Source organism: Novosphingobium sp. SG751A, from assembly GCF_013149295.1.
GTDB lineage: Bacteria > Pseudomonadota > Alphaproteobacteria > Sphingomonadales > Sphingomonadaceae > Novosphingobium.
Genome location: NZ_JABGCB010000010.1, coordinates 1 through 115343, shown reverse-complemented (window position 1 = coordinate 115343; position 115343 = coordinate 1). Strand labels below are relative to the sequence as shown.

Below are 115343 nucleotides of genomic sequence, written 5' to 3'. Positions count from 1 at the left end.
GATCGTAATGCGAAATGCCCGCAATTCTGCGACGCCTGCTTCACCGGCGAATATCCGACACAATTGACCGACTATGACGCCGATGCGGTGGCGGGCGAGACCGAGGCCTAACCCATGAACCTTTCCGGCAAGATCGCTCTCGTCACCGGCGCAAGCCGCGGGATCGGCGCGGCCACGGCGCAGGCTCTGGCTGCGGCGGGCGCGCATGTCATCATCACGGGCCGCGATGCGAAGGCGCTCGAAGGCGTCGAGCAGGCGATCCACGAGGCGGGCGGCACGGCCACCATCGCCCCGATGGACCTGCTCGAACATGACGCCATCGCTCGCCTTGCCGAGGCCGTGGCGGGGCGCTGGGGCAAGCTGGACGTGATGGTGGTCAATGCGGGCATCCTGCCTACACTGATGCCGGTGGTCGATATTGACCAGAAGGCGCTGGGCAAGGCGGTTTCAACTCACCTGCTGGCCACGCAGGCGCTGCTGGCCGCGTTTGACCGCCTGTTGCGCAAGAGCGAGGCCGGGCGCGTGATCGGTATCACCACCACGGTTGCGACTCAGCCGCGCGCTTTTTGGGGCGCCTATGCCGCCACCAAGGCCGCGCAGGAGGTCCTGCTCGACTGTTATGCGCAGGAGGTGGCGAATATTTCGGCCGTGCGCGTGGCGATTGTTAATCCCCGCGCGACCCGCACCGCGATGCGCGCCAAGGCCTATCCGGGCGAAGATCCCAAGAGTGTCAAAGACCCCTCGGTCGTGGCCGACGCGGTGGTCGAGCTGGTCGGACAGGATTTCGCCAGCCCGCACCGGATCACCATTAACTAAGATCAGCAACGTATAGTTCATTGCATTTTGCGAATATGCCTATGTCGCAGATTACTATCGGCGACCGGGCATAGCGTATTTAGTGCGAAGCGCTGCTGCCCGAGCCCTATAGCAGGCGCGACTGGCGGCCGTTCGTGGACATGCCCCTCGCCACGAACCCCCGCCGGTTGCGCCTGCTTTTTCCCTATCCCTTCATCATCCTATAGGCTGCCAGCGCCCTTTCGCGCCCCTCTACATGGCCGACAATCGGCATCGGATAAGCGCGGCGGCGGCGCGTGATCGGCGTGGGATCGTGGATCTCGCCCTCGTCCAGATCGGCCAGTTCGGGCACCCAGTGGCGGATATAATCGCCCGCCTCAAACTTTGGGCTTTGGGTCAAAGGGGCCATGATGCGGGTGAACTGGTTTGCGTCCACGCCCGATCCGGCGGACCACTGCCAATTCACCGCATTCTGTCCATAATCGGCATCGACCAGCGTATCCCAGAACCATTGCTCGCCATGGCGCCAGTCGATCAGCAGATGTTTGATGAGAAAGCTGGCGACGATCATCCGCACGCGATTGTGCATCCAGCCTGACACCCACAATTCGCGCATCCCCGCGTCCACGATGGGGTAGCCGGTCATGCCCGTCTGCCATGCCTTCAACTCATCGGGGGCATCGCGCCATGGCATGACGTCGAAATCGGGCTTGGCCGAATGGGCACCGTAATCGGGAAATTCGGCAATAATATTCTGCGCATAATCGCGCCAGCCCAATTCGGAGAGGAACACGTCCACCGATCCGCCCTGATCCATCGCCGCGTGCCACAAGGTTGCCGGGCTGATCTCGCCAAAGGCCAGATGGGGCGAGAGGCGGCTGGTGCCGGGGCGCGAAGGGAGGTTGCGGCGCTCCTCATAGAGGTTCGAGCGGGGAAGAAACGCTTCAAGGCGATCCTCCGCGCCGCCCTCGCCGGGCGTCCATTCAGCGCGGAAACCCACTGCCCAGTCGGGGCGGGTGGGCAGCAAGGACCAGTCGCTGAGATCATCGCCGGCTGGCCATGTTTCGGGTGCGGGGATTTTAGCGGGCGCGGGTGCCGGCTCTGCGGGTGGCATCCGCAATTGCACCTGACGCCAGAACGGCGTGTATATCCTATAGGGCGTCCCCGCCCCGGTCGTGACACTGCCGGGAGGGATCAGAAAATTGCCGTCATGCAGGTGCAGGTTCAAACCCTTGCGTCTGATGGCTTTTTCGGCGTTGCGCCACCAAGGCTCGTAATGATGCAACCCGTGGATTTCCCGCGCGCCCGTCTCCGCCGCCAGTTGCGCCAAGACCTCCGCCGCCGCGCCGCGCCGCAGGATCAACCGGCTGCCCATGGCCTCTAGATCGCGCGCAAGGCTTTCCAGCGAGCCATGCAGCCACCAGCGCGATGCCTCGCCCAATTTGCGATGTTTGGGTGTCTCATCATCCAGAACATAGACCGGGATCACCGGCAAGCCGGAATGCGCCGCCGCTCTCACCGCCGCCTGATCGGCAAGGCGAAGATCACGACGAAACCAGAGGAGGATGGGTTGAGTCATCCTTCGGGGGGTAGCGCGGAACTATAAGGTGGGAAGATGGTAGAAGGGGAAATTTTAGAGAGATGGCCTCGGCGGGCAAAGGGCGGGGGGCCTCTGCAATCCCAATTTGGGGTGGTAGGCGCGACAGGGCAATAGAATGATAAAAGCCTGCGGCGCTACCGTAAGGCGCCGCAGGCTTTCAATTTCAAACGCTGCAAAGGTCAGCCTCGGTCAAACCCTTGGCGCAACCAGAACGGGATTGCAAAGGGTCTTGGCCCTTTGCCCGCCGGAGGCAAACTGCCTTAAACGCCTGACAAAGGCCCCTGATCTTCCGGCTGCACCGTCCAAGTCTGGCCCTTGGCGAGCAGCTTGGCGAGATTGGCCACCTTGCCTTCGCGCGCCACGGCATCCTGACCGAGCAGGGCCGATTCATAGGTCGGGCGCGGATCGTCATAGATCACGCCCAGAGCGACCGGGAACAGCGCCATCGGCAGTTCGACCAGCATATGCGCGATCGAACGGTTCTTGACGTCATGCACCAGCACGCCCACCGCCTGCCAGTCGCCATCGACGACATCGACGATTTCCAGATGCAGATGATCGGTGTTCAGGCGCAGGCCCTGCGTGCCCTTGTTGAACAGCATCGGCTCGCCATCCTTCAGCCAGAGCTGGCGGGTGTCGGCCACCGCTTTCTCGGTGAAGTCGGCAAAGCGGTCCTTGTTATAGACGATGCAGTTCTGGAAGATTTCCACGAAAGCCGCGCCCTGATGCGCATGAGCAGCCTTCAGCACTTCGCCCAGATTCTTCGACGTATCGAAGCCGCGCGCGATGAAACGCGCGCCCGCGCCCAGCGCAAAAGCGCAAGGCTGCATCGGACGGTCGACGCTGCCCAGCGGAGTGGTCGGGCTGCTGGTGCCTTCGCGGCTGGTGGGGGAATACTGGCCCTTGGTCAGGCCGTAGATCTCGTTGTTGAACAACAGGATCTGCGAATTGATGTTGCGGCGCAGGAAATGCATCGTGTGGTTGCCGCCGATGGACATGCCATCGCCGTCGCCCGTCACCAGCCAGACGTCGAGTTCAGGATTGGCCAGCTTCAAGCCAGTGGCAAAAGCGGGCGCGCGGCCATGGATCGTATGGAAACCATAGCTCGACACATAATAGGGGAAGCGGCTGGAGCAGCCGATGCCCGACACGAACACGGTCTTTGCCGGATCCGCGCCCAGTTCGGGCAACGTGCGCTGCACAGCTTTCAGGATCGCATAGTCGCCGCAGCCCGGGCACCAGCGCACTTCCTGATCCGATTCCCAATCCTTGAGGGTCGTCTTGATGGCGGTCATTTCGTTCATCGTTCTTACCCCTTACGCCAGAGCAGCTTCAATCGCGGCTTCGATTTCCGCGATGGTGAAGGGCTGGCCGGAAACCTTGTTCAGCGGACGCGCATCGACCAGATACTGATCGCGCAGCACGGTCTTGAGCTGGCCCGTGTTCATTTCGGGCACGATGATCTTGTCATAGCCGCGCAGCAAATCGCCCAGATTGGCAGGCATCGGCCAGATATGGCGGATATGGATGTGCGAAACGTCCAACCCCTTGGCGCGGGCGCGGCGCACGGCCTGATGGATCGCGCCATAAGTGCTGCCCCAGCCGACCAGCGCCAGCTTGCCGCTCTGCGTACCCTGCGACACTTCCTGCGCGGGGATGTGGTTGGCGATGCCATCGACCTTGGCCTTGCGGGCGTCGGTCTGCAACTGGTGCGTGGCGGGCGAGTAATCGAGGTCGCCGGTGTCGGGCGCCTTCTCGATGCCGCCGATACGATGCATCAGGTCGGGCGTGCCCGGCTTGATCCACGGACGCACGCCGTTTTCGTCGCGCTTATAGGGCAGAACCTTGCCATCGGGATTGTTGTTTTCCTCGAGGAACTTGGCCGGGAACGGCGTGAAGCTCTCAGGGTCAGGCACCTTCCACGGTTCGGCCGCATTGCCGATATAGCCATCGGTCAGCAGCATCACCGGCGTCATGAACTGCACCGCCAGACGGCAGGCCTCAATCGCGCAGTCAAACGCATCGGCAGGCGAACGCGCGGCAATTACGGGCAGCGGCGTATCGCCATTGCGGCCATAAACCGCCTGATACAGGTCCGACTGCTCGGTCTTGGTGGGCAGGCCGGTCGAGGGGCCGCCACGCTGCGAGTTCACGATCACCAGCGGCAGTTCGGTCATCACCGCAAGGCCGATGGCCTCGGTCTTGAGCGCGATGCCCGGACCCGACGAAGACGTAACGCCCAGCGAACCGGCATAGGAAGCGCCAATCGCGCTGGCGACAGCGGCGATTTCATCTTCGGCCTGGAAGGTGGTGACGCCAAACTCTTTCAGCTTGGCCAGATTATGCAGGATCGCCGAAGCGGGCGTGATCGGATAGCCGCCAAAGAACAGCGGCAGTTCCGCCAATTGCGCGCCCGCGATCAGACCAAGGCTGATGGCATCCGCGCCCGTGATCGTGCGATAGAGGCCCGGCGTCTGGGGCGCCGCCTCGATATGCAGCTTCTTGACCTGACCGCCGATTTCGGCCGTCTCGCCATAGGCATGGCCAGCGTTCAGCGCGGCGATATTGGCGTCGGCCAGCACCTTGTTCTTGGCAAACTTGGTGTTGAGCCAGTCGATCAGAGGCTGGCGCGGACGGTCGAACATCCACAGCGCCAGACCCAGCGTCCACATGTTCTTGCAGCGCAGCGCTTCCTTGTTGCCAAGGCCGAAGGGCTTCACCGATTCCATGGTCAGCTTGGAAATGTCGAAAGCCAGCAGGTTCCACTTGGCCAGGCTGCCGTCTTCGAGCGGGTTGCTCTCATACTTGGCCTTTTCCAGGTTGCGCTTGTTGAACTCGCCCGAGTCGGCGATGATCAGGCCGCCGGCCTTCAACTGGCCCACGTTGGTCTTCAGCGCCGCCGGGTTCATCGCCACCAGCACGTCGGGCTGATCGCCTGCGGTCGAAATCTCGGTGCTGCCGAAATTGATCTGGAAGGCCGAAACGCCGAACAGCGTGCCCTGAGGCGCGCGAATTTCCGCCGGAAAGTCGGGGAACGTGGCAAGATCATTGCCCGCCAGCGCGGTCGAGAGCGTGAACTGCCCGCCCGTCAACTGCATGCCGTCGCCCGAATCGCCCGCAAAACGCACCACCACCGCTTCGGGTGTGTTGTCAGTCGAACGCCCTTCGTTCGCGCCCGCTTCCAGAACAGTAGCCATCATCGTCCTTCCATACCCGGCCCGAACCGCTGCTGCTTTCGCGCCGAAGGTAATCGCCCTTGGCGCGGCGGCGTCGCATGTGCAATCGAGAAAAACTGTCAGCACAAAAACGCATCGTTCCAGCCGACAACCCTTAACGCCGCCATGCGCACGGACCTGTCCCAATTGCCCAAAACCTGTTGCGGGCTCTAGTCAAGCGGCAATCGCGATTCTATTGCCCCGCGCCCCTACCTTTTCCCCTTTGAAGGCGCGGCCAAGACGACTATCCTGCCGCCCTGCAACAATGAAAGCCTGCCTAAACCCATGACCGATCTTGCTTCCCTGCCCTATCGTCCCTGCGTTGGCGTGATGCTGGTGAATGCCCATGGCCGGGTTTTCGTCGGTCGCCGAATCGATCAGCGCGAGAGCACAGTCGATGGCGAAGGCGATTTCTGGCAGATGCCTCAGGGCGGAATCGACCCCGGCGAGGAATTGCGCGCCGCCGCCTTTCGCGAATTGGCCGAAGAAACCGGCGTGGGCGAGGCTCATGCGACAATTCTGGCCCAAACGCGCGAGGAATTGCTCTACGATCTGCCCGATCACCTGATCGGCAAGCTGTGGAAGGGCAAATATCGCGGCCAGCGTCAGCACTGGTTCCTGATGCGCTTTAACGGCCATGACGATGACATCGACCTGAACGCGCATAATCCGGCCGAATTCAACGCATGGAAATGGGCCGAGGCCGATCACCTGCCCGAATTGATCGTACCGTTCAAAAAGCGCGTCTATCGCGCCGTGCTGGAAGAATTCCGCGCGCTTATTTAATTGGCCTGAAGGGTCGGCTTGGCGGCAACATCGGCCGTGCTGGCCACTTTGGCGCCGGGCAGCGCGCCCTTGGCGATTGCGGCGGCCAGACGGTTCGCCGCCTCGCTGCCCTTGCCGCCCATGCTTTCGATCTTGGCCAGATTTTCGCGCGCCTTTTCCACCGCGCCCTTTTCGGCCAGCGTCTCGCCCTCGCCGCCCATGGCGTCGATATTCTGCGGGTCGCGGCTCAGCACGGTACGGTAATAATGCAGCGCCTTGCCCTGCATCCCCTGCATCCGGGCGGCCTGTGCCAAAGAGATTGTGATCCGGCTTGATCCCGGCTGGATCGCCAGCGCAGCCTCATAGGCATCGGTGGCCTTGTCCACCTCGCCCGCGTTCAGGGCCACGCGCCCCGCTTCCTCCAGCACCGCCGCGCGCGGGTCCAGCACCTCGACCGGGGCCGAATGACTGCTGCTTGCCGCCACCGCCAGAGCCAGAGAGAGGGCAGCCGAGACGGGGGCAAAACGCATGACTATTTCCTTGGCCGAAACGGGGCGAAACCGCCGAATATCAGGGGAGGCTTCGAACATGACAATCTTGCTACCAAAGGCTTGCGCTTACAACAAGCGGGCGCGCGCAACAAAGAAGCCATCGGTGGCGTCTCGCGCCGGGGTAAGGCGAATACCTTGCCCGCGTTTCTCACCGGCCGCGATGTCGATAGGCTCCGGGCACATCGCGCGATAGCGGGCGAGGAAAGCGGCGAACTGATCCGCGCCCTCCTCGTCCAACAGCGAACAGGTGACGAAAATGATCCGCCCGCCCGGCTTGATCAGCCCCACCGCCAGATCGAGCAACCGCGACTGAATGCCCGCGATCCGCCCCAGTTCAACCTCGGTCAGCCGCCAGCGCGCCTCGGGATTGCGTCGCCATGTGCCGGTCCCGCTGCAAGGTGCGTCGATCAGCACCGCGTCGGCCTGCCCCATCAGCGGGGCCAGAGCCTCCACCTCACGGTTGGGGTTCATCAGGATCGTTTCGGCAATCAGCGCGCCAGCCCGTTCGGCACGCGGGGCCAAACGCGAAAGCCGCGCCCGGTCCACATCACACGCGATCAGCCGCCCGCGATTGCCCATCACTGCGGCCAGAGCCAAAGTCTTGCCCCCCGCACCGGCGCAAAGGTCGATCACCGTCTCGCCCGGCTGCGCCTCGACCGCGCCGCACACCAGTTGCGAGCCGCCGTCCTGCACCTCGATCAGCCCTTGCGTATAGGCGTCCCAGCCCTCAACCGGGGTATTGGCGGGAAAACGCAAGCCTTGCGCGGCCAGCAAAGCCTCACCACTTTCCGGCAAGGCCAGCGAGGCGCGATCCGCCTTGAGCGCATTGACGCGCACATCCAAAGGCGCGCGGTCAAGCAAGGCCAGAGCATCCGCCCCCGCAACACCGCCGGCCGCCAGACGCTGCGCCAGCCAGTCCGGGGCTACCCCGCCCAGCGCCACCTCCTCCAGCGGATCAATCGGCGCAGGCGCATGACGCCCGCCATCGAACAGCGCGCTCAGCGCCGCGTCCCCCTGCGCCAAACGCAGCATGGCCGCACGACCGCCGGCCGGAACCGGACCGCAGGCGCGGATCGCCCCATAGACCAGTTCGCGCACCGCCCGCCGATCCTTGCTGCCGGCAAAGCGGCGCGTGCGGAACCATTCGGTGATGATTCGATCCGCCGGAGCGCCTTGCCTGCGCGCCGCCGCAATCACCTCGTCAAGGATCTCAATCGCGGCCTGAACACGGGCTTGGGGGGTCATGTCGGGTGGGCTTCGCCTTTTGGGGTTTTGAAGAAAGTTTGAATGCGAGGGTCTAGACCCTCGCGCTCCCATTACTGTCTTTGTTGCGCCACGGGTTCGCCGTTGGGTGTCGGACGCTCCGTTCAAATTTTAAAGCCTGCGGCGCCACAAGCATAAGCTCTCCGCGCCGCAGGCTTTAACACATTGCCCAACTTCACCAGCGAAACACCCCATAATGGGATTGCAAAGGGTCAAGGCCCTTTACCCGCCGGAGGCAAACCTTATCAACGCGTCGGATAATTCGGCGCCTCACGCGTGATGGTCACGTCATGAACATGGCTTTCCTTCAGACCAGCGTTGGTGATCTGGACAAAACGAGCCTTGGTGCGCAGTTCCTCGATCGTGGCGCAGCCGGTATAGCCCATGGCCGCCTTCACGCCGCCAACCAGCTGATGGATGACATCCTTGGCTGGCCCCTTGTAGGGCACCTGACCTTCGATGCCTTCGGGCACCAGCTTCATCTGATCCTTGATATCCTGCTGGAAATAGCGGTCAGCCGATCCGCGCGCCATGGCGCCGACGCTGCCCATGCCGCGATAGGCCTTATAGGCGCGACCCTGATAGATGAAGGTTTCGCCCGGTGCTTCCTCGGTGCCCGCCAGCAGTGAGCCGACCATCACCGTCGAAGCGCCCGCTGCCAGAGCCTTGGCCGCATCGCCTGAGGTGCGCAGACCGCCATCGCCGATCACCGGCACGCCCGCGTCACGCGCGGCGCTGGCCGCTTCCATGATCGCGGTGAGCTGGGGCACGCCCACGCCCGCCACGATGCGCGTCGTGCAGATCGACCCAGGCCCGATGCCGACCTTGACCGCATCCGCGCCTGCGTCGATCAGCGCCTTGGTCGCCTCGGCGGTGGCAACGTTGCCCGCCACCACCTGAGCATGGGGATAAAGCTTCTTCACGCGCTCGACCGAGCGGGCGACATCGCGGTTATGGCCATGGGCGGTGTCGATGATCACCACATCGCATTCCGCCTCGATCAGCGCAGAGGTACGCTCAAAGCCCTTTTCACCCACAGTCGTAGCAGCCGCCACGCGCAGACGGCCCGCACCATCCTTGGTCGCGGCCGGATAGGTCACGGCCTTTTCGATGTCCTTGACAGTGATCAGGCCAACGCACTTATAGGCATCGTCCACCACCAGCAGCTTTTCGATGCGGCGTGCGTGCAGCAGCTTGCGTGCTTCTTCCTGATTGACGCCCGCCCGCACGGTGGCGAGGTTTTCATGCGTCATCAGTTCGCGCACCGGCTGGGCCGCATTGTCGGCAAAGCGCACGTCGCGGTTGGTCAGGATGCCCACCAACTTGCCGCTGACTTCGACCACGGGGATGCCGCTGATGCGGTTGGCCTGCATGATCGCGCGCGCTTCGCCCAGCGTGGCGTCGGGACCGACGGTGATCGGGTTAACCACCATGCCGCTTTCAAAACGCTTGACCGCGCGCACGGCGGCAACCTGTTCCTCAATGGTCAGATTGCGGTGCAGCACGCCGATGCCGCCCATCTGCGCCATGACGATGGCCATGTCGGCCTCGGTCACTGTGTCCATCGCGGATGAGATCACCGGAATGTTAAGAGCGATGCCCTTGGTCAGCCAAGTGCGCGTATCGGCCATGGAGGGCACGATGTCGCTTTCGGCAGGACGCAGCAGCACGTCGTCGAAAGTGAGGCCGAGAGAGATGTCCATGATCGCCACGCTGAATTCCCATGCTGAAGGGCGTTTGATGAATCCGCCCATCGATTCGTGGCGGCCCATGTAAACAAGCATGGCGCAAAGGGCTAGAGGGGAGTTCAGGCTCTTTTCATGACATCGCGATTTTATTGCGCGCTGCGCAGGGCGATTTTATCGCGCGCCGCGCGGGGCGATTTTATCGTGCGGGCGTCAGCGCCACCGCCGTGCAGACCTGATCGCGCCCATTGCGCTTTGCCTCGTAAAGCGCCTCGTCGGCATGGGTGAGTGAACCGGTCAGATCGCCCTCGACCCAGCGGCACACACCGCCTGAAAAAGTAATCGGTCGATCATCGATCCGGCCAATCGGATCCCCCTGCATCCGCCATGCGATCCGCTCAAGCGCCCAGCAGGCCTCGGTCTCAATCACGCCGTTGAAAAAGACCACGAATTCCTCGCCGCCCCAGCGCGCAACAATATCGGCCCGCCGCGTCTGTTCCGACAAACGCCCGGCCAGCGCGCGCAGCACCCGGTCGCCCTCGTCATGGCCCATTTCGTCATTGACCCGCTTGAAGTGGTCAATATCCAGAATGGCAAAGCAGCCGTGGCGCTGCGATGCAGGCAAGGCATTGACCTTCTTCATGAAACCGCGCCGATTAAGGATGCCGGTCAGCATGTCCTCATTCGCCGCCACATCCAGATCGCGGATCGTCTTGTCGGTCGAACGACGCGCGCGGTGAACGCCATTATAGAGCCGTTGAATGAGATCCTGCGCGCGGGACAGATCCACCGCCCCCTCGCCGCCCTCTTCCTCATCCTGCGTGTCTAGCGCATCGGCCAGCTTCTCAATCGGCGCCAGCAAGGCCCCGATGCCCAGCAGAGCCAGCACCGTGCCCACCGCCGTTGCCGTCAGCAAAAGCCAGAAAGCCGCCGCCGCGATCCGCCCCGTGGCCAGCCCCCAGACCGTATAAGTCAGCAGCGGCACATGGGTGGCGACAAAGCACAGGAAGAAAATCCGCATCCGCAGCGAGCGCGGAAAAATGAATGAGGTGGCGAGATAAAACTTCATGGCAACCTCTTTTCCCCCGAGCGACGGCGACACGTTTCGTTGGGCAATGATTCGTATAACTACTGATTAAAAAGGATGACCAACACTGGTTAACAATTCACCATATATTTTTGACCAAAGCCATTAAAAACCGGCAATTTCAAAGCAAAACAGCGCGCCGGGCGGATGACCCGACGCGCTGCCTCAATCCCGTCCCGGATGCGTCAACCGTTTAGGCCGCACATTTGATAAATTTGCCCTTGGCGTCCTTGCACGGCGCCTTCTTGGCCGGGGCCATGGCGGGCGCGGCAGGCTTCATCGCCGGGACGGCAGGCTTCATGGCAGGGGCGGCGGGCTTCATCGCTGGCGCAGCAGGTTTCATGGCGGGCGCGGCGGGCTTCATCGCAGGCCCGGCTTTGGGCTTGGACGGCATCGCGCCGGGCGTACCGCACTTGGCGAACTGACCCTTGGCGTTGCGGCACTGTTCAGCTTGTGCGCTGGCGGGCAACGCAACCAGAGCCATCAGAGCCATCGGCAAAAGCAGCTTTTTCATACAATCCCTCCATCGTCGCAGGTTACGACTTGCCATGGATATGCCCGGCCCGATGGGCCGTCAATGAACCACCCGTTCAAGGCTGCGAAAGGTTCAGCGAGTTCCTGTTACCACCGTAGCCGGAAAGCGTTTGGTATCGGCAAAATACTGCACCAATGCGACATGGAAAGCCACATCTTCGGCCGCCCCGCCCAATTCGAGGCCCGGCTTCACCACGTCTTGGGGACGGTGATAATCGCTGTCGAAATATTTTTCGAGCCGCCCCAGATCGCCATAGGCGCTGGTCGCCATCACGGCGGGCAGATCATGCGACATCAGCGCCCAGCCATCCTGACGGCGGATATAACGATTGGGCTCATCCGACATCGACAGCTTGCGCTTCTGTTCACGCGCCACCGTCGCGATGCCTGTGTCCAGCACGGTCATCCCGCGCCCCACGATTCCCACCGGCGTTCCGGCAGGCGCAATCGCCACCGAATCGATGTTGAACGCAGCCACGATATTTTTCAGCGGCAAAGGCGGATTTTCCGCAAAAGCCTCCGCGCCCAGCAGGCCGATTTCCTCGCCGGTGGTAAACAGCACAATGACATCGCGCTCCATCCCGCCCGGCACCTTCACCAACCGCCGTGATACTTCCAGCAAGGCGGCAACCCCACTGGCATTGTCCACCGCGCCGTTGCAGATCAGATGTTCGGCAGGCGGGCTGGCGCATTGGCCGAAATGGTCCCAATGGGCCAGCAGCAGCACCGCCCCTGCCCCCGGTTTACGCCCCGGAATGCGGCCGATCAGATTGTGCGTGCGAATGGTGGTTTCACGCGTGGTCGCCTCAAAACTGGCCGAAACGTCGAGCAGATGGGGCGCAAAGTCAGGCTTATCCACCTCACGCCTCAGGCTGGCCAGATTGTCCGGCACGCCCGCCAACGCCTGCTCCAGCCCCTCGGGCGAGAGGAAACCTTCCATATCGCCGCCCAGCGCCTCGCTGGCCAGCGCATAGCCCTGACGCCGCCGCCGCTCTGCCACGCCGTTCAGCGTGCGCTGACCATCCAGCACCGTGACCACGGCCGCCGCCCCGCCCGCCAGCAAGGCATTCTGGCGCTGCGAAGCATCAGGTCCATAGGGTGCCTCCCTTGCCCCCAGCCCACCTTGATCGTCGAGCAACAGCGCCACCCGTCCTGCCAGCTCCGCGCGCGGCGGCACCACATTGCCCCGGCCCACGAAATAGAGCGGCGCCCCCTGCACCAGCGAACGCCGCCCCGAGGTCAGCAACAGCGCCTGATCCTGATCAAAGGGCAGCACGCGCCCCCGCCGCGAAAAACGCGCCACGCTGCCCGCCGGTTCGCGCGCAACCAGTTTCACGGGCGAATACCAAGGGTTGGCCGGTTGATTCGTGCCCGAAACCAGCCCCATTTCGAACAATTGCCGACCGATATAGCGCAAGGTCTTGGCCTCGCCATCGGTGCCCGGTTCGCGCCCGCCGAAATCATCGCTGGCCAGCACGCGGATATGATCGAGCAATTGCGCCTCGATCTGCTTTTCGCTCTTGCTGTCGGTGCGGGCGGCGGCGGGCATGGCGCAAAAAGCGGCCAGGAACGCGACCGCGGGCGGCAAAATGCTGCGCCGCCTCCTGCTGTCTGTCGCTACTCGGCCTCGTGTCATCGCGGCTCAGCCTACACAGAACGTCCTGCCCCGCAAGACCGGCGATGACGCCAAAATGGGGAAAATTCCGAAAGTTGCCTCCACGCATCATCGCGCGCTTGCAAGGCTGGGGGAAAATCCCGATCTAGGGGCGCGAGGACAGGAACAGTTTCATGCGGCTTGACGATTTCGACCCCAATGATGTGGACATCGAAGATCAGCGCGGACGCGGCGGTGGTCTGGGGGGCGGCTTTGGCGGCTTCGGCTTTGGCGGGGGTGGCCAGGGGCTGCAACTGGGCGGCGGCGGCCTTGGGATCGGCACGATTGCGGTCCTGATGGTTGGCGCATGGATGCTCGGCTTCAACCCGCTCAGCGTGCTTGGCCTTGCCGGCGGCGGCCAGATCGGCGCCCCCGTTGTGCAGCGCCCCGTGGCCAGCGGCAGCGATGCGGCCAGCAGTTGCACCGTGGATGCGGCAAGCCGGGAGAGCTGCAACGCACTCTCCTCGCTCAACAAGACATGGCGCGGATTGTTCGAAGGGCGCGGGCACAATTTCGCCCGCCCTCGCCTCGTGTTCTATTCTTCGCGCGGGTCATCAGGCTGCGGCGCGGCGCAAAGCGCGATGGGACCGTTTTATTGCCCTGCCGATCATGGAATTTATCTCGACACCGATTTCTATCGCCAAATGGACACCGAACTGGGCGCAACCGGCCAGTTCGCGCGCGATTACGTGATCGCCCATGAATATGGCCATCATATCCAGAGCCTGCTGGGCACATCGGCCAAGGTTCAGGCGCAGCAGGAGCGCAATCCCGATGCCGCCAACCCGCTTTCGGTCCGGCTGGAGCTTCAGGCCGATTGTTATGCCGGGGTTTGGGCCGCGCGCAACCGTGACCGGCTGGAAAAGGGCGATATGGAAAGCGGGCTGAATGCAGCGCATCAGATCGGTGATGATACGCTGATGAAATCAGCAGGGCGCGCGCCGGTCGAGGCCGCCTTTACCCATGGCACTTCAGCCCAGCGGATGGAATGGCTGCGACGGGGAATGGAAAGCGGCGATCCGGCGAAATGCGATACTTTCGCGCCGATAAAGGGCTGACGCCACCATTTGCCGTCTCGCGCATTCTACCTCAAGAGAGGAACGGATGAACGGGACAAAGCCGATGACCCTTTGCCGATTGATCGCTATAGCCTTGGTCCCCATTATGGCCACGCCGCGCGTGCTGCACGCTCAAGACGCTCAGCCCCAGAGCGTCCAGCCCAAAAGCCCGCCCCCCGTGACCCGCGCCGCGCCCAGCGTCGAGGATGTCGCCACCACGCCGCTGAGCGATCTCAATATCCGCAAGAAGGCGGTGCCCGACATCCTGCTGCGCGCTCAGGCCGCGCCCTATGGTCTGGCAGGCATGAAGCGCTGCGCGGCTCTGCAAAAAGAGGTCGGTCAACTCAATGCCGTGCTGGGCGAGGATGTCGATGCCGCACAGCGCAGCGGGCGCAAGGTCATCCCCGGCAAAGTGGCGCAGGATCTGGTCGGCGGTATCCTGCCCTTTCGCGGCATCGTGCGCGAAATCAGCGGCGCCAATGCGGAAAACCGCGCCCTGCAGCAGGCGATCTATGCCGGGTTTGCGCGACGGGCCTTTTTGAAAGGCGTGGGATTGCAAAAGGGGTGTGGCTATCCGGCGCGGCCGGGGTGATTTTCAGGAAAGGTGCCTCCGGCGGGCAAAGGGACTTGTCCCTTTGCAATCCCCTTTTGGGGGTCGTGGGAGGTTGGCCAGATTGTGCGATGATTTTTGAAAGCCTGCGGCGCGGAGAGTTTGCTCCCAAAAGCGCCGCAGGCTTTAAAATTGGAACGCTACGTCCGACACCCATTGGCCGAACCTGTTGCACAACGCCAACAGTAATGGGAGCGCGAGGGGCTAGTCCCTCGCATATTCTCCTAAAACCTTAACAAAAAAGCCGAAGGCTCCTCACCCTCGGCTCTTTTGCATTTCAATCCGAAACCGGCGTCTTAATAAACGCGCTTCTTCGGCTTGATATATTCCACATCGTCGGTCAGCGTGTATTCGTGGACCGGACGATAGTCGAGCTTGACGTTGCCGCCCTTGCCGCCCCAGCCGTCGAACCAGCCCACGGTGTGCTTCATCCACTCGCCATCATTGCGATCAGGGAAGTCTTCGTGAGCGTGCGCGCCGCGCGATTCCTTGCGGGCGTGGGCGCCATGAAGCGTGACCGAAGCCTGCGAGATCAGGTTGTCGAGTTCGAGCGTCTCGATCAGATCCGAGTTCCAGATCAGCGAGCGGTCCTTGATCGCGATGTCCTGCATCTTGTCATAGGTCGCGGCCAGCTTGGTCTTGCCTTCGGCCATCAGTTCGTCAGTGCGGAACACGGCGGCGTGGCCCGACATGGTACGCTGCATCTCGGTGCGGATCTCCGCGGTCGAGCTGCCGCCCTTGGCGTGGCGGAAATGATCCAGACGGGTCAGCGCCAGATCGGCCGAGTCGGCGGGCAGTTCGCCATGCGCCTGACCGGGCTTCACGATTTCCTTCAGGCGATGGCCGGTTGCGCGGCCGAACACCACAAGGTCGATCAGCGAGTTCGAGCCAAGGCGGTTCGCACCATGGACCGACACGCAGGCCGCTTCGCCCACAGCGAACAGGCCCGGAACCACGGTATCGGGGTTGCCGTCCGGCCCGATGGTCACGACTTCGCCGTGATAGTTACAGGGAATGCCGCCCATGTTGTAGTGAACGGTCGGCACCACTGGCAGAGGCTGACGGGTCAGGTCGACACCGGCAAAGATCTTGCCGCTCTCGGTGATGCCCGGCAAACGCTCGCCCAGCACCTTGGGATCGATGTGATCGAGGTGCAGATAGATGTGATCGCCATGCGGGCCGACGCCGCGGCCTTCTCGAATTTCCAGCGCCATCGAGCGCGAAACCACGTCACGCGACGCCAGATCCTTGGCCGAAGGAGCATAGCGTTCCATGAAACGCTCGCCCTGCGCGTTGGTGAGGTAACCGCCCTCGCCGCGCGCGCCTTCGGTGATCAGCACGCCCGCGCCGTAAATGCCGGTCGGGTGGAACTGCACGAATTCCATGTCCTGCAAGGGCAGGCCCGCGCGCAGCACCATGCCGCCGCCGTCGCCGGTACAGGTATGGGCCGAGGTGGCGGTGAAATACGAACGGCCATAGCCGCCCGTGGCCAGCACCACCGCATGCGAGCGGAAGCGATGGATCGTACCGTCATCGAGGCAGATGGCGATAACGCCAACGCATTTGCCATTGTCCATGATGAGGTCGATGGCAAAATATTCGATGAAGAAGTCGGCGTCATACTTGAGCGACTGCTGATACAGCGCGTGGAGCATGGCGTGGCCGGTGCGGTCGGCCGCGGCGCAGGTGCGCTGCACCGGCGGGCCTTCGCCCATGTTCTGCATGTGGCCGCCGAACGGGCGCTGATAGATCGTGCCATCGGCGTTGCGGCTGAAGGGCACACCGGCATGCTCCAGTTCGTAAACCGCAGCAGGCGCTTCGCGTACCATATATTCGATAGCGTCCTGATCGCCCAGCCAGTCCGACCCCTTGACGGTGTCGTACATATGCCAGGTCCAGTGATCGGGCGTGTTGTTCTTCAACGAAGCCGCGATGCCGCCCTGCGCCGCCACGGTGTGCGAACGGGTGGGAAACACCTTGGTGATGCAGGCGGTCCGCAGACCGGCTTCTGCGCTGCCCATGGTGGCGCGCAGGCCGGAGCCACCGGCGCCGACAACCACGGTGTCATAGGTGTGATCGATGATCTTGTAAGCAGGCGCGGACATTCTTTATGCTCCCAGCGCGAGACGGAGGATGCTGAACAGGCCATAGGCCGCGCCGCCAAAGGCGGCCAGGTTCAACGCGGTCATGGCGGCGAACTTGGCGCCGGCCTCATGAACATAGTCTTCCACCACGACCTGAAGGCCAAGGCGCGCATGCCAGAAGGTGCTGATCACAAACAGCGCCAGACCGGTCGAGGTCACGGGGCTGACGATCCAGTCGCGCAGCGTGATGTAAGAGAAATTCGGCAGCGCCATCAGCGACACGGCCAGCCAGCTGGTCAGCACCAGATTGCCGATGGCGGTGAAGCGCTGGAGCAGCCAGTGATGCGAGCCCGAATGGGCCGAGCCAAGACCGCGGACGCGGCCTACGGAAGTTCCGTTACCCATCTTCCAATCCCCTTAACGGGCCAGCAGGCAGGCCCAGAAGGCCGCCGTCAGCAAGATGCCAATGACCGGGCAAAGCGCCGACCAGAAATTGTTGCTCTTCACTTCAAAGCCCGCGCCGATGTCGAGCAGGAAGTGACGGACACCCGAAACGGCGTGATTAAAGACCGACCAGCTGATACCGATCAGCACGATGCGGCCATACCAGGTACCAGCCTGCGCCAGAAAGAGCGCATAGGCGTCAGGACCGGCAGCCAGAGTGCCCAGCCAGCAAAGCAGCAGGCCAAGCCCGGCAAACGACGCGGCGCTGCCCGAGGCACGGTGCAAAATCGAGACAGCCATAGCTGGTCCCCAGCGCCAGATCTGCAAATGCGGTGAAAGCGGCCGCGCTTTGCGGGCTTGCGAGGCTTGAGCCATTGCGACGAATCCCCCTTGGGCTGGTTCATGTTGCGTTGCGGGACAGTCCCGCGCGAAAATCCCCTTAGCCAAATCCTTGTCGCGCGCAAGCTTCACAATGAGGCATTGCCGCTAAAGTCGCAATTGAATGGTAACATAGAGGTCATTTTCGCGGCCACTTGGCATTGGCAGACCTTGCGCCTATCTGCGCGGACATGACCGACGCCAATGACAGCCCTGAATCCACCGAAAACTGGAAAATCACCGTTTTTGGGCCCCGAAAACAGATCGAGGCGGCGCTGATCGCGCATGAGGACGCCTTTGACTGGGATTTTGAGATTGTGCTGTCGGGCTGCGAAGTGGCCAAGGACAAGCCCGAGGAATGGGTGCTGGAGGCCTACTTGCCCCGTGAGCCGGACGAGGCGGATAAAAATGCCGTCGTCGCCCTGTTTGCCGATACGACTCCGGAACTGATCCTCGAACGCCTGCCGGACATCGACTGGATCACGGCCAGCCAGGAAGGTCTCGAGCCGATCGTGGCGGGACGATTCTGCGTCCACACGCCCGATCACGCACCGGTCCCGGGGCTGATCCCGTTCGAAATCCCCGCCAGTCGCGCCTTTGGCACCGGCCATCATGAAACCACCGCCGGTTGCCTGACCATGCTGGGCCATATGAAGGATCAGGGCGTGATCGCGCGCAATGTGGCCGACATTGGCACCGGCACAGGCCTGCTGGCCTTTGCCGCGCTGGAATTGTGGCCGCGCGCCCATGCCACGGCCAGCGATATTGACGCGGCCTGCGTCGGCGTGGTCGAGCATAATTGCGCAGTCAACGGCTTTCCCATGGGCGCCCGCGCGGGCGAGGTCACGATGGTCGTGGCCGATGGCATGGACGATCCGGTGCTGCAGGCGCGCGGGCCTTATGACCTGCTGATCGCCAATATCCTTGCCGGGCCGCTGATCTCGCTGGCGCCCGATTTTGCCAAATCGCTGGTGCCGGGCGGGCATCTGCTGCTGGCAGGCCTGCTGGAAACACAGGAGGCGCAGGTGCGCGCGGCCTGTCGCCGGGCGGGCATGCGCCTTGCCGCGCGGATGGTCTCGGGCGACTGGTCGATCCTGTGGCTGCGCAAGCGGAGCTTTGCGCGAGTGCATGCCTCGCAGATGGGGGCGTTGCCGGATTGGTCGAAGAAGTGGTGATGCGAGGGACTCATCCCTCGCGCTCCCATGACTGTAGCGCTGAGCCGGGTTTACGACGCAGCCTCTCAAATTAAAGCCTGCGGCGCTCATCTGCGCTATATCCCAGCGCCGCAGGCTCTATAAAATAAACTGCCCTGCAATCACCCCCATTACCGGGATTGCCAAGGGCCGAGTCCCTTGGCCCGCCGGAGGCAAACCCTTCCCTACTTCGTAAACTTCAGCAAAAACTGATCCGTCTTGTCATGCAGATCGAACACCTTCTTGGTGTGATCGTCCTCTGCATTGGCCAGCGCCTTGCTTTCTCCGGCAAATTTAAAGCCGGCCTTGACCACCTCGGCCTTGACCAACTCGGGGTCGATGCGATGCAGCGCGTCCGTATCCGTGGTGCCCGAACCCGATTTCGCCGCATGGTCGCTCACCAGATAGGTCCCGCCTGGCTTCAGCGCCGCCAGCGCCGCCGCATTGGTCGGCTCGGGGCTTTTGCCGGTGTGGTGCAGATCGTGATAGTTCTGCGTGGTCCAGATCAGATCGACCTTTTCAGGCGGCGCAATCTGCTCGCCCAACACCAGCTTCACATTGGCGAAAGCCGGGTTTTTCAGGATCGGATCGAGTCGTGCCAGACGATCAGGCGGCGTACCGGCGGGCATCCAGATATAGACCACGCCCTTGGGGCCCACCGCCTTGGACAGAAGGCGCGTGAAATAGCCGCCACCGGGCAGCAGTTCGCCCACCTTCATCCCCGGCTTCACCCCGGCAAAGGCCAGCAATTCGCCCGGCTTGCGCCCGGCATCGCGCGACACATCGGCCTCGGGGCGATCCTTGTCGGCCAGAGCCGCCGCAATGGCCGCCTTGTTGCCCTGCGCGCCACTGTCCTTGGCGAGCGCCGCGCCCGGCACCATCAGCGCCAGAGCGCCCGCGATCATCCACGCCTTCGACATATCTGATACTCCCCACCTGTTATGAGACGAGTGGGACCCTATCCTAACGCCGGGGAATGCCAAGGCTTTCGTGTGTAAGATTTTGTAAGCGTGGTTTTACCCCGCCCGTGCGACAATTTCGGCCCATTCCGCCTCGGTGATAACGGCAATGCCCAGCTTCTCGGCCTGCGCCAGTTTGGATCCTGCCCCCGGTCCGGCCACAACCAAATCGGTTTTCGCGCTGACCGACCCGGCCGCGCGCGCGCCCAGACGTTCGGCCTGCGCTTTGGCCTCATCCCGGCTCATCGTTTCCAGCTTGCCGGTGAACACCACCGTCTTGCCGCCAACCTCGCTGGCCTTGGTTTCCACGACATAATCGGGCGGGCTCACCTCACTGAGAAGATCCTCCCACACGGCCACATTATGCGCCTCGTGGAAGAAATCACCCAGCGCCTCGATCACAGCGGGGCCAATGCCGTCGATCCCCACCAGTTCGGCCCGTGCATCGGCCACTTCAGGAAGATCAGTTGCGTCCGCCTCCTCATCGGTGCGCAATTGGTTGGCCTTTTGCGCCACCTCGCGCAGCGCAGGCAAGGTCACGAAACGCTTGCACAAATCGCGCGCCGTCACCGCCCCGACATGGCGAATGCCCAGCCCGAACAGCAGCCGCGCCGCATCGGGTTCCCGCTTGGCCTCAATGGCCGCCAACAGGTTATCCACAGACTTATCCTGCCACCCCTCACGCCCGACAATATCGGCGCGGCGGCGACGGAGGCGGAAAATGTCCGCCGGGCTTTCCAGCCAGCCAAGGTTGAAGAACTCAATGATGGTCTTTTCACCCAATCCTTCAATATCTAATGCGCCCCTGCTGACAAAATGCTTGAGGCGTTCGGTCCGCTGAGCCGGGCAGATCAGCCCCCCGGTGCAACGCACATCGACCTCGCCTTCCTCGGCCACAGCTTCGCTGCCGCATTCGGGGCAATGGTCGGGAAATTCAAACGCAGGCCGTTCAACCTCACGAGTCAGGTTTTCCACCACCTGCGGGATCACATCGCCCGCACGCTGCAACACCACCCGGTCGCCGATCCTCACGCCAAGCCGCGCGATCTCATCGCGGTTATGCAGCGTGACATTGGTGACGGTCACGCCGCCCACCAGCACTGGCGCCAGACGCCCCACCGGGGTCAGCTTGCCCGTGCGGCCCACCTGAATGTCGATGGCTTCCAGAGTGGTCTCGGCACGCTCGGCCGGGAATTTGCGCGCGATGGCCCAGCGCGGCGCCTTGGCGACAAAGCCGAGGCGATCCTGAAGGCCGAAGTTATCGACCTTGTAAACCACACCGTCAATTTCATAAGGTAAATCAGGACGCTGTAGCTGAATATTGCGATAATGCTCGAGCATCTTCTCCAGATCCTCGCAGCGCCGCAGCCATGGAGAAACCGGCACGCCCCATGCCGCAATCCGCTCCATCATCGCCCATTGGCCGCTCGCCGGAATACTGCTCGCCGCGCCCCAGCCATGGGCAAGGAAGCGCAGAGGGCGCGAGGCCGTGACCCGCGCATCCTTTTGCCGCAAAGACCCTGCCGCCGCGTTGCGCGGGTTGGCAAAAGTCTTGTCGCCCGCCTGCTCCTGCCGCTCGTTCAAAGCGACAAAGGCGGCGCGCTCCATATAGACTTCGCCGCGAATCTCGAAAACCTCGGGCGCCTCGCCCTGCAATTCCTGAGGAATATCGGGGATATGTGCGACATTGGCCGTCACATCCTCGCCCACCTGCCCATCGCCGCGCGTGGCCGCGCGCACCAGCCTGCCCTGCTCATAGCGCAGCGAGAGCGAAAGGCCATCGATCTTGTCCTCGGCCGTAAAGGCCACCGGCGCGTCTTCGGCAAGGTTCAAAAACCGCCGCACGCGCGCGACAAATTCGCCCACCTCTTCGTCGGAAAACGCGTTGTCGAGGCTCATCATCCGCACCTCATGCGCGACCTTGCGCAAGGGCGAGGCGGCGACCTCATGGCCCACCTTGTTGGTCGGGCTGTCGGGGCGGATCAAATGCGGAAAGGCCGCCTCAAGTTCGGCATTGCGGCGCACCAGCGCGTCATATTCCGGGTCGGAAATATCGGGCGCGTCATTGAGGTGATAGGCCTTGTTCGCCCGGTTGATTTTGCGGGCAAGGCGCATCAGTTCGTTGGCGGCTTCAGCTTCATTCGGCAAAGATGAGGGCGTAGTCATGCCCGCCTCTTAGCCCAGCGCCAGCACGCTCGCCACCATCGGACGCCGAATGGCGAAACCGAGTTGTTCATAAAGTGCGATCGCCCCGGCGTTGCCCGCCCAGGAATGCAGATAGGCCCCATCGCCCCGCGTCGCCAGATCGGCCATGACGCGCAGGATCAAGCGCCGCGCCAGCCCTCGCCCGCGATAATCAGGATCGGTGCAAACTCCGCTGACCTCGGCCCAACCATCGCCGGGGCGCGCGCGTTCGCCCGCCATGGCGATCAGCCTGTCGCCATCGAACATGCCGTAAAATTGCCCATAAAGGCGCGTTTTCGTCCCCCAAGGGCCGGGTTTAGTGGCGATGGCCAGCGCGGCCATCTGATCAGCATGGCTTTCGTCAAGCGGGACAATCCCGGCAAAGTCGGCCAGAGGCGGCGGACCTTGCGATACCATCTGCACCAAAGGCGCGGTCAGTTTGGCGGTCAGGCCGGGAACGATCACCTCTTCCGGTTCGACCAGCCAGATTTCATCCTCCGGCCCGATGAGCAGGGTGGCCAGCGCAGCATTATGCCCCGCCGCGGCATTGGCGAAGGGACCGTAATCGGGGTCGATTCGCACCGCCGTTTGCGCCGCATTCCAGCGAGCGAGATGCGATTGGCGGGTGTTGAGAGCGGTCCAGAAGGGGCGGTCGAGAGGATGCATGGAAAGGTAGATAGTGTTGAAAATGCGAGGGTCTAGACCCTCGCGCTCCTATTAATGTCTATATTGTGCAAAGGGCTTAGCATACCTTCGCCGCGCCGCAGGCTTTCCAACCCCGTTGCGCCACACCGCAAACAACCCACCCCAAAAACGGGATTGCAAAGGGTCCGAGACCCTTTGCCCGCGCCCCTGCTAAACCCGCTCCAGCAACCGGTCCGCCTGCGCTCTCGCCTCAGGCGTAATCTCCGCACCAGAAAGCATCCGCGCGATTTCCTCCTGCCGCCCGCCGCCGTCGAGCAGGACAACCCCGGTGCGCGTCACCAGTCCGTCGGAGGATTTGGCGATGAAATAATGCTGCCCCCCGCGCGCCGCGACCTGCGGGCTATGCGTCACGGCCAGCAACTGCCCCGTGGAAGCAAGCCGCGCCAGACGCTCACCAATGGCCTGCGCCACCGCGCCACCCACGCCCCGGTCGATTTCGTCGAAGATCATCGTGGCCGCCCCACCCTCTTCGGCAAGAGCGACCTTTAAGGCGAGGATAAAGCGCGACAATTCACCGCCCGAAGCGATCTTGGCCAGCGGCGCGAAATCCGCGCCGGGATTGGTGGCGATCATGAATTCAACGCGATCCATGCCCGACGCACCCCACTGTCCCTCGTCCAGCCGGGCCACATCGGTGCGAAACCGCGCCGCGTCCAGTTTTAACGGTGCGAGTTCAGCCTTGACCGCCGCGTCCAGCCTCAGCGCCGCTTCGCTGCGCGCCTTGCTTGCCGCCTCGGCCAGTTTGAGCCATGCTGCGCGCGCCTTGGCCGCAGCCTGTTCCAGCGCCGCCACCTCGGCCTCGCCGCCCTCGATGGCGCTCAAAGCGCTGCGCATTTCCTCAAGCTTGGCGGGCAATTCCTCGACCGCACAACTATGCTTGCGCCCCGCCGCGCGCAGCTCGAACAGCCGCGTTTCCACCCGGTCCAGCGCCAAAGGATCAAACGCCAGCGCATCAAGCGCCCGGTTCAGCTTGTCCTCGGCATCATCGGCCTCGATCATCGCCCGGTCGAGCGCGGCCAGCACTTCTTCGAGCAAGGCATGTTCGCCCGCGATCCGGTCTAGCCGCCGCGCCGCCACGCGCAATTCGGCCAGCGGCGAATGCGATCCGGCAAACACCTGCTGCACCGCAGCCAGATCGCCCGCCAGACGCTCGCCCTTCTGCATCGTTGCGCGCTCGCCGGCCAGCTCCTCTTCCTCCCCCGCCTGAGGAGAGAGAGCTTCGAGTTCGGCCACATGCGCCTGATAAAGCTCGCGATCTTCGGCCGCCTTGGCGATTCCTGCGCGCGTCTTGGCCAGCTTGGCCTCGGCCTGCCCCCAAGCCTTCCACGCCCCCTCCATCGCGGCGGTATCCACCCGCGCATAGCGGTCGAGCAAGGCGCGATGCCCGCGCGGATTGACCAGCCCGCGATCATCATGCTGCCCATGGATTTCAACCAGATAGGGCGCCACCTCGCGCAGCAGGGCCACGCTGGCGGGCTGATCGTTGATGAAAGCCTTGGAGCCGCCATCGGCCTTGATCTGACGCCGGATCAGGATCGGTTCGCCCGGCTCCACCTCCACGCCCGCATCGGCCAGCGTTTGCGCCACCGCGTCATGCAACGCGCCCGGCTCGAACGAGGCGGTCACGCTGGCCAGCTCAGCGCCTGCACGCACCAGTCCGCTATCGGCCCTCATGCCCAGAATCAGGCCCAAAGCATCGAGCAGGATCGACTTGCCCGCCCCTGTCTCGCCCGTAAGCACGCCAAGACCCGGCGCGAAAGCCAGATCAAGCGCCTCGATCAACACGATGTTGCGAATGGAAAGATGGCTAAGCATGTTCGCTAGGCGTTCTAGCCGAAGCGAAGCGGCGCGTCTATGCTTTCAAAGCAGGAACCGCCAGAGCGCGACCACAATCGTGGTCAGCCAGACGCCCATGATAAGCCAGTGTTCTATATGGATGGCGCGGTCGTCCCGATGGACGTCCAGCAATTCGGGCCCATCAGGATGCAGCACCATTCGGGGCGCCGCGCCCTGCGCCTCCAGCACATCGCGCGCCAGTTGGGCCGCGGCGGCTTCATCAAACCGCTCACCTTGATCCTGCGCGGTAATCTTGCGCAATTCGCTCATATCGGACCAGCCCTTCGCCGCCGGTATGGACCATCGCGGCTTGGGGTCCAATTAGGGTAAGTCCCTATTCCGCAGCCTCGGCCGGGGATTCTTCAGGCGGGTCGGCAAAGGGCGGTTCGACCAGAATCGGGTCGGCCAAAGTCAGCCGGTCGAGCATCGCGGCCATTTCGTCGCGCACGGCCAGCATCAGCCCACGCAACCGGCAATCAACCTCAGGCAGGCAATTGGCGCAATGTTCGTGAGCAAAACGGCTCGCACAAGGAACAAGCGCCAGACTTCCTCGCGTCAGACGGATGATGTCACCATAGCGGATATCGCATGGCGCCAGCGCCAGTTCATAGCCGCCCTCGCGGCCGCGATGGCTGATCACCAGCCCTTCGCGCACCATTTCCGACAGGATCACGGTGAGGAACTTACGCGGAATATTCTGCGCCTCGGCAATCGCGTCGAGCCGAATCGGACCCTGCTGCCACAGGTCAGCAAGGTGCTGAAGCGCGCGGATCGTATAGCGGGTTTTCTGCGATAGCATGGCGGCGGCATAACAGCGCTCATCCGAAGAAAATGTCAATCACCGGGTTAGACATTCCACGGTGTCGTGCACAGATATGCCCTTCCCCTGCGTTTCAACGCAAAAGGCCCGCGCCGTTGCGGGCGCGGGCCTTTGTAAAACCGCCGTTTGGAACGATCAGCTGACCTTGGTGCCGGGGGCATATTTGCCCATCATCGCATAGGCCTTCTCATACCACTCGCTGCCCGGATAGTTCGCCCCCAGCACGGCGGCGTATTTCTGCGCCTCTGCCGGAATGCCCAGCGCCAGATTGGTTTCCACCAGACGGAACAGCGCCTCGGCGGTGTGGCTGGTCGTCTGATACTTGTCGATCACGTTGCGGAAACGGATATCGGCGGCCAGCCAACGGCCCGAACGCTCGTAAAAGCGGCCAATGTCCATTTCCTTGCCGGCCAGATGGTCATTCACCAGATCGACCTTGAGCCGCGCATCGGTGGCATAGCGCGTGTTGGGATAGCGGCGCACCACGTCATTGAGCGCCGAGAGCGCCTGAAGCGTGATCTTCTGATCGCGGCTGACATCGCTGATCTGCTCGTAATAGCTCATCGCGATGAGGTAATAGGCGTAAGGCGCATCCTTGTTGCCCGGATGGATCGAAAGGAAGCGCTGCGCCGACTGCACCGACTTGGCGTAATCGCGCGCCGAATAATAGGAAAACGCGCTCATCAACTGTGCGCGGCGGGCCCAGGGGCTGTAGGGGTGCTGACGCTCCACCTCGTCAAACAGGGCCGCGGCGGTCTTGTCCTCACCCTGATCCAGACGCTTCTTCGCCTCCAGATAGAGCGAATCGACGTCGCGCGCGACATAGGCGGTATCCTTGGGCTTCTTGCCCCGTCCGGCGCAACCGCCGGTGATCGCCATCGCGCCAACGGCACAGGCAAGGAGGAGAACACGCGGCGACAGGCTGATGCTGGGCTTAGACATGCTTTGGCCTATAACCAGCGTCTGGCTGAACGCCAAGTGAAAGCGCAAGGCAGTCTGTCGCAATTCATGGCGCACCCATCCCTTATCTTGCAGCACGCTGGGTCGACTGCAACATCCTGCGCAGCAATTGCGCATAATGGCGCGACACCAGCTCGATTTCCTGATCGGGGCGGACCGCCATGCGAAATACACGCGGTGCTATCACCACACTGGCCAGCAACATCGTGGCCCAAATCTCGGCATCCTGAGGCAGAGCGGCGGAAGGCCCGCCCTTGCCATCCTCATGGCGCACCACTTGGGGCGAGCGCGAAGCCAGTTCGACCAGATCGTCCCAGCGGGGAAAATTGCGATGGATCGGCGTGTCCTTGACCAGATCCATAATCCATTCATGCATCAATTCGGGGTTGGTCAGCGAAAAATGGACGGCCTTTTCCAGCCACGCCTGCGAATCGCCGGGCGCGACCATCATTTCGCTCAATCTTGCCCCAAACCATCCCTTGGCGGCCGCCAACAATGATTCGCGACTGTCAAAATGGTAGTATACAGTCGAACGGTTCATCCGGGCATCACGCGCAAGCGTTGCCACGGTTAAAGATTCGACACCATCGCGCCCTATCAGTCCCACCGCCCGTTCCACTAGCTGGCGGTGTGTCTCCTCATAATTGCGATTGCGACGCTGTTCTAAAGTCTGGCGCGTTTCCGACATCCCCCTTGGCAATTCCACATTCGTTGGAAAATCAAGCTGTTTAATCTGTTTTCCCTCTATAAGGGGTGATTTATTCAGGAACCGTTCGGATTTTTCGCACAATAGTCAGAAATTCGTCGTAAAATCAAATTCACCCCACCGCTACCATGTGATCCTCTACGGCTCGATCAAAAGCCCAGATTCGCTAATGGTTAGCGATGGGTTAGTTGCCCCTTTGGGTATCGCGAAGAGCAAGATCGACCATCAATCCCAATAGGCAACCGCCCGCAATTCGATGCTGGCGCGAATTTGGACACCGGGCAGACTGGTGTCGTGAAAGGCCGTGTGCGGACAGCGCCAGGTGCGGGTGTGATCGCTGTCGTGAAACTTGAACAAGAGCACATCATCGCGGCTCATGTTCGAAAAATACCACCAGCGATGCGCCTGATTTTGGCGGAAAATATAGGCAGCGATCATCTGGTCCTCGCCTTCTACAGGCGCAGTGAGAGCATCGCCCACCGGAAATTCATCGACCACAAACAGCGTATTTGAGACGCCCTCGGAATCAGCAACCGAACGCCCATCGCACACCGCCAGCGGCCAATCCTGCGGCCCAGGCGAAAAGGTACGCCACAGCGAGACACAGCAGAAGCGGCGATAGCCATCGCGCGATCCAAAATGCTGTTCATGCATCCGGGCCGCCGCCTTTTGGCCGGTCAGCGTATTGTAATCGACATGGGCTTCGCCTGCGGGCGGCTGAATGCCACCGGCATGTTGATAATTTTCGGTCTTTTCCTGAGCACGAGTCGAAAGATCAGCGCTGGTGCGGATCATCCAACCCTGCGTGGCCACCCGGTCGGCGCCGGTCAGGTCGCGAATAATCTGCGCAGCCTCGGCGTGATATTTTTCGTTCACCTCGTCGCGGTTCCAGAAATCCTCGACCGTGCTGGGCCCCTTACCGATCATGAAGCCATGCGTGTCAAAGGCGAAGTGATCGCGGATCGGCATGCCGTCGCGCACCACCGCCTCGTAATCGCGATATTCGCCAGTGTTGATCTCAGCCCCCGCACGAACATAGCGCCGGGTGACGAAATCTCCCGGCGCCAGATAGCGGATCAGGGCGGGCGCCTGCCGCTGCTGATCCTCCACGGCGTCATGGGTGGGGTCAAAGGTGGTGGCCATCAACTGCTCCTCTCTCGGATTCGCGCTCTTGGGCGGCGCGAGGAGGAAGGTAACGGATGTTAGCAAATTACACAAGTGTGTAAGAAAATCTAAATGCGAGGGCCCAGACTCTCGCACTCCCGTTACTGTCTTTGTTACGCCCAGGGCTCGTCCAAAGGAGTCGGACGCGACGATGGAACAATAAAGCCTTCGACGCCAACAAACCCAACTTCGCTGCGCCGCAGCCCATAAAAAAGACGGCCCCGCCGCACACGCAACGAAGCCGTCCAAACCCATTAACGGGATTGCAAAGGGTCGAGACCCTTTGCCCGCCGGAGGCAAAACCTCCTTACATCACTTCACCAACCCGGCATGCACCAAAGCCGCATCCACCGCCTTGCGCGCGCCCTCATTGCAAGGCACCAGCGGCAGGCGCAGCTCCGCGCCAAAGCCTTCGAACACCTTGGACAAGGCATACTTCACCGGCCCCGGCGAGGCATCCTCGAACATGGCATAGTGCAACGGATAGAGCAGATCGTTCAACCGGCGCGCCTCGGCCAGATTGCCCGCCGCGCAGGCTGCCTGAAAATCGGCGCACAAACGCGGCGCGACATTGGCCGTCACCGAGATGCACCCGACCCCGCCCGCCGCGCTGAAAGGCAGCGCCAGTTCATCGTCGCCCGAAAGCTGGCAGAAGTCCTTGCTGATGCCCATGCGGTGATCGGTCACGCGCGAGAGGTCGCCGCTGGCGTCCTTGATGCCGACAATCCGCTGCGGGAATCGGCGCGCCAGTTCGATCACTGTTTCCGGCTTGATATCGGTGACGGTGCGCGCCGGCACATTGTACAGCACGATCGGCAGGTCGATATGTTCGGCCAGATAGGAGAAATGGGCAAGCAACCCTTCCTGCGAAGGACGATTATAATAGGGCGCGACGAGCAGCGCGGCGGCGGCCCCGCATTTCTTGGAAAAAGTCATGTGCAACAAGGCGTTTTGCGTATCATTGCTGCCGCAACCGGCGATCACCGGCACGCGCCCTGCAGCCTGCTCGATGCAGACCTCGATCACACGGTGGTGTTCGGCATTCGACAGGGTGGAATTTTCCCCCGTCGTCCCGCAAGGCACCAAAGCGCTCGAACCGTTCTCGATCTGCCAGTCCACCAAACGGCGGAAAGTCGGCTCGTCAAACGCTCCATCGCGAAAAGGTGTCACCAGAGCGGGTATGGAACCGGAAAACATCGACTTTATCCTCTTTCATCGCCCACCTATAGGCGGCATGGCATTACGCCTGCCGCGCCATGGGCCGGCGCCTACTATCGCAACGCCTGATAAGGAGCCATAGGCCATCGTGTCCAGCACCATGATGCCCCGTTCGAAATCCACCTCTGCGCGCCGTCGGCGCCGAATAGCCTCGCTGGCCCTACTGGCGATGGCGGTTCTGTCCGTGCCTGCGCAATGTCAGGAGGGCGCCGAATGGGACCGCGCCCGCGCCGAGCTAAAGGCCGGCGCACCCGGCGCCGTGGCCCCGGCCATTGCCCGGTGGAAATCACTGGTCGGCACGGAAAATCAGGGCTTTGATGCCTATGCGGGCTTTGTGCTGGCATGGCCGGGCTTTCCTCTGGAGGAGAGCCTGCGCCGCGCGGCGGAAAAATCGCTGGCGATCCAGAACGTGTCCTCAGCCCGGATCGTGGCGCTGTTTGATCGTTTTCCCCCGCTGACCAATCCGGCGCGCGCGCAATATGCGCTGGCGCTGGCGGCAGAGGGCCGGGCGCGTGATGCGGCCGATGTGGCCCGCGCAGCATGGCGCGGCGGCGCGATGAGCGATGCGGCGGAGGCGGCGATTCTCTCGCGCTGGGGCGACAGATTCGCCCAGACCGATCATGATTCGCGGCTGGAGGCGCTGCTCTGGGACGGATCGACCGCGCAGGCCGCGCGCGCCCTCACCCGCGCCTCGCAGACCCGCTGGGCCGTGGCTCAGGCGCGTCTGGCCATTCAGCAGGGCGCGGGCGTGGAAACGCCGATGGTCGGGCCCGATGCGATAGAACAGGTCGCCGCCACCGCGCGCACCGCCGATGAACAGGCCGAAATGGCCCGCATCACCGCCGAGGCCAATCCCGGCCTCGTTGCCCCGGCCGCTCCTGCCGCGCCTACTCCGGCGCTGATGGCCGCCACGCCTGAAATGCTCTCCGATCCGGGCTATCTGGTGGACCGGGCGCGCTATCTGATCCGGCGCGGGCGCGGGGCCGAGGCGGCCAGCCTGCTGGCCACCCGTCCGCCGCTGGCCCGCCCGGCGCTGGATCCGCGCCGCTGGACGGGGGTGTTGCTGGCCGCCGCGCGCGCGGGCGGACCTTCCGATTCGCTGCGCATCGCGCAAGGCGCCACCGAAGGCTTCCCCGAGGGCAGCGAGATTGCGCAAATGGCCTTTGGCGTGCGCGACGATTACACCTCGCTGATGTGGCTGGGCGGGACCACCGCGCTCTGGCAATTGCGCAACCCGGAAGGCGCGGCGCAATTGTTCTATAATTACGCCCATGCCGCGCGCACCCCGATGACGCGGGCCAAGGGCTATTACTGGGCAGGCCGCGCGCTGGACAGCGTTGGGCAGACCAATGGCGCGTTTGAATATTACCGCTGGGCCGCGCAATTCCCCGATCAGTTCCACGGATTGCTGGCGCTGGAACGTCTGGGCCTGCCGATTCCGCCGCTGCATGATGGACGCCGCGCCACGCCCACCCATGCGCAGGCCCGCGACTTTGCCGCCCGCCCGATCACCCAGGCCGTGCGCGAAGTGGCCCGCGATGCCGAATGGCAGACCACGATTCGTTTCTTCCGCGAAATCGCCAATCAGGCCAAGGTCGAGGCCGATTTCACGCTGGTGGCCGATCTTGCGCGCGCGCTGGGGCGGCGCGATCTGGCCGTGATCGTGGGCCAGGCGGCGGAGAACGCAGGCTTCAACAACTTCCGCGATTCCGCCTTCCCCATCACGCCAACGCCTCCGGGCAGCGACTGGACATGGATCCACGCCATTTCGCGCCAGGAAAGCCAGTTCAGCCAGAACGCCATGTCGCGCACCGGCGCGCGGGGGCTGATGCAGTTGATGCCGGGAACGGCGGCGGAGCAGGCACGCCGCCTCGGCCTGCCTTCCTCGACACAGGCGCTGATCGACGATCCGCTTTATAACACCACACTGGGCAATGCCTATTTCCAGCGGCTGGTGTCCTCCTATCGCGGGTCCTATCCGCTGGCCGTGGCGGCCTATAATGCGGGGCCGGGCAATGTGAACAAATGGATCGCCTCGCGCGGGGATCCGCGCATGCCGGGCGGGCCGGAATGGGTCGAATGGATCGAGAAGATCCCCTTCAGCGAAACCCGCTCCTATGTTGCCCATGTGCTGGAAAACGCTGTCACTTACGAGGCAATGTATCCCGACCATGCGGCCTATAAGGGCGCCAATCCGCTCAGCCATTATCTGAAGGACCCGCGCCCTGCCCCGCCTCCGCCGCCTGCGGTCATGCCTGCGCCGATGGGGGTGCCTGCTCCGTCAGGGACGCCGGTGGGGACGCCCGCGCCCAGCTATGGGCCGCAGCCGAGCTTCACCTCATCGCCGGTGGTCCAGCCGGTCAGGCCGGGGCAGTAAGGAAAACCGGCATATCACTGTTCGCCATGCTGATTCCCGCCCCGTTCAGCATGGCGACGATATGACCCCGGTGATAGGTGGCGTGGTTGACGATATGGGTCAGGATGGCCTCACGCGTCATCGCACCATCCCCGCCGCCGATGAAAGTGAAGCGGACCTCCTGCGCGCGCGCATCGGCATTCAGCCCTGCGCCGTAATCGAGGAACCATGCATCCAGTTCCGCCAGCGCCGCGCCGATCTGCGCCATGCGGGGCGGATGGCCGGGGTCGCGGCTGGTGTAGCCATGCGCGCGGCCCAGCAGATGCCCCTGCCAGACCTGCGCGATCACCAGCAGATGGTGATACGTCCGCCGGATCGAACCGAACACCACCGGCTGCGGCGCATCCAGCACCGCGTCCGGCAGGTCGGTCAGGCGATCAATAAGTATCCGGTTGGCCCATTGGCCATAGGCAAGATAGGTTTGCAGCATGGCGTCCGGTTTGCCCGCCCCGGACGCCTTGGGCAAGTCGTCAGAAATTCGCCTTGATTTCCAACGTGGCGACATTGTCATTGGTATCCTTGCCGCCCGGCACAAAGCCGTGCTGGTTCAGATAACCCAGTTCGAGATTGACCCGGCGGTTGAGAGGCATGTTGAACCCCAGCGAATTGCGCATCCGCTCCTCTCCGCCCAAGCGCTGAAATCCGTTGCGGTTGGCGTCGATGAAGCTCTCATGCGCGGCCACCAGCATGACCTTGCCCACCACCGGCATCGCGGCCTTGATATAGGGACGCAGCCGCCATGCCGTGCCGTTCACGCCCTCGCGCCAGCGCTGCTCGACCCGCATCCGGCCCGAAATCCGCACCGGGCCCAGCGTCAGCAGGCGGTCGAAGCTCAATTGCTGGCGAAAGCGATGCTCCATGATGGCGAAATTGCCATGGGCATATTGCGGGTCATGGGTATAGCCAACGTAGAACACCATGCCCAGTGGCCCGCCCTTGTCGCCGATCTCATGGCCCAGCATCACGTTCTGTTCCAGTTCGTAAAAGCCGCGCGACTGGCTGAAGCGGGTGATATTCTCCGCCGAGGCCCGCCAGCCGTCGCCCAGATTGGCGGTGGCCGTGACGATTTCCCAATGCTGGGCATCGCTGGCCATAGCGGCGGCGGGCGTGATGGCGGCCAGAGCCAGAAGCGCCTTGGCCGCCCCCACGGCCTTGGCATAAAATGTGTTGCGCTTCACTTTTTGCGATTCCCGTATGTGACAATTCGGCGTCAACTATGACGCTATGATGACACTTTTATGTCAAACGGCTGTCACAAATGGGCGGCGCAGGACTGATTGACGGCCAAGTATCGGAAGGATTATGACAAAATAGCTGTCACAATCCCATTTTTTTGACGCAGGCAAGCCGGAATGCCATGCCTTTGCCATGAACGAATCGAACGCCCTTACCGACGAAAACATCGAGGCCATCGCACGCGGCATGGTCGAACGTCGCCTGCCCAAGGAGCAATGGACTCATGACGCGCATTGGGCCGCCGCGCTTTGGCTTTTACGCTATCATCCTGAAATTGCGGAACCTCAGGCGATGGGGGCGGCGATCCGCGCCTATAATGAATCGGTGGGCGGCGTGAATGATGACACCTCGGGCTATCACGAAACGATCACCATCGCCTCGCTGCGCGCCGCGCGGGCCGAGATCGCGCGTTATGAAAGTGACACGCCTTTGTCACAAATCCTCACCGCCCTGCTGGCGGGCGATCTGGGCAAGAGCGACTGGCCGATGGCCTATTGGCGGCGCGAGACGCTGTTCAGCGTGGCCGCGCGGCGCGAATGGGTGGCGCCCGATCTGGGAGAATTGCCGTTCTGAACCCTTGCCTTGGGCGCAGGCCTGACCCTATGCCCCGCCCATGAGAAACATGCGCCCCGCCCCCAAGCCTGCCGCCCCGAAAGCCCCCGGCGAAGGCCCGCCGATCACGCCTGCGGGCATGGCGGCGCTGCGCGCGCGTTACGATCATCTGCTGGGCACCGAACGCCCCGCGATTGTCGAGATCGTCAGTTGGGCGGCGGGCAATGGCGACCGCTCGGAAAATGGCGACTATCTCTATGGCCGTAAACGGATGCGCGAGATCGACCGCGAACTGGCCCATCTGGCGCGGCGGATGAAGGCGTGCCGCGTGGTGGACCCTGCACGGCAGGAGGATCGGGGCCGCGTCTGGTTCGGCGCCACCGTCGAGATTGCCGATGAGGATGACCGTCGCAAGCATCTGACCTTTGTGGGCGATGATGAGCAGGATGCCACCAAGGGATTGATCGGATGGTCGGCGCCGATTTCGCGGGCGCTGCGCGGGGCGGGATTGGGCGATTTGCGCCGGGTGACATTGCCCGGCGGCGAAAAAGAGTGGGAAGTGATGGCGATAACCTATCCCGCGCACCCCTAAGAGGCCCCTAAAACGCCCACTGAGCAATAAAATGCATCAATTTTCGCTCTTGCGTGCAGGAAAGCTTCGCATCTAAGGCGCTTCGCGGAGGAAAGCGCCGGGATCGGATGGCGCTGTTCGAGGAGACACACCATGCGCCATCGGCCAACCGGCCTTTGGGCAGCGCATCGTCGCAGCCTTATGGCTGCCGCGCTGCTTTGCCCCACCCCTGTTCTGGCTCAATCGACAACCAGCGCCAGTCCCGCCGATACAGTATGGATCCTGATCTCCAGCGCGCTGGTGCTGTTGATGTGTCTGCCAGGGCTTTCGCTGTTTTACGGCGGTCTGGTACGGGCCAAGAATTTCCTGTCGGTAATGGTGCAGGTGGGCGTCATCACGGCAGTGGCCTCGCTGGTCTGGGTGCTGGTGGGCTATGCGCTGGCGTTTGGGCCGGTGACGAATGGCTGGATCGGGGGCCTGTCGGGTCTGGGTCTGGCCCATCTGGCCCCGGTGCGCGCCGGCACCACGCTGCCCGAAAACACGTTTGCGCTGTTCCAGCTCTGCTTTGCCGCGATCACGCCTGCGCTGATGGCGGGGGCATGGGTGGACCGGGCGCGTTTCGGCTGGGTCGTGGCCTTTTGCGGGCTGTGGGGCCTGCTGGTCTATGCGCCGGTCGCGCATTGGATCTGGGGCGGCGGCTGGATGGCCTCGCACTATGGCACGCTCGATTTTGCAGGCGGCATTGTGGTGCATACCACGGCGGGCGTTTCGGCGCTGGTGGCCGCATGGGTGCTGGGCGCACGGACTGGTTTCCCAAAGACGCTGATGCTGCCTCATTCGCCTGCCTTGACCATGCTGGGCGCGGGTTTGCTCTGGGTCGGCTGGTTCGGCTTTAACGGTGGCAGCGCGCTGACGGGCAGCGCGGCGGCGGCCTCGGCCATTCTCAACACTCATACGGCGGCCTGTGCGGCGGCGCTGGTATGGATCGGCATCGAAGCGGCACATGTGGGCAAACCGACCAGCGTTGGCTTTGCCACCGGCGCGGTAGCGGGCCTTGCCACCGTTACCCCGGCGGCGGGCATGATCGCCACAGGCAGCGCGGCGGCCTTCGGTCTGGCGGGCGCCTGCGTGTGCTATGGCATGATCCAGTTGGTCAAGCAGCGCTGGAAGATCGACGATTCGCTCGACGTGTTCGCCGTGCATGGCGTGGGCGGGATGATCGGTTCGCTCGGCCTTGCTGTGGCAATGAGCCTGGCGCTGGGCGGCACGGGCTATGCAGCGGGCGGCAGCATGGGCCATCAGGTCGTGGCGCAGGCCGTGGGCGTGGGCGTGACGGCGACATGGTCGGCGGTGATTTCCTATGTTCTGGCCGTGGGTCTGGGCAAGGTTATGCCGATGCGCGCCAGCGAGGATGACGAGCGCGAAGGCCTCGACATCACCTCGCATGGCGAAAGGGCGTGGGAACTGGATTGATCCGGTTTTGCCGTGTGATAAAGGAGGCCGGGTGATGAAACGCCCGGCCTTTTTTCTTTGCCTGTTTGCCCTGACCGCCGCGCCTGCGCAGGCCCGCGATGCGCTGGGCATGTTTGGCTCATGGGGCGCCTTTCGTGATGCAGGCATCCCGCGCTGCTATGCCATCGCCATGCCGGAAAAGACCGCAAAAGCAGACGTCGACGCCTATGCCGATGTTGGCCTGTGGCCGAAAAAGGGCGTGCGCGGACAGGTCCATTTCCGCCTCTCGCGCCGGATGCAGCCGGGCGCGGGGGTGCAATTGTCGCTGGGGGGGCAACATTACCGGCTGATGGGCGGCGGGATCGATGCATGGGCGGCCGATGCGCGGATGGAGGCGGCCATCGTGGCCGCGATGCGCTCGGGCGAGATCATGACCGTTTCATCGCGCGATGGCGCAGGGCGCATGTTTGCCGACCAATACACGTTGCCCGGAGCGGCAACGGCAATGGATGCGGCTGCGCTGGCCTGTGCGGGGCGATAAGGCGTCAGGGTAGCATTTTGACCGATTCGCGGCTATGGGCGCGGCTATGAGCACCCCCCTTCCCAATTCTCCCCTGCCCACGTCGATGCCGATTGCGGGCCATATCGACCCTGTTGTGACCGCGCGCGACATCACCGCGCGCGCCGATGGCCGCGTCGATCTGCTGGGCCTGCCCCGCCCGCGCATCGTCGAAATCTTTGCCGAAGCGGGGCTTGAGCCCAAGCAGGCCAAGCTGCGCGCCAAGCAGGTCTATCACTGGATCTATCATCGCGGCGTCACCGATTTTGACGCGATGACCGATATTGCCAAGACCATGCGCCCGTGGATGACCGAGCGCTTCGTCATTGGCCGCCCGGAAATCGTCGTCTCGCAGCATAGCGAGGATGGCACGCGCAAATGGCTGCTACGCACCGATGACGGGCATGAGTTCGAAATGGTGTTCATCCCCGATGCAGATCGCGGAACTTTGTGCGTCTCCTCGCAGGTGGGCTGCACGCTCAATTGCCGCTTCTGCCACACCGGCACGATGCGTCTGGTGCGCAATCTGACGCCGGGCGAGATTGTGGGGCAGGTCATGCTGGCGCGCGATGCGCTGGGCGAGTGGCCCAAGGCGGGTCAGGCCGATCTGGCCGCGCTGACCGATGATCTGGTCGATGATGAGGGCGGCTATTCGCCCGATGGCCGTTTGCTCACCAACATCGTGATGATGGGCATGGGCGAGCCGCTGTATAATTTCGACAATGTGAAGGGCGCGCTCAAGCTGGTGATGGATGGCGACGGGCTGGCCCTGTCCAAGCGCCGCATCACGCTTTCCACCAGCGGCGTGGTGCCGATGATGGCCCAGTGCGGCGAGGAAATCGGCGTCAATCTGGCCGTTTCGCTCCATGCCGTGACCAAGGAAGTGCGCGACGAGATCGTGCCGATCAACCGCAAATATGGCATTGAAGAGCTGCTTCAGGCCTGTGCGGATTATCCCGGCGCGTCCAATTCACGGCGCATCACGTTTGAATATGTGATGCTGAAAGACAAGAACGACACCGACGAGCACGCCCGCGAGTTGGTGCGCCTGCTGCGCCAGTATAATTTGCCCGCCAAGGTGAACCTGATCCCGTTCAACCCATGGCCCGGCGCGATTTACGAATGCAGCACGCCTGAGCGCATCCGCCAGTTTTCGAACATCATTTTCGAGGCGGGCATTTCGGCCCCGGTTCGCACTCCGCGCGGGCGCGATATCGATGCGGCCTGCGGGCAATTGAAGACCTCGGCGCAGAAAATGTCGCGCGCCGAACTCGACCGTCTGGCTGAGGAAAAGCAGGCTGCTCTGGGATAAAACCGTGGGCGTGATCCCGGTTGGCGGATGGATGACCCCGCCCGATATGCTGGCTCTGGCCAGCAGGGTGGGGCATCAACTGGCCAGCGAATGCGAGATCCGCAGCCAGCGCGGCAAGACTTTCCGCGAGGCCTTCATGGCCGCCAGTTTCGCCCAGCATCGCCATGCCGAGGCGGTGCGGCTGCTGCCCGAAACCGGCAAGCCCACGCCCGATTTCGAGATCCGGCTGCATGAGCGTGAACTGGTCTTTGAAAATACCGAGGCGGACAATCCGCTGGTTCATCGCAACACGGCCTATGAGACGACCTGCCGCCAGTTCGAACTGGGCGCGCCCTATGTCTCGCCCACACCAGTAATGATCGCGCCCGATGCCTATGCCGCCGAAATCGCGCGGCTGATCGCCAAGAAATGCGCGAAACGCTATGAGCGCTGCGATGGCCTGCTGATCCGGTCGAACACGACATGGATCGAGGGGCTGGCCGATCCTTCGCTGGCCTGGTGGCAGGATGCCTGCGCGCAAGCGAGCAATCATTTCAACGAGGTCTGGGTGTTCCACCATCGCCGCTTTTTCGCGGTATTTGGCGGATAAGGCCCGCCCCGGCGCGATGCCAGAGCGGGCAGGCCGGAGCGGACCGATGGTCATTACACCGTGGTATAGACCGAGGAAAGGCGCAACAGCGTCTGCGCCGCCGCGCCATTGACGCATCGCACGCGAAACTGGTTCGCGCTGCCAAACGCGCCGGTGATCGCAACGTTCAGGTCAAGCGCCGCCCCGGCCGTCATCGCCCCGCTGGCCACCACCTGCCATGTCGAACCGCTGTCAAGCGACTGATCGATGTAAAGCGTGCCCGCCGCATCCGCGTAGGCGCGCGCCTTGAACCGCGTGGCATAGACAAGCCCGGTGGTGGCCCGGCCCGTGCCGGTATAGGTGGCGCTGGCGGCAAGAGCGGTGGTGCTGTCGGTGTAGCCGGTGTTGTTGAGCGTATAGCCGACCTGTGCGCTCGAGGTCGTCAGGACGGCAGCGGCAATCTGGTCAGCGGCGGCGCGGCTGCGCTTTTGGGTCGCGGCGATGGCAACCGTGCCGCTGCCATAGGTCGATACGCGCGCGCGGACATACGCAGCGGTGGCGATGAAATTGAAAAGACCGGTGGCCGTGGCGGTGGTGACGGGGGCCGCCGTGGTGGCGCTGGCCGGATTGACCGGCAGGACGATCCATGTGGCATTGTCGTTCGATTGTTCAAAAGAAACGGTATTGCTCGTACCGATGCCGGTGATCTGGAAACTGCCTCCGCCAAAACCGGCGGTATTCAGCGTGACGACGGTGGCCGCGCTGGTGGCGCTGCCGTTGGTGGTCGCGCCATCACTGACCGCATCGACCAGCGCGGGGATCGCACCCTGATCGCTGGCCAGCACAACGGGCAGGCTGGCGGCGGCGGGTTTCTGGCCGATGCTGGCGGGCAGTTTCCCCAGCAGGCGCTTAAACAGCGCGATCAGCCCGACGCTGGCCGTATCGGAAGAAGCCGCCGCATCGCCCAGCGCCCCCAGCCCAGCCAGCGCCCCGTCGCCCAGCGCCACCGGCAGCGGATTGCCGGCGGAAACGGTGGCGGCGGTGTTGTCGGCGCTGGCAAAGGCCATGGCATGGGCGGGAGTGAAGGTAGCGGGATAGCTGATCTTGGGATTGGCCACGGGAAACTCCATCATTCCGGGTGAGGATGATGGAGATTTATCCATATAGGTTATTGTAGGAAAGACTTACCTCCAGAAAGCCTAAATCGTCAGATCTGCCCCCGCGCCCACCGCGCGCACCTGTCCGCCAATCCACACACCATCGGCATCGCGTGAAACATAAACCCGGCCATCCGCCCCGGTCATGCGCCCCTGCGACGCGACATAATCGCCCGTGGCCAGACCGCTTTCATACAGATGAAGCGCGGCCCCGGCGTTAAAGCTGCCGGTCACGGGGTCTTCGGCCAGAATGCCGCCGGGTGCGGTGAAAAAGGCGCGGACTTCCCAATCAACGCCCGGCTCGTCAGAAGGCCCGATCAGGCCCAGATCGACCACCCCTTCCGCCGCGATCACCGGCGAAACCGCCAGAACGGCCTGCGCGCTGCGCAGGCGGATCAATTGCCATGGAGGGCCGTTTTCGACATGCACGGCCTCGATCACATCCTCAGGCGCGAGGCGCAATTGCGCCAGAGCGGCGGTGCGTTCAGCCTCGGACAAAGGTCCGCTATGCCGCAGCGGTGGGGCGCGAAAGGCCAGCCCGTCGTCCGTCAAACGCACCGGCACCAGCCCGACCCCGCATTCCTGCATGATCCGCGCGCCCTTGGCCACACCGCCCGCCGCGCGCCAGGCATAGGCGCTGCCCAGCGTAGGGTGGCCGGCAAAGGGCAGTTCGAGCGTGGGGGTAAATATCCGCACCCGATAATCGGCCTCGGGATTCGTGGGGATCAGCAGGAAGGTGGTCTCGGAAAAGCCGATCCAGCGGGCCAGCGACTGCATCGCCGTATCCGACATCCCATCGGCCCCATGCACCACCGCCAGAGGATTGCCCGAAAGCGCACCATTCACAAAGACATCGACCAGATCCAACCGCATCGCCATTTCCTTTCAGAGGCATAGCATAGCGGTTCTTGCGTTCCCCTCAAGCCGGGTTCCCACATCGCGCGCTTTGTGCTTGATGGGGGCATGACCCGGCCTACCCTGCTTATCACCGGCGGCGCCAAGCGTATTGGCGCGCGCATTGCTCATCGTTTTGGCGCGGCGGGATGGCATGTCGTGATCCACTATGGCCAAAGCCGAGCCGATGCCGAGGCATTGGCAGCGCAATTGCCCAGCGCGGAATGTGTGGGATGCGACCTGGCCGATCCGGATGCGGGCGTGGCTATGGTGGAGGCTTTGGCGCAGCGGTTGGGCGACTGGCGCATATTGGTCAATTCGGCCGCGGTGTTCCGCTATGACGACGCACGCGCGATGGACCCGGACGTGTTTGCCGAGGCCATGACCGTCAATGCGCAAACCCCCACCCGCATGGCACAGGCCTTTTTGCGCCATGCCCGCGCGCGCGCCGGTCGCCGGGTGATCGCCATTACCGACATGAAACTGGCCAATCCTAACCCCGATTTTTTCAGTTACACGATGGCCAAACATGCCTTGTCCGCCACGGTGCGGATGCTGGCGATGGGCGCGGCAAAGGCGGATGATCGCATCTACGCCATCGCGCCGGGCGCCATGCTGCCCAGTTTCGACCAGAAGCCGCAGGAGCACGAGACATCGGGCCGGATGAACCTGCTGGGCCGGTTGACAGATCCGGCCGAGATTGCCGATGCCGCGCTTTTTCTTGCCGATGGCTGGCTGGCCAGCGGGGAAACGCTGTTTGTCGATTCCGGTCAGCATCTGCTCGCCCAGCCGCGCGATGTTCTCTATCTGGCGCGGGGCGGATAGACCCCAAACCCTTGCCCCCCGGCCAAGGCCCTGCTAGGCGCGGCGCCAATCTCTTTCTTCCTATGCGGAGCGCCCCATGTCAGACATCAAGCGCGTCGTTCTCGCCTATTCGGGCGGGCTTGACACCTCGGTCATCCTCAAGTGGCTGCAAGTCACCTATAATTGCGAAGTGGTGACCTTCACCGCCGATCTGGGTCAGGGCGAGGAATTGGCCCCCGCCCGCGCCAAGGCCGAGCTGATGGGCGTGAAGCCCGAGCACATCTATATCGACGACCTGCGCGAGGAATTCGTGCGCGATTTCGTCTTCCCGATGATGCGCGCCAATGCCCGCTATGAAGGCGACTATTTGCTGGGCACCTCGATTGCGCGCCCGCTGATTTCCAAGCGTCTGATTGAAATCGCCCGCGAAACCGGCGCCGATGCCGTCTCGCATGGCGCCACCGGCAAGGGCAACGATCAGGTTCGCTTTGAACTGTCGGCCTATGCGCTGGAACCGGGCATCAAGGTCATCGCCCCCTGGCGCGAATGGGACCTGACCAGCCGCACAGCTCTCATCAAGTGGGCCGAAGAGCACCAGATCCCCGTGCCCAAGGACAAGCGCGGCGAAAGCCCGTTCTCGACGGACGCCAACTTGCTGCACACGTCGTCGGAAGGCAAGGTTCTGGAAGATCCTTGGCAGGAAACCCCGGATTACGTCTACTCGCGCACGGTTAACCCCGAGGACGCGCCCGACGCCCCCGAATATATCGAGATCGAATTCGAAAAGGGCGATGGTGTGGCGCTGAACGGCGAAGCGATGTCGCCTGCCACGCTGCTGGCCGCTTTGAACGAACTGGGCCGCAAGCATGGCATCGGCCGCCTCGACCTCGTTGAAAACCGTTTCGTGGGCATGAAGTCGCGCGGCATGTATGAAACGCCGGGCGGCGAAATCTATGCCCGCGCGCATCGCGGCATCGAATCGATCACGCTGGATCGCGGCGCGGCTCATCTCAAGGATGAGATCATGCCCAAGTATGCCGAGCTGATCTACAACGGCTTCTGGTTCAGCCCCGAGCGCGAAATGCTGCAGGCCGCCATCGACCATTCGCAGGCCAAGGTCTCGGGCACGGTGCGGTTGAAGCTCTATAAGGGCGGCGCCTATGTCGTGGGTCGCAAGTCGCCCCATTCGCTATACAGCGAGCGCCACGTGACGTTCGAAGATGACGCGGGCGCCTATGACCAGAAGGACGCCGCCGGCTTCATCAAGCTGAACGCGCTGCGTCTGAAGCTGCTGGCGAACCAGAAGTAAGGTTTGCTGGGACAACCGAAATGAGAATGCCGGGGGCCGCGAGGTCTCCGGCATTTTTGTTATAAAAGGCCTCCGGCGGGCAAACCCCTTTAACGTACCCCCGCCAACTCCCCCCGCGCCGCCGCAACCTGTTCGGCAAGACGCGGATCATTCAGCAAACGCTCGACCACCACCATCGCCACGCCCCGGCTGGCCGAGGTATCGCTGGGATAATGCACCCCGCAAAACCACCGCCCCATCGCATAATCATCGGCCCGCGCGAGCACCGCCTCGGCCCGCTGCGGCGCCAGACGCGCCAGCGCCCAGCCCATCGAATAACCCACGCTGGCATGGCCGCTGGGATAAGAACGCTTGCTCTTACCCGGCTTCACAGCGTTGCAGGTCTGCATAGTGGGGTCGGTCTGATAGGGCCGGGGCCGGGCAAATTCATCCTTGCCCGGACCGATCACCGCATTGGCCTCTTCCTCGATGGTCACCAGCAGGTTCCATGTTGCGGGCAATTGGCGCAGATCGCGGCCCAGCGCAGCGCTGTAGATCGCAGGCGTCTCATCCTCGCCATCGGCGCGGGCACGGGCGATCCGGTCGGCGGGCGTCGCCGCGATCAGGCGGTGAAGGAAATCCAGTTCCTGCCGTGTCATAGCTTCGCCCGGCGGCGGCGCAAAGATCAGGCGCGGCGCGACATCGGCTGGATTAAGGTAATGGATCTGCGGCGGATCGGCCATTTCGCGCAAAGGCGTCCCGGCATAAGCCGCTCCGCCCATCGCCAACAAGCCCAAAAACGCCAGCCTCAAACGCCGCATACCGCCTCCCAAGGAAAGCAGCCCTGCTATCGCCCGGCGATGACAAAATAGGGTCAGAGCCAAAGCAGCGGAGCAAAAACGCGCCGCCCGACCTCATTCCTGCAAATCGCGATAGATCGCCACACCCCACCAGACCCAAATGGCCACACCCAAACCCACGATCACCCCGGATTGCCATTCCGGCTGCGTTGATGGTGCGACAAATCGTATCGTCGCCACGCACCACGCCCACATCGCCACCCAAGGCAACCGCCGCCGCCGTCGCCAGCGCCATCGGGCCGAAGGAAAGGAGAGCATGCCATCAATCTTCGCCCACAACGCCCAATCCATCAACACCAGCAGCGGCAGGAGGGCAACAGCCCAGATCACCGCTTAAGCAACGGCTTAAGATACCCCCCGGTAAAGCTCGCCTTATTGGCGGCCACCTGTTCTGGTGTCCCCTCGGCCACGACCATCCCACCGCGCACGCCGCCCTCGGGCCCCATGTCGATAATCCAGTCGGCAGTCTTGATGACGTCGAGATTATGCTCAATTACCACCACCGAATTGCCCTGATCGACCAGGCGATGCAGCACTTCGAGCAATTTGCGCACGTCCTCGAAATGCAGGCCCGTGGTCGGTTCATCCAGCACATAGAGCGTCTTGCCGGTCGAGCGCCGCGCCAGTTCTTTGGCCAGTTTCACCCGCTGCGCTTCGCCGCCCGACAGGGTCGTAGCCTGTTGCCCCACCTTGACATAGCCCAGCCCAACCTCGTTGAGCATATGCATTCGGTCGCGGATCGGCGGCACATTGGCAAAGAAACTCTCGGCATCCTCAATGGTCATATCCAGCACGTCGGCAATGGAATGGCCCTTGAATTTTACCTCCAAAGTCTCGCGATTATAACGCTTTCCACCGCATTCCTCGCAGGTCACATAAACGTCGGGCAGAAAGTGCATCTCGATCTTGATAAGGCCATCGCCCTGACAGGCCTCACACCGCCCGCCCTTGACGTTGAAGCTGAACCGCCCGGCCTTGTAACCCCGCGCCTGCGCCTCGGGCAGGCCTGCAAACCAGTCGCGGATTTGCCCGAAGGCACCGGTATAGGTCGCCGGATTGGAGCGCGGCGTGCGGCCGATCGGGCTCTGGTCGATCTCGATCACCTTGTCGCAATGCTCAAGACCAACGATCTTGTCATGCGCCCCGGCAATCACCCGCGCCCCATTCAACACGCGGCTGGCGCCCGCCTGCAAAGTATCAAGCGTCAACGTCGATTTGCCCGACCCCGACACACCGGTGACGCAACAGAACGTCCCCAACGGGAACCGCGCCGTCACACCTTTCAGGTTATTCGCCCGCGCATTTTCAACGACAATTGCCTTGCCATTGCCCGGCCTGCGCTCGCTGGGCACCTCGATCCGGCGCTCGCCGGTCAGATATTGCCCGGTGATGCTGTCGGGATTGGCCAGAATATCCTCCAGCGTCCCTTCGGCCACGATGCTGCCGCCATGCACGCCCGCGCCCGGCCCCAAATCGACGATATAATCGGCGGTGCGGATCGCATCCTCGTCATGCTCGACCACGATCACCGTATTGCCCAGATCGCGCAGCCGCTTGAGCGTCTCCAGCAAACGGTCATTGTCGCGCTGATGCAGACCAATAGAGGGTTCGTCGAGCACGTAAAGCACGCCCGACAGACCGCTCCCGATCTGCGAGGCCAGCCTGATGCGCTGGCTTTCCCCGCCCGACAAAGTCCCGCTGGTGCGGTCGAGGTTCAAATAATCCAGGCCGACATTGTTAAGGAAACCAAGCCTTTCGTTGATTTCTTTCAGGATCGCCTTGGCAATCTGGCGCTGCTGATCGGTCAAATGCTCATTCAGCGTCGAAAACCACTCCAGCGCATCCGAAACACTCAGCCGCGTGCGGCTGGAAATATCGCTGTCGGCCACTTTCACACACAGCGCCTCGGGCTTCAAACGCTTGCCCTCACACACTTCGCAAGGCTGCGAGGTCTGGAACTTGCCCAGTTCCTCCTTCATCCACGCGCTTTCGGTCTGCAACATGCGGCGGTTGAGATTGCCGATCACGCCCTCAAACGGCTTGGTGACCGTATAGGCCTTCTTGCCGTCGATAAAGGTCAGCGGCACCGGCGCCTTGCCCGTGCCATAGAGGACGACAATCTTCACCTCGGTCGGCAGATCGGCCCAAGGCGTTTCCAGACTGAACCCGTAATGCCCACCCAGCGAGGCCAGCACCTGCATATAATAGGGCGAAGGCGGGTTCGATTTGGCCCATGGCACCACCGCCCCTTCCTTGATGCTCAACGCCTCGTTCGGCACGACAAGCTGGGGATCAAACAGTAATTTTTCGCCCAGACCATCGCAGGCCGGACACGCCCCCTGCGGCGCGTTGAACGAAAACAGGCGCGGCTCGACCGCCTCCAGCGTGAAACCCGACACCGGACAGGCGAATTTTTCAGAGAACACAATGCGGTTGGCAGGAACTCCGGTCCCCTTCAGCTGCGCGCCCTTTTTCTTCGAACCCGCCGCAACCTCGCCCTCGCGCCCCGGCACCACGCCATCGGCCAGATCGACAAAAGCCAGCCCCTCGGCCAGCTTCAACGCCTGTTCAAACGAATCCGCCAGACGCGATTCGATGCCGGGTTTCACCGCGATACGGTCAACCACCACCTCGATGTCATGCTTAAGCTTCTTGTCGAGCGCAGGCACATCCTCGATCGCCATCAACTCGCCATCGACGCGCAGGCGCGTATAGCCCGCCTTCTGCCACTCGGCGATTTCCTTGCGATATTCTCCCTTTCGCCCGCGCACCGCCGGCGCCAGCAAATAGGCCCGTGTCCCCTCGGGCAGAGCCATCACACGGTCCACCATCTGCGAAACGGTCTGCGCCGCAATCGGCAATCCGGTGGCAGGCGAATAAGGCACCCCCACCCGCGCCCACAGCAGGCGCATATAGTCGTAAATCTCGGTCACCGTGGCCACGGTCGAACGCGGATTGCGGCTGGTGGTTTTCTGCTCAATGGAGATCGCGGGCGACAACCCGTCAATATGCTCGACATCGGGCTTTTGCATCATTTCAAGGAACTGACGCGCATAGGCCGACAGGCTCTCGACATAGCGCCGCTGCCCTTCGGCATAGATCGTGTCAAAAGCCAGCGAGGACTTCCCCGAACCCGACAGGCCGGTGATGACGATCAGACTGTCCCTCGGCAGAGAGATGTCGATGCCTTTGAGATTATGCTCGCGCGCGCCGCGCACAGTGATATGGGTCAGACTCATGGTGGCGGTGTTCCAGATTTGTTCGCGGGATGCAAGCCTCAATCCCCGCTAGACAAAGCCGGTCCGCCGATCAAGTTCCCCTGGGGGCGCGTGCCTTGCCTCTGGCGCTGCGCATGCCGCCCACCGCCTCCAGCCCCGCGCCCATCCGCAGCGGCAAGGCCCAGCCATAGCGCGGCACCGGCATCGCGGCCAGATCGAGCGCCCCGTCTTTCGCGCCCATCTCGGCGGTGGGGTCCAGCCAATAGATGCGCCCGGCGATCTGCGCCCGTACGATCACATGGTCAAACCCGGTCACGCTGGGCAAGCGGCGGTCCATCCCCTCGCCCCCCTGCGTCGCCACCAGCGCGGCCTCGGCCTTGATGCCCAATCCGTCGAGCAGGCCCAGCAACAGCGCCGTCTTGCCCTTGCAATCGGCAAAGCCTCGCAGCCATACCTGATCGGCCGGCATAGGTTTCAGATTGCCCTGCCCCAGCCCGACATAAAGATAGCGCACATCGCGCCGCGCAATGGCCAACGCCATCCCGGCCTGCGCCAGAGGATCGCTGCTGGCCGCGCGAATATCGGCAATTTGCCCGCGCAGGGGCGAATCAGGCCCCACCCGCCGCGCCGCATCAAACAAGGGCGCAAACACTCCCGCCACATCGGCCCATTGCGCAAAATCCGACAGTTCCAGCACCCGCACCGCCTTGCTCTCGGCCAGGGCATCGGTGACCATCGCCACCCGGCCCGGCCCACGCTCCAGCGCGGCGGGCAGGTTTTCGGCTGCCACCCCCATCGGCCGGGCCCCATCCCATCGCGCCGCCAGCGCAAGCCGGTCGATCACCCCATGGCTGCCCGCATCAAGCGACACCTCGTGATGCCCGCCCAGCAATGGCTCGGTGCGGTCGATAGTCCATGCGATCTCAATCACATCGCCCACCGCCATGCCTGCAATCGGCAGGCCCAGCGAACGCTGTCCGTCCACACGCAAACCACCAAGGTTGCTGCCCTTATGCGCCAGCACCTCCTGCACCGAGGGCAACAGATCATTACTGCGATTGCCCCGCGTCAGGCGAAAGGCGTGGATGGTCAGCCGGTCGGTCTCGGGCCGCCATTGCACCGACAGGCGGGTCATGCCCTGAATCCCCTCCGGCTGGTCAATGCGCAGGATGCGGCGCTGATAGAAACTTGTCGTACCCCCGTGAAACCACACCTGCTGATCCTGCATCACCATATGCAGCGGGGCCGCTCCGGCCGGTTGCACCATGGCGGGCATGGCGACCGGGACGACCCACACAGGCGCGACATCGGCGCGCGGCAATTCATCGGCGCGCAGCGGCCCGGCCAGCAGAGCCATCAAGGCGAGGAAAGGCAAACCCTTGTTCATGGCGCCAAGACAACCGCAAACCGCGCGCCATGTCCATTCGGTTAACCCGCAATTTGCCCGGCCGTTCCCATTTGGCACATTACAGGCTGAGCGCCCGCGCGCCCTCCGGCCCCAGCCAGCGCCCCGTTACGCCCCAGACGCGCGCGATCACCTCCTCGCTTAACGCCTCCCCCGGCGCACCTTCCGCCACCACCCGGCCCCTCTCCATCACCACCACGCGGTCGGCATGGTTCATCGCCATGGCCAGATCATGCAGCACAAGGCACACACCAACGCCCTGCGCGGCCTGCTGCCGCAGAGCCGTCAACAGGCGCAGCCCATGGCCCAGATCGAGGCTGGCCAGGGGTTCATCGGCCAGCACCCAGCGCGGACGCCCGGCCAGCACCCGGGCCAGCAAGGCCCTCGCCCGCTCGCCGCCCGACAGGCGCGAAAGCGGGCGATCGATCAGATGGTCAAGATCCATCGCCGCAATCGCCTGCGCCACGGCCTCGCGATCCTGCGCGCCATCGGCATGGGCGCGGTGCAGGGGCGCGGCCTGCCACGGCAAACGGCCCAATTCGACCAGCGTGCCAACGCCCACATCCCACGCCGCCTCGCCCCCCTGCGGCAGATAGCCGAGCAGTCGTGCCCTTTCGCGCGGAGGCATAGCGGGCAAATCCTGCCCATCGAGCGACAAGGCTCCCGACACCGGCAAAACCCCCGCCATGGCCGAAACAAGGCTGGATTTGCCCGCGCCGTTGGGGCCGCAGATAGCCGTCACCTGCCCCGGCGAAAGGTCGAGGGAAACATCGCCCAGCCGCCCGGCCAGCGTCAGATTGCGCGCGCAAAGCATCATCGCCACACCCCGTCTCTCATCCGCCACAGCAGCGCCAGAAAGAAAGGAGCGCCCAGCAAAGACAGTGCGATCCCCAGCCGCAATTCGCCCCCCACCAGCGGAAAGATGCGGCATAAACTGTCCCCCAGCACCAGCAGCAAGGCCCCGCCCAGCGCCGAAGGCACGATCAGCGAAGAAGGTCGCCGGTCGGTAAAGGGCCGCAGCAGATGCGGCACCACAAGGCCGACAAAGCCGATGATCCCGGCCACCGCCACGCTGCCCCCCACCGTGCATCCCACGCCAAGGATCAGCAAAGCCTGCAACCGGCGCGGATCAACGCCCAGTGAGCGCGCCGCCGCCTCGCCCAGCGTGAGCGCATCGAGCGAGCGGCCCGCCGCCACGAACGCCCCCAGCCCGATCAGCATCAGCGGCGCGGCGATCCACACCTCATGCCACGAGCGATCCGCCAGCGCCCCCATCAGCCATGTCACGATTTCCGAGAGGGCAAAGGGTGAAGGCGAAAGGCTGATGGCAAGGCTCATCAAGGCGCCCGACAGGCTGGCGATCATCATACCCGCCAGCGTGAACAGCGCCACGCCCCCCGACGAACGCCCCGCGATCAGCCCCAGCAGCGCCATGGCCCCGCCAGCGCCCACCAGCGCAAAGACCGGCAGCGCCCAAGGCCCCAGCGCAACGCCATAAGACCCCAGCCAGATGCTGAGCACCGCCCCCAGCGCCGCGCTGGGCGCAATGCCGAACAGGCCCGGATCGGCCAGAGGATTGCGCAAATAAGCCTGCATCGCCGCGCCCGCCGCCCCCAGCCCGCCGCCCGCCAGCACGGCCAACACGCTGCGCGGCAGGCGCAATTGCATCAGAATCAGGCCCGCGCCCGGCACATCGGGATGGAACGGATCAATCCAAACCCGCCCTGCCAGCAAGGATACCGCAAAAACCAGCACCAGCGCGCCGAAAAGACTGGCGTTCAACCGCGTCATCAATGGACCTCCCGGCGGATGTGCGCCAGCCTTTGCGCAGCGCGGATGATGGTGGGCCCGCCGCAATATTCAAGCCCGGCGTCAAAATCGAAACGCTGCATCGCGGGCAGATGCGCCAGCACCGGATGGTCCAGCACCCGCCGCCCTTCGCGCCCGCCATCGGCGTCGCCATGGCCGATCACCAGCAACACACGCGGCGGATCGACCACCATGCGTTCAAGCGGCATGAATTGCGACTGCCCCATGCCCCGGATCGCGGCAAAGGGCGTGAAACCGGTACGGCGCAGCAGGTCGGACACCAAAGTCTCTCCCCCCACGACCAGCCCGCCGCCATGCCATATCAGCGCAGGCAAGGGTTTGGCGCCCGGCGGCGGCGCGGCCTCGCGCATCGCCCGGTCGATCCGTGCGATCATCGCCTCGCCCCGCTCGGGGTGGCCCAGCAGGGCGGCCATGCGGCGGATCTGCGCCTCGCTCTCCTCCACCGTGGAGGCCATGGAAAACTCCTCCAGCCGCAGACCCATGCGCGCATAGGCCGCGCGCGTGGCAGCCGGGGTAAAGCTGCCCGAAACCACCAGCGATGGCTGGGAGGCGATCACCTCCTCCATCGCGCCACGGGTGAAGGGATAGGCCCGCGCCCGCGCCACATCCATCGAGCTTTGCGCCGGATCGCGGCTATAGGAGGAGAGCGCGCCGACCTGATCGCGGTCGGCCAGTTCGACCAGCAGCGCATCTGTGCAAGGGTTGAGGCTGATGATGCGGGAGGGCTGAACCTTGGGCGCAGCGGGAGCACAAGCTCCCACCAACATGGCGCCAAGCAGGACCAGCCCCCCGCGCATCCGTTACAGCTTTGCCCGCAGGCCCAGCGCTGCGGTGCGGCCATAGGAATTGTAATCCTTGACCACCGCATAGCGCTCATTCGTCAGGTTTTCGATGCGGCCGAAGATTTCCGCATGATCGCCCACCGGAATGCTGGCGCGCAGGCCAAACAAGGCATAGCCCGCCAGACGGTTGCTGTTGGCCGCATTGTCAAAGCTGGACGAGACGACGCGAATGTCGCCGCCGATGGCAAGGCCCGCCAACGGCGTTTTCCAATCGGCCGACCAGGTGACCATATGGCGCGGACGGCGGGCCAGATCCTTGCCCAGCGCGCTGCTGCCGGCGGTCTGGTTGGTGCTCTTCACGAAAGTGTAGAGCGCACGCAGTTGCAGCGCCTCGACCGGACGCAGGCCCGCTTCGAATTCCAGACCCTCGGCCCGCGTGCGGCCCAGATTGGCATAGGTCGAGGTGGACAGGTCATAGTCGATCTGGTTGTTGGTGTCGCGGTGGAACCATGTGACGGCGCCATAGAGTTTGCCGTTGCGGTCGCCCTTTTCAAGGCCCACGTCATAGGACTTGCTGGTTTCGGCCTTCAGCGTCTTGCTGCCTGAATAGGGGTCGAAGAGCTGATAGAGCGTGGGGGCGCGGAAGCCTTCGCCATAGGAGGCACGCAGGCGCACGTCCGCGATCAGATTGTACGAGCCGTTCGCGCCGAAGCTGGTGTGGGTGCCAAAGGTGGAATGGCTGTCCACGCGAAGGCCGCCCGACAGGCTCAGCCCAAACGCCCGCCAGCCCAGCAGGCCATAGCCGCTGGCGATATTGGCATCATTTTCAGGGCCGGGGGTGAAATAATAATTGCGCGCATGGTTCCACATCGCCTCGCCGCCCACATCGGCAGCAAAGAAATAGGGCAGATCAACATGGGCCGCGCCATCGATACGCGTGCTGCGGCCCAGATAGGAGCTGTATTCGGTGGCCTGAACCGTGGGATCGATATAGCCCCGGCGCAGCGAGGACTGGCTGATGCCCAGACGCGCCGAATAGGTCTCAGCCGCATATTCCAGACCCACGCGGCCCGAAACCTGCTCGCTCGACTGCTGCTCGCCACGGTTCACATAGCCCAGCGACCAGTCATAGGAATCGACGCCCACCTTGCCCTCGGCATAGCGCGCCGCGGCCACAAGGTTCAGCCCCTGCGCCAGACGCAGGCGGGCGCGGGTGGACAGGCGGGTCTGGTGGAAGCCATTGGCGCGCGTGTCGGTGATGCGGGTGGGGATGCCGTCGGTGCTGAGATATCCGCCGTTGAGCGTGATGGCATAGGCATCGCGGGCAACGCCCAGCGTCGCGCCCGCGTCAAAGGTGTTGTTGCTGCCGCCTTCGAAATTCAGCTCTGCGCCATTGATCTCCCGGCTGGTGATGGCGATCACGCCGCCGATGGCATTGCTGCCCCACACCACGCTGTTCGATCCGCGCAGCAGTTCGATGCTGCCGACGCCCCCGCTGACGAGATTGGCGAAATCATAGCCGCCCGAAGGGGCCGCCGTGTCCTCGACCTTCACCCCGTCGATCATCACAAGGGTCTGTTCGGAATTGGCGCCGCGCACGAAAAAACTGGTGGTGGCCCCAAGGCCCCCGGCGCGGGCAAAGGATACGCCCGGCAGGCGGGTCAGCACGCGGGTCAGGTCCGGCCCCTGGATCGACTGGATCTCGGCCAGATCAACGACGCTGATCGACTGCCCGGTCTGGTCGACCGGCTGGCTGTGGCCGGTGGCCAGAACGGTGATCGCACCATCATCCTCGGCGGCCAAGACGGGCGCGGACAGGGCCAGCGCCACCAGCGACGAAGCGGCGGCAAAATAACGAATCTTCATAATGCTTCCCTCACGAAGGCATCTTGCCGTTCGTGGCGGGAGAGGCCGCCCCAGGCGCCCCTTGCGCATGGAAACAGACGGCATCGCGCTGCATCCGGTCTTCCCCGCCCGGCGCTGAACGACCACCACCGGCAGGTCTCCTGGCTATCCGGGGTCATCGCGTATCCGCCGCCTTCCCAGACCTGATCGGCCCAGTGGCATATGGCAGTACGCTCGCCCGGAAACAGTTGCGGGGGCAGCTTTGCATCTCTCACTGACAAGGCAATGAGAGGCAAATTCCCTTTTCAGCCCCCCTTGCAGGAGGCACCGTTGGCGTGGCTCGCGCCCTAGCCTCACATGGCGCGGGGTGCAAGGGGCAGGACAAGCACGCGGCAAGGCGGAAGGCTTTTTTAAGCATGATCAGGCGGGCCAAATTAAGGCATTAAGGATTATCCGCCCCATCAGTGCCGCAATGAGACGGCCCCAATTCGGCAGGTGCAGCCGCGGCGATTGTGTGTTCTGCCATGATCGCCCGCTTTGCCAAAGGCCGAGAAGTCAGGATGAACAACCCGCGTGCCGCTCTTGCGTTCGATGCCCAATTTGCCCCCCTGCCCGCGCGCGATCAAGGAACGCCGCAGCAATACGCGCGCCTGCGCCGGGGCAATGGCATGAAGATCAACGGCCTGCTGAACGCCGATCTGCGCCGCGCCACAATGCAGCGGTTGCTGGCGGTGATCTGTGCGCTGCTGGCGATGCTGGCGGTGCAGGCCTGGCGCGGGCAAGGCACCGGTGCGCTGGCGCTGGCGGCCACCACCGCCCATGACGAGACCGATCCGGTCGATGGCCAGAGCAGCACGGCCCCGATGCCCTTTGAACAGCCGGGCGACAGTTGGCCGGGCGCGGCCTATTATTATGTCAGCCGCGAAGTCGAACAACCGGCCCCCGCGACCGGATGGCGCGGGGCGCTGGCCGCAATTGCGCCGGGGCTGCATTGGGATGGCGGCGCGGCGGCGCAGGCCGATGATGACACGCCCCTGCCCGGCTCCGGCCCTGCGGCGCGGGCGCTGTCGGGTCTGGCCAATGCGGTGGACCGCGAACGTGCGCTCTCCTGCCTGACGGCGGCGGTTTATTACGAGGCCGCCAGCGAACCCGACGATGGCCAGCGCGCCGTGGCGCAGGTTGTGCTGAACCGCATGGCCCATCCCGCCTATCCCAAAAGCGTGTGCGGCGTTGTGTTTCAGGGTTCCGAACGCGCCACCGGGTGCCAGTTCACCTTTACCTGCGACGGCGCGCTGATGCGCAAGCCCAGCCGCTATTTCTGGAGCCGCGCCGAAACCGTGGCCCGCGCAGCGCTCGCCGGTTATGTCTATGCGCCGGTCGGCCTTGCCACCCACTATCATACCTTTGCCGTCCACCCCTATTGGGCCGACAGTCTGAATTTCATCGGCCAGATCGGCGCGCATCGCTTTTATCGTATGCATGGTCCGGCGGGCGACACCGGCGCTTTCCGTTTCGTTCACACGATGAGCGAGCCCTTGCCCGTGCCGCATCAGCGTGTGGCCTTTGCAAATCGCGAACTGGTGGATGACCCCATCGCCATCGAGCGCGCTTATGCCGCCAAAATGGGCCAGACGATCAGCGCTGCGCCCCATGGTGGCGCGCCGGTTGCCTCTCCCTCGGCCGGCTATGCCAATGCCGCGCCTCAATATACCGCCGAAGCCCTGCGCCATGGCGGCGAAAGCGCCTATCGCGCGGCCATTTTGCCCGGCAGCGACAATGTGCGCCCCGAATATCAGAACAGCGGCCGCTGGATCGGCGATCCTCAGTAAACCCTGTTTTCCCCGCCAAGCCCGCCCCGGCCCACCGTTTTCATAGCGGCGCGGCGGTATGTTTTAACGTTCCTGTATCCCGGTTGGGGGTAAACTCGGTTAACCCAAGGCAAGCATATGATAACCAAGGCAACATACGAAGGCTTAGCCCGGCTGTGCTAAACCCGTGCCGGATTCAAGACAAGATTGAGGAATTTTCAGGCATGTCGATCCGATTTGCAGCGGCAGGCGCTGGTGAATGCGGCGCGGTGGCGCGCGTGTTGCGCCGCCCCCGACTGCGCGCTCCGGCCAACGACCATGACAATCAGGCTGAGAGCGACACCATGCTCCATGACGCTCTGCAACACTTCGCCCGCCATGGACTGGGCGCGGCGGAACGGGCGCGCAACATCGCCCTGCGCGCCTTTTTCGAAGGCAACCGCGAACAATACCGTCACTGGCTGGGCATCTGCCGCAAGCTGGACCGGCAAATGGCCAACCGGCTGGCCACCGCGCACCGCGCGGTGGAGGAATTCGAACCGTTGGTCCTGCCCGAATGAGGCCCGATGGCTCTCATGCTAAAATTTGTACAAATGCGACAAAGGTCGCAGAGTGTAGCTCGGCGTTAACCAATCTGTGACGAGTTCTCCCTAGGCTGACCTTGTCCAACGGGAGTTGTCCGATCCGTCCTTTATTCGACATGTTGCGGGTTTTGTTCAAAACCCATGCTGCTGATGACCGGGCAAGAGCCATTCTGGTCACCACGCTTTATACGCAACCGTCGTCTCTGGCGATTGGCGCGCTGTGCGGGATACTGACCAGCGCAACCGCCGCGATTGAATCGGGCCATCGCGAAATCACCGTGGCGGCATGGGTGATGTCGGCCATAGCGTTGATGCGCGTGGCCAGCGCGACGATTCTGCCCCGATGGATGGGCAACAAGCCGCGCGCGCTTGAAATCATTTATGAATTGGGCGCGTTTTCCTATTCGATCATGGCCGGGCTGATTGCGGCCCTGACGTTTTTCCATTCCGTACCGGGACCCGTGCGCACGCTGATGGTGGGCAATGCGATTGCTTATTCGGTGGGGATTGCCGCGCGCAATGCCGGGCGGCCTGCGATTGCCATCGGGCAATTGTCGCTGGCGCTGCTGCCCGTGATCGTGGCGGCCGGAATGCAGGAGGATCTGGCAAGCCGGTTGCTGGCCTTTACGCTGTTCCTTGTGCTGCCCGCGATGATGTCGATTACGCTTAACGTGTTCCGCACCTTGCGCGATTCGATTTCCAGCGCGGAAACCAGCCAGCGCCTTGCCGAAAAGATGCAGCATCTGGCGCGCACCGATATTGTTACCGGATTGCTCAACCGTGCGGGGCTCAATCACCATCTGGTCGAACGCCTTGTGGCGATCCCGGAAGGTAACAAGCTGGCGATCCTGTGGCTCGACCTCGACCGGTTCAAGGAAATCAACGACACACTGGGCCATCAGGTGGGCGACCGCTGCCTTGTTGAAGTGGCCGCGCGGCTGCGCCGCAGCGCGCCGGTGGGCGCGGGTATCGGTCGGTTTGGCGGCGACGAATTCATCATCGCCTTTGAAGCGGGGCCCGAAACCGATATCCAGTCGATTGCCGATGCGATCCTGACCGACATCCTGCGTCCGCTGCGCATCGATGATGACCGGCTGGAAATCGGCTGCTCAATCGGCATCGCGATCCTGCCCGAACATGGCACTGATCTGGAAGCCGTGCTGCAAGGGGCCGATCTGGCGCTCAACCATGCCAAGTTGAATGGCCGCAAGCAGATCGTCAGCTTCAACCCTTCAATGACGCGCGACCTGATCCGTCGCAAGGAGATTGAGGCCGAGCTGCGCCTTGCCCTGCAACGCGACGAGCTTTCGGTTCATTTCCAGCCGCTGGTCGATCTGGAAACCGGGCGCATTCGGGCGTTCGAGGCGCTGGTGCGCTGGTTCCACCCGGAAAAGGGCGAATTGCGCCCCGACGAATTCATCCCCGTGGCCGAGGAAAGCGGAGCGATCATCACACTGGGCAACTGGATCACGGCCAAGGCGGCCCGCGTTGCCGCCGAATGGCCCGATGATGTTACACTGGCGGTCAATCTCTCACCGCTTCAGATCCGGGCGCCGGGCGCGGCGCTGGGCATCCTCAATGCTCTGCGCGAGGCGAAATTGCCGCCCAGCCGCCTTGAGCTGGAAATCACCGAAACCACGCTGCTTGACCACAGCCCCAATACCTCGGCCTTCATCAACGAGCTGGCCGGGGCCGGCGTGCGTTTTGCTCTGGACGATTTCGGCACCGGCTATTCGTCCCTCGGTTATCTTGACCGCTACCCATTCAAGAAGATCAAGATCGACCGCAGCTTCATCTCGGGCCTGAGCGCCGGGACCACCAGCCATGCGATCATTTGCGCGGTGGCAGCGATGGGCAAGACGTTGGGGATGGAAATCGTGGCCGAGGGGCTGGAAACGCTGGAACAGGTGCAGGCGGTGCGCGACACCGGTTGTACGCTGGGTCAGGGTTGGTATTTCAGCCGCGCCGTGCCTGACTATCTGGCGGCGATGCTGTTGGCACAGGAGCGCCGCCGGATCGGGACGGACGCCCCGCCCGCGACTCCGGAACAAGACTCTCCTCTGCTTCGCAAGCTTGCCTGAACGCTTCGTTCATCCCGGATGGTTACGTATGCCAAACCGGATATAGCATAGCCTTGCCAATTTTATAGCCATATAGGTTATCAAGCAAAGCCTTTCCGCTATTGCGAATTAGTCGCGCAAACTCTTTCGTCTTATATGCTTTTCCCGCCTTGCAAAGCAGCAAAGACAGGAATAGGGCCACCCCCAATTCGGTTAAGGGCCACCTGCGCGCTTGCGGGACTGCGTATGATGGTCAGTGAAACACCCGCTATCCTGCGGCCACTTTCGGCCAAGGGGAAGCCCCGCAAGTAGGGAAGGATTGGTTCATGGCTCGCAAGAAGATTGCCCTGATCGGCGCCGGCAACATTGGCGGCACGCTCGCTCATCTGGCTGCGCAAAAGGAACTGGGCGACATCGTCCTGTTCGACGTTGTCGATGGCGTGCCTCAGGGCAAGGCTCTTGACCTGTCGCAGTGCGGCCCGGTCGAAGGCTTTGACGCCAAGATCACTGGTACGAATGATTATGCCGACCTGGCCGGCGCCGATGTGGTGATCGTCACCGCCGGCGTCCCGCGCAAGCCCGGCATGAGCCGCGACGACCTGCTCGGCATCAACCTGAAGGTGATGAAGGCTGTCGGCGAAGGCATCAAGTACAACTGCCCCGACGCTTTCGTGATCTGCATCACCAACCCGCTCGACGCGATGGTCTGGGCTCTGCGCGAATTCTCGGGCCTGCCTGCGAACAAGGTTGTCGGCATGGCCGGCGTGCTCGACTCGGCCCGCTTCACCACGTTCCTGGCTTGGGAATTCGGCGTGTCGGTCCGCGACGTGAACACCTTCGTTCTGGGCGGCCACGGCGACACCATGGTGCCGGTGGTTCAGTATTCGACCGTCAACGGCATCCCCGTGCCCGACCTCATCAAGATGGGTCTGACCACGCAGGAAAAGATCGACGCCATCGTGGCCCGCACCCGTTCGGGCGGCGGCGAAATCGTCGGCCTGCTCAAGACCGGCTCGGCTTTCTATGCGCCCGCCGCCTCGGCGATCGCCATGGCCGAAGCCTATCTCAATGATCAGAAGCGCATCCTGCCTTCGGCCGCCTATGTGAACGGCGAATATGGCGTGAACGACCTGTATGTGGGCGTTCCGGTCATGATCGGCGCCGGCGGCGTGGAAAAGGTCATCGAGATCGAATTGGACGCAGAAGCCCAGAGCAACCTCAACGTCTCGGTCGAGGCGGTCAAGGAACTGCTGGTGGCCTGCAAGGGCATTGATCCTTCGCTGGCCTGATCCAAAAGAATACGGCCCCGGTTGCAAGCCGGGGCCTAAAAAATAAGACGACCTCCTCCCCATCTCGGAGAATCCAATGTCGATCCTGATTGACAAGAATACCAAGGTCATCACCCAGGGGATGACCGGCAAGACCGGCACTTTCCACACCCAGCAGGCTCTGGCCTATGGCACGCAGATGGTTGGCGGCGTCACCCCCGGCAAGGGCGGCACGATCCATGCCGACACCAACCTGCCGATCTGGGACACGGTTGCCGAGGCCAAGGCCGTTTCGGGCGCGACCGCTTCGGTCATCTATGTTCCGCCGCCATTCGCGGCTGACTCGATCCTCGAAGCCATCGACGCTGAAATCGAGCTGATCGTTGCCATCACCGAAGGCATTCCCGTGGCCGACATGGTTCGCGTGAAGCGCGCCCTGTCGGGTTCGAAGTCGCGCCTGATCGGCCCGAACTGCCCCGGCGTGCTGACCCCGAACCAGTGCAAGATCGGCATCATGCCCGGTTCGATCTTCAAGGAAGGCTCCGTGGGCGTCGTCTCGCGCTCGGGCACGCTGACCTATGAAGCGGTGTTCCAGACCACCAACATCGGTCTCGGCCAGACCACCGCTGTCGGCATCGGCGGCGACCCGGTCAACGGCACCAATTTCATCGACGTGCTGGAACTGTTCCTGGCCGACGAAGCCACCAAGTCGATCATCATGATCGGCGAAATCGGTGGTGACGCTGAAGAACAGGCCGCACAGTTCCTGATCGATGAAGCCAAGAAGGGCCGTAAAAAGCCGATGGCAGGCTTCATCGCCGGCCGCACGGCGCCTCCGGGCCGCCGCATGGGCCACGCCGGCGCGATCGTGTCGGGCGGCAAGGGCGATGCGGAAAGCAAGATCGCCGCGATGGAAGCTGCCGGGATCAAGGTTTCGGCCAGCCCCAGCCTGCTCGGCGAAACGCTCGCCGAAGTGCTTAAGGGCTGAATTTAAGTTCAATACCGGGCGGGATTGGCCATCCGTGGTTAACCCCGTCCGGTGTTAGAAGAATGCCATGTGCCGGCCATTCCTCCCCGGGGCCAGAGGCTCTTTCGGAACCAGCCGCCACAATAAACCCCCACCAGCGCCAAAATGCGCCGGTGCGAAAATAGGTGAAGCCATGGGTAGCGAAAGCCAAGATTTTCTTTCCGACCCAGCACAGGACGGGCCGCAGCCCGGACCGAGCTGGCAGCGACGCAACTGGCCGCAGGTAGGCGGCGCAGCGGAGGACGAGCTGACCCGCGCGCTCGACCCCACCACGCTGAGGGAAGGGATCAAGGCGGCGGCGAAAAAGGCGGGCACGCCCGTCAGCGACGCTTCGGTCGAAGAAGCGGCCAATGACACGCTGCGCGCGATCATGCTGATCCGCACCTATCGCGTGCGTGGCCATCTGGCGGCGGACCTCGATCCGCTGGGCCTGCACCATTCCGATCTGCCCGCCGATATGACGCCGGAATATTACGGTTTCAGCGGTGCGGCGCTTGATCGCAAGATTTATCTGGGCGGCACGATGGGCCTGCAATGGGCAACCATCCGCGAACTCGTCGCCATCCTGCGCGCAAACTATTGCGGCAAGGTGGGCCTGGAATACATGCACATCACCGATGTGGAAGAACGCCGCTTCCTGCAAGACCGCATGGAAGGCGCCGACAAGCACATCGAATTTTCCGCCGAGGGCAAGAAGGCCATTCTGGGCGCCGTGGTTCGCGGCGAGCAGTGGGAAAAGTTCTGCGGCAAGAAGTATGTCGGCACCAAGCGCTTTGGCCTTGATGGCGGCGAGTCGATGATCCCTGCCCTCGAAGCCGTCATCAAGTATGGCGGCCAGTTGGGCGTTAAGGAAATCGTGTACGGCATGGCCCACCGCGGCCGCCTGAACGTGCTGGCCAATGTGATGGCCAAGCCTTACAAGGTGATCTTCCACGAATTTTCGGGCGGCACCGCCAATCCCGAAGACGTGGGCGGCTCGGGCGACGTCAAGTATCACCTTGGCACCAGCACCGACCGCGATTTCGACGGGATCAAGGTTCACATGAGCCTGATGCCGAACCCTTCGCACCTTGAAACGGTGGACCCCATCGTTCTGGGTAAGGTTCGCGCCTATCAGCAGATCCGCGACGACATCGGCACCGACATCGGGCCGGGCGCCAAGCACAAGCAGGTGCTGCCCGTTCTCATCCACGGTGACGCGGCCTTTGCGGGTCAGGGTATCGTGTGGGAATGCTTCGGCCTGTCGGGCGTGAAGGGTTACAACACCGGCGGTTGCATCCACTTCATCATCAACAACCAGATCGGCTTCACCACCAGCCCGCAGTTCTCGCGCGGCTCGCCGTATCCTTCCGACGTCGCCAAGGGCATTCAGTGCCCGGTGCTGCACGTCAATGGCGATGATCCGGAAGCCGTAACCTTCGCGTGCAAGCTGGCGATCGACTATCGCCAGACCTTTGGCCGCGACATCGTGATCGACATGTGGTGCTATCGCCGCTTTGGTCATAACGAAGGCGACGAGCCCGGTTTCACCCAGCCGCTGATGTATCAGAAGATCCGCGCGCATAAGCCCGTGTCGGAACTCTATGCCGAGCGTCTCCAGCGCGAAGGCGTGGTGCCCGCCGGTTTCCTTGGCGAACAGGTTGCCGCCTTCAACGCCCATCTGGAAGAGCACTTCGACGCCGCCAAAACCTATAAGGCCAATCAGGCCGACTGGTTCGGCGGTCGCTGGAGCGGTTTCAACCAGCCGATGGACCCCGAAAGCGCCCGCCGCAACGTGCCCACCGGCATCGAGCAGAAGCTGTTCGACAGCCTTGGCCGCACGCTGACCTCGGTTCCGAGCGATCTGACGATCCACAAGACGCTGGGGCGCGTGCTGGATGCCAAGCGCGAGATGTTCAACAGCGGCGAGGGCTTTGACTGGGCCACGGCCGAAGCGCTGGCCTTTGGCTCGCTGCTCTCGGAAGGCTATTCGGTCCGTCTGTCGGGTCAGGATTGCGGGCGCGGCACGTTCAGCCACCGCCACGCCGTCTGGGTCGATCAGACCAACGAAAGCAAGTATGTTCCGCTGACCACGGTGCCGCATGGCTTCTTCGAAGTCTATGACAGCCCGCTCTCGGAATATGGCGTGCTGGGCTATGAATATGGCTATGCCAGCGCCGACCCCAAGACGCTCGTCCTGTGGGAAGGCCAGTTCGGCGACTTCGCCAATGGCGCCCAGATCGTGATCGACCAGTACATCGCTTCTTCGGAATCGAAGTGGCTGCGCGCCAACGGCCTCGTGCTGCTGCTGCCCCATGGCTATGAAGGTCAGGGACCGGAGCACTCGTCGGCCCGTCTGGAACGTTATCTCCAGCTTTGCGCCGAAGATAACATGCAGGTGTGCAACATCACCAGCCCGGCCAACTACTTCCACGTTCTGCGTCGTCAGATGCACCGCAGCTTCCGCAAGCCGCTCATCATCATGAGCCCGAAGAGCCTGCTGCGTCATCCTCTGGCGAAATCGAGCGCCGAGGAATTCGTGGGCGAAGGCCACTTCATGCGCATTCTCTCGGACGCCAACGGCGCCGCCGACAAGGATACGCGCCGCGTGGTCCTTTGCTCGGGCAAGGTTGCCTATGACCTGTTCGAAGCACGCGACGCTGCCGAACTGGCCGATACGCAGATCATCCGTATCGAGCAGATCTACCCCTTCCCCGGCGAACCGCTTGCGGCGCGTCTGGCCAAGATGCCCAATCTGGAAGAGGTCGTGTGGTGTCAGGAAGAACCCAAGAACAACGGTTCCTGGTTCTTTGTCGAGCCGCTGATCGAGGAAACGCTGGCCAACGCCAAGGCGAAGGTTTCGCGCGCTCGTTATGCGGGTCGTCACGCTTCGGCCTCGCCCGCCACGGGCAGCGCCAAGCGCCACACGCTTGAACAGAACGCCTTGGTGGCCGACGCGCTGGGTCTTTCGGCCCGCAGCGAAATCCGCCGTAAGAAGAAGAGCTGAGCCGCAGCCTCCTCCCAATTTCTTTAGGATAAGCAAGTCATGTCCACGGAAGTCAAAGTCCCCACTCTGGGTGAATCGGTGAGCGAGGCCACGATCGGCCAGTGGCTCAAGCAGCCGGGCGAAGCGGTCGCTCTGGACGAACCCATTGCCAGCCTCGAAACCGACAAGGTCGCGATCGAAGTCAACTCGCCGGTCGCCGGTGTGCTCAGCCAGCAGCTCGCCGCTGTTGGCGACACGGTGACGGTCAGCGCGATCATCGCGGTGATCGAAGAGGGCGCTGCTGGCGCTGCTGCTCCCAAGGCGGCGGCTCCGGTTGCGGCGGCTGCGGCCCCTGCCCCCGTTGCGGCGGCTCCGGCGGCGGCTGAAAGCAACGATCCTGCCGTGCTCAGCCCTGCGGTGCGCCGCGCGGTGCTGGAATATGGCATCGACCCGGCCACCATCAAGGGCACCGGCAAGGACGGCCGCATCACCAAGGAAGACGTGGTGGCAGCCGCCCAGACCAAGGCCGCCAGCGGCGCACCGACCGTTCCGGCCGCTGTTGCAGCACCTGCCAACGAGCGTCGCGAAGAGCGCGTCAAGATGACCCGCCTGCGTCAGACGATCGCCAAGCGTCTGAAGAGCGCGCAGGAAAATGCCGCTCTGCTCACCACCTTCAACGACGTTGATATGTCGGCGGTGATGGAAGCGCGCAACCGCTTCAAGGATGCTTTCGAAAAGAAGCATGGCGTGAAGCTCGGCTTCATGTCCTTCTTCGCCAAGGCTTCGGTGCTGGCCCTTAAGGACATCCCGGCCGTCAACGCCCAGATCCAGGGCGATGAAATCGTCTATCACGACTATGTCGATATTTCGGTCGCCGTTTCGGCCCCGAACGGCCTGGTGGTGCCGGTGGTGCGCGATGTCGACAAGATGTCCTTCGCGGGCATCGAAAAAGCGATTGCCGACTATGGCAAGAAGGCCAAGGAAGGTTCGCTGACCATGGCGGACATGACGGGCGGCACGTTCACCATCTCGAATGGCGGCGTGTTCGGCGGTCTGATGTCGACCCCGATCATCAACCCTCCCCAGTCGGCCGTGCTCGGCCTGCACCGTATCGAGGACCGCCCGGTGGTCCGCAATGGTCAGATCGTGATCCGCCCGATGATGTACATCGCGCTGTCCTATGACCACCGCATCATCGATGGTCGCGAAGCCGTGACAGCCTTGAAGACCATCAAGGAAGCGATCGAAGATCCCACCCGTCTGCTGATCGACCTTTGATCGGATAAGGGGACGAATATCATGGCTGAATACAATTACGACGTCCTCGTCATCGGCGCTGGTCCCGGTGGTTATGTCGCGGCAATCCGCGCGGCGCAGCTCGGTCTCAAGACCGCCTGCGCCGAGGGCCGCGCCACGCTGGGCGGCACCTGCCTTAACGTGGGCTGCATTCCCTCGAAGGCTTTGCTGCATGGCAGCGAGCTGTTCGAGGAAGCGGCTCATGGCACGCTGGCCAAGTTTGGCGTCAAGACCGGTCCGGTCGAGCTGGACCTGTCAGTGCTTCAGGGTGAAAAGTCGACGGCGGTCAAGGAATTGACCGGCGGCATCGAGTTCCTCTTCAAGAAGAACAAGGTCGACTGGAAGAAGGGCTACGCCAAGTTCAAGGACGCCCACACCGTGGAAGTCGCAGGCGAAACCGTCACGGCCAAGCATATCGTGATCGCCACCGGTTCGTCGGTGACGCCGCTGCCCACCGTGGCGGTGGACAATGATGCGGGCATCATCGTGGACTCGACCGGCGCTCTGGCGCTGGACCGCGTGCCGCAGCACCTCGTCGTCATCGGCGGCGGCGTGATCGGGCTGGAGCTTGGCTCGGTTTGGCGCCGTCTGGGCGCCAAGGTCACCGTGGTCGAATTCCTTGACCAGCTTCTGCCCGGCATGGACGGCGAAGTGCGCAAGGAAGCGGCCAAGATCTTCAAGAAGCAGGGCATGGAGCTCAAGCTTTCGACGAAGGTCACGGGCGCTGTCGTCGAGGGCAAGACCGCCAAGCTGACGGTCGAACCGGCCGCCGGCGGCGAAGCCACCACGATCGAAGCCGACTGCGTGCTGGTGGCCATTGGTCGTCGTCCCAATGTCGATGGTCTGGGTCTGGAAAACATCGGTCTGGCGCTCAATGGGCGTGGTCAGATCGAGACCGACCATGATTTCCGCACCGCCGTTGACGGCGTGTGGGCGATTGGCGACGTGATCCCCGGCCCGATGCTGGCGCATAAGGCTGAGGACGAAGGCATTGCCGTGGCGGAAAACATTGCTGGTCTGACCGGCATTGTGAACCATGACGTGATCCCGGGCGTGGTCTACACAACGCCGGAATTCGCGGGCGTGGGCCTGACCGAGGAAGCCGCCAAGGAACGCGGCCCCATCAAGGTCGGCAAATTCCCGATGATGGCCAACAGCCGCGCCAAGACCAACCGCGAGCCGGACGGCTTCGTCAAGGTCATTGCCGACGCCAACACCGACCGCGTTCTGGGCGTGTGGTGCATTGCCTCGGTGGCGGGCACCATGATTGCGCAGGCCGCGCAGGCCATGGAATTTGGCGCCAAGAGCGAAGACATCGCCTACACTTGCCACGCTCACCCGACCCATTCGGAAGCGATCAAGGAAGCCGCGATGGCTGTGCTGGGCAAGCCGATCCATATGTGATCGGCCTGCCGTAGGCAAAAAAGGGGCGGGAAGGCATTACGCTTTCCCGCCCCTTTTCTGTTGTTTCAGGTTTCAGACAGGTGTGGCGACCCGGCCCAGAGCGCTGCCGCGCACGACAAGGCGGACCGGCACGCGGCCTTGAGGCCCCTCCTCGCCATCGACCAGAGCCTGAAGGCGATCGACCAGCGCTTTACCGGCTACGGCAAAATCCGGCTCGATGGTGGTGAGCGGCGGCACGCTGAACTGACCCGCCTTCACCCCGTCAAAGCCCACCACGCCGACATCACCCGGCACATTGAGCCCGCGTTCTTCGAGCAAGGCCATCACGCCCAACGCAATATCGTCGCAAGCGGTGAACAGCCCGTCGAAAGGCTCGCCCGCCTCCAGCAAGGCCGCAGCCGCCCGCCGCCCCTGTTCATGGCGCGAAAGCCCCGGCTCCAGCGTCATAATGCGCGGGGTCAATCCGGCTGCGATCAATGTTTCGGCATAGGCGTCATAGCGTTCGGCAAACTGTCGCTGCGGGCAATCAGCCTCGCCCACATAGACGATGCGGCGATAGCCATGGTCGAGCAGATGTTCGACCGCCGCGCGGGCCCCGCCGTGATTGTCGGCGCGGACCCATGGCAATTCATGCGCGGGCGCGGGCGCGGGCGCGCCCCAGCATACAACATGGCATCCATCATCGGCCGAGGCCTGAAAATAATCCCATGCCGCGCGGTTCTCGCTGGTGCCGAACACGATCATGCCGATGGCGCGGCGGCTGCGTTCGAAATGATCGTCCAGCCGGTCGGGCGCGCCCTGAAACGAGACGATGGTTTCCATGCCCCGCGCCGAGGCCGCCGCGCAAATCCCGCCCAACAACGCATAGTGGAACGGGTTGAACGCCCGCACATCTTCATCTTCAGGACAGATCACCACCACGGCAATCGTGTTCAAACGCCCGCTGCGCATGCGCGAGGCGGAGGAATCGATGTGATAATTGAGCCGCCGCGCCGCCTCGACAATCCTCTCCCGCGTGGCCGCCGCGACGATCGGGTCGCCGCTCAGCGCGCGCGAGACGGTGGACTGGCTGACGCCTGCTGCTTCTGCCACATCATAGGACGTGGCGCGAAAGCGCTGTTTGACCATGGCCTCTCCCTTCACGACCTCTTTGCAAATCTGGGCCTCTTTTGCAAAGCTGAGCCCAAAGCGCAAATGCCATGAGCCGTAAATACGGTTTCAGACCTCCTCAGCCTCGCGCAGCACGGCGATTCCGGCCTTGCGCTGCTCGGCCAGCTCTTTTTTCAAAGCTGAAGGATCGCGGGCAATGACAAAGCCAAAGGAGACGCCGCCCTCTTTGCCCACCGTAGCGTGATGCAGCCGGTGCGCCTGAACCAGCCGCTTGGCATAGCCCCCGCGCGGCACATAATGGAAATAGCGCTGATGAACGAGCCCGTCATGGATCAGCGAATAGACGATGCCATAGCACAGGATGCCGATGCCGATCCACGTTCCGGCCTCCCACGCATGGGCGCCCATGATCAGCGGGCTGCCGATGGCGAAGGCCGAAATGCTCATGGCCGCGCCGAACAGCGCATAGAGGTCGTTCTTTTCGAACATCCGATCATGGCGCTCGTGATGGTCGCGGTGCCAACCCCAGCCCCAGCCATGCATGATATATTTATGCGCGCTCCACGCGATGCCTTCCATGGCGAAAAAGCTGATGATGACGATGGCGATGGCGGCAAAAAGACTCATAATCCCCCTATAATGCGCAATGCACGATTTCGCCACTGGCCCGAATGTCCATGTGAATGTCCGTGTAGTGGGCATTCGCCTCTTGTTTTTGCCGCCCCCCATGCCTAGGTCGGGTTTATTATGACCGGACCCAAGACGCTCTACGAAAAGATCTGGGATGCCCACACTGTGGAATCCCGCGATGATGGCACCAGCCTGATCTGGATTGACCGACACCTTGTGCATGAGGTGACCAGTCCGCAGGCTTTTGAGGGGTTGCGCGCTGCGGGGCGCAAGGTGCGCCGCCCGGATCTTACGCTGGCGGTGCCCGATCACAATCTGCCCACCACCGCGCGCCGCGATGCGGCCGGACATCGTATTGCCATCAAGGACCCCCAGAGCGCGCAGCAATTGGCCGCGTTGGAAGTGAATGCGCCCGAATTCGGCATCCGCCTGATCGGCGATGCAGACCGTGAACAGGGCATTGTCCATGTGGTCGGCCCCGAACAGGGCTTCTCGCTGCCCGGCGCGACGATTGTCTGCGGCGATTCGCACACCGCCTGCCATGGCGGTCTGGGCGCGCTGGCCTTTGGCATCGGCACCTCCGAGGTCGAGCATGTGCTGGCCACGCAGACCTTGCAGCTCAAGCGCTCCAAGACGATGGAAGTGCGCGTTGAGGGCGAACTGGGCGCGGGCGTGACCGCCAAGGATCTGGTGCTGCACATCTGCGGCACGCTGGGCGCCAGCGGCGGCACCGGCTATGTCATTGAATATACCGGATCGGCCATCCGCAATCTGTCGGTCGAGGGTCGCTTGACCGTTTCGAACATGGCGATCGAGCATGGCGCGCGCGCGGGCCTGATCGCGCCCGATGAAAAGACCTTCGCTTATGTGCAGGGCCGCCCCTATGCGCCCAAGGGCGCCGATTGGGACAAGGCCGTGGCTTGGTGGAAGAGTCTCGCCACCGATCCGGGCGCAACCTATGACAAGGTCGTGGTGATCGACGCCGCCGACATTGCCCCCACCGTGACCTGGGGCACCAGCCCCGAGGACACCGTGGCGATTGGCGGCGTGGTGCCTGCGCCGGAAAGCTTTGCCGATCCCAGCAAGCAGGAAGCCGCACGCAAGTCTCTGGCCTACATGGGCCTGACGCCGGGCCAGAAGATGACCGAAGTCGAGGTGCAAAACGTGTTCATCGGTTCGTGCACCAACAGCCGCATCGAGGACATGCGCGCCGCCGCCGCCATTGTGAAGGGCCGCCGCAAGGCCGACAATGTGCGCTGGGCGATTGTCGTGCCGGGCTCGGGTCTGGTCAAGGAACAGGCCGAGGCCGAGGGCCTGGACAAGATCTTTATCGAGGCGGGCCTTGAATGGCGCGAGCCGGGCTGTTCGGCCTGTCTGGCGATGAACCCGGACAAGGTGCCCTCGGGCGAGCGCTGCGCCAGCACGTCGAACCGCAATTTCGTGGGCCGTCAGGGTCCGGGTGCGCGCACGCATCTGGTGTCGCCCGCGATGGCGGCGGCGGCGGCGGTGACGGGGCATCTGACCGATGCGCGTGAATTTTTGGCCTGAACTAGAGAGGGTGAAGGGATGAGCGAAGAGAGCGGAAAGAAGGTTTCGGGCGAGCGTTCGAGCTGGGCCGGTGTTGCGACCATCGCGGGCGCGGCGGCGATTGGCTCGGCCGCGCTGACGGCGGCGCTGATTTTTGGCAGCCGCCGCAAGCCTAAGCCGACCGACGCTCCTGCTCATCCTGAAGATGCGCCTGAAACTGACTGATCCGAAAGATATTTTCCGATGAAACCGATCAACCACGTGGCCGGCACGGCGATCCCCTTTGGCGCCAAGAATGTCGATACTGACGTTATCATTCCGGCCCATTGGCTCAAGACCATCACCCGTGAGGGCCTTGGCAAGGGCGCGTTTGAAGCGATCCGTGCCGAAGAAGGCAATATTTTCGACACCGAACGCAACAAGGGCGCGCCAATCCTGATCGCGGGCGACAATTTCGGTTGCGGGTCCAGCCGCGAACATGCCGCATGGGCGCTGCTCGACATGGGCATCACTTGCGTCATCGCGCCCAGCTTTTCCGACATTTTCTCGGGCAACGCGTTCAAGAACGGCATCCTGACGGTAGTTCTGCCTCAGGAAGCCGTCGATCGCCTGCTGGCCGTGGCGGTTGACCAGCCGATCGATGTCGATCTGGAAAGCCAGACCGTGACCACGCCGTTCCAGGATCGCTTCTCCTTCGAAATCGACCCGTTCCGCAAGCATTGTCTGCTCGGCGGGCTTGATGAAGTGGGCCTGACGCTGTCGCGCGATGCGGCCATCAAACAGCATGAAGCCAAGATTGCGGCTGACCTGCCGTTTCTGGCCACAGCATCGGCGGCCTAAGGCGAGAAAGATTTTCTCGCTTTTTTAGGGAAACCTTCCCCGTTTTTGAGCAAGCGCAAAGATCGACCGCTGCCGATATGCTGAAAAAGCCCTGTCGCAGCGGAGGTCGCGCCAAATCGGGGGATTGAACCACCGCCGCTGCGACACATATACATTGGCGCGCGATTTGCATCGCGATATGGACGGCAGGCTGAAAAAGCGCCACATTGCGCCATCGATTTCAAAAACCATACGGGAGACGCCCTATGACCAGCTTTCAAGACCGCGAGCGGGCCGAAGAAGCCAAGTTTGCTCAAGACGAAGAGCTGGAGTTTCGTATCCACGCCCGCCGCAACCGCCTGCTGGGCACCTGGGCGGCCGAACGGATGGGCCTTTCTCCGGCCGAAACCGAAGCCTACGCCAAATCGGTGGTGCAGGCCGATTTCGAGGAAGCCGGCGATGAAGATGTCGTGCGTAAATTGCTGGGCGATCTGATCAGCGCGGGCGTCGATGCCGACGAGGCCGAAGTACGCACCGCGATGAAAGCCAAGGAAGCCGACGCCCGCCGCGCGATGATCGGTCAGGTCTGACGCTATTTTTCGGGCGCGGCCATGGTGGCGCGCGCCCTTTGACAGGACACCCCCGATGCCCATGCCCGCCGACCAGATCGAGGCGCTGATTCGCGCCGCAATTCCCGATGCCGAAGTGACGATCACCGACCTTGCCGGTGACGGCGACCATTATGCCGCCCACGTCACTTCGCCCAGCTTTGCCGGAAAGCCGCGCATTGCCCAGCACAAGGCCGTGTTTGCCGCATTGGGTGATCGCATGGGAGGCGAACTGCACGCCTTGCAACTGACCACCGGCATCCCCACCTGAGCGATTGACGAAACAGATTTCCTTCGCAAAAAGGATCTGTTCCCCCGATTGGTTGCAGAAAGTTTCAAGCCATGTCCGACGTCCAGACCCGCATTGCCGATATTGTGAACACGAATGACGTTGTGTTGTTCATGAAGGGCACCGCGCTTTTCCCGCAATGCGGCTTTTCCAGCCGCGCGATTGCGATCCTTGAGCATCTGGGCGCGACCTATCACACGGTCGACGTGCTTCAGGATATGGAGATCCGTCAGGGCATCAAGGCCTATTCCGATTGGCCCACGATCCCCCAGCTCTATGTGAAGGGCGAGTTTCTGGGCGGCAGCGACATCATGATGGAAATGTATGAGGCCGGCGAGCTTCAGGCCCTGCTCAAGCAGAACGGTCTGGTCGCCTAAACGCATCATCTTTTCTGATAACAAAAGGGCCGCTTCCCCGTGGGGAGGCGGCCCTTTCGTTTTGTGAAAGGGTGGGGTCGGGAGACTGGGAAGACCGACCCCACCTTTATACTCGAGACGGGAGTGAGGCGGGACTGCAGAGACCGGGAAGCAGCCCGCCTCTATTTGAGACTGCCATTAGTACAACCTTGGAAGCATAGGTCGTGCCAGTTTTTGAAAATGGCGGATTTCGGGCATATTCAATCGAGTGCATCACCCACTCCCGGCCCAGATTGTCAATTTCCCCGACACCCCTTGCCAAGCCCCATTCGCGCCCTATCAAAAGAGGATGGATTCCAGCCCGCCCCTCATCCTGCGCCCCGCAGCCACCTTGGTTATCTTTCGCCAGGGCGCCGCGGAACAGCCGCCCGAACTGCTGATGGTCGAGCGGTCGGAGGCGATGCGCTTTGCCGCCGGGGCCACGGTTTTTCCCGGCGGCAAGGTCGACCCGCAGGACATCGGACTGGCGCAAAGCCTGACGAACGAGGACCCGACCGACACTGCCGCGCGCATCGCCGCGATCCGCGAGACGCTGGAAGAAACCGGGCTTGGTTTGGGCTTCACGCGCGGGTTGAATTATGACGAGGCGGTCGCCGCGCGCACGATCCTGCAATCGGGCGGGGCAATGGGCGATGTCCTCTCCCGCCTCGGTCTGGCGCTAAATCTGGAGGTGCTGACGCCCTTTGCCCGCTGGCGGCGAGAGAGTGTCGGAGGATTTGACACTCGCTTTTATCTGGCAAACATCGGCACGGGCGCGGTCGATCTGGCGGTGGATACCACTGAGAACAGTCGCCTTTTCTGGCAAAGCGCCCGCGATAGCCTGAGCGGCGCGGCGCAAGGCGCGCTCAAGATCATCCTGCCGACCCTGCTCAATCTGGAACGGCTTGCGCAATTCGTCGACTTCCATCAGGCGGCGGCCGATGCAAAAGCCCACCCCATCGTCCCCATCAGCGCCCGCCGCATGATGCGCGACGGCGAGGAATGGCTGACGATCCCTGAAGGTCTGGGCTATCCGATCACGGCCATGCCCCTCAGCGCGGCGCGGCGCGGATAGCGATCAACCCGAGCAGACGCCCCGCGTCCGCGCCCGCCAGTCCTGCACCTCGCCGCTCATCTGGACATGCAGGCGGCAAAGATGCTCGACCACGGGTTCATAGATGGGCCGTTCGAATTGCAGCCCGCACTGGCCGCTTTCCACCCAGCGCACCGTGCAACTGATCGCCTCCAGCCCGTCCAGCTTGAGCATCACCCGCGTTCCTACCGCCAGCGAGAGCGTGCGCGTGGCGATCCGGCAGCCATGGGTGGAAAGGTCGCTGACCGTGACGTTATCCTGCAAACCGCTCATCAGGCGGCAGCGGGCCGACATGGTCAGCGGCCTTCGGATGGCCTGTCGGTTGGTCTGGCGGGATCGCATGGCATAGGTAGCATAGCGCAATGCTGGTTAACCCTTCGTTTTCACTTGGCCCGGCGCCGCAAATTTCCTCCACCGCCGCCCGTCAAGGCCGCAATCGTGAAAGATAATTCATCAGCATGCGCAAAAAGCCCCTTTGACTTTGCCCGCCAAAGCGCAAACACCGGGGTCATGGCCAAGCCCATGGATTACAATCCCGGAGTATCATCTTGTCTGTAATGCTTTCTTGCCGCGCGCTGTTCCGCATCGGCGCCGCCTCGCTCGCCCTTTGCGCGGTGAGCGTTCAAGCCCGCCCGGCCCCGGTCGCCCCGATCACGGTTGCCCCGGCCAAGGGCGATGCCAAAGCCGGTTTTGCCAGCCATGCGATGATTTCGGCGGCCAATCCGCTGGCGGTTCAGACCGGCCTGCGCATCCTGCAAAAGGGTGGCAGCGCCGTGGACGCGGCGGTCGCGGTGCAGGCGGTGCTGGGTCTGGTCGAGCCGGAAAGTTCGGGTCTGGGGGGCGGTTCGTTCCTGGTCTATTATGACGCCAAGACCAAACAGGTCACCGCCTATGACGGGCGCGAAGTGGCACCCAAGGGGGCCAGCCCGCGCCAGTTCTACGGCCCCGACGGGAAGCTGCTGCCCTTTCCTGTGGCCGTGGTGGGCGGGATCGCCACGGGCGTTCCGGGGGCTATCGCCATGCTGGAAATGGCGCAGAAAGAGCATGGTCGCCTGAAATGGAACCAGTTGTTTGGCGAGGCGCACAAGCTGGCCAGCGATGGTTTCGAGGTCACGGGCAAGTTGGCCCGCGCCATCGTCAGTCAGGCTCCGCAGGCCAAGGGAGCCGATGCGCAGGCCTATTTCCACAAGGCCGACGGCACGCCTTATCAGGCAGGCGAGCATATCGTGAACAAGCCCTATGCCGCCACTCTGGACCGCATTGCGGCGCAGGGGTCCAAGGGGCTGCTGACCGGCCCAGTGGCCGAAAAGATCGTCGCCAAGGTGACGAGCGGCACGCTGCCCAGCACAATGACGCTGGCCGATCTGGCCGCGTATAGGCCGCGCAAAACCGAGGGCCTGTGCATGCCCTATCGCACCCATCTCATCTGCACCCCGCAGGCGCCCTCGGGCGGCGTGGCGGTGCAGGAGGCGATGGGCCTGCTGGCGCATACCGACATTGCCACGCGCAACGCGCAGGACCCCAAGGGCTGGATGCAGATCGCGCAGGCAAGCCGCCTCGCCTATGCCGACCGCGACCGTTATGAGGGCGATCCGGCCTTTGTGCCTTTCCCCACCGGCCTGCTGGCGCCCGATTATATCGCCGATCGCGCCAAGCTGATCGGCGAGACGATCCAGCCCGTCACCTTCGGCATCCCCAAGGACGCGCCCAAGGTGGGCAAGGACGCCACCCATGAGCCGGGCGGCACCACCCATATGGTGATCGTGGACACCGCGGGCAATGTCGTGTCGATGACCACCACGGTGGAAAGCATCTTTGGTTCGGGCCGGATGGTCGATGGGTTCTTCCTCAACAATCAGTTGACCGACTTTTCCTTCAGCACCAACGATCCCGATGGCGCGCCCGCGGCCAATGCCGTCGCGCCGGGCAAGCGTCCGCGTTCCAGCATGGCGCCCGCCATCGTGCTGACGCCAAAGCGCAATTTCGAACTGGCGGTGGGTTCGCCGGGCGGCACCTCGATCATCGCTTATAATATCAAGGCGTTGGTAGGGCTGCTCGATTGGGGGATGAAGCCGCAGGATGCGATCAGCCTGCCCAATCTGGTGGCGCGCGGCGATATTTTCAGCGCCGACACCTTCCCCGCCCCGGTGGCCGATGCATTGGCGGCCAAGGGCCTGCCGCTGATGACCGCGCGGGGGGAAAATTCGGGGCTGCATGTGATCGTGCGCCGCGCCAAGGGCTATGAAGGCGGGGCCGATCCGCGTCGCGAAGGTGTCGCTCGCGGTTTCTGATACGAAAAAGGCGGAGGCAAAAACCTCCGCCTTTTTATTTCCGGCGCATGATGAACTCTTCGTCGCGCCAGTCGCCCACGGCAAATTTATACTCGCCCACGATCTCGAACCCGCGCCCGGCATAGACATGCTGGGCCTTCAGATTGCCTTGCCACACGCCGATCCAGATCGGGCGGCCCCATGAGGCCAATTCATCCAGCGCCAGATCGAGCAAATGCTTGCCCAGCCCTGCACCCTGCACTTCGCGGCGCAGATAGAGCTGATACAGCTCCCCATCGCCATTCTCGCGTTCGGGATGCGGCAATTTGCTGGGCCCAATATGGACATAGGCGACCAGCGCGCCATCTGCATCCTGCGCCACCCATGTGCGATGCTCCGGATCGGCCAGTTCGCGCGCCACCGTTGCCTCGCCATAGGAGTCCTCCTCGAACACCGCCAGATCGGCGGGCGGATAGGGAATGGCAAAGCCGGTTGGCCCGAACGTATCGCGGAAACAATGCAGTTTGAGCGCGGCCAGCGCGGAAACATCGTCGGCGCGGGCGGGGCGAATGGTGATGCTGACGGTCATGCATTGGCCCTATACCAGCGCGCCGGGCGCGGCAATCACCCCATCATCGTAAACCGAAATCGACACTTTATGCCGCTGCGATAGGTAAGATTTCGGATCAACCCATAAGCCCAAATGCTGACTAAATAGAGAGAAAAGCATTCCTTCGCATCTTCATAAATGACGCGGGGGAGATCTGCCTTGTTGCGTATGGGTATTTCGGCCAAGTTTCTGGCCGCTTTTGCAATCCTTCTGGCGGTCATGGCCGCGATGGGGTCCTTTGCAGTGGTCAAACTGGGCGAGGTCAACGCGATCTCGACCGAATTGCGTGAGCGCTGGCTGCCCGGCTCGCAGGCGCTGGGCGATGTGCACGCCTTCGTCTCGCAATATCGCATCAAACAGAGCGCCCATGTCGGCGCCAGCGCCGAGGGGATGAAGACCCGTCAGGCCAAGCTGATGCGTGCGGCCCAGACCGCCATTGCCACCCGCATGGAAGATGCCGCCAAGCTGAGCCAGAGCCCGGAGGAAAAATCCGCCTTTGCCAAGCTGAAAGGTGATTGGCAGACCTATCTGGGCCAGAACGAGCAATTGCTGAACCTGTCGAACAGCGATGCGGCGGCGGCCAAGGCGATGTTCGACGGCGATTCCCTGACTGCCTTCTACACGGTCGAGGATGACCTGCTTGCCCTGATCGACCTGAACACCAAGGGCGCCAGCGCGGCTTCGGCGCGTTCGGCCGCGATCTACGATCAGGGGCGCAAGGTCATCATCGGCGCAGTCGTGGCCGGGCTTGCTGTGGCGCTGGGGCTGATGGGGCTGATGATGGTTTCGATTGCGCGGCCCGTGGCCCGGATCAGCGAGGCGGTTGGCCGGCTGGTTCAGGGCGACATGCATGTCGAAATCCCCGCCATGGGCCGTCAGGACGAAGTGGGCAGCCTTGCCCGCGCGCTCGACAGTTTCAAGGCTCTCTTCGCCGCCGACCAGCAGCGCACGCAGGCCGAACTGGAGCGCGCCCGCGAGACCCAGATCACCATCGACGCCATCGGTTCGGGCCTGTCCGAACTGGCGCGCGGCAATCTGACGCATCGCGTGCCGGAAAATGGCGCAGGCGGCCTGGGCCAGCTCCATGTCAATTTCAACGAGGCGGTGAGCCAGTTGGCCAGCGTGATGCGCGAGATCGTTGACGGTTGCGACGCCATCCGCCGCGGCACCGACGAAATCGCAGCCGCCAGCGGCGACCTTGCCCGCCGCACCGAGCATCAGGCCAGCTCGATTGCCGAAACCAGCCGCACGCTCAACGAATTCAGCGGCACCGTGCGCGTGACCGCCGACAACGCCCGCCAGACCAGCAGCCGCCTTGCCGTGGCGCGCAACACCGCCGAAGCCGCCGACCAGCAGGCCGAGCAGGCAGTCCACGGGCTGCAAGCCATCGAAGCGTCGAGCCGCGAAATGGCCGATATTGTCAGCGTGATCGACGGCATCGCGTTCCAGACCAACCTCTTGGCGCTGAACGCGGGCGTCGAGGCGGCACGCGCGGGGGATGCGGGCAAAGGCTTTGCCGTGGTCGCCAACGAGGTGCGCGCGCTGGCTCAACGCAGCGCGGACGCGGCCAAGGACATTCGTGCGCTGATCACCACATCGAACGATCAGGTTTCAACCGGCGTGGCTCTGGCCAGCGCCAGCGGCGACGCGCTGCGCCAGATCGTTGGCGAGGTTGCGCAGATTTCCGAGCTGGTCGAACAGATCGCGGAAGCCGCGCAGAAGCAGTCGTCAAATGTCGAGGAAATCTCGGCGATGATGAATTCGATGGATCAGTTCACCCAGCAGAACGCCTCGATGGTCGAACAAAGCACCGCCAGCACGCATACGCTGTCGGGCGAAACGCAGCGGTTGGTCGAACAATTGCGCCGGTTTGAAATGAACCGGACGGGCGGCGGCGCCCCTGCGCGTGCACAGAGCAAGGCCATCACACCGCGCGCGCCGGTGCCCGTCAATCAGGACGATCTGGCCCTGCCCTCCTTCTCGGCCCGGCGTGCGTCATCGGTGGGGGCTACGGCATTGAAAATAGAGGACGACTGGTCGGAATTTTAAGCGACCCGGTAAATTCACTTAAGACCATGGCAGAGTAGCAAAAAGCATAAATATCAGCCCGACCTTATCCAATTGCAGGCAATAGTTACGCATCGAAAGAATAGTTTAGAAAGAGAAAGCCGACCATGATCAAGACTATTGCCAAGATCTCGCTCGCCATGACCGGCGCTGTTCTTTTCAGCACGTCGGCTTCTGCGCAATCCTCGGACTGGACCCGTTCGGTCACCAACATGTTCGCATCCAAGCAGACCTATCCTTCGACCGCCCAGATGCGCGGCGAGGAAGGGACCGCCAAGGTCAAGGTCTATATCGGCGCCGATGGTGCGGTGCAAAAGGCCGAAATCGTGTCCGGTTCGGGCTCGGCGATCCTCGACAAGGAAGCGCTGTCCGTCCCTACCAAGGTGGGCAAGGTTCCCGCGCCGCCCGCCGGCCCCACCACGCTGACTGTGCCGATGACGTGGAAGCTGGCGTAACATTTCAACCATGATGCAAACGGGGCCGGGCGCAAAACCGGCCCCTTTTTGCGTGAATCGGCCTCATTTTTGCTGCAACGCGCAAAAAACTTGGCATTGAAGCAATCGTGCTGTATAGGCCATCTCCAAGCAAGTCGGCGCGCGGCATGAGGCAGCGCGCAGGACCGGGCAGCGTGAGGGCAGCCATTTATGGCCACCCGCCCCGGATCTCACGGATTTGCAGTCCGTTTTTCGCTTCCTCCTCACGCAGGGTCGCGCTTTTTGAGCCCCCTGCTTGCCGCGCCGCTTACGCTGGTGTGCGCTGTGAAGCCTGTTTGAAAGTTACCCATGTCCTATTTTTCCGAACTTGGCCTTGCCGAACCCCTGCTGCGCGCGTTGGAGACCAAGGGCTATAGCGACCCTACGCCGATCCAGCGTCAGTCGATCCCTGCGCTGATCGAAGGGCGTGACCTGCTGGGTCTGGCCCAGACCGGCACCGGCAAGACGGCGGCCTTCGCGCTGCCCTCGCTGCACCGCCTGATCAACGATCCCAAGCCGCGCAAGGCCGCCTCGTGCCGTATGCTGGTGCTCAGCCCCACACGCGAACTGGCCGCCCAGATCGCCGACAACATGCGCGGCTATGCCAAATATGTCAGCCTGAACATCCAGTGCATCTTTGGCGGCATCCCCGCCGGCAAGCAGGCCCGCGCTCTGGTGCCGGGCTGCGACGTGCTGGTGGCAACGCCGGGCCGCCTGCTCGACCTCATTGACCAGCGCGCCCTGACGCTGCGCGATGTCGAAATCTTCGTGCTGGACGAAGCCGACCAGATGATGGATCTGGGCTTCATCGTGCCTCTGAAGCGCGTTGCCCGCCTGCTGCCCCCCAACCGCCAGAGCCTGTTCTTCAGCGCCACCATGCCGCAGGCGATCGAGGAACTGGGCAAGCAGTTCATCCAGAACCCGGTCAAGGTTGAGGTTGCCCCGCAATCCACCACCGCAGAACGCGTCGAGCAGCGCTCGATCTTCATCAATCAGGCCGAAAAGCAGGCGCTGCTGACGATCCTGCTGCGCGATGGTCTGGCCAAGGAAGAAGGCGATGCCGACCGCATCGACCGCACCATCGTGTTCACCCGCACCAAGCATGGCGCGGATCGCGTCGTGCGTTTCCTGACGCCCGCAGGCATTCCGGCCGCCGCCATCCATGGCGAAAAGAGCCAGGCCCAGCGCACCGCCGCCCTCAAGGGCTTCCGCGATGGTACGGTCAAAGTGCTGGTTGCCACCGACATTGCCGCGCGCGGGATCGACGTTTCGGGCGTTTCCCACGTGTTCAACTTTGAAATCCCCAATGTGGCCGAACAATATGTTCACCGCATTGGCCGCACCGCACGCGCGGGCGCCGATGGCATCGCCATCAGCCTGATCGCCGAAGACGAACGCCCCTACATCCGTGGGATCGAGCGCCTGACCGGCGTAAAGCTGACCCCGATGCCGCTGCCGCCCGAATTCCAGAAGGAAGCCTCGCGCCTGCCCGCCCCCGCCAAGCGCGGAACCGGCGACAATGGCGCGATCAAGGGGCGTCCTCAGGGTGAAGGCCGCCGCGATGGCGGTGGACGCCGTGATGGCGCGCGCGATGGTGGCCGCGAAGGCGGGCGCCGTGAGGAAGGCCGCCGCAACAATGACCGTCGCCCCAATGCGGGCCGTGGTGACACGCCTCGCGACGGTCAGCGTTCGCGCACCCAGCGCGACGGCGATCGTGCCCGCGCCGAGCGCCGCGAACAGCATGGGCGCGCGCGTCCTGCCGCTGCGGCGGGTGCTTCGCAGTTCGATCCGCTGCGGGAAAATGTCGATGCCAAGGCGCGTCGTCGCTGAGGATTGATCGGGGGCTTTATGCCTCCGGCGGGCCAAGGGACTCGGTCCCTTGGCAATCCCGTTCATGGGGTTGGGTTCGCGGGGTCTACTTGCGGATCATAAAATGAAAAGCCTGCGGCGCCAACAATAGGCACCGCAGGCTTTTCATTTTAGGGGTGCACGTCGGGCACCATGGTCGATCAGGGTAAGAGCTTACCCCTTTAAACCGCCGCCGTCGAAACGCCCAGATCCGGGATGCCGATAGACCGCCGCCCGCTGTAATCAGTCTTGACCACAATCAGGTTCGACTTTTCCAGATGCTCCAGCAATCGCCGGATGCGCCCGGGCGAACTGGTGCCATAGGCACGGGCCAGCGCTTCATCGTCGGGGCATGGCGCCTCGTCCATCGCGGCGCGGGCGATGACAAGGAACGGCGTGAGCAGATCATCGGGCACGCTGCGCGATAATTGCAGCAGCGGCGCCCATTCCTCATCCGTCGGGCGGTAGATGCCCGCCACGGCCAGCGCAAAGCGGCGGCGGAACTGGGTGGCATCACCGACATGCTGACCGATCTTTTTCATCCGGCAGCGGGTGGTAAAATCCTGAAACAGCGATGAAATCGGCTGATAGGTGCAATCGCGCTCAGCGGTGATGTCTTCCATAATCGCGGCCATGATCGACTGCACCTCTTCGGGCGGCAGGCTGGGCGGCGCGGGGACGCTGGCGGCGGAAAACAGGTTGGGTCCGCTGTCATCGACCAGCGGTTCCTCGCCGGGCGCGGGGGCCATGACATAGGTGCTGATCTGATCCATCAACTCGCTGGCATCCGGGCGCGGCAGACCGGCGAGCAGCGGCGTTTCCTCCGCTGCCAGTTCCTCAGCCGTGGGCGCGGCATGGAGCAGCGCGTGGAGATCGTCGCCCGTCACGCTGGGCGGGGGCAGCAGGCCGGTGGACACCGCACGGCTGCGCGTCTGCACCCCGCCGATGCGGACCGACAGAGGCCGCCGCGTGATCGCCGGGCCTAGCGCCAGAAACTGTCCGCGTTGCAGATCGCGGATGGTTTCGGCCTGACGCCGCTCCATGCCCAGAAGGTCAGCGGCGCGTTGCATATCAATGTCGAGGAAGGTGCGGCCCATCAGGAAGTTCGAGGCCTCGGCCGCAACATTCTTGGCCAGCTTGGCCAGACGCTGGGTGGCGATAATGCCCGCAAGACCGCGCTTACGCCCGCGGCACATCAGATTGGTCATCGCCGAGAGTGACAGGCGGCGTACCTCATCGGTCACCTCGCCGGCAGCAGCCGGAGCAAACATCTGCGCCTCGTCCACCACCACCAGCGCGGGATACCAGATTTCGCGCGGAGCATCGAAGAGCGCATTGAGGAACGTGGCGGCGCAGCGCATCTGCGCCTCGATCTCCAGCCCATCGAGTGCCAGAACAACACTGGCGCGATGGTGACGAACTCGATTAGCAAGCCGCACCAAGTCATTGGTATTATAGGCCGCGCCATCCACCACGATATGGCCAAACGGTTCAGCCAGCGTGACGAAATCGCCCTCGGGATCGACCACGACCTGCTGCACCAGCGGCGCGGATTCCTCCAGCAACCGGCGCAGCAGATGCGATTTGCCCGACCCCGAATTGCCCTGCACCAACAGGCGCGTGGCCAGCAGTTCTTCGATGTCGATCGGCACCGCTTTGCCGTTCGATTCCTCGCCTATGATGATGGATGCAGTCACGGTTGGCCTAGTAGCGCGTGGGGGGCTTTGGGCAAAGGGCTGCGCCCCTAGTTTTCCAGAAGAAAGGAGGGAAATGCGAGGGTCTAGACCCTCGCGCTCCCTTACGCACCGGGTTCTGCGTTGAGTGTCGGACGCAAGGTTAGGCGATTAAGGTCTGCGGTGCCTTCAGCTAGCGCCGCAGACCCTAATTTCGTGACCTATAAACAAACCCTGCAAACCCATTACCGGGATTGCAAGGGGCCCCGCCCTTTGCCCGCCGGAGGCAAACCTTACTTCAAAACCTCAACCGCCAAGGCCTCCGCCACCTTGATCCCATCCACCGCCGCAGACAAAATTCCGCCAGCATACCCCGCACCCTCGCCCGCCGGATACAGCCCGCGCGTGTTAAGCGACTGGAAATCCTTGCCCCGCGTGATGCGCAAGGGGCTGGACGTGCGCGTTTCCACGCCGGTCATAATCACATCGGGGTGATCATACATCGGGATCTGGCGGCCGAACACGGGCAGCGCCTCGCGGATCGCGTCCAGCACATAATCGGGCAGACAGGCCGACAGGTCAGTCAGCTTCACCCCCGGCTGATAGGAGGGCTTCACCGCCCCGAAATCGCCCGAAGAGGCCCGCCCGGCCAGAAAATCGCCCACTTTCTGCCCCGGCGCGCAATAGTCGCCGCCGCCTGCGGCAAAGGCCAGACTTTCCCATTTGCGTTGAAATTCAATGCCCGCCAGCGGGTCTGCGGGATAATCCTTGCCCGGATCGACCGTGACCACGAGGCCGGAATTGGCGTTGAACTCCGCGCGCGAATATTGGCTCATGCCATTGGTGACAACGCGGCCTTCCTCGCTGGTGGCCGCCACCACGCGCCCGCCGGGACACATGCAGAAGCTGTAAACCGCGCGCCCGTTTGAGGCCTGATGCGAGATCGCATAGGCCGCCGCGCCCAGCACCGGATGGCCCGCGCAGGCGCCATAGCGCGCCTTGTCCACCCAGCTTTGCGGATGTTCGATGCGCACGCCGATGGCAAAGGGCTTGGCCTCCATGAACACGCCGCGCTGATGGAGGACCTCGAACGTGTCGCGGCTGGAATGACCGGGGGCAAGGACGCAATGGCGCGCGGGCAGATAGCTTTCCGCGCCATCCTTGGTGCTGACCAGATGCAGACCCACGAGCGCCCCATCCTTGATGTCGAAATCGGAAACGCGGGTCTGGAACCGATATTCCCCGCTCAGCGCCTCGATGGTTTCGCGCATGGAAATCACCATCGTCACGAGACGGAAGGTGCCGATATGGGGATGCGCCTCATAGAGAATATCGTCGGGCGCGCCCGCTTTGACGAACTCCGTCAAGACCTTGCGCGAGAGATGGCGCGGGTCCTTGATGCGGCTGTAGAGCTTGCCATCGGAGAAGGTGCCCGCCCCGCCCTCACCGAACTGAACGTTCGATTCCGGGCTCAACTTATGCTTGCGCCACAGCGCCCAGGTGTCCTTGGTCCGCTCGCGCACCGCTGTCCCGCGCTCGATAATGATGGGTTTCAAGCCCATCTCGGCCAGAATCAGCGCCGCCAGCAAGCCGCAAGGCCCCGCCCCGATCACCACCGGGCGCGTGCCATCCTTGTCCCCGGCCCAACCCTCGGGCGCCATCACCGGCGGGCGATAGGCGGTGTCAGGCGCAGGGCGGACATGGCTGTCACCATCCAGCCGCGCCAGCACTTCGGCCTCATCATCCAGTTCAATGTCAAAGACATAGACCAGCTTGATCGCGCCGCGTTTGCGTGCATCATTGCCGCGCCGCACCATCTGGCTGCGCAAAATACGTTCGGGCGCAACGCCCAGCCTGTCGGCAATGGCGGCGTCAAGCGCCTCGGGCGTGTGATCAAGCGGCAGGGTGAGGTCGGAAAGGCGGATCATGCCCGCCCCATAAGCCCAAGGCGATCATTTTGCCACCCCGCGCTTGCGCGCATCGGACACAGCGCTATTCTCCATAGCAAAATTGGGAGAGCCTGCATGATCAAGCCCGAACTGGAATTCGTCTATGAAGCCACCGGTGAACTCGAACCGCCCCGCCCGATCGGCGAGACCTACGATGGCACGCGGCGGATCATCCCCATCGTGGGCGGCGGTCGGGTCGAAGGGCCGCTGATCAAGGGCCGCCTGATCGGCAATGCCGCCGACTGGCAGGTGACGCGCCCCGATGGCGTGACCGTGGCCGATGCGATCTATGCCATCGAAACCGACGATGGCGCGGTGATCCAGATTCGCAACAAGGGCCTGCGCCACGGCCCGCCTGAGGTGATGCAAAGGCTGGCGGCGGGCGAGATCGTCGATCCGGCCGAATATTACTTCCGCACTGTTCCCGAATTTATCGCGCCCAAGGGGCCGTATGAATGGATGAACCGTTCGATCTTCATCTGCTCGGGCGCGCGCTATCCCTTGGGCATCAAGCTCTGGGTGTGGCGAGTGCTCTAAACCGGCTCGCCCGCCGCACGGGCGCGGAGCAAGACCGCGCCCTCATCACCCCGCACCCGCATGGCCAGCGCGATCAGCACCAGCACCAAAGGCACCGCCACCAGATTGATCGACAGGATCGCCCGTCCCAGATCGCCGTGCGTGGCGTCCGAAATCATGCCCACAATATACGGCCCCACACCCAGCCCCGCGATGGTCATCACCACGATATAGGTCGAGGCGGTCAGCCCGCGCATCCGGGGCAGGACCTGATCATACATCACCGCATAAAGCGGCGGCATCCACATGGTCAGCACGAAACTGTACAGCACAAACCGCGCATAAAAGCCCCCCGCATCGGGCGCGTGATAGACCCAGAATGCCAGACAGGGCGAAACCCCCATCGCAAACAGCGCCAGCAGCACACGCCCCACGCCGGGCAAACGCTGCCCCGCCCAGTCCGTGACAGGCCCGGCCACCATCGGCCCCACCACGCCCAATCCGGCCGAAAGCAGGCCGAATTGCAGACCCGTCTGCGCCGGGGTCAGGTGATAGGTTTTCATCAGGAACGCCGGGGTGAAGGCCATGCAGCCGTAATTGATCATGCTTTGCAGCGACCCGGCGGCGATGCACAGGATCAGCGAAGGGCTGCGCATTACCGCATGGGCCGGAGCATCAGTCAGCCGCACCGCCTGCACCAGATTGAGCGTGGCGAACAGGCCCAGGCCCACCACCGCCCATTGCAGCGTATGGGGCGAGAGGCTGGCCACGCCAAGGTTGAGCAGGGGGCGCGGGCTGAAGGCCGCCCCGGCGCGGGCCAGCGCCACCATCGCACCCACGATCACAAATGTGCCCGCCAGATTGACCGCCCAGACCCGCGCCGAAGCCCCTCGCCGCGCCAGCATCAGCCAGTTGGTAAACGGCAGGACCGCCAGCAGCACATCGAACGAGGCGGCAAAGGGGCGCGGGTCGGGCGGCGTGGTGATGCCCTCAATCGCCCCGCGTACCGGTTCATTCAAGCGCCAGAGCAGAACCGCCAAGGGCAGGCCCGGCACCGCCGCCAGCAGGAAAGCAAATTGCCAGCCCCGCAGGCCAAAGGGCGCGCCAACACCGGCAAAGCGCCCATCCCACCAATCGGCCGCCACCCCGCCCAGCACGCTGGACAGGCCAAGGCCAATGGCAATCGCCGCCGCCATCACCGCCATAGCCAGACCGCGCCGCGCCTTGGGGAAATAGTCATAGATGAGGCTCGTGCCTGCAGGCTGGCTGGCCGCCTCGCCAATGCCCACGCCAAGGCGCGAAAGGGCAAGCAGCGCAAAGCCGCTGGCGATCCCGGCAAGGCCCGTGGCCAGCGACCAGAAGGCAATGCAGATGGCCAGCAGCCACGTCCGCCGCCAGCCATCGGCCAGACGCCCTAAAGGCAGCGAGAATACCGCATAAAACAGCGCAAAGACCGTGCCATAGAGCAGGCCCATCTCCGCATCGCCAATGGCCAGATCATGTTTGATGCGCGGGGAAAGGATCGCCAGAATGTTGCGATCAAGCAGGCTTAGCAATTGCATCGCGCAGACCAGCAGCAAGGCATACCACCCACCCTTGGCCACGCGGGTCGTTGAGGGCGCAATTCTCCCTGTCTGCATATGCATCGCAATCCTCTCTCCCCCGGCTGGGCGGTTTGTCCGCTCCATCTGTGTCCGGGATTTATGGGGGGAGGATAACGGGGAGGTCTGACCTTGCCTAGCGAAAAAGAGACGTATTACTTACAATTTTTCAGGCCCGAAACACCAGCCGTTTCAGCACCGCATAGTTGAGCACCACCACCGCAAAGGTCGTCACCGCCCCAGCCAGATAGGGATCGGTGATGAAATGCGAGGCCAGTTTCAGCCCCGCCAGATTGATGAGATAGTTGCCCGCATAGGAGAGCGCGAAACGCAATTTCGCCGGCCCTGCGCCAGTGAACACCCCGCGCGAATAGGTGACATAATTAAACCCCGTGCCCAGCACATAGCCGATGGCCTGCGCCACATAACGGTCCAACCCCAGCCAGATAAGCCCCGCATAAAGTCCATAGCCGAAGGCCGTGTTGATTGCACCCGCGATCAGAAAGCGCAGGATTTCGGCGGCACGATCCCGCGAGATCATCCGTAATCCTCAGGAAAATTCACCCGCTCACGCTCCAGCACCAGCGGCGTGCCGCGTGTGCGCTCCGAGATCTGACGGATATGGTCGCCCATCAGGCCCATAAAGCCGAAGATCAGCGCGAATTGCGCCTGAAGCACCATGCCGATCAGCCAGCCCGCAATCGGACGCCCGGTGAAAAAGGCGATCCCCGCGCCCACCAGCATCAGCAGGGACACAACCGCCCCAAGCACGCTGAGATAAAGCGGCGCACGCAGCAGGCGTTTGGACGAACCCGTCAGGCCCGCAATGGCAAAGTCGAGCAGGGTGAAGAAATTGTTCTTCGATTTGCCCCGAACGCGCGGCGGACGGACGTAATTGATCGTCTCCAGCGGAAAGCCCGTTTCCACCAGCAACCCGCGATAGAAAGGCTCCGGCTCATTCAGCGCGCGAATCGCATCGACCACGCGGCGGCTGTAAAGGCCAAAGCCGGTGGCATTAGGGATGGTCTGAAAATCCCCGAAATTCTTGGCCAGCCAATAGGACAGCGCGCGGATGACCGAAAGCATGAGGCCCGATTTTTCCCGCTCGCGCACGCCCAGCACGATATCAACGCCCTCCTGCCAACGACGCACGAAATGGGGCAAAAGCTCGGGGCTGTCCTGAAAATCGGCGCACATGCCGATCACCGCCCGCCCCCGCGCGGCATAAATGCCATGGGTGGGCGAGCGCATTTGCCCGAAATTGCGCGTATTGGCGATCAGGCGGATGCGCGGGTCGCGCAGGCACATCGCCTTGATGATCGCCACAGTGTTGTCGGTCGAATGGTTGTCGATAAAGATGATGTCAAAGCTGACGCCCAACGGCTCCAGTTGCGCGATCACCGCCTCGGCAATCGGCCCGGCGTTCATCTCCTCATTGTAACAGGGGATGACCACCGAAACGTCAATGTCGGCACTCTTTGTCATGGATTACCTTCCCGCTCAGGCGGCGTGCGAGGATTGTTGTGCCCACGCGATCATCTCGGCCACCTGCGCGGCCAGAGGGACAGGCGCGATGCCATAATCGGCCAGCAGGGCGCGATAGGCGGTATCATCGCCGTGATAAATATCGGAGGGGCCGGTGGTGATCTCGGCACGCTTCACGCTGGTGCCGGTTTGCGCCGCAACCACGCCTGCGATTTCGCCCAGTTCCATCGCCTCGCCCCCACTGTCGAAACGCAGCGTGCCCGTCGCGGGCGCCAGCGCTGCGAAGACAAGGCTCATCAATTCGCGGATGGCGACATAAGCGCGCACGACCCGCTTTGGCGCGCGGACTTCGACCGGGCGGCCCGCCATGGCGTCCTCGATGAAACTGGCGATGGCATAGGCGCCCGGCTTGTTGATATAAGGCCCGGTCAGCGCATGAATGCGGGCGATGACGCCGCGCTTGCCGGTTTCATCGGCCCAAGCGGCAAAGCGTTCCTCATCCTCGCGCTTCAAGGCGCCATAGAGCCGCATCCCCGCACTGGCACTGGGATCGTCGGCCTTGGCCGCCGCCCCGCTGCTGGCCACGAAAATCGCCTCGGCGCCGATGGGGTTCAGGGCCTTGAGCACCGCCTCGCTGATCGCGCGATTGGCGGCGATATAGGCATCCTCCTCCATCGCCTCGGCGCGATCCTTGGTCAGGAAGGCGGTGTGGAGAACAATGGTCGGCTCTTTGGGCAACCACGCCATATCGGCCAGCGGACGCTGCAACACCTGCGCCCCATCGGCAAGCCGCAGCGCGCGCGTGTTCGAACCAAAGGGTCGCACGCGCTTTTCAAACTTGTCGCCGAGCGCATTGGCCAGCAGATCCAGCGTGGCCAGGCCGATCCAGCCCCCTGCCCCGGTGATGACGATGCGCCGCCCGTCCTCGACCAGTGCGCGCGCCACTTCGGGGGCCAAACCTTCAGCCATGCGCCCGCTCCATTACCGCGCGGGCCAGCTCGCCAAAGCAATCATAGCTCTTGGCCGGATCAGGCCGGTATTCGGGATCGGCATAGCCATGGGTCAGGAACAGAAACGGCATACCGCGCGCATCGGCCACGGCATGGTCCAGTTCACTGTCGCCCACGAACAGGCAATGGTCGGGCGAAGCGCCCAGATCGGCTAGCACCAGATCGAGCAGATCGGGCGCAGGCTTGGGCGCAACCCCCGCGCGCGATCCCACCACGCTTTTGAAAAGCGGCGCAAGGCCGGTATCCTCCAGCACTTTGTCGACCAGATTTTGCGGCTTGTTCGAACAGATAGACAGCACAAAACCACGCCCATGCAGGGTGCGCAGGCTGGTGGCTACATGGTTGAAGAGCGTCTCCACCCGCGTCTGCGTCACGGCATAGCGGCGGCGGAATTCGGCCAGTTCCTGCGCCGGATCGCCACAATCATCGCCCAGCAGCGCCATGACCATCTTTTGCCCCCCATGGCTCATCCATGGGCGGGCAAATTCGGGGTCAATCTTGCGGGCATTGCCACGTTCCGCCAGCATCCCTTCAAGGATCTCAACACAAATCGCACAGCTGTCGACCAGCGTGCCGTCGAGATCGAAGATCAGATGGCGAAGCATGGCCGTTTAACGCAAGGTGGCGCAGGGCGCCATGGCTGCGGCCAGTTCCTCGTCCGACAGGAAGGGCGAGAGATCCTCCAACGGGGGCGAGACCATCGTGCCATCGGGCAGGCGGCGGCTCGACAGCTTGGGCTCGAACTGCTGCGCCTTGTCGACCATCACCTCGCACAATTGCGCGCCCTCGCCATCCAGCGTGGCGCGGATCGCGCAAGGCAGATCGCCATCCTTTTCCGCCTTGCGCGCCGGGAAGCCGAAACCGGCGGCCAGACGCGCGAAGTCGGGGAAGGTCAGGCCGCTGTCCGGCCCGCAGCCGACCGAGAAGCCCTTGAAATGGGCGACCTGCGACTGACGGATCGAGTGATAGCCGTCATTGTTGAGGACAAAGATCTTGATCGGCAGGCGCGCGCCCACGATGGTCTGCAGTTCCTGCAAATTCATCATGATCGAGCCATCGCCAGCAAGGCAGATGATCCGCCGCCCGCCGCCCGCATAATAGGCGCCGATGGCGCCGGGCAGGTCATAGCCCATGCTGGCGCAGCCGGAATTGGTGTAAAGCCGCTGACCCGCCTTCAGGTCGGCGCATTGGAAGATCGTGACGCAGGCCGTGCCGTCGCCCGAGACGATGATGTCGCCCTCTTCCAGCTCGTTAAACAGCGCCTCGCCAAAGACATAGGGGTTGATCGGACCGGTCTCGCTGCGAAATTCGTCGCGCACGGTCGGGTATTGGGCGGCTCGTTCGCGGCTGCGTGCCAGATAGGCGGCGCGGTTGTCCACGCCTTCGCCCGGCACGCCCAGAGCATCAACCGCATCGAAGAAATCGCGCAGGTCGGCATGGATCGGGCGGTGCAGGCTGAGCGTGGGCTTGCCCAATTCGGCCCGGTCAATATCCACCATCGCCACGCGCGCATTGCGGGCAAAGCTCTGCCAGTTATAGCTGATCTGGCGGATGTTGAGGCGACTGCCCAAAACCAGCACATAGTCGGCGCCCTGTACGGCAAAATTGCCGCCACGGTCGCCCACGCTGCCCGGACGGCCGACATAGAGCGGATGGGCATTGGGCAGCGCGTCATGCGCGTTCCAGCCCGTCACGACCGGCGCGCCCAGCTTTTCTATCAGGGCCAGAAACCGTTCATGCGTGTTCGACAGGCGCACGCCCGCGCCCACAAACACCACGGGCCGCTCCGCCGCGCAGAATTCGGCCAGCATTGCGCCAACCTCGGCCTGCAAATCGGCGCCGGTCAACGCGCCGGTTTCAGCCGCATTGTTGGGCGCGTTCCACTCCTGTGCCGTGTCCACATCATTCGCCGGATCGAAAGCCTCCAGCGCGTCCGGGTCCACCGGGGCGGCCTGAACGTCGATGGGAACGTCGATCCACACCGGGCCGGGCCGCCCGCGCGTGGCAAGGTAGATCGCCTTTTCCACCACCTTGCGCGCCTGCGCCGGGTCTTGCAGCACGACCGCATATTTGGTGACGGGCCGCACCATGGCGACAATATCGACTTCCTGATCGCCCAGTTGGCGCAGCGGGATATGCGGGAAATTGCCCGCGATCGTCTCACGCTTCACCTGCCCTGACACCACGATCATCGGGATCGAATCGACATAGGCGCCATAGACGCCGTTGAGCGTGTTCACGCCTCCCGGCCCCGTGGTGACATTGACCAGCGCAGGCTTGCCGCACAGACGCGCATAGCTTTCCGCCGCGATGGCGCTGGCCTGCTCGTGGTGGTTGAAGATCTTGCGCAGCCCCTCTTCGCGCCCAAAGGCGTCGTTGAGGTGCATGGCCCCGCCGCCCGTCAGCATGAAGCAGTCCGAAACACCGCTTTGCACCAACAGGCGGGCGATCAGGTCCGCGACCCGGATAGTATCAGCCATGATGATTTACGCAGGCTCGGCGGTCTTGGCGGTGGCTTGACGCGCCTCCATCATGGCGATGCGGGTAGCATCTTCCTCGGCGATGCCGCGATAGAAGTCGCGCTTGTTTTTGAGCCAAAGCAGCTCGAACTCGATCGCCAGTTCCATGCCCGCAGCGGCACGGCCATCCTCGACCACTGCGGCGTCGAACACGACCTTGCGCGTTTCAAAGCGGTCCAGACGATGCGCGCGGGCGCCTGCCAGCAAAGGTACCGAATCCGGGCTGACCCCGCCGCCCACGACCAGTTCGAGGCCGCGCTGCTGCGCCACCTTGGCCACGGAATTGACATAGCCTGCCATCGCATCGCTGTTCACAAACGAACGGTCATGGCCCAGGGACCCTGCAAAATCGACGCGGCCGAACACAAAGCCGACATTGCCGCCCTGCGCCACTTCGCCCAGCTTTTCCAGGCTGTCAAAGGTGGTGGCCGTTTCGACGTTGAACAGGAAGGACATGTCCGCCTGCTCGTCCTTAGGAAACACCTTGTCCTTGGCGGCAATGAATTTCGAGAGCGCATAGGGCGTCTCGACCATGGGCGCGATGATGTAATCGACACCATACTGGCGCGCCTCGATCAGATCGCGGATCGCCTCGCAACCACCGATCTTGAGCGCGACCTTTAGACCGGCGCGGCGGGCCAGTTCGAGCAGGCGCAGAAATTCGTCGCTGCGCGTGCCTTCGGCCTCGAACTCGGCCTTGACCGAGACAAAACCGTATTTGGCCGCGCCTTCGGCCAGAATCGCCAACATGCGTTTTTCGTATGCGTTCACGTCTAAACCTCTTCGGCTGGCTTTCCGACCCTGCCCGTAACAAACCTTGGTGGCTTAGCCCTTAGCCGATCCGTAATGATCCGCAAGGAAGACACCAATCTGCTCGGCGGTATAACTAAGGTGATCATCCGTCAAACCCGGATAGATGCCCAACCAGAAAGTATTGGTCGTCACCAGATCGGCATTGGCCAGATCGCCCACCACGCGCACGTTGCGGCCCTTCATATAGGGCTGGTGCAAAAGGTTGCCGCCAAACAGCAGGCGCGTGCCGATTTTCTGCTCGGTCAGGAACTCGACCAGAGCCTCGCGGTTGATGCCGGTTTCGGGGCGGATGGTGATGGGATAGCCGAACCACGAAGGCTGCGAACGCTCTGTGGCTCGGGGCAGAATGAAGATATCTTCCAGAGGCTTCAGCAACTGCGTCAGCTTGTCGAAATTGCGCTGGCGCGCGGCGATAAAGCCGTCGAGCCGGTCAAGCTGGGCAAGGCCCACGGCCGCCTGCATATCGGTGATCTTCAGATTATAGCCAACGTGGCCATAGGTATACTTGTGGTCGTAGCCATGGGGCAGCGTGCCCAGCTTGCGGTTGAAGCGCTTGCCGCAGGTGTTGTCCTGACCCGGCGCGCACCAGCAGTCGCGCCCCCAGTCGCGGAACGATTCGACCACCCGCTTCAGCCGAGGCTTGTCGGTGAACACCGCCCCGCCCTCGCCCATGGTGATGTGATGCGCCGGATAGAAAGACAGCGTGCCCAAATGGCCGAACGTGCCGACCGGCTTGCCATCGAACGTCGCGCCCAGCGCATCGCACGTATCCTCGACCACCCAGAGGTTGTACTTTTCGGCAACGCGCATCACTTCGGCAATGTCAAAGGGATTGCCCAGCGTGTGGGCGATCATGATCGCGCGGGTCTTGTCCGACACCGCCGCCTCGATCATCTCGGGCTTGATGTTGTAGGTCGGAATGTCGCAGTCGACGAAAACCGGCACCAGCCCATATTGCAGCGACGGATTGACCGTGGTGGGGAAACCCGTGGCCACGGTGATGACTTCATCGCCCGGCTTCAACGCATCGCTGCGATGGTAATGCGAGGTCAGCGCCGCCAGCGCCAGCAGATTGGCCGAGGAACCCGAATTGGTGGTCAGCGCATGGGCCACGCCCAGTCGCGCAGCCAGCTTTTCCTCGAATTGCGTGTTATAGCGGCCCGTGGTCAGCCACATGTCGAGGCTGGCATCGACCAGATTGCGCAGCTCGCCCTCGCCCACGACCTTGCCGGAAACCGGCACCACGCTCTCACCGGGCAGAAACGCGCGGGGGGCGTGATAGCGGCGCGCATATTCCTCGGACAGGCCAAGGATCAGTTCGCGCAATTGCCCTTCGTCGCTGTCCTTCACCATGCCCGCCACGGCGGAGGAAAGGTCGAGCATCGGATTATCGATCGTGGCCATAGAAACTGTCTGCCTGTAAACTGTCTTCTGAAGATTTCAGACGTGTTGAAACATTTTTAGTCTTGATGGAACAGGGCCCGATAGGCGGTCAGTTGCGCCAGCGAAATAGCCTGCGCATCGCCGCCCTCGGCCACGCTCTTATGCCATTCCACAATCCGGCCCAAGGCCTCGCCCAGACCCCATGCCGGACGCCAGCCCAGATAATTGCGCGCCTTGGCGCAGTCCAGCTTGAGAATCTTGGCCTCATGCGGGCCGGACACCTGCTCGGGCTGATCCCAGCCGGTGTTGCCCCAGCTTTGCGTGATCCGGTCGGCAATCCAGCTTACCGGCTGCGTATCATCATCGGCGGGGCCGAAATTCCAGCCCTCGGCCGCCCATGCCTGCCCCTGCGCCAACGTCTCGGCAATCAGCAGATAGCCGCCCAGCGCCTCCAGCACATGCTGCCACGGGCGGATCGAATGGGGCGAACGGATCATCGGGCGCTCTCCCGCGATCAGCGCACGGATAATGTCGGGCACCAGCCGGTCGAGCGCCCAGTCGCCCCCGCCGATCACATTGCCCGCCCGCACCGAAGCCACCAGCGGCGCATCCACCTCGGAAAAGAAGCTGCGCCGATAGGCCGCAATCACCAGTTCGGCCGCGCCCTTGCTGGCCGAATAGGGATCATGCCCACCCATCGGATCGCTCTCGCGATAGGGCCAGACCCATTCGCGATTCTCATAAGCCTTGTCGGATGTGATCGCCACGATGGCACGCAAATTGGGCGCGCGGCGGCAGGCGTCCAGCACATGGACCGTGCCCTGAACATTGGTGGCAAAGGTTTCCACCGGCGTGTCATAGGACAGGCGCACCAAGGGCTGCGCGGCCAGATGGAACACCACCTGCGGGTCGGCCTGCGCCACGGCGGCCTCGACGGTCGCCATATCGCGGATATCGCCCTCGATATGGGTCAGCAGGCTTTCCACCCGCGCTTGCCGGAACAGGCTGATTTCCTCGGCGGGCAGAGAAAGCCCCGTCACAACCGCGCCCATCTGATGCAGCCAGAGCGCCAGCCAGCTTCCCTTAAAACCGGTATGCCCGGTCAACAGAACCCGGCGACCGGCCCAGAAGGAAGGATCATGCACGACAGCCATCGCGCCTTACCACTTCTTCCACGGCGCGGCGCCCTGCGCCCACAGCTTTTCCAGATGCTGTTTGTCGCGCAACGTGTCCATCGGCTGCCAGAAACCGTCATGGCGAAAGGCCACCAGCTCGCCGCTATGCGCCAGCGTTTCCAGCGGATAATCCTCCCATACCTGATCCGGCCCCGAAATCAGGTCGATCACGCTGGGGTCCAGCACAAAGAAGCCCCCATTGATGAGACCGCCATCGCCCGCAGGCTTTTCCTTGAAACTGGTGACTTCATGGCCGCCCGAACCATCACCGAATTCCAGCGCGCCAAACCGGCCCGGAGGCGCCACGGCGGCAATCGTCGCCTTTTTGCCATGGGCGCGGTGAAAGGCCAGTTCGGCCGAGATATCGATGTCGGAAACGCCGTCGCCATAGGTGAAGCAGAAAGGCTCGCCCTCGGTCAGGAAACGGCGCACGCCCCACAGGCGCCCCCCGGTCTGCGCGGTCGGGCCGGTGTCCACCAAAGTCACCGTCCAAGGCTCGCTCTTGACCTCGTGAACGGTCATCTTGTTATTGGCAAGGTCGATGGTCACATCGGCGGCATGAAGGAAGTAATTGGCGAAAAACTCCTTGATGACATAGCCTTTGTAGCCAAGACAGATGATGAAGTCATTGACGCCGTGCGCGGCATAGATCTTCATGATATGCCACAGGATCGGCATACCACCCACCTCAACCATCGGCTTGGGTCGGCTCGACGTTTCCTCGCCCAGCCGCGTTCCCAAACCACCTGCTAGAATTACTGCCTTGGTCAAGTGACCCCCGAAAATGTTGATCAGGTAAAATCAGGACGTAAAAAGTCGGATCGGGCCATGGGCTGCTTGCCCCGCAACGTCAAGAGTTCTGCCCACCGGCGTCCCAAAACGCGCCTTTGCGGCGCGAATGCGTCAGTATCGCGTCATTCCGTTTCGGTCAGCCGCGACCCGGCATCGGGGGCAAAGGCCAGATTGGGGATGATCGCGGTAAAACTGATCGCGGCGATGATCCAGAAGGCCAGCGCAAAATCGCGCAATTCGGGGTGATCCACACCATGGGCGGCGGTGCTGATTTGCAGGATTGTGGCCGCCATGCACACGCCCAGCGACAGGGTGAGCTGCTGAAACGTGGTGTAGAAACTGGTCGCGCGGCTCATTTCCTCGGACGACAATCCGTCATAGGCAATGGTGTTATAGGCAGTGAATTGAAACGACATCAAAAACCCGGCCAGCACCAGCACGCCCCAGATCGCCCATTCGGGCCATGCGGGCGAAAAGAACCCGCAGGAAGCATAGACCACCGTGCCCGCCGCCCCCATCAGGGTCAGGCCCTTGCGAAAACCCAGCCGCCGCAGCACCGGCCCGGCCAGCCCCTTCATCACGATCGAGCCCACCGCCGTTGCCAGCGTAATCGTGCCTGCACGCGCAGCAGAAAAGCCAAAGCCATATTGCACCATCAGCGCCAACAGAAAGGGCTGCGCGCCCTGCAACAGGCGGGTGATGGAACCCGCGATCCACGACAGGCGGAAATTGCGATGGCGCAGCAGGGCGAAATCCATGATCGGCGCCGGATGGCGCCGCGTGTGGGCCCAATAGGCCAGCGCCATCACCACCCCGATCCCCAGCGGCAACAGCGCCACCGCGCCCGCATGGATCGGCCCGGCCGCCTCAAACCCCACCATCAGCGCGGCCAGCGCCACCGCCGAAAGCACAAAGCCCACGGCATCAAACACCGGCGGCTCCTGCGCGCGGACATCGGGAATGTTGCGCCAGACCAGCACCAGCGCGAGCGCCGCAATCGGAAGGTTGATCCAGAAAATTACCCGCCAATGCATGTAGGTAACGATAAAGCCCCCCAGCGGCGGCCCCAGAATCGTCCCCAGCAGGCCGGGCATCAGCATCCAGCTCGTCGCGTTGACCAGATCGCGCGGGGGCACCGTGCGCAGCATCACCAGACGCCCCACCGGCAGCATCATCGCCCCGCCCACACCTTGCAGGAAACGCGCCGCCGCCATCGCCTCCAGCCCCTGCGTCAGCGCCGAGCCCAGCGAGCCGAGCGCAAAAACGCCGATCGCCGCGCAAAACACCCGCCGCGCGCCGAACCTGTCGGCCATATAGCCCGAGACCGGCACGAACACCGCCAGCGCCAGCAGATAGGATGTTACCGTGACCGAAAGCGCCGGAGGCCGCACGCCGAAATCGCGCGCAATGGTGGGCAAGGCCGTGGTCAGCACCGTGCCGTCGAACTGTTCCATGAACAGCGCGCAGGCCACGATCAGACCGATCAGGCGATAATCGCTGGAGCCGCCTGCCTCTTCGATAAGGGCTGCATCAGCCGCCGGGGGAGTCGTTTGCTGCATTTGCGAAAGGCTCTAGGCCGATGATTCGGGCGGGGCAAGAGCAGGACTTGCCCAAAAATCGTACTGGCGGCAAAGCAGGGCGCCAAGATTAAGGAGCACTCATGGATCTGGGAATTGCCGGTCGCCGCGCAATAGTTTGCGCCTCTTCCAAAGGTTTGGGCCTGGCCTGCGCCACATCTTTGGCGCGCGAGGGGGCGGCTGTGTGGATCAACGGGCGCGATGAAGAGCGCCTGAAGGCCGCTGCCCAGAGCATTTTCGAAGCCACGGGTGCCAGCGTGCATCGCGTGGTGGGCGACATGAACACCGCCGTGGGCCGCGCCGCCGTCCTGTCGGCCTGCCCCCAGCCCGACATCCTGATCAACAACAACCATGGCCCGCGCAATGGCCGTCAGGAAGAATTGAGTGACGAGGACTGGCTGAGCGCGGTGAACAACAACATGCTCTCGCCCATCGCGATGATCCGCGCGGTGTCGGGGGGCATGCGGGCGCGCGGTTTTGGCCGGATCGTCAACATCACCTCGGCGCAGGTGAAATCGCCCACGGTCGATATGGGCCTGTCGGTGGCGGCGCGCGCGGGACTGATGGCTCTGGCCAAGGCGGCGCAGTTCGACACCGTGGCGGAAAATGTGACGATCAACAATCTGCTGCCCGGCCCCTTCCGCACCGACCGTCTGGCCGGATTGGCGCAGCGGCGCGCGGCGGCGGAGAATATCGACATCGAGGAAGCCTATCGCCGCATCGGCCAGCGCGGCCCGGCCGGGCGCATTGGCGATCCGGCCGAATTTGGCGATGCCTGCGCGTTTCTCTGTTCGGCGCAGGCGGGCTATATTTCGGGGCAAAGCCTTGCCATCGACGGCGGGGCCTATCGCGGGCTGTTCTGAAAAGGGGGCGGTTTAGGCCGCCCCCTGCCCTCCATCAATCCTGCGCGATGGGCAACAGGACGGCGCTGGCCGTGGCCCCGCCGCGCTGGATGCTCTGCGTGGCGGCTTTGTAATCGCTGGCCCGCGCGTTGAAGATATTGGCCACATAGGTCTGCGGGTTGCGGTCATAGAGCGGGAACAGGCTGGATTGCACCTGCACCATCAGGCGATGTCCGGGCAGCAGCACATGGTTGATATGCGGAAGTTCGAAGCGGACATTTTCCACCTTGCCCGGCTTCCACGCGCCGGGCGTGGCGAAACCATGGACATAGCGGCCCCGGAAAATCTCGATGCCCAGCGGCAGTTCGAAACCGGGATTGGCGGGCTTGGCCCCCTGTGATGCCGCCTCGGGCGTAGTGTCGGGGGCCACGTCGATCAGTTTGACCACCCAGTCCGCATCCGTACCGGTCGTGGCCGCATAAAGGTCCACGCGCGGCGCCCCCTTGATATGGATCGGCTTGTCCAAAGGCGCGCTCTTATAGGTCAGCACATCGGGGCGATCCTCGACGAAGCGCTGATCGTGGACCAGCCATGTCGTCCATTGCTTGCGGTCCGCCATGGACAGCGGGCGCGGCATGAAAGGCACCGGATGGGCCGGATCGGACACATAATCGTCATGCCCCGCCGCCCCCGGCGCAAAGGACAGGCCGCCCCCCGCCCCCAGATAGAGCGGGGTCATTTTCGCATCATCCCACTTTTGCGACACCTCCCACTGGTTCATGCCCGTGGCATAGGTCAGCACCGGGGGCGTGTGGGGATCGGGCGCATCTTTTAACCAGTGGTCGAAGAAGGGCTTGAGCCATTTGACGCGGAATTCATGCGCGGTGTCGCCGGTAAAGGTCACATCGCCCAGCTCATAGCCATAGTGGTTGACGCCCGAATGGCGCCACGGCCCGATCACCAGCGAGAGCTTGTCATTGGCGGTATCCTTGGGCTCCAGCGCCCGATAGACGGCAGGTGCGCCATAGGAATCCTCCTGATCCCACTGGCCGACGACCAGCATGGTGGGCACAGTCAGGGGCCGTGCAGCCAGCCATTTATCCACCGCCTGAAGCGACCAGAACGGGGTGTAGGCGGGATTGTCCATCAGCTTGCGCACGCCGGGGATGGCTTCGATCCCCCATTTGCGCGCGAAATCGCCCGCAGAGCCCGCCTCCAGATAGGCGCTGTAGTCATCGCCAGCGCCGCGCGGGATCTTGGCGTCGCTGTCGCCTTTGCCCACGCTCATGTCGACCATATAGTCGAAACTGTTCACCCGGAACGCGCCATTGTGGAACCAGTCATCGCCCATCCAGCCATCGACCATCGGGCTTTGCGGCACGGCGGCCTTTAACGCGGGATGCGGGTTGATCAGCGCCATCAGCGAGGTGAAGCCCAGATAGGAGCTGCCGATGATACCCACCTTGCCGTTGCTCTCGGGCACATTCTTCACCAGCCAGTCGATCGTGTCATAGGCATCGGTGGCCTCGTCGATCCCGGTGTTGTTCAGAGGGCCGACGATGGGGCGGTTGAGCACCCAATCGCCCTCGGACTTATGCATGCCGCGAATGTCCTGATAGACGCGGATATAGCCGTCTTCGGCAAATTCGGCATCCATCGCGGGCAGGATCTCGGTGATCTTCTGGCTGGCCGTGCGGGTGACATCGCCATGGGCGTTATAAGGGCTGCGCGAGATCAGGATGGGGGCGTTCTTTGCGCCCTTCTTGAACACGATGGCGGTGTAGAGTTTCGTGCCGTCGCGCATCGGGATCATCACCTCGCGCAGGGTGAAATCGGCATCGGCGCGCACCGCGCCATAGGATTTGACCACATCAGGCGTCATCGGCGTAACGGCATTTTGCGCGCCTGCCGACGCGGCAAGGCCAAAGGCCAGCGCAAAGAACGCGCCGGAACGAAGCAGTTTCATGGGAAGGCCCCTTTGTGCAGATGCAATAGGCACAGAATGTCGTCATTGCGCCCCGCCCGCAAGCAGCCTGCGCAGAAACATTTTATCACAAACCGGCACTTAACCCGCAAAATGGGCCATCTAGATCAGCATCATCAAATGCACAGAGGACGAAATGATCCGGTTACCTGCCAGACATGGAACAGCGCTGATCCCCGCCCCGCATTGATCCGTTTTACGCGTTCCGGCCAAAGATCCCCAAGAACCCTCCTGAGGCCGGTTCATGCCGCAGGCGCCACTCCATCCGCGCCTGCCCCCTTGCGATCGGGGCAAGAGGTCTTTACCTCGCGCCCCGATCGCCTTTACTGTTCGCCGTTCCACGGCCAGGTTTCAGATATCATGACAGCAAAATCCATTCTGCTTGTAGAAGACGATCCGGCGCTGCGCCTGCTGACGGCGCGGGCGCTGCGCGCCAATGGCTATGACGTGCGCACGGCCAGCACAGGCGCGGAAATGTGGGTAATGCTCGACAGTGCGCCGGCCGATCTGATCGTGCTGGACATCATGCTGCCGGGCACCACGGGCATCGAACTGTTTCGCCGGTTACGCAAGGAATCCGACACGCCCGTCATCTTCGTTTCCGCACGCGGCAGCGAGGAGGACCGCGTGCTGGGCCTTGAACTGGGGGCCGACGATTATCTGGCCAAGCCATTCAGCACGCGCGAGCTGATCGCGCGCATCGGCGCGGTGCTGCGCCGCGGCGGCAGCGACGAGGAGCGCACGCCAGCGCAAAAGATGCTCACCTTCGATGGCTGGTCGCTCTCGCTCTCGCGCCATGAATTGCGCTCGCCCGAAGGGGCGCTGGTCGATCTGACCGGGGCAGAATTCGATCTGCTCGCCACCTTCCTTGGCCAGCCCCAGCGCGTGATCGGGCGCCAGCGCCTGATCGAACTGTCGCGCACGCGCCTGTCCGACAGCTCGGACCGCAGTATCGACGTGCTGGTCAGCCGGTTGCGGCGCAAACTGTCCAACCCCAACGGGCAGGCCCCGATCGCCACCGTCCGCGGCATCGGCTATATGTTCACCGCCGAGGTTGCCCGCCATTGAAATGGCTTCATGCTCTGGGCCTGCCCGCGCGGATGCTGGCGATTCTAGCGGTGGTCATGCTGGTGGACATCGGCGCCAATGCGATCCTGTTTGAACGCGCCAATGAATTCGCGCTGGAGGCCGAGGAAGCCGACAGTCTGGCCGACCGGCTGGCCATTGCCGCGCGGTTGCTGGAGGAAAACGTGCCCGCGCGGCGCGACGGTCTGGCGCGCGAGCTGAGCAGTCCGGGCCTGAAAATCCGCTGGAAGCCGACCGGGGCCGACCGTCCGCTGGCTGCCCTCGATCTGGGCACGTTGCAGCATCAGTTGATCGCCTATCAGCCGCAATTGAACCAGTACCGGCTGCAATTGCATCTGGCCCCGCTCCATGCCCGCCATGAGGTCGACGGCTCGATGGTATTGACCGACAATTCGCTGATCACCTTCCACAGCGAGGCGCGCGATATTTTCGCCCTGCGCGCGGGCTATGTGCTGCGCATCATCCTGCCCACGCTGCTGCTGGTGCCGCTGGCGTGGTTCCTGGTCTATGCCTCGCTGCGCCCTTTGCGGCGGCTGGTGCGGGCCAGTCGGCATGTCGGCACGCCCCATGCGCGCCCGATTGAAATGGACGGCCCGGCCGAAGTGCGCGAACTGATCGGCGCGTTCAACGCGATGCAGGGGCGGATCGACGATCTGCTCGACGCCAACACCCAGACCATGCTGGCCATCGGCCATGACATGCGCACGCCTCTGGCGCGGATGCAATTGCGGCTGGACGGCGTACCGATGGATATTGAGGAACGCGATGCGATGGATGGCGATCTGTCGGAAATGCGCGACCTGCTCTCCTCGCTTCAGGATTTCGTCGCATTGGACGAACCCGGCCCCCCCAAGGAGCCGGTCGACCTTGCCGCGATGGCGCAAACCTTGGTCGATGGGGCGCAGGATCGCGGCTATCCGGCCGATTATGAGGGGCCCGATCGGCTGGTGGTGATGGCACGCGCGGTATCGTTGCGCCGGGCCATGTCGAACCTGATCGAGAATGCGCTGCATTACGGCGGCAATGTCATGGTGCGCGTCGAGATCGAAAAGGCCAGCGTCACGCTGGCGGTCGAGGACGATGGACCGGGCATTCCCGAGGAACATCTGGGCAAGGTGCTGCAACCTTTCATCCGGCTGGACAGCGCGCGGGCGCGCAATACGGCGGGCATGGGGCTGGGGCTGCCCATCGTGGTGCGGGTTCTGCGCAGCGAGGGGGCCGAACTGATCCTGTCGAACAAGCCCGAGGGGGGCCTGCGCGCCCTCATCCGCCTGCCCCAGCCGCCCATGTAAGTGGTTCATGTGGCGCTCAGTTTTTAGCAACACTTCCTTACACAGCCGCGCGGTCATAGCAAAATCGGACACATAGATTGATCTCATCAGCCAGCCCCCCTTGCGGCAGGCAAACAGATCGAAAGGTGTGACCATGAACGAACTGATTGGCCGCGTATTCAGCTTTGAAAAGACCACTTTTCCGGCCAGTGGCGAGCTGTTCAACAAATTGACCACCCATGGGCAATTCCCCAAGGCGCTGATGATTTCCTGCGCTGACTCGCGCATTGTGCCCGAACAGATCCTTCAGGCACAGCCCGGCGACCTCTTCGTATGCCGCAACGCAGGCAATATGGTGCCCAGCTACGGCACCCAGCTTGGCGGCGTGTCGGCCACGGTGGAATATGCAGTGGCCGCTCTTGGCGTACGCGACATCATTGTGTGCGGTCATTCAGATTGCGGCGCGATGAAGGCGCTGTCCAACCCCGTGGGTCTTGAGCGTATGCCCAACGTAAAGGCGTGGCTGGACCATGGCGCAGCGGCCGAACACATCGTTTCGACCTGCAAGGGCCATTTGCAGGACAAGGAACGCGTCCGCGCAATCACGCTGGAAAACATCATCGCCCAGATCGCCCATCTGCGCACCCACCCCTCGGTGGCCTCGGCCATTGCGCGCGGCGAAATGGCGCTGCACGGCTGGTTCGTCGATATTCATGCCGGGCAGGTGCTGGGCCTTGATGGCGACACCGGCCATTTCGTGCCGATGCGCGAAGACGCCCCGCTGCCTGTCGCCATGCCTGCCTCGCGCCGGATCGCCGACGAAACCCTCGTCGCGGAGGCGGCCGAATGAGCCAGACGGCGCAAAAGAGCGGGATCGGCGCCTTTCTGGCGCGCGATTTCACCGCCTCCATTGTCGTCTTTCTGGTGGCGATGCCTCTTTGCATGGGCATCGCCATCGCCTCGGGCGTGCCGCCGGAGAAAGGCCTGGTAACAGGCCTGATCGGCGGCATTATCGTGGGCGCACTGGCCGGTTCGCCCTTGCAGGTGTCGGGCCCGGCGGCGGGTCTGGCGGTGATCGTGTTCGAATTCGTGCGCGATCACGGGCTTTCGGCGCTGGGGCCGATGCTGGTGCTGGCGGGCGCTATTCAGCTGGTAGCGGGCGTGGCGCGCCTTGGCGGCCTCTTCCGCTCGATCAGCCCGGCCGTGGTCCATGGCATGTTGGCGGGCATTGGCGCGCTGATCGTGCTGGGCCAGTTCCACATCCTGTTTGACGCCAAGCCGATGTCGAACGGGCTGGCCAATCTGGCGGCCATTCCGGGGCGCGTGCTGGGCCTTTCGCCCGACATCCGCTCGACCGAAATGGCGCTCGGCCTTGGCCTGACCACGATCCTTGTCATGCTGGCATGGGAAAAGTGGCGCCCGAAAAAGCTCGCGCTGGTTCCCGGCGCGCTGCTGGGCGTGGGTGCGGCCACGATCATCGCGGCCAGCTTTGGCATGAACGTCACGCGCATCGCGGTGCCCGAATCGCTGGCAGCCGCCTTTGGCACGCCGGGCGCGGGCTTCTTCGCTCCGCTGGGCAATTCGGCGGTCATTACCGCGGCCATCGCCATCGCCTTTATCGCCAGCGCCGAAACGCTGCTCTCGGCCGCTGCGGTGGATCGTATGCATGATGGCGTGCGCACCAATTACAACAAGGAATTGTGGGCGCAGGGAATCGGCAACATGCTGTGCGGCGCGGTGGGCGCTTTGCCGATGACGGGCGTGATCGTGCGTTCTTCGGCCAATGTGCAGGCAGGCGCGATGACGCGGTTGTCGGCCATCCTGCACGGCGTGTGGATTCTGGCCTTTGTCGCGCTGCTGCCCTGGCTGCTGCGCGAAGTGCCGATGGCGGCATTGGGCGGCGTTCTCGTCGTCACCGGCTGGCGTCTGGTCAGCCTCAAGCATGTCACGCATCTGTTCCACAACTATGGCGTGATCCCGGCGGCGATCTGGGTCGTCACTTTCGCGCTGGTGGTGGGCAAGGACCTGCTGACGGGCGTGATCGCGGGCCTGCTGCTCTCGCTGGTGGAACTGATCCCGCTGGCCAAGGGGCTGCGGCTGGGCGTCGAGGAAAAGCACACCGACGATGGGCATCACGTTGCCCTCCAGGGTTCGGCCACTTTCCTCAGCCTGACCAAGCTGACCAACCGTCTGGAAAGCGTGCCTGCGGATCGCGCAATCCATCTGGATCTGAAAGATGTGCATGGCATCGACCACACGACGGCGGAAATGCTGGGCGAATGGATCGCCCGGCGGCGGCGCGGCGGGGCTGCGGTACGGCTGAGCGGGCCGGCCCCCATCCTCAACACTCTGGCCGCCTGATTTCCCCGGAACGGCCCGAGACGCCCCTCTTGGCATCCGCCAAGGGGGGCGTTTTCGTTGAATTGGGGAAGAATGCGCGCAGGGATGATTTCCGCCGCTTTCCGGCGAAGGCTGGCGATGCTAGAGACGGCGCAAAGGGCGCTCGGGATGAAGCGCCTGTCTTCGCAGTGTAAAGGTGGGGCGGACTTGTCCAGACCAGTATTTTTCGATCCCTCGGGGCGCCGTCGGCGCTGGACGCGGCGGTTGACCTTCTTCGGGCTTATCGCGCTGGTGGTGGCCGCCATCGCCTTTGCCACGACCGTGGTGCATATTCCTGCGCCCTCTCCGCTGCCTCTCGGGTTTGAACGGCGCACAGCGTTGCCTATGCGCACGCAGGTCTCGCGCCTGTCGCATTCCGTCTCGCGCATGTTCAGCACCCCGCCCAAACAGCGCGCGAACAGCAAGGGCCAGACGATCACCGTCGCCTTCTATTCGAACTGGTCGGATGCCTCCGCGCCATCGCTGCTGCGTCATATCAACCAGGTCGACTGGGTGGCCCCCACCTCGCTCAACATCGATATGGCGGGCAACCTGCATGTCAGCGAGGATCGCCCTCTCCGGCGCATCCTGCTTTCGGCGCTGCATCGCCCGCTGGTGGTGCCGGTGCTGCAGAATGTCGATGACAAGGGCTTTTCGCGCCCCGCCGCCATCGCGCTTTTCGCCAGCAAAGCCAAGCGCAAGGCGTTGATCGGGCAATTGCTCGACTACCTGAAGAAATCGGGCGATGCCGGCATCATCTTCGACTTTGAAGACTTGCGGCCCAGCGACATTCCCGCCTATCGCGCGATGATCGCCGAGGTCGAGCGCGCGCTCGATCCCACCGGACAGGTTGTTGCCGTCACCCTGCCGATGGAGGGCGACGGCTGGTCGCCTTCGCAATTTGCGGCCGTGGCCGACAAGATCATCCTGATGGCCTATGACGAGCATTGGGCCAGCGGGAACCCCGGCCCCATCGCCTCGAACGACTGGTTCGCATCAAAGGTCCGCAAAGCCATCGGCAACATGCCCGCCGACAAGGTCATCATCGCGCTGGGCTCCTATGCCTATGACTGGCACCCCGGCCCGGACGGCAAGAATGCCGCTGAGAGCCTGACCGTCGAAGAAGCGTGGCTTTCGGCTCATGATTCCTCCGCCACACCCACCTATGACAAGGCCAGCGGCAACACCGGCTTCTCCTTCCTCGAAAATGGCCAGCGCCATGACGTGTGGATGGTCGATGCGGCGGCAAGCTGGAACCAGATGCGCATCCTTTCGCAATTGGGCGTGGGCAATATCGCGCTCTGGCGCCTGGGCACCGAGGACCCCGGTTTCTGGCAGGCGCTGCAAAGCTGGCGCAGCGGGGGCAGGCAGAACCCTTTTCCCGATCTGAGCCACATCGCCCAGACCGCCAATGCAGACGTGGAAGGCGCGGGCGAAATCCTGCGCATCACCTCGACCCCGCGTGAGGGCGAGCGCAAGCTGAGCTTTGACCCCAAGACCGGGCTGGTTTCGGCCATGGCCTATGACAGCCTGCCCACGCCCTATAAGGTTCAGCGCACAGGCTATGCGGAAAAAAAGGTCGCGCTGACCTTTGACGATGGGCCGGACGCGATCTGGACGCCCAAGATCCTCTCGATCCTCGAACAATACAAGGTGCCTGCTACCTTTTTCGTCATTGGCGAGAACGGGGTATCGAACCGGGCCATTCTGCAACGCATGGTCGCCTCAGGGATGGAGATCGGCAACCACTCCTATACTCACCCCAACATGGCCAATTCCTCGGAAACCGGCATAAGGCTTGAACTGAACGCGACCCAGCGGCTGGTCGAGGCCTATACGGGCCGTTCGATGCGCCTGTTTCGCGCGCCCTATTTCGGCGACGCCGAACCCACCACCGCCGACGAACTGGTCCCCGCGCAAATCGCGCAGGAGCATGGCTATACGGTCGTAGGCCTGCATGTGGACCCCGATGACTGGATGCGCCCCGGCGTGCAGCATATCGTCGATTCCACGCTGGCCCAGGTCAAGGAAGGGCGTCCGGCCTATTCAGGCAACATCATCCTGCTGCACGATGGCGGCGGCGACCGCGAGCAGACCGTGACCGCCCTGCCCGGCATCATCGTCGCGCTGCGCCAGCAAGGGTACAAATTCGTCTCCGTAGCCGAACTGGCCGGGCTGACGCCCGATCAGGTTATGCCGCCGGTCAAAGGCTATGACCTGCTGGCGGTGCGGGCCGACGTTTTCGCCTTCACCTCGATCGGGGTGATGATCGTGGTGCTCAACTGGTCGTTCTTCTTCGCCATCGCGCTGGGCGTACTGCGCTCGGTCACGCTGGTGGCGCTGGCCATGCTGCCGGCCAAGCGCAAGGCGCCCACGCCCGATGCCACCTTCCGCCCCAAGGTCACCGTCATCATCCCGTGTTTCAACGAGGAGAAGGTGATCGAGAGCAGCGTGAAGCGTATTCTGGAATCGACCTATCCCTATCTCGACGTGATCGTGGTGGACGATGGATCGAAGGATCAGACCAGCGCAATCGTCACCGAGAAATTCGGCGACAATCCGCGCGTGCGGCTGATGACGCTGGTCAATGGCGGCAAGGCGAGCGCGCTGAACAAGGCACTCAAGGAAGCCACCGGCGAGATCATCGTCGCGCTGGACGCCGATACGCAGTTTGAAAAAGAAACGATCCTGCGCCTTGTCCGCTGGTTCATCGATCCGAAAATCGGCGCGGTGGCGGGCAACGCCAAGGTGGGCAACCGGGTCAATCTGGTCACCCGCTGGCAGGCGGTGGAATATACCACGGCCCAAAATATCGAGCGTCGCGCGCTGACCCGGTTCGACGCGATCATGGTGGTGCCGGGCGCGGTTGGCGCATGGCGGCGCACGGCTCTGGAAAGCGTCAATGGCTATCCCGAAGACACGCTGGCCGAGGATCAGGATCTGACCATCGCCATCCAGCGCAAGAAGTGGAAGGTCGCCTATGACGAGGAGGCTGTGGCGTGGACCGAGGCGCCCGAGAGCTTTGGCGCTCTGTCCAAGCAACGCTTCCGCTGGTCCTATGGCACGCTGCAATGCCTGTGGAAGCATCGCAAGATCATGCGTCGGGGCAAGCCGGGGGGCCTGGCCTTTATCGGCGTGCCGCAGGCCTGGGTGTTCCAGATCCTCTTTGCTGTCATTTCGCCCACGATCGATCTGGCGCTGGTCGTCTCGATTCTGGGAACGATCACCCGCGTGATCCAGCATGGCTGGGCCCAGACCCAGACCGACGTGCTGCGCATGGCCGTCTATTGGGCGGCGTTTTCGTCCATTGATCTTGTGTGCGGCTGGATCGCCTATCGCATGGATGTGCGCGACAAGAAATTCCGCCCCTTCCTCCTGCTGGCCCAGCGCTTCGTCTATCGCCAATTGATGTATTCGGTGGTGATCCGGGCTGTGGCCGCCGCTGTGCGCGGGGTCGGCACCGGCTGGGGCAAGCTGGAGCGGACGGGGCGGGTTTCCGCGCCGGAAGGCGGGGTTTAATCTAAACGGGCGGGTGGGCGCGTTCCACCCGCAACACCCGCATTCCCTTGGTCCGACTGGTCAGATGATACTGGCGACAGATCGCACAGCGATAGGGGCGCAGCGTGATGGCGGCCTTTAATACAGCCGCCACCGCCTCGGCCTCGCTGGCATAGCGGCGTTTACGCGCGCAGATACCGGGGCGGGTGCGCATGATCGCCCCGCCCTTTATGCTTCAGCCGCCGATCTTGGCTTCAAGCGCGGCCAGCTTTTCTTTAAGCACTTCGACTTCTTCGCGGGCCGTGGCGGCCATGGCTTTCACCGTGTCGAATTCTTCGCGGCTGACGAAATCGAGACCGCCAAAAGCCTCACGGAAACGTTCGCGTGCGGCATCACGCGCTTCGCGCGTGGCCCCGGCAAAGGTCCCGGCGGCGCTGTTCATCAGCTTCACGAAATCGGCAAGGAAGGGGTTTTCGCTCTGCATGGCGCGCATATCCGTCTTAGTTCTTGGCGCCCCCCGCCCTCATGGCAGAAGGGTCCGCATGCCGCCTAGATGGCCCGCAAAAGGACAAGGATCAAGGGCAGCGGAGAAATTCTAAAGTTGAATATGCACCGCGGCGGGCGCATCCTGCCCGTCGGCATCGGGATTAAGCACAAGAAATTGCCAGTTCAGCACGCTGGCAAACAGCACCCATGCCAGATAGGGCACCATCAGCCCTGCCGCCACCGGCCGCACCCGCCAGAACAGCGCGATCACCGCCACCAGCGACACCGCCATGGCAATGATGATCCCCAGCGCCAGCGCGATCCGATGCAGCCCGAAAAACACCGGCGACCATGCCAGATTAAGCACCAGATGCGCGGCAAACAACGCAATAGCCGCGCCGCGCCCCGGCGCCGAACGTGCCGATACCACAATCGCCAGCGCCACGCCCATCATCACATACAGCGCCGTCCACACCAGCGGAAAGGCCAGCGGCGGCGGATAAATCCCCGGCTTGACCAGCGAGGCGAACCACGGATTGTTCGGCCCGGAAAGCGAGACGCTGGCCGAGAGAAAGCCGAGCAGATTGATCCCTGGCACCAGCACCAGCACCCAGCGCGCCAGTCCCGCCCGCAATTGACCCGAGGAGGCAATTTCCGTCATCTTCGTCCAGAACCCCGTCTGATTGCCGCCGCGCCGTGCCGCGCCGCATTACCCTCATAGCCCGGAGCGATGGCATTCAGCCAGCCCTGCTTGCCCCTTTATGAGCCATTCGGGTGAAACGACTGGTTAACGCAACGCCATGATTCGCCCGGCATCGGCGCCCTTGTGGCGGGACCCGGCCCGGCACGCAATGGCGCAAAGAGCGCTGCTTCCGAAACGGAGACAGTCGCGGAAAATTCCTTGCAACAGGGTTAATCCTCGGCTTTATCCGCCGATCCTGCTTCACGCTCTACCCTCACGCCACGCCGAGATCAGGAATTCGACATTGCCCTCAGGCCCGGTGATCGGGCTTTCGACAATGCCCTGCACGGCAAAGCCCAGCCCTTCGACCCAGACGCGCACCTCTTCGCAAACACGCGCGTGCAAGGCCGGATCGCGCACCACGCCGCCCTTGCCCACTTCGCCGCGCCCCACCTCGAACTGCGGCTTGATCAGCGCCACCAGGCGACATGCCGGCGCGGCAAGCCGCAATGGCACCTCCAGCACCTTGGCCAGCCCGATGAACGAGGCATCGCACACCACCCAGCCGCAGGGCGCATCGATCTCATTCTCGGTCAGTATCCGCGCCGAGGTCTGCTCCAGCACGGTGACGCGAGGGTCCTGCCGCAATTTCCACGCCAGTTGGTTGGTGCCGGAATCGACCGCGAACACCCGCTCTGCCCCATGGGTCAGCAGGACATCGGTAAAGCCGCCGGTCGAGCTGCCGATGTCCATCGCCGTGGCGCCCTTGGGGTCCAATCCGAAATGCCTGATGGCATGGGCCAGCTTGATCCCCCCGCGCGACACCCACGGATGATCGCGCCCGCGCGTTTCGAGCGGCGCGTCCTCGGCAATCGACTGACCCGGCTTGGCAATCTTCGTCTCGCCGCTGAACACCAATCCGGCCAGCACCAACGCGCTCGCCCGGCTGCGGCTCTCGGCCAGACCGCGATCGACCAGCAATTGATCGACGCGCGTTTTTGCGGGCTTCTTGGGTGCGGGATCCGGTCGGTTTTTGGAACTGTTCATCGTCTCGGTTCTGTTTGGCGGCTTGTCTTGGCCGCTCCCCCATTCCATAGGGAGGCGATGATGGCAATCGCGCGCGCCCCTTTCTTCGCCACAAGGCGCACTCTGGCACTCTCTGGGCTGTGCGGATCGCTCGCCATGCTCCTGCTGTCGAGCTGCGCGCCCACGCCTCCCGTGGCGCCGCCGCCGCCCGCCCCGGTGGTCAGGCCCGCGCCGCGCCCCATGCCCGTGCCGCTGGCCACGCCCACCGACTGGCGTGACCTGCCGATCACGCCTGGCGCATGGCTCTGGAGCCTGTCGGGCGGCGTATCGCAGGCGGCCTATGGCACGAAAACCGGCGCGCCCCAGATCATCATGGCCTGTCAGGGCGGTCAGGTGCGCCTGATCGTTCCAGGCGCGGCGGGCGGCGTCATCCAGATCACCACCGCCACCCAGACCCGGCAGGCCAGCACGCAGAGCGATGCCGCAGGGGCCGTGCTGGCGCTGCCTGCCAATGACCGCCTGCTCGACGCCATCGCCCTGACGCGGGGGCGCTGGGAGGTTGAGGTGACGGGCCATACCCCGCTGCTGCTGCCTGCTGATGCTTCAGCATCGCGCGTGGTCGAGGATTGCCGCGCCCCGCGCTAAATTGGCCGCGCGCCGCGTTGAAAAATCGGGTGATAAAACCTGCGCGACTCAGGCTCATGCCATCACCGTTGGGGATAATTCCGCAAACGCACACTGGCCCCGCGCAGGATGACAGGCCAACGGCAGCAATAAGACAGGTTTTCGTAGGATTTCCCCAGACTCACCGCCTGAGGAGCCAAGATTGTGACAGCAATTTTTTCCATTTCAAGACTTGTTGTGCGGCGCGAAATACACCACCTTTGATCCAAGGCGAGCGCGGTTGAACAGACCCTCGCCCCGTCGTCTGGACTGGGTATTGCGCCCCCCGGCGGCTCCCTATGGCTCAACAGCGCGAAAGGAGGTGATCCGATGTCTCATGGTTCAGCAGAGAGGTCGGCAATCCGTATCGCGAGGCATTATCGCTGAGTTTAACGATTAAGCGATAGAGGCTTCGTGAGCGGCACTTTTGCGGCCGCTGACCATGCGAAGGGCTGCGATGGCTTAGGCTATCGTGGCCCTTCTCATTTATGGGTTCCGGCTCATTTATCGGGTTCCGGTTTTGCAGGCGCCAGCGCGCCGCCCATCTCGCGCCACCCTTCCACGCCCTCGGCCAGCCAATAGACATCGCCCACACCTTCACGCGCAAGGCGGCGGGCCGCATTCCATCCCATCCAGCAATCCATCCGGCAGAACAGCACCACCGGCCCGCCCGGATGTCCACGCCGCCACGCCGCAATAGCCCCGCGCAAACTCGACCACAGCGCCGGATCAACACCGGGCCGCCCGACCTCGGGCCTCCAGATCGCGCCCGCAATCGTGTCATGCGGCTCGGTCTGCACCCATTGCCCGGCGGCGCGCGTCAAAGGCAGCGCATCAATGAACAAAGCATCGCGCCCCGGCGCCAAGCCTCGCGCCGCCGCCAGCGCCAGTCGCGGCGCGGGCGCGGGATCGCGGTCCACCGGCGCGCGATAAGAGGAGGCGCGATAGCCATCGGCGTCGAACAATCCGGGCTGAACCGCCGCCAAAATCACACCCGCCATCAGCCCCAACATGCCATCCTCCTTATCCCAAGGTAGCATATACCGGCCCGTCCATGGGTGCATAGTCGCCCTTGGTATGATGCGCAAAGCAGCCCTCACGGTCTTGTCCCTACTCCTGCTGCCCGCCTGCGCGTGGGCGGCATCTGCCCTGCCAAAGGACCCGCTGGGATCGCCCATGTGGACTTATCATGCCGCGCGCCTGTTCAAGGGCGCCCCGGTGGTGTTCGACCCCCGTGTGCGGTTGCAGGTGCCGGTGATTGCCGAAAATCAGCATCAGTTTCCCGTGACGGTGGACGCGCGCACCATCCCCGGCGCCTCGCGGATCATCGTCTTCGCCGATCTCAACCCGCTGACACAGGCGGTCGATTTCCGGCCCCTCCATGCCGCCCCTTTCCTTTCGCTGCGCATCAAGCTGGACCAGCGGACCCCGGTGCGCGCGGCGGTGATGGGGGCCGATGGGGCGTGGCATGTGTCGGGCGTGTGGGTCGATGCGGCGGGCGGGGGATGCTCCGCGCCCCCGGTCAGCAGGGCCAAGGGCGACTGGGCGCTGCATCTGGGCGAAATGCGCGGGGCCGCATGGCGCGAGGGCGATGATCTGCGCCTGCGGGTCTCGCTGCGCCACCCGATGGACACCGGTCTGGTGGAAAATATTCCCAGCTTTCATATTGAAACCATCCATTTGCACGATGCAGCCGGGGTGGAATTGGCCAATATGACCGTCGAGGGATCGGTCAGCGAGGACCCTGCCTTCACCTTTCTGTTGCGCCCGACGCGCGAAGGCCCGGTCAAGGTGCAGGCCCGCGACAGCGAAGGGCGCGAATATCAGGGCGTGATCGGCCCACAGAGCCGGCCGCATGGGTAACGGCTTTACCCGCCGCGCGATGATCGGCGCGATGATGGCGGCACCTTTGGCTGCACACGCGGCGCAGCGTTATACGCTCAAACCCGATCAGGTCGCCCCCGGCGTCTGGGTGGTGCGCGGGGCGGATGAGGCGATTGCCTTTGCCAATGGCGGGGCGATTGCCAATTGCACGATATTGGCGGCGCAGGGCGGCGCGATCCTGTGTGATTGCGGGCCTTCGCTGGCCTATGGGCAGGCGCTGGCGGAATGGGCGCGCAAGCTGACAGGAGGGCCGGTTTTGCGGGTGCTGATTACCCACCTTCACCCCGATCACGCGATGGGGACCGCAGCCTTCGATCCCGCGATCATCGCCGCCCTGCCTGAAACGCGGCACGAGTTGGAGCGCGATGGGCGGGGCTTTTCCGATGGCATGTATCGCCTGCTGGCCGATTGGATGACGGGCACGAATGTCGTGCTGCCGGGGATGGATGTGACGCCAGGGCCTTTTGAGATCGGTGGGCGAGCGCTCGAGGCGATTGCGCTCTCGGGCCATTCGGGAGGCGATCTCGCCATCATGGACCGGGCGAGCGGCACCCTGATCGCGGGCGATCTGGTGTTTCACAATCGCGCGCCCGCCACGCCCGACGCTGATCTTTCGGCATGGCGGCGCAGTCTGGACGCACTGGATGGACGGCAATTCGCGCGCCTGATCCCCGGCCATGGGTCGGTGGACGCGACCCATGGCGCAATTGCCCAGACGCGCGACTGGCTGACATGGCTGGAAGGCGCGCTGGCCCTTGCGGTGGCGCGGGGGCTGGATATGGGCGAGGCGGGCGATATGGTGATCCCTGAACGTTTCGCGGGCGTCGCATTGGCGCGCTATGAGTTGCAGCGATCAGTTTCGCATTTTTACGCAAGGCTTGAGGCCAGCGAATTGCCCCGCATCGACAATTGATGGGTTTCAGGCGGTTTTCCCGCGCCATCAACCATGCTATCAGCCGTGAAACCAACGGGCCTTGTGATTTTTAATTTCAAGACCCTTGCCTTGTGCGTAACTTTCGTTCAAAGGCAACCGCATTCACCCCATGAGGAGTCGTGTATCATGGCGACCATCGCCGAGCCTGTCCTGTCCTTCACCCGCCTGCCCCACCCCGCCCCCGTGGCCGATGAGGTACGCGAAGGGATTTTGGCCGCGCCCGGTTTCGGCACGCAATTCACCGACCATATGGTGGTGATTGAATGGACGGAAGGGAAAGGCTGGCACGATGCCACCCTTGGCCCGCGCGGCCCCATCCCGCTCGATCCGGCGGCCAGCGTGCTGCATTATGCGCAGGAAATCTTTGAGGGCCTCAAGGCCTATAAGCACGCCGATGGCAGTATCGCGCTGTTCCGCCCGCAGGCCAATGCGCAGCGTTTCAACGCCAGCGCAACCCGGCTTGCCATGCCCGAACTGCCCGAGGACGTGTTTGTCGAGGCGGTTCGCCAGTTGGTTCTGGCCGATCAGTCGTGGATTCCGGGTCAGGAGGGCGCCTCGCTTTATCTGCGCCCCTTCATGATCGCCACCGAGCCTTTCCTGGGCGTGCGTTCGGCCAAGCAGTACAAGTTCATCGTGATCGCGTCGCCTGCCGGCAATTATTTCAAGAGCGGCGCTCCCGCCGTGTCGATCTGGGTGTCGGAATACACCCGCGCGGCGCCGGGCGGCACGGGCGCGGCCAAGTGCGGCGGCAATTACGCCGCTTCGCTGGTTCCCACCGCCGAAGCCTTTGCGCGCGGCCACGATCAGGTGCTGTTCCTTGACGCCGCCGAGCATAAGTGGGTGGAAGAACTGGGCGGCATGAACCTGTTCTTCGCCTTTGAGGATGGCAGCCTGCTGACCCCGCCTTTGTCCGGCACGATCCTGCCGGGTATCACGCGGGCAAGCCTTATTGAACTGGCGCGCGAGGAAGGGCTGACTATCCGCGAGGAACGCTATTCCATCGACCAGTGGCGCGAGGATGCGGCCAGCGGCAAGCTGCTCGAAACCTTTGCCTGCGGGACGGCGGCGGTGGTGACGCCGGTTGGCCGCGTGGCCTCGCCCGACGGCACCAGCTTTACCATCGGCAGCGGCGGCCCCGGCCAGACCACAGCCAAGCTGAAGGACCGTCTGGTCGCCATTCAGCGCGGGCAGATGCCCGACACGCATGGCTGGGTGATGAAGATCGCCTGAGGCCCTTGAGGGCAAAGTCAAATGAGAATGCGTCAAGCGGGGGCCTCAAACGTCCCCGCTTTTCTTTTGCCCGGTCAAAACTTTCTTGTGGCGCCCGCTTCTGGCGGATCGCCCGGCGCGTTCCTATCTTGCCGAAGCAATCAACCCCCGCAGGAGCCTGTCACGATGAGCGACACCTATACCCCGCCCAAGGTCTGGACCTGGGACAAGACCAATGGCGGCCAATTCGCCAGCATCAACCGTCCCGTTTCCGGCGCCACGCATGAAAAGGTGCTGCCCGTGGGCGAACATGGTCTGCAAGTCTATTCGCTGGCCACGCCCAATGGGCAGAAGGTGACAATCCTGCTCGAGGAACTGCTGGCCGCGGGCCATGCGGGCGCGGAATATGATGCGTGGTTCATCGACATCGGCGCGGGCGATCAATTCAGCTCGGGCTTTGTCGAAATCAACCCCAACTCGAAGATCCCCGCCCTGCTCGACCGCACCGAAGCCAAGCCGGTGCGCGTGTTCGAATCGGGCGCGATCCTGATTTATCTGGCAGAAAAATTCGGCGCATTTTTGCCCACCGGCGGCGCGGCGCGCGCCGAAACCTTCAGCTGGCTCAACTGGCAGATGGGAAGCGCCCCCTTCATCGGCGGCGGCTTTGGCCATTTCTATTTCTATGCGCCCGAAAAATACGAATATCCGATCAACCGTTATGCGATGGAAACCAAGCGCCTGTTCGACGTGGCCGACAAGCGTCTGGCGCAAAGCCGTTTTCTGGGCAGCGACGACTATTCCATCGCCGACATGGCCGCCTATCCCTGGCTGGGCAATCTGTGGCGCGGCGAGGCTTATGGCGATGCCAAGACCTTCCTCAGCCTTGAGGAATATGAAAACGTGGGCCGCTGGGTGCGTGAAATCGACGCGCGCGAGGCAACGCAGCGCGGGCGGCTGGTGAACAATCGCAAGGGCTTGCTCGAACGCCATTCGGCGGCGGATTTCGCCGCTCTTGTGAACGCGACCGCCTGATTGTGCGCCCAAAGAGGCAATTTGCGCAAAAAGCTCAAATTGCCTCTTTTCTTCCCCGCGCAATGTGGTTATGCGACGCCTCCCGGCCCGATGCGGCCGAGATGACGTTGGGGTGTAGCCAAGCGGTAAGGCAGCGGTTTTTGGTACCGCCATGCGGAGGTTCGAATCCTCCCACCCCAGCCAGTCGAGTCCTCATGATTCGGCTTTTGCGCAATGCTTTACGGCAGAAACCTCAGAAAATTGGCTAGACAGGGCCTGACCTCGCCCGACTGGGCTGGACGCCTATTCTGCCATGATTTCTGCCATGATTTTATATGCGCCAAACGCCGATGGAATCGGACTTATGGCTCAAAAAATCACCTTCTCACCTGCCATGATTGACGCACTTTGCGAGGGTTGCCTCGCGGATCCCCTCACGCCGGGCCTTGCGATCGAGGTCCTTAAGTCGGGCAAGAAGCGCTGGCGCTATCGCCGACAGGTCGCGCGTCAGAAAGTCGTCGCCACGATCTTCGGCGGGCTCTTCCCCGCTCAGTCGATGGCGGAAGCTCGAGAATGGGCGCGGGAACTCAACCTCCAGATAGAAGCCGGCATCGACCCTCGCGCCGTCCAGCGCGCCGAAAAAGCCCGAAACGAAATGACCGTGGCCAAGGCCCATGGGCTTTACATGGTCGCGGTTCACGAGGGGCGGTCATCGCGCGCGAAACGGATCAACAAGCCTCTCACCATCAAGGATAAGATGGATGTGTACAATCACGACATCGCGCCCACCATTGGCAGCCACAACATTTACGAGGTTACCGAAAGAGATCTCATCAATCTGGTGGAAGCTAAGGGCAAGACCGCCAAAGTCAGGGCCAATCGGCTGGCTGCCGAGCTGAAGGTCTTCTTCGGCTGGGCAGCTTCCCTGCGCGGCCTTGAAGTAGGGCTGGAAGCGGACCCGTCGAAACGATTGGGCGATCTGCGCTTTCCTGAAAAGGCACGGACGCGCAAACTCAGCCATCTCGAACTCGAGTGGTTTCTTCAAGCTCTGGTAGAGGAGGAGCGTGATTTCCAGCGAGGCCTACTACTGTGCCTCCTGTCAGCCGCACGCATTACCGAGGTGGCCAGAGCCAGAAGCGATGAGATCGTCAATGGCGTGTGGACCATTCCGGCAACGCGGGCCAAGAACTCCTTCGAACACAGCATCGCCCTTGGCCCCTGGGGGCGCTCTCTGATGCAGACCAATCATGAATGGGTCTTTCAGGCCATCAAGATCGACGGACCTCGCAACAATTCCGTCTGGTACAAAGCGCGGGACCGGGTGCTCGCCCGCATGGAGAAACTGGCCGGGCATCCCATCGAGCGTTTCACCCCGCATGATTTCCGCAGGACGGCGCGCTCCAATACCAAGCGCCTCAAGGTCGACTTCGAGGTTAGCGTCCGGGCTCGTGGTGTAATTTCCGGTGTAGATTGAGGCGATCGCATGGGGTGGGGCATGCCCCACCCCATGCGATTTCGATCTCGGTG

At 63.2% G+C, this 115343-nt stretch carries 105 protein-coding genes, 1 tRNA gene, 1 pseudogene and 1 riboswitch (1 of these 108 running past the window's edge); of the genes and pseudogenes, 49 read left to right on the top strand and 58 right to left on the bottom strand.

The genetic code is table 11. The features are described 5' to 3' along the window. Nucleotides 1-111, top strand: the 3' portion of a protein-coding gene (gene purF, locus FHW96_RS14895; RefSeq protein WP_172341371.1) for an amidophosphoribosyltransferase. The gene continues 1383 nt to the left of window position 1, outside the view; the window shows 111 of its 1494 coding nt (coding positions 1384-1494); the start codon falls outside the window, past its left edge; it ends in the stop codon at nt 109-111. Between the two features lie 3 nt (nt 112-114). Further along, the gene (locus FHW96_RS14890; RefSeq protein ID WP_172341370.1) at nt 115-816 is read left to right on the top strand and encodes an SDR family NAD(P)-dependent oxidoreductase; all 702 of its coding nucleotides are present in this window, start codon (nt 115-117) and stop codon (nt 814-816) included. A gap of 184 nt (nt 817-1000) precedes the next feature. On the opposite strand, the gene FHW96_RS14885 is transcribed toward FHW96_RS14890, so the two are convergent. From FHW96_RS14885 to FHW96_RS14875, 3 genes are all read right to left on the bottom strand, one after another. After that, nucleotides 1001-2374 carry a deoxyribodipyrimidine photo-lyase gene (locus FHW96_RS14885; RefSeq protein ID WP_172341369.1) on the bottom strand — a complete coding sequence of 458 codons (1374 nt, stop codon included), beginning with the start codon at nt 2372-2374 and terminating at the stop codon, nt 1001-1003. A gap of 281 nt (nt 2375-2655) precedes the next feature. Continuing rightward, a complete protein-coding gene (locus FHW96_RS14880; RefSeq protein ID WP_172341368.1) occupies nt 2656-3699 on the bottom strand; it encodes a 2-oxoacid:ferredoxin oxidoreductase subunit beta in 1044 nt (347 codons plus the stop codon). A gap of 12 nt (nt 3700-3711) precedes the next feature. Beyond that, on the bottom strand, nt 3712-5592 hold the full coding sequence (locus FHW96_RS14875; RefSeq protein ID WP_172341477.1) for a 2-oxoacid:acceptor oxidoreductase subunit alpha: 1881 nt from the start codon (nt 5590-5592) through the stop codon (nt 3712-3714). Between the two features lie 303 nt (nt 5593-5895). Between FHW96_RS14875 and FHW96_RS14870 the strand changes: the two genes are divergently transcribed. Beyond that, a complete protein-coding gene (locus tag FHW96_RS14870; RefSeq protein WP_172341367.1) occupies nt 5896-6396 on the top strand; it encodes an RNA pyrophosphohydrolase in 501 nt (166 codons plus the stop codon). On the opposite strand, the gene FHW96_RS14865 is transcribed toward FHW96_RS14870, so the two are convergent. The 6 genes from FHW96_RS14865 to FHW96_RS14840 form a co-directional block, all read right to left on the bottom strand. Next, the gene (locus FHW96_RS14865; RefSeq protein ID WP_172341366.1) at nt 6393-6905 is read right to left on the bottom strand and encodes a lipopolysaccharide assembly protein LapB; all 513 of its coding nucleotides are present in this window, start codon (nt 6903-6905) and stop codon (nt 6393-6395) included. The two genes, FHW96_RS14870 and FHW96_RS14865, sit on opposite strands and share 4 nt — an antisense overlap. 87 nt (nt 6906-6992) lie before the next feature. Continuing rightward, on the bottom strand, nt 6993-8171 hold the full coding sequence (locus FHW96_RS14860) for an RsmB/NOP family class I SAM-dependent RNA methyltransferase (RefSeq protein WP_172341365.1): 1179 nt from the start codon (nt 8169-8171) through the stop codon (nt 6993-6995). A gap of 263 nt (nt 8172-8434) precedes the next feature. Beyond that, the gene (gene guaB, locus FHW96_RS14855) at nt 8435-9892 is read right to left on the bottom strand and encodes an IMP dehydrogenase (protein ID WP_172341476.1); all 1458 of its coding nucleotides are present in this window, start codon (nt 9890-9892) and stop codon (nt 8435-8437) included. 181 nt (nt 9893-10073) lie between these two features. Further along, the gene (locus tag FHW96_RS14850; protein WP_172341364.1) at nt 10074-10943 is read right to left on the bottom strand and encodes a GGDEF domain-containing protein; all 870 of its coding nucleotides are present in this window, start codon (nt 10941-10943) and stop codon (nt 10074-10076) included. Nucleotides 10944-11154: 211 nt separating this feature from the next. After that, nucleotides 11155-11475, bottom strand: coding sequence for a hypothetical protein (locus FHW96_RS25975; RefSeq protein WP_216650906.1), 321 nt, complete (start codon nt 11473-11475; stop codon nt 11155-11157). A gap of 93 nt (nt 11476-11568) precedes the next feature. Beyond that, on the bottom strand, nt 11569-13044 hold the full coding sequence (locus FHW96_RS14840) for a M28 family metallopeptidase (protein ID WP_253950981.1): 1476 nt from the start codon (nt 13042-13044) through the stop codon (nt 11569-11571). Here FHW96_RS14840 and FHW96_RS14835 point away from each other — a divergent pair. From FHW96_RS14835 to FHW96_RS14825, 3 genes are all read left to right on the top strand, one after another. Further along, entirely contained in the window at nt 13043-13294 is a 252-nt protein-coding gene (locus FHW96_RS14835) for a hypothetical protein (protein ID WP_172341281.1), read from the top strand. The two genes, FHW96_RS14840 and FHW96_RS14835, sit on opposite strands and share 2 nt — an antisense overlap. Then, a complete protein-coding gene (locus FHW96_RS14830) occupies nt 13284-14207 on the top strand; it encodes a neutral zinc metallopeptidase (RefSeq protein ID WP_172341362.1) in 924 nt (307 codons plus the stop codon). Before FHW96_RS14835 ends, FHW96_RS14830 begins: the two co-directional genes overlap by 11 nt. Before the next feature lie 106 nt (nt 14208-14313). Continuing rightward, nucleotides 14314-14799: a hypothetical protein gene (locus FHW96_RS14825; RefSeq protein WP_172341361.1), complete on the top strand. Its 486-nt coding sequence runs from the start codon at nt 14314-14316 to the stop codon at nt 14797-14799. Nucleotides 14800-15113: 314 nt separating this feature from the next. Here FHW96_RS14825 and sdhA read toward each other — a convergent pair whose 3' ends face one another. The 3 genes from sdhA to sdhC are packed head-to-tail and all read right to left on the bottom strand — an operon-like array spanning nt 15114 to nt 17720. Next, complete coding sequence (gene sdhA, locus FHW96_RS14820; protein WP_172341360.1) at nt 15114-16922, bottom strand: succinate dehydrogenase flavoprotein subunit; 1809 nt, start codon at nt 16920-16922, stop codon at nt 15114-15116. Nucleotides 16923-16925: 3 nt separating this feature from the next. Further along, the gene (gene sdhD / locus FHW96_RS14815) at nt 16926-17306 is read right to left on the bottom strand and encodes a succinate dehydrogenase, hydrophobic membrane anchor protein (protein ID WP_172341359.1); all 381 of its coding nucleotides are present in this window, start codon (nt 17304-17306) and stop codon (nt 16926-16928) included. Nucleotides 17307-17318: 12 nt separating this feature from the next. Then, nucleotides 17319-17720 carry a succinate dehydrogenase, cytochrome b556 subunit gene (gene sdhC, locus FHW96_RS14810; RefSeq protein ID WP_172341358.1) on the bottom strand — a complete coding sequence of 134 codons (402 nt, stop codon included), beginning with the start codon at nt 17718-17720 and terminating at the stop codon, nt 17319-17321. Between the two features lie 194 nt (nt 17721-17914). Here sdhC and FHW96_RS14805 point away from each other — a divergent pair, with 194 nt between their 5' ends. Continuing rightward, nucleotides 17915-18898: a 50S ribosomal protein L11 methyltransferase gene (locus FHW96_RS14805; protein ID WP_172341357.1), complete on the top strand. Its 984-nt coding sequence runs from the start codon at nt 17915-17917 to the stop codon at nt 18896-18898. Nucleotides 18899-19101: 203 nt separating this feature from the next. Here the strand turns inward: FHW96_RS14805 and FHW96_RS14800 are convergent, their stop codons facing one another. The 11 genes and pseudogenes from FHW96_RS14800 to dapA form a co-directional block, all read right to left on the bottom strand. After that, nucleotides 19102-19836, bottom strand: a complete 735-nt coding sequence (locus FHW96_RS14800) for a class I SAM-dependent methyltransferase (RefSeq protein WP_172341356.1) — start codon at nt 19834-19836, stop codon at nt 19102-19104. A 96-nt stretch (nt 19837-19932) separates the two neighbouring features. Then, nucleotides 19933-22041, bottom strand: a complete 2109-nt coding sequence (gene ligA, locus FHW96_RS14795; RefSeq protein ID WP_172341355.1) for an NAD-dependent DNA ligase LigA — start codon at nt 22039-22041, stop codon at nt 19933-19935. Nucleotides 22042-22050: 9 nt separating this feature from the next. Beyond that, a complete protein-coding gene (locus tag FHW96_RS14790; RefSeq protein WP_172341354.1) occupies nt 22051-22725 on the bottom strand; it encodes a GNAT family N-acetyltransferase in 675 nt (224 codons plus the stop codon). Between the two features lie 189 nt (nt 22726-22914). Continuing rightward, the gene (gene recN / locus FHW96_RS14785) at nt 22915-24579 is read right to left on the bottom strand and encodes a DNA repair protein RecN (protein ID WP_172341353.1); all 1665 of its coding nucleotides are present in this window, start codon (nt 24577-24579) and stop codon (nt 22915-22917) included. Nucleotides 24580-24624: 45 nt separating this feature from the next. Next, nucleotides 24625-24870 carry a hypothetical protein gene (locus FHW96_RS14780; RefSeq protein ID WP_172341352.1) on the bottom strand — a complete coding sequence of 82 codons (246 nt, stop codon included), beginning with the start codon at nt 24868-24870 and terminating at the stop codon, nt 24625-24627. Between the two features lie 64 nt (nt 24871-24934). Beyond that, nucleotides 24935-25399 (bottom strand): Rrf2 family transcriptional regulator, encoded by a 465-nt coding sequence (locus FHW96_RS14775; RefSeq protein WP_172341351.1) that lies wholly within the window; start codon nt 25397-25399, stop codon nt 24935-24937. Between the two features lie 156 nt (nt 25400-25555). Next, nucleotides 25556-26362: an outer membrane protein assembly factor BamD gene (locus FHW96_RS14770; RefSeq protein ID WP_172341350.1), complete on the bottom strand. Its 807-nt coding sequence runs from the start codon at nt 26360-26362 to the stop codon at nt 25556-25558. 82 nt (nt 26363-26444) lie between these two features. Continuing rightward, nucleotides 26445-26831 carry a hypothetical protein gene (locus FHW96_RS26245; RefSeq protein ID WP_253950979.1) on the bottom strand — a complete coding sequence of 129 codons (387 nt, stop codon included), beginning with the start codon at nt 26829-26831 and terminating at the stop codon, nt 26445-26447. 42 nt (nt 26832-26873) lie between these two features. Next, nucleotides 26874-27068 (bottom strand): annotated as a pseudogene (locus tag FHW96_RS26765) (TetR/AcrR family transcriptional regulator); the annotation flags it as partial. Nucleotides 27069-27311: 243 nt separating this feature from the next. After that, complete coding sequence (locus FHW96_RS14760; RefSeq protein WP_172341348.1) at nt 27312-28229, bottom strand: CmcJ/NvfI family oxidoreductase; 918 nt, start codon at nt 28227-28229, stop codon at nt 27312-27314. Between the two features lie 333 nt (nt 28230-28562). After that, on the bottom strand, nt 28563-29447 hold the full coding sequence (dapA, locus tag FHW96_RS14755; RefSeq protein ID WP_172341347.1) for a 4-hydroxy-tetrahydrodipicolinate synthase: 885 nt from the start codon (nt 29445-29447) through the stop codon (nt 28563-28565). A gap of 109 nt (nt 29448-29556) precedes the next feature. On the opposite strand from dapA, the gene FHW96_RS26760 reads away from it, so the two are divergent. Further along, entirely contained in the window at nt 29557-31845 is a 2289-nt protein-coding gene (locus FHW96_RS26760; RefSeq protein ID WP_172341346.1) for a lytic transglycosylase domain-containing protein, read from the top strand. On the opposite strand, the gene FHW96_RS14745 is transcribed toward FHW96_RS26760, so the two are convergent. Both FHW96_RS14745 and FHW96_RS14740 read right to left on the bottom strand, forming a co-directional pair. Then, entirely contained in the window at nt 31829-32314 is a 486-nt protein-coding gene (locus FHW96_RS14745) for a DinB family protein (RefSeq protein ID WP_172341345.1), read from the bottom strand. The two genes, FHW96_RS26760 and FHW96_RS14745, sit on opposite strands and share 17 nt — an antisense overlap. A gap of 40 nt (nt 32315-32354) precedes the next feature. After that, nucleotides 32355-33062 carry a DUF2490 domain-containing protein gene (locus tag FHW96_RS14740; protein ID WP_371815724.1) on the bottom strand — a complete coding sequence of 236 codons (708 nt, stop codon included), beginning with the start codon at nt 33060-33062 and terminating at the stop codon, nt 32355-32357. 190 nt (nt 33063-33252) lie between these two features. On the opposite strand from FHW96_RS14740, the gene FHW96_RS14735 reads away from it, so the two are divergent. The 6 genes from FHW96_RS14735 to FHW96_RS14710 all read left to right on the top strand — a co-directional run bounded on the left by FHW96_RS14735 (nt 33253) and on the right by FHW96_RS14710 (nt 38155). Beyond that, nucleotides 33253-33693, top strand: coding sequence for a hypothetical protein (locus tag FHW96_RS14735; protein WP_172341344.1), 441 nt, complete (start codon nt 33253-33255; stop codon nt 33691-33693). A gap of 49 nt (nt 33694-33742) precedes the next feature. Beyond that, on the top strand, nt 33743-34264 hold the full coding sequence (locus FHW96_RS14730) for a GreA/GreB family elongation factor (RefSeq protein ID WP_172341474.1): 522 nt from the start codon (nt 33743-33745) through the stop codon (nt 34262-34264). Between the two features lie 132 nt (nt 34265-34396). Then, entirely contained in the window at nt 34397-35716 is a 1320-nt protein-coding gene (locus tag FHW96_RS14725; RefSeq protein ID WP_253950978.1) for an ammonium transporter, read from the top strand. 34 nt (nt 35717-35750) lie between these two features. After that, complete coding sequence (locus FHW96_RS14720; protein ID WP_172341343.1) at nt 35751-36236, top strand: hypothetical protein; 486 nt, start codon at nt 35751-35753, stop codon at nt 36234-36236. 46 nt (nt 36237-36282) lie between these two features. After that, nucleotides 36283-37566 carry a 23S rRNA (adenine(2503)-C(2))-methyltransferase RlmN gene (rlmN, locus tag FHW96_RS14715; protein WP_253950977.1) on the top strand — a complete coding sequence of 428 codons (1284 nt, stop codon included), beginning with the start codon at nt 36283-36285 and terminating at the stop codon, nt 37564-37566. A 4-nt stretch (nt 37567-37570) separates the two neighbouring features. Further along, a complete protein-coding gene (locus FHW96_RS14710) occupies nt 37571-38155 on the top strand; it encodes a hypothetical protein (RefSeq protein ID WP_172341341.1) in 585 nt (194 codons plus the stop codon). A 53-nt stretch (nt 38156-38208) separates the two neighbouring features. On the opposite strand, the gene FHW96_RS14705 is transcribed toward FHW96_RS14710, so the two are convergent. Together FHW96_RS14705 and FHW96_RS14700 are read right to left on the bottom strand one after the other, a co-directional pair. Next, a complete protein-coding gene (locus tag FHW96_RS14705; protein WP_172341340.1) occupies nt 38209-39267 on the bottom strand; it encodes a hypothetical protein in 1059 nt (352 codons plus the stop codon). Between the two features lie 66 nt (nt 39268-39333). Then, nucleotides 39334-40164: a PhzF family phenazine biosynthesis protein gene (locus FHW96_RS14700; protein WP_172341339.1), complete on the bottom strand. Its 831-nt coding sequence runs from the start codon at nt 40162-40164 to the stop codon at nt 39334-39336. A gap of 90 nt (nt 40165-40254) precedes the next feature. On the opposite strand from FHW96_RS14700, the gene FHW96_RS14695 reads away from it, so the two are divergent. Continuing rightward, nucleotides 40255-41010 carry an SDR family oxidoreductase gene (locus tag FHW96_RS14695; protein ID WP_172341338.1) on the top strand — a complete coding sequence of 252 codons (756 nt, stop codon included), beginning with the start codon at nt 40255-40257 and terminating at the stop codon, nt 41008-41010. 76 nt (nt 41011-41086) lie between these two features. After that, on the top strand, nt 41087-42298 hold the full coding sequence (locus tag FHW96_RS14690) for an argininosuccinate synthase (RefSeq protein ID WP_172341337.1): 1212 nt from the start codon (nt 41087-41089) through the stop codon (nt 42296-42298). Between the two features lie 89 nt (nt 42299-42387). Here FHW96_RS14690 and FHW96_RS14685 read toward each other — a convergent pair whose 3' ends face one another. From FHW96_RS14685 to FHW96_RS14650, 8 genes are all read right to left on the bottom strand, one after another. Beyond that, entirely contained in the window at nt 42388-43098 is a 711-nt protein-coding gene (locus tag FHW96_RS14685; protein ID WP_172341336.1) for a phosphatase PAP2 family protein, read from the bottom strand. A gap of 93 nt (nt 43099-43191) precedes the next feature. Beyond that, entirely contained in the window at nt 43192-43467 is a 276-nt protein-coding gene (locus tag FHW96_RS14680; protein ID WP_172341335.1) for a hypothetical protein, read from the bottom strand. Further along, a complete protein-coding gene (gene uvrA, locus FHW96_RS14675) occupies nt 43464-46376 on the bottom strand; it encodes an excinuclease ABC subunit UvrA (protein WP_172341334.1) in 2913 nt (970 codons plus the stop codon). Before uvrA ends, FHW96_RS14680 begins: the two co-directional genes overlap by 4 nt. Before the next feature lie 70 nt (nt 46377-46446). Then, on the bottom strand, nt 46447-47742 hold the full coding sequence (locus FHW96_RS14670; RefSeq protein WP_172341333.1) for a DUF3857 domain-containing protein: 1296 nt from the start codon (nt 47740-47742) through the stop codon (nt 46447-46449). A gap of 79 nt (nt 47743-47821) precedes the next feature. Beyond that, a complete protein-coding gene (locus tag FHW96_RS14665) occupies nt 47822-48577 on the bottom strand; it encodes an ABC transporter ATP-binding protein (protein WP_172341472.1) in 756 nt (251 codons plus the stop codon). Further along, the gene (locus FHW96_RS14660) at nt 48574-49551 is read right to left on the bottom strand and encodes an iron ABC transporter permease (RefSeq protein WP_172341332.1); all 978 of its coding nucleotides are present in this window, start codon (nt 49549-49551) and stop codon (nt 48574-48576) included. The genes FHW96_RS14665 and FHW96_RS14660 overlap by 4 nt, the downstream gene beginning before the upstream one ends. Further along, nucleotides 49551-50387: an ABC transporter substrate-binding protein gene (locus FHW96_RS14655; protein WP_253950975.1), complete on the bottom strand. Its 837-nt coding sequence runs from the start codon at nt 50385-50387 to the stop codon at nt 49551-49553. The genes FHW96_RS14660 and FHW96_RS14655 overlap by 1 nt, the downstream gene beginning before the upstream one ends. A 3-nt stretch (nt 50388-50390) precedes the next feature. Further along, nucleotides 50391-52238, bottom strand: coding sequence for a TonB-dependent siderophore receptor (locus FHW96_RS14650; RefSeq protein ID WP_172341331.1), 1848 nt, complete (start codon nt 52236-52238; stop codon nt 50391-50393). A 112-nt stretch (nt 52239-52350) separates the two neighbouring features. Then, nucleotides 52351-52564: riboswitch (cobalamin riboswitch) on the bottom strand. A gap of 213 nt (nt 52565-52777) precedes the next feature. Here FHW96_RS14650 and FHW96_RS14645 point away from each other — a divergent pair. From FHW96_RS14645 to lpdA, 8 genes are all read left to right on the top strand, one after another. Further along, the gene (locus FHW96_RS14645; RefSeq protein WP_253950974.1) at nt 52778-54046 is read left to right on the top strand and encodes a cell wall hydrolase; all 1269 of its coding nucleotides are present in this window, start codon (nt 52778-52780) and stop codon (nt 54044-54046) included. Between the two features lie 203 nt (nt 54047-54249). Next, a complete protein-coding gene (locus tag FHW96_RS14640) occupies nt 54250-54585 on the top strand; it encodes a hypothetical protein (RefSeq protein ID WP_172341330.1) in 336 nt (111 codons plus the stop codon). 140 nt (nt 54586-54725) lie between these two features. Further along, nucleotides 54726-56690, top strand: a complete 1965-nt coding sequence (locus tag FHW96_RS14635; RefSeq protein ID WP_172341329.1) for a bifunctional diguanylate cyclase/phosphodiesterase — start codon at nt 54726-54728, stop codon at nt 56688-56690. A 305-nt stretch (nt 56691-56995) separates the two neighbouring features. Beyond that, a complete protein-coding gene (gene mdh / locus FHW96_RS14630; RefSeq protein WP_172341328.1) occupies nt 56996-57958 on the top strand; it encodes a malate dehydrogenase in 963 nt (320 codons plus the stop codon). 76 nt (nt 57959-58034) lie between these two features. Next, nucleotides 58035-58925, top strand: a complete 891-nt coding sequence (gene sucD / locus FHW96_RS14625; RefSeq protein WP_172341327.1) for a succinate--CoA ligase subunit alpha — start codon at nt 58035-58037, stop codon at nt 58923-58925. 172 nt (nt 58926-59097) lie between these two features. Then, nucleotides 59098-61950, top strand: a complete 2853-nt coding sequence (locus FHW96_RS14620) for a 2-oxoglutarate dehydrogenase E1 component (protein ID WP_172341326.1) — start codon at nt 59098-59100, stop codon at nt 61948-61950. Nucleotides 61951-61989: 39 nt separating this feature from the next. Then, nucleotides 61990-63207, top strand: coding sequence for a 2-oxoglutarate dehydrogenase complex dihydrolipoyllysine-residue succinyltransferase (gene odhB, locus FHW96_RS14615; RefSeq protein WP_172341325.1), 1218 nt, complete (start codon nt 61990-61992; stop codon nt 63205-63207). Between the two features lie 21 nt (nt 63208-63228). After that, nucleotides 63229-64629 (top strand): dihydrolipoyl dehydrogenase, encoded by a 1401-nt coding sequence (lpdA, locus tag FHW96_RS14610; protein WP_172341324.1) that lies wholly within the window; start codon nt 63229-63231, stop codon nt 64627-64629. 72 nt (nt 64630-64701) lie between these two features. On the opposite strand, the gene FHW96_RS14605 is transcribed toward lpdA, so the two are convergent. Then, nucleotides 64702-65757 (bottom strand): LacI family DNA-binding transcriptional regulator, encoded by a 1056-nt coding sequence (locus tag FHW96_RS14605; protein WP_172341323.1) that lies wholly within the window; start codon nt 65755-65757, stop codon nt 64702-64704. 90 nt (nt 65758-65847) lie between these two features. Further along, nucleotides 65848-66366, bottom strand: a complete 519-nt coding sequence (locus FHW96_RS14600) for a sterol desaturase family protein (protein ID WP_172341322.1) — start codon at nt 66364-66366, stop codon at nt 65848-65850. Between the two features lie 120 nt (nt 66367-66486). On the opposite strand from FHW96_RS14600, the gene leuC reads away from it, so the two are divergent. The 7 genes from leuC (at nt 66487) to FHW96_RS14565 (ending at nt 71082) form a co-directional block, all read left to right on the top strand. Further along, nucleotides 66487-67917, top strand: a complete 1431-nt coding sequence (gene leuC, locus FHW96_RS14595) for a 3-isopropylmalate dehydratase large subunit (protein WP_172341321.1) — start codon at nt 66487-66489, stop codon at nt 67915-67917. 18 nt (nt 67918-67935) lie between these two features. Continuing rightward, complete coding sequence (locus tag FHW96_RS14590) at nt 67936-68121, top strand: hypothetical protein (RefSeq protein WP_172341320.1); 186 nt, start codon at nt 67936-67938, stop codon at nt 68119-68121. Between the two features lie 18 nt (nt 68122-68139). Next, the gene (leuD, locus tag FHW96_RS14585; protein WP_172341319.1) at nt 68140-68736 is read left to right on the top strand and encodes a 3-isopropylmalate dehydratase small subunit; all 597 of its coding nucleotides are present in this window, start codon (nt 68140-68142) and stop codon (nt 68734-68736) included. 245 nt (nt 68737-68981) lie between these two features. Then, a complete protein-coding gene (locus FHW96_RS14580; RefSeq protein ID WP_172341318.1) occupies nt 68982-69305 on the top strand; it encodes a DUF1476 domain-containing protein in 324 nt (107 codons plus the stop codon). A 55-nt stretch (nt 69306-69360) separates the two neighbouring features. Next, nucleotides 69361-69594 carry a BolA/IbaG family iron-sulfur metabolism protein gene (locus FHW96_RS14575; protein WP_168604485.1) on the top strand — a complete coding sequence of 78 codons (234 nt, stop codon included), beginning with the start codon at nt 69361-69363 and terminating at the stop codon, nt 69592-69594. 71 nt (nt 69595-69665) lie between these two features. Beyond that, nucleotides 69666-69989, top strand: a complete 324-nt coding sequence (gene grxD / locus FHW96_RS14570) for a Grx4 family monothiol glutaredoxin (protein ID WP_172341317.1) — start codon at nt 69666-69668, stop codon at nt 69987-69989. A 328-nt stretch (nt 69990-70317) separates the two neighbouring features. Then, complete coding sequence (locus FHW96_RS14565) at nt 70318-71082, top strand: NUDIX domain-containing protein (protein ID WP_172341316.1); 765 nt, start codon at nt 70318-70320, stop codon at nt 71080-71082. Nucleotides 71083-71085: 3 nt separating this feature from the next. Here the strand turns inward: FHW96_RS14565 and FHW96_RS14560 are convergent, their stop codons facing one another. After that, nucleotides 71086-71442, bottom strand: a complete 357-nt coding sequence (locus FHW96_RS14560) for a PilZ domain-containing protein (protein ID WP_172341315.1) — start codon at nt 71440-71442, stop codon at nt 71086-71088. Nucleotides 71443-71657: 215 nt separating this feature from the next. Between FHW96_RS14560 and FHW96_RS14555 the strand changes: the two genes are divergently transcribed. After that, nucleotides 71658-73391, top strand: coding sequence for a gamma-glutamyltransferase family protein (locus tag FHW96_RS14555; protein ID WP_172341314.1), 1734 nt, complete (start codon nt 71658-71660; stop codon nt 73389-73391). 34 nt (nt 73392-73425) lie between these two features. On the opposite strand, the gene FHW96_RS14550 is transcribed toward FHW96_RS14555, so the two are convergent. Further along, the gene (locus tag FHW96_RS14550; RefSeq protein ID WP_172341313.1) at nt 73426-73959 is read right to left on the bottom strand and encodes a GNAT family N-acetyltransferase; all 534 of its coding nucleotides are present in this window, start codon (nt 73957-73959) and stop codon (nt 73426-73428) included. 189 nt (nt 73960-74148) lie between these two features. Here FHW96_RS14550 and FHW96_RS14545 point away from each other — a divergent pair, with 189 nt between their 5' ends. From FHW96_RS14545 to FHW96_RS14535, 3 genes are all read left to right on the top strand, one after another. Continuing rightward, the gene (locus FHW96_RS14545) at nt 74149-76029 is read left to right on the top strand and encodes a methyl-accepting chemotaxis protein (RefSeq protein WP_253950997.1); all 1881 of its coding nucleotides are present in this window, start codon (nt 74149-74151) and stop codon (nt 76027-76029) included. Nucleotides 76030-76154: 125 nt separating this feature from the next. Next, the gene (locus tag FHW96_RS14540; RefSeq protein WP_172341311.1) at nt 76155-76502 is read left to right on the top strand and encodes an energy transducer TonB; all 348 of its coding nucleotides are present in this window, start codon (nt 76155-76157) and stop codon (nt 76500-76502) included. A gap of 327 nt (nt 76503-76829) precedes the next feature. Continuing rightward, nucleotides 76830-78350, top strand: coding sequence for a DEAD/DEAH box helicase (locus tag FHW96_RS14535; protein ID WP_172341310.1), 1521 nt, complete (start codon nt 76830-76832; stop codon nt 78348-78350). A 200-nt stretch (nt 78351-78550) separates the two neighbouring features. Here the strand turns inward: FHW96_RS14535 and FHW96_RS14530 are convergent, their stop codons facing one another. After that, a complete protein-coding gene (locus FHW96_RS14530; RefSeq protein ID WP_172341309.1) occupies nt 78551-80065 on the bottom strand; it encodes a helicase HerA domain-containing protein in 1515 nt (504 codons plus the stop codon). A gap of 269 nt (nt 80066-80334) precedes the next feature. Further along, nucleotides 80335-81969 carry an NAD(P)/FAD-dependent oxidoreductase gene (locus tag FHW96_RS14525; RefSeq protein WP_172341308.1) on the bottom strand — a complete coding sequence of 545 codons (1635 nt, stop codon included), beginning with the start codon at nt 81967-81969 and terminating at the stop codon, nt 80335-80337. 96 nt (nt 81970-82065) lie between these two features. Here FHW96_RS14525 and FHW96_RS14520 point away from each other — a divergent pair, with 96 nt between their 5' ends. Then, nucleotides 82066-82527 carry a DUF3237 domain-containing protein gene (locus tag FHW96_RS14520; protein WP_172341307.1) on the top strand — a complete coding sequence of 154 codons (462 nt, stop codon included), beginning with the start codon at nt 82066-82068 and terminating at the stop codon, nt 82525-82527. On the opposite strand, the gene FHW96_RS14515 is transcribed toward FHW96_RS14520, so the two are convergent. The 11 genes from FHW96_RS14515 to FHW96_RS14465 all read right to left on the bottom strand — a co-directional run bounded on the left by FHW96_RS14515 (nt 82524) and on the right by FHW96_RS14465 (nt 94843). Beyond that, nucleotides 82524-84110 carry an MFS transporter gene (locus FHW96_RS14515; RefSeq protein WP_371815723.1) on the bottom strand — a complete coding sequence of 529 codons (1587 nt, stop codon included), beginning with the start codon at nt 84108-84110 and terminating at the stop codon, nt 82524-82526. The genes FHW96_RS14520 and FHW96_RS14515 overlap by 4 nt on opposite strands. A gap of 166 nt (nt 84111-84276) precedes the next feature. Then, on the bottom strand, nt 84277-84648 hold the full coding sequence (locus FHW96_RS14510; RefSeq protein WP_172341305.1) for a GtrA family protein: 372 nt from the start codon (nt 84646-84648) through the stop codon (nt 84277-84279). After that, a complete protein-coding gene (locus FHW96_RS14505) occupies nt 84645-85592 on the bottom strand; it encodes a glycosyltransferase family 2 protein (RefSeq protein WP_172341304.1) in 948 nt (315 codons plus the stop codon). The genes FHW96_RS14510 and FHW96_RS14505 overlap by 4 nt, the downstream gene beginning before the upstream one ends. Nucleotides 85593-85607: 15 nt before the next feature. Next, on the bottom strand, nt 85608-86561 hold the full coding sequence (locus FHW96_RS14500; RefSeq protein WP_172341303.1) for an NAD(P)-dependent oxidoreductase: 954 nt from the start codon (nt 86559-86561) through the stop codon (nt 85608-85610). Continuing rightward, a complete protein-coding gene (locus FHW96_RS14495; protein WP_172341302.1) occupies nt 86554-87207 on the bottom strand; it encodes an HAD family hydrolase in 654 nt (217 codons plus the stop codon). The genes FHW96_RS14500 and FHW96_RS14495 overlap by 8 nt, the downstream gene beginning before the upstream one ends. A gap of 6 nt (nt 87208-87213) precedes the next feature. Continuing rightward, nucleotides 87214-89082: a thiamine pyrophosphate-binding protein gene (locus FHW96_RS14490; RefSeq protein WP_172341301.1), complete on the bottom strand. Its 1869-nt coding sequence runs from the start codon at nt 89080-89082 to the stop codon at nt 87214-87216. 6 nt (nt 89083-89088) lie between these two features. Next, the gene (locus FHW96_RS14485; RefSeq protein WP_172341300.1) at nt 89089-89892 is read right to left on the bottom strand and encodes an aldolase/citrate lyase family protein; all 804 of its coding nucleotides are present in this window, start codon (nt 89890-89892) and stop codon (nt 89089-89091) included. Between the two features lie 54 nt (nt 89893-89946). After that, nucleotides 89947-91338 (bottom strand): lipopolysaccharide biosynthesis protein RfbH, encoded by a 1392-nt coding sequence (gene rfbH / locus FHW96_RS14480; protein WP_253950973.1) that lies wholly within the window; start codon nt 91336-91338, stop codon nt 89947-89949. Between the two features lie 56 nt (nt 91339-91394). Then, on the bottom strand, nt 91395-92471 hold the full coding sequence (rfbG, locus tag FHW96_RS14475; protein ID WP_172341299.1) for a CDP-glucose 4,6-dehydratase: 1077 nt from the start codon (nt 92469-92471) through the stop codon (nt 91395-91397). 6 nt (nt 92472-92477) lie between these two features. Beyond that, on the bottom strand, nt 92478-93263 hold the full coding sequence (rfbF, locus tag FHW96_RS14470; protein WP_172341298.1) for a glucose-1-phosphate cytidylyltransferase: 786 nt from the start codon (nt 93261-93263) through the stop codon (nt 92478-92480). A 143-nt stretch (nt 93264-93406) separates the two neighbouring features. After that, nucleotides 93407-94843 carry an MFS transporter gene (locus FHW96_RS14465; RefSeq protein WP_172341297.1) on the bottom strand — a complete coding sequence of 479 codons (1437 nt, stop codon included), beginning with the start codon at nt 94841-94843 and terminating at the stop codon, nt 93407-93409. A 101-nt stretch (nt 94844-94944) separates the two neighbouring features. On the opposite strand from FHW96_RS14465, the gene FHW96_RS14460 reads away from it, so the two are divergent. Continuing rightward, nucleotides 94945-95724, top strand: coding sequence for an SDR family oxidoreductase (locus FHW96_RS14460; protein ID WP_172341296.1), 780 nt, complete (start codon nt 94945-94947; stop codon nt 95722-95724). Nucleotides 95725-95758: 34 nt separating this feature from the next. Here the strand turns inward: FHW96_RS14460 and FHW96_RS14455 are convergent, their stop codons facing one another. After that, nucleotides 95759-97669: a CocE/NonD family hydrolase gene (locus FHW96_RS14455; RefSeq protein WP_172341295.1), complete on the bottom strand. Its 1911-nt coding sequence runs from the start codon at nt 97667-97669 to the stop codon at nt 95759-95761. 378 nt (nt 97670-98047) lie between these two features. On the opposite strand from FHW96_RS14455, the gene FHW96_RS14450 reads away from it, so the two are divergent. The 5 genes from FHW96_RS14450 to FHW96_RS14430 all read left to right on the top strand — a co-directional run bounded on the left by FHW96_RS14450 (nt 98048) and on the right by FHW96_RS14430 (nt 105942). Next, on the top strand, nt 98048-98755 hold the full coding sequence (locus FHW96_RS14450; protein ID WP_172341294.1) for a response regulator transcription factor: 708 nt from the start codon (nt 98048-98050) through the stop codon (nt 98753-98755). Next, on the top strand, nt 98752-100065 hold the full coding sequence (locus tag FHW96_RS14445) for an ATP-binding protein (RefSeq protein ID WP_253950972.1): 1314 nt from the start codon (nt 98752-98754) through the stop codon (nt 100063-100065). Before FHW96_RS14450 ends, FHW96_RS14445 begins: the two co-directional genes overlap by 4 nt. 133 nt (nt 100066-100198) lie before the next feature. Beyond that, the gene (locus tag FHW96_RS14440; RefSeq protein ID WP_172341293.1) at nt 100199-100894 is read left to right on the top strand and encodes a carbonic anhydrase; all 696 of its coding nucleotides are present in this window, start codon (nt 100199-100201) and stop codon (nt 100892-100894) included. Further along, nucleotides 100891-102405, top strand: a complete 1515-nt coding sequence (locus tag FHW96_RS14435; RefSeq protein WP_172341292.1) for a SulP family inorganic anion transporter — start codon at nt 100891-100893, stop codon at nt 102403-102405. Before FHW96_RS14440 ends, FHW96_RS14435 begins: the two co-directional genes overlap by 4 nt. 186 nt (nt 102406-102591) lie before the next feature. Beyond that, entirely contained in the window at nt 102592-105942 is a 3351-nt protein-coding gene (locus FHW96_RS14430; protein ID WP_172341291.1) for a glycosyltransferase, read from the top strand. A 1-nt stretch (nt 105943) separates the two neighbouring features. Here FHW96_RS14430 and FHW96_RS14425 read toward each other — a convergent pair whose 3' ends face one another. The 4 genes from FHW96_RS14425 to FHW96_RS14410 all read right to left on the bottom strand — a co-directional run bounded on the left by FHW96_RS14425 (nt 105944) and on the right by FHW96_RS14410 (nt 108136). Continuing rightward, a complete protein-coding gene (locus FHW96_RS14425; protein ID WP_172341290.1) occupies nt 105944-106135 on the bottom strand; it encodes a hypothetical protein in 192 nt (63 codons plus the stop codon). Between the two features lie 21 nt (nt 106136-106156). Continuing rightward, complete coding sequence (locus tag FHW96_RS14420; RefSeq protein ID WP_168604462.1) at nt 106157-106405, bottom strand: accessory factor UbiK family protein; 249 nt, start codon at nt 106403-106405, stop codon at nt 106157-106159. A gap of 111 nt (nt 106406-106516) precedes the next feature. Further along, the gene (locus tag FHW96_RS14415; RefSeq protein ID WP_172341289.1) at nt 106517-107068 is read right to left on the bottom strand and encodes a TspO/MBR family protein; all 552 of its coding nucleotides are present in this window, start codon (nt 107066-107068) and stop codon (nt 106517-106519) included. 282 nt (nt 107069-107350) lie between these two features. Then, entirely contained in the window at nt 107351-108136 is a 786-nt protein-coding gene (locus FHW96_RS14410; RefSeq protein ID WP_172341288.1) for a TlyA family RNA methyltransferase, read from the bottom strand. A 57-nt stretch (nt 108137-108193) separates the two neighbouring features. Between FHW96_RS14410 and FHW96_RS14405 the strand changes: the two genes are divergently transcribed. Continuing rightward, nucleotides 108194-108760, top strand: a complete 567-nt coding sequence (locus FHW96_RS14405; RefSeq protein ID WP_172341287.1) for a hypothetical protein — start codon at nt 108194-108196, stop codon at nt 108758-108760. 518 nt (nt 108761-109278) lie between these two features. On the opposite strand, the gene FHW96_RS14400 is transcribed toward FHW96_RS14405, so the two are convergent. Then, on the bottom strand, nt 109279-109791 hold the full coding sequence (locus tag FHW96_RS14400; protein WP_172341286.1) for a rhodanese: 513 nt from the start codon (nt 109789-109791) through the stop codon (nt 109279-109281). A 163-nt stretch (nt 109792-109954) separates the two neighbouring features. Here FHW96_RS14400 and FHW96_RS14395 point away from each other — a divergent pair, with 163 nt between their 5' ends. From FHW96_RS14395 to FHW96_RS14370, 6 genes are all read left to right on the top strand, one after another. Further along, entirely contained in the window at nt 109955-110641 is a 687-nt protein-coding gene (locus tag FHW96_RS14395; protein WP_371815722.1) for a quinoprotein dehydrogenase-associated SoxYZ-like carrier, read from the top strand. Continuing rightward, nucleotides 110634-111575 (top strand): quinoprotein relay system zinc metallohydrolase 1, encoded by a 942-nt coding sequence (locus tag FHW96_RS14390; protein ID WP_172341285.1) that lies wholly within the window; start codon nt 110634-110636, stop codon nt 111573-111575. The genes FHW96_RS14395 and FHW96_RS14390 overlap by 8 nt, the downstream gene beginning before the upstream one ends. Before the next feature lie 147 nt (nt 111576-111722). Next, on the top strand, nt 111723-112826 hold the full coding sequence (locus FHW96_RS14385) for a branched-chain amino acid aminotransferase (RefSeq protein ID WP_172341284.1): 1104 nt from the start codon (nt 111723-111725) through the stop codon (nt 112824-112826). A 165-nt stretch (nt 112827-112991) separates the two neighbouring features. After that, entirely contained in the window at nt 112992-113837 is an 846-nt protein-coding gene (gene yghU, locus FHW96_RS14380) for a glutathione-dependent disulfide-bond oxidoreductase (RefSeq protein WP_172341283.1), read from the top strand. A 108-nt stretch (nt 113838-113945) separates the two neighbouring features. After that, nucleotides 113946-114020, top strand: a tRNA-Gln gene (locus tag FHW96_RS14375). Nucleotides 114021-114129: 109 nt separating this feature from the next. Beyond that, a complete protein-coding gene (locus tag FHW96_RS14370; protein WP_172341282.1) occupies nt 114130-115290 on the top strand; it encodes an integrase arm-type DNA-binding domain-containing protein in 1161 nt (386 codons plus the stop codon). The last annotated feature ends 53 nt before the right edge of the window (nt 115291-115343 follow it).

Bases quoted from the DNA above. Each gene is read 5' to 3' on its own strand.
- FHW96_RS14505 (WP_172341304.1), bottom strand. From the start codon at position 85,592: ATGACAAAGAGTGCCGACATTGACGTTTCGGTGGTCATCCCCTGTTAC.
- sdhA (WP_172341360.1), bottom strand. From the start codon at position 16,922: ATGTCCGCGCCTGCTTACAAGATCATCGATCACACCTATGACACCGTG.
- FHW96_RS14870 (WP_172341367.1), top strand. From the start codon at position 5,896: ATGACCGATCTTGCTTCCCTGCCCTATCGTCCCTGCGTTGGCGTGATG.
- FHW96_RS14500 (WP_172341303.1), bottom strand. From the start codon at position 86,561: ATGGCTGAAGGTTTGGCCCCCGAAGTGGCGCGCGCACTGGTCGAGGAC.
- FHW96_RS14705 (WP_172341340.1), bottom strand. From the start codon at position 39,267: ATGATGGAGTTTCCCGTGGCCAATCCCAAGATCAGCTATCCCGCTACC.
- FHW96_RS14425 (WP_172341290.1), bottom strand. From the start codon at position 106,135: ATGCGCACCCGCCCCGGTATCTGCGCGCGTAAACGCCGCTATGCCAGC.
- FHW96_RS14410 (WP_172341288.1), bottom strand. From the start codon at position 108,136: ATGAACAGTTCCAAAAACCGACCGGATCCCGCACCCAAGAAGCCCGCA.
- FHW96_RS14450 (WP_172341294.1), top strand. From the start codon at position 98,048: ATGACAGCAAAATCCATTCTGCTTGTAGAAGACGATCCGGCGCTGCGC.
- FHW96_RS14770 (WP_172341350.1), bottom strand. From the start codon at position 26,362: ATGTCTAAGCCCAGCATCAGCCTGTCGCCGCGTGTTCTCCTCCTTGCC.
- FHW96_RS14825 (WP_172341361.1), top strand. From the start codon at position 14,314: ATGGCCACGCCGCGCGTGCTGCACGCTCAAGACGCTCAGCCCCAGAGC.
- dapA (WP_172341347.1), bottom strand. From the start codon at position 29,447: ATGTTTTCCGGTTCCATACCCGCTCTGGTGACACCTTTTCGCGATGGA.
- FHW96_RS14645 (WP_253950974.1), top strand. From the start codon at position 52,778: ATGAACAACCCGCGTGCCGCTCTTGCGTTCGATGCCCAATTTGCCCCC.
- FHW96_RS14695 (WP_172341338.1), top strand. From the start codon at position 40,255: ATGACCCGGCCTACCCTGCTTATCACCGGCGGCGCCAAGCGTATTGGC.
- FHW96_RS14370 (WP_172341282.1), top strand. From the start codon at position 114,130: ATGATTTCTGCCATGATTTTATATGCGCCAAACGCCGATGGAATCGGA.
- FHW96_RS14620 (WP_172341326.1), top strand. From the start codon at position 59,098: ATGGGTAGCGAAAGCCAAGATTTTCTTTCCGACCCAGCACAGGACGGG.
- FHW96_RS14730 (WP_172341474.1), top strand. From the start codon at position 33,743: ATGCGCCCCGCCCCCAAGCCTGCCGCCCCGAAAGCCCCCGGCGAAGGC.
- mdh (WP_172341328.1), top strand. From the start codon at position 56,996: ATGGCTCGCAAGAAGATTGCCCTGATCGGCGCCGGCAACATTGGCGGC.
- FHW96_RS14545 (WP_253950997.1), top strand. From the start codon at position 74,149: ATGGGTATTTCGGCCAAGTTTCTGGCCGCTTTTGCAATCCTTCTGGCG.
- FHW96_RS14525 (WP_172341308.1), bottom strand. From the start codon at position 81,969: ATGATCCGCCTTTCCGACCTCACCCTGCCGCTTGATCACACGCCCGAG.
- FHW96_RS14495 (WP_172341302.1), bottom strand. From the start codon at position 87,207: ATGCTTCGCCATCTGATCTTCGATCTCGACGGCACGCTGGTCGACAGC.
- FHW96_RS14565 (WP_172341316.1), top strand. From the start codon at position 70,318: ATGGATTCCAGCCCGCCCCTCATCCTGCGCCCCGCAGCCACCTTGGTT.
- FHW96_RS14735 (WP_172341344.1), top strand. From the start codon at position 33,253: ATGAACGAATCGAACGCCCTTACCGACGAAAACATCGAGGCCATCGCA.
- FHW96_RS14405 (WP_172341287.1), top strand. From the start codon at position 108,194: ATGATGGCAATCGCGCGCGCCCCTTTCTTCGCCACAAGGCGCACTCTG.
- FHW96_RS14655 (WP_253950975.1), bottom strand. From the start codon at position 50,387: ATGCGCGGGGGGCTGGTCCTGCTTGGCGCCATGTTGGTGGGAGCTTGT.
- FHW96_RS14420 (WP_168604462.1), bottom strand. From the start codon at position 106,405: ATGCAGAGCGAAAACCCCTTCCTTGCCGATTTCGTGAAGCTGATGAAC.
- FHW96_RS14660 (WP_172341332.1), bottom strand. From the start codon at position 49,551: ATGACGCGGTTGAACGCCAGTCTTTTCGGCGCGCTGGTGCTGGTTTTT.
- FHW96_RS14890 (WP_172341370.1), top strand. From the start codon at position 115: ATGAACCTTTCCGGCAAGATCGCTCTCGTCACCGGCGCAAGCCGCGGG.
- FHW96_RS14745 (WP_172341345.1), bottom strand. From the start codon at position 32,314: ATGCTGCAAACCTATCTTGCCTATGGCCAATGGGCCAACCGGATACTT.
- FHW96_RS14835 (WP_172341281.1), top strand. From the start codon at position 13,043: ATGGCGCAAAAAGCGGCCAGGAACGCGACCGCGGGCGGCAAAATGCTG.
- rfbH (WP_253950973.1), bottom strand. From the start codon at position 91,338: ATGGCCACGATCGATAATCCGATGCTCGACCTTTCCTCCGCCGTGGCG.
- rfbG (WP_172341299.1), bottom strand. From the start codon at position 92,471: ATGGCTGTCGTGCATGATCCTTCCTTCTGGGCCGGTCGCCGGGTTCTG.
- rlmN (WP_253950977.1), top strand. From the start codon at position 36,283: ATGAGCACCCCCCTTCCCAATTCTCCCCTGCCCACGTCGATGCCGATT.
- FHW96_RS14860 (WP_172341365.1), bottom strand. From the start codon at position 8,171: ATGACCCCCCAAGCCCGTGTTCAGGCCGCGATTGAGATCCTTGACGAG.
- odhB (WP_172341325.1), top strand. From the start codon at position 61,990: ATGTCCACGGAAGTCAAAGTCCCCACTCTGGGTGAATCGGTGAGCGAG.
- FHW96_RS14720 (WP_172341343.1), top strand. From the start codon at position 35,751: ATGAAACGCCCGGCCTTTTTTCTTTGCCTGTTTGCCCTGACCGCCGCG.
- FHW96_RS25975 (WP_216650906.1), bottom strand. From the start codon at position 11,475: ATGAAAAAGCTGCTTTTGCCGATGGCTCTGATGGCTCTGGTTGCGTTG.
- FHW96_RS14865 (WP_172341366.1), bottom strand. From the start codon at position 6,905: ATGCGTTTTGCCCCCGTCTCGGCTGCCCTCTCTCTGGCTCTGGCGGTG.
- FHW96_RS14435 (WP_172341292.1), top strand. From the start codon at position 100,891: ATGAGCCAGACGGCGCAAAAGAGCGGGATCGGCGCCTTTCTGGCGCGC.
- FHW96_RS14775 (WP_172341351.1), bottom strand. From the start codon at position 25,399: ATGCTATCGCAGAAAACCCGCTATACGATCCGCGCGCTTCAGCACCTT.
- recN (WP_172341353.1), bottom strand. From the start codon at position 24,579: ATGCTTAGCCATCTTTCCATTCGCAACATCGTGTTGATCGAGGCGCTT.
- uvrA (WP_172341334.1), bottom strand. From the start codon at position 46,376: ATGAGTCTGACCCATATCACTGTGCGCGGCGCGCGCGAGCATAATCTC.
- FHW96_RS14635 (WP_172341329.1), top strand. From the start codon at position 54,726: ATGTTGCGGGTTTTGTTCAAAACCCATGCTGCTGATGACCGGGCAAGA.
- FHW96_RS14700 (WP_172341339.1), bottom strand. From the start codon at position 40,164: ATGCGGTTGGATCTGGTCGATGTCTTTGTGAATGGTGCGCTTTCGGGC.
- FHW96_RS14575 (WP_168604485.1), top strand. From the start codon at position 69,361: ATGCCCATGCCCGCCGACCAGATCGAGGCGCTGATTCGCGCCGCAATT.
- leuD (WP_172341319.1), top strand. From the start codon at position 68,140: ATGAAACCGATCAACCACGTGGCCGGCACGGCGATCCCCTTTGGCGCC.
- FHW96_RS14875 (WP_172341477.1), bottom strand. From the start codon at position 5,592: ATGGCTACTGTTCTGGAAGCGGGCGCGAACGAAGGGCGTTCGACTGAC.
- FHW96_RS14510 (WP_172341305.1), bottom strand. From the start codon at position 84,648: ATGATCTCGCGGGATCGTGCCGCCGAAATCCTGCGCTTTCTGATCGCG.
- FHW96_RS14830 (WP_172341362.1), top strand. From the start codon at position 13,284: ATGCGGCTTGACGATTTCGACCCCAATGATGTGGACATCGAAGATCAG.
- FHW96_RS14650 (WP_172341331.1), bottom strand. From the start codon at position 52,238: ATGAAGATTCGTTATTTTGCCGCCGCTTCGTCGCTGGTGGCGCTGGCC.
- FHW96_RS14840 (WP_253950981.1), bottom strand. From the start codon at position 13,044: ATGCCCGCCGCCGCCCGCACCGACAGCAAGAGCGAAAAGCAGATCGAG.
- FHW96_RS14760 (WP_172341348.1), bottom strand. From the start codon at position 28,229: ATGGCCACCACCTTTGACCCCACCCATGACGCCGTGGAGGATCAGCAG.
- FHW96_RS14670 (WP_172341333.1), bottom strand. From the start codon at position 47,742: ATGAACAAGGGTTTGCCTTTCCTCGCCTTGATGGCTCTGCTGGCCGGG.
- FHW96_RS14550 (WP_172341313.1), bottom strand. From the start codon at position 73,959: ATGACCGTCAGCATCACCATTCGCCCCGCCCGCGCCGACGATGTTTCC.
- FHW96_RS14880 (WP_172341368.1), bottom strand. From the start codon at position 3,699: ATGAACGAAATGACCGCCATCAAGACGACCCTCAAGGATTGGGAATCG.
- FHW96_RS14490 (WP_172341301.1), bottom strand. From the start codon at position 89,082: ATGGCTGATACTATCCGGGTCGCGGACCTGATCGCCCGCCTGTTGGTG.
- FHW96_RS14540 (WP_172341311.1), top strand. From the start codon at position 76,155: ATGATCAAGACTATTGCCAAGATCTCGCTCGCCATGACCGGCGCTGTT.
- FHW96_RS14460 (WP_172341296.1), top strand. From the start codon at position 94,945: ATGGATCTGGGAATTGCCGGTCGCCGCGCAATAGTTTGCGCCTCTTCC.
- FHW96_RS14850 (WP_172341364.1), bottom strand. From the start codon at position 10,943: ATGAAGTTTTATCTCGCCACCTCATTCATTTTTCCGCGCTCGCTGCGG.
- FHW96_RS14590 (WP_172341320.1), top strand. From the start codon at position 67,936: ATGAGCGAAGAGAGCGGAAAGAAGGTTTCGGGCGAGCGTTCGAGCTGG.
- FHW96_RS14465 (WP_172341297.1), bottom strand. From the start codon at position 94,843: ATGCAGCAAACGACTCCCCCGGCGGCTGATGCAGCCCTTATCGAAGAG.
- FHW96_RS14400 (WP_172341286.1), bottom strand. From the start codon at position 109,791: ATGTTGGGGCTGATGGCGGGTGTGATTTTGGCGGCGGTTCAGCCCGGA.
- FHW96_RS14395 (WP_371815722.1), top strand. From the start codon at position 109,955: ATGTGGACTTATCATGCCGCGCGCCTGTTCAAGGGCGCCCCGGTGGTG.
- FHW96_RS14605 (WP_172341323.1), bottom strand. From the start codon at position 65,757: ATGGTCAAACAGCGCTTTCGCGCCACGTCCTATGATGTGGCAGAAGCA.
- lpdA (WP_172341324.1), top strand. From the start codon at position 63,229: ATGGCTGAATACAATTACGACGTCCTCGTCATCGGCGCTGGTCCCGGT.
- sdhC (WP_172341358.1), bottom strand. From the start codon at position 17,720: ATGGCTCAAGCCTCGCAAGCCCGCAAAGCGCGGCCGCTTTCACCGCAT.
- FHW96_RS14390 (WP_172341285.1), top strand. From the start codon at position 110,634: ATGGGTAACGGCTTTACCCGCCGCGCGATGATCGGCGCGATGATGGCG.
- FHW96_RS14600 (WP_172341322.1), bottom strand. From the start codon at position 66,366: ATGAGTCTTTTTGCCGCCATCGCCATCGTCATCATCAGCTTTTTCGCC.
- ligA (WP_172341355.1), bottom strand. From the start codon at position 22,041: ATGACTACGCCCTCATCTTTGCCGAATGAAGCTGAAGCCGCCAACGAA.
- FHW96_RS14455 (WP_172341295.1), bottom strand. From the start codon at position 97,669: ATGAAACTGCTTCGTTCCGGCGCGTTCTTTGCGCTGGCCTTTGGCCTT.
- FHW96_RS14440 (WP_172341293.1), top strand. From the start codon at position 100,199: ATGAACGAACTGATTGGCCGCGTATTCAGCTTTGAAAAGACCACTTTT.
- FHW96_RS14520 (WP_172341307.1), top strand. From the start codon at position 82,066: ATGATCAAGCCCGAACTGGAATTCGTCTATGAAGCCACCGGTGAACTC.
- FHW96_RS14560 (WP_172341315.1), bottom strand. From the start codon at position 71,442: ATGCGATCCCGCCAGACCAACCGACAGGCCATCCGAAGGCCGCTGACC.
- FHW96_RS14665 (WP_172341472.1), bottom strand. From the start codon at position 48,577: ATGATGCTTTGCGCGCGCAATCTGACGCTGGCCGGGCGGCTGGGCGAT.
- leuC (WP_172341321.1), top strand. From the start codon at position 66,487: ATGACCGGACCCAAGACGCTCTACGAAAAGATCTGGGATGCCCACACT.
- FHW96_RS14385 (WP_172341284.1), top strand. From the start codon at position 111,723: ATGGCGACCATCGCCGAGCCTGTCCTGTCCTTCACCCGCCTGCCCCAC.
- FHW96_RS14555 (WP_172341314.1), top strand. From the start codon at position 71,658: ATGCTTTCTTGCCGCGCGCTGTTCCGCATCGGCGCCGCCTCGCTCGCC.
- FHW96_RS14800 (WP_172341356.1), bottom strand. From the start codon at position 19,836: ATGTCGAAGGCGTGGATGATCGCGGGCGCTCTGGCGCTGATGGTGCCG.
- FHW96_RS14535 (WP_172341310.1), top strand. From the start codon at position 76,830: ATGTCCTATTTTTCCGAACTTGGCCTTGCCGAACCCCTGCTGCGCGCG.
- FHW96_RS26245 (WP_253950979.1), bottom strand. From the start codon at position 26,831: ATGATGGTCGCGCCCGGCGATTCGCAGGCGTGGCTGGAAAAGGCCGTC.
- FHW96_RS14415 (WP_172341289.1), bottom strand. From the start codon at position 107,068: ATGACGGAAATTGCCTCCTCGGGTCAATTGCGGGCGGGACTGGCGCGC.
- sucD (WP_172341327.1), top strand. From the start codon at position 58,035: ATGTCGATCCTGATTGACAAGAATACCAAGGTCATCACCCAGGGGATG.
- FHW96_RS14580 (WP_172341318.1), top strand. From the start codon at position 68,982: ATGACCAGCTTTCAAGACCGCGAGCGGGCCGAAGAAGCCAAGTTTGCT.
- grxD (WP_172341317.1), top strand. From the start codon at position 69,666: ATGTCCGACGTCCAGACCCGCATTGCCGATATTGTGAACACGAATGAC.
- sdhD (WP_172341359.1), bottom strand. From the start codon at position 17,306: ATGGGTAACGGAACTTCCGTAGGCCGCGTCCGCGGTCTTGGCTCGGCC.
- FHW96_RS14780 (WP_172341352.1), bottom strand. From the start codon at position 24,870: ATGAGCGAATTGCGCAAGATTACCGCGCAGGATCAAGGTGAGCGGTTT.
- FHW96_RS14885 (WP_172341369.1), bottom strand. From the start codon at position 2,374: ATGACTCAACCCATCCTCCTCTGGTTTCGTCGTGATCTTCGCCTTGCC.
- guaB (WP_172341476.1), bottom strand. From the start codon at position 9,892: ATGGACATCTCTCTCGGCCTCACTTTCGACGACGTGCTGCTGCGTCCT.
- FHW96_RS14690 (WP_172341337.1), top strand. From the start codon at position 41,087: ATGTCAGACATCAAGCGCGTCGTTCTCGCCTATTCGGGCGGGCTTGAC.
- yghU (WP_172341283.1), top strand. From the start codon at position 112,992: ATGAGCGACACCTATACCCCGCCCAAGGTCTGGACCTGGGACAAGACC.
- FHW96_RS14685 (WP_172341336.1), bottom strand. From the start codon at position 43,098: ATGCGGCGTTTGAGGCTGGCGTTTTTGGGCTTGTTGGCGATGGGCGGA.
- FHW96_RS14725 (WP_253950978.1), top strand. From the start codon at position 34,397: ATGCGCCATCGGCCAACCGGCCTTTGGGCAGCGCATCGTCGCAGCCTT.
- FHW96_RS14790 (WP_172341354.1), bottom strand. From the start codon at position 22,725: ATGCATCCTCTCGACCGCCCCTTCTGGACCGCTCTCAACACCCGCCAA.
- FHW96_RS14805 (WP_172341357.1), top strand. From the start codon at position 17,915: ATGACCGACGCCAATGACAGCCCTGAATCCACCGAAAACTGGAAAATC.
- FHW96_RS14640 (WP_172341330.1), top strand. From the start codon at position 54,250: ATGTCGATCCGATTTGCAGCGGCAGGCGCTGGTGAATGCGGCGCGGTG.